This is a genomic window from Bacillus sp. PS237, assembly GCF_037963345.1.
Taxonomy (GTDB): Bacteria; Bacillota; Bacilli; order Bacillales; family Bacillaceae; genus Bacillus; species Bacillus subtilis.
The window spans coordinates 1,220,168-1,331,326 of sequence record NZ_CP150156.1; the positions used below are offsets into that span (position 1 = coordinate 1,220,168).

The 111,159-nt window shown below is 44.1% G+C and carries 135 protein-coding genes, 1 tRNA gene and 2 riboswitches (2 of these 138 only partly in view); of the genes, 97 read left to right on the top strand and 39 right to left on the bottom strand.

All coding sequences use genetic code 11. From position 1 onward, the window contains the following. Positions 1-385, top strand: partial view of an RluA family pseudouridine synthase gene (locus NST22_RS06295; RefSeq protein WP_003244860.1) — the 3' end only. 515 nt of this gene lie to the left of the window's left edge; the window shows 385 of its 900 coding nt (coding positions 516-900); the start codon falls outside the window, past its left edge; it ends in the stop codon at positions 383-385. A 12-nt stretch (positions 386-397) separates the two neighbouring features. Here the strand turns inward: NST22_RS06295 and prpE are convergent, their stop codons facing one another. Then, positions 398-1,132 carry a bis(5'-nucleosyl)-tetraphosphatase PrpE gene (gene prpE, locus NST22_RS06300; protein WP_003244765.1) on the bottom strand — a complete coding sequence of 245 codons (735 nt, stop codon included), beginning with the start codon at positions 1,130-1,132 and terminating at the stop codon, positions 398-400. A 234-nt stretch (positions 1,133-1,366) separates the two neighbouring features. On the opposite strand from prpE, the gene NST22_RS06305 reads away from it, so the two are divergent. The 10 genes from NST22_RS06305 to cotO all read left to right on the top strand — a co-directional run bounded on the left by NST22_RS06305 (position 1,367) and on the right by cotO (position 10,359). Continuing rightward, a complete protein-coding gene (locus NST22_RS06305) occupies positions 1,367-3,211 on the top strand; it encodes a monovalent cation:proton antiporter family protein (RefSeq protein ID WP_003232910.1) in 1,845 nt (614 codons plus the stop codon). A 61-nt stretch (positions 3,212-3,272) separates the two neighbouring features. Next, positions 3,273-3,381, top strand: a riboswitch (TPP riboswitch). A 78-nt stretch (positions 3,382-3,459) separates the two neighbouring features. Continuing rightward, a complete protein-coding gene (gene tenA, locus NST22_RS06310) occupies positions 3,460-4,170 on the top strand; it encodes a thiaminase II (protein ID WP_003232909.1) in 711 nt (236 codons plus the stop codon). Further along, a complete protein-coding gene (gene tenI / locus NST22_RS06315) occupies positions 4,145-4,762 on the top strand; it encodes a thiazole tautomerase TenI (RefSeq protein ID WP_003232908.1) in 618 nt (205 codons plus the stop codon). Before tenA ends, tenI begins: the two co-directional genes overlap by 26 nt. Further along, positions 4,746-5,855, top strand: a complete 1,110-nt coding sequence (gene thiO / locus NST22_RS06320; protein ID WP_003245044.1) for a glycine oxidase ThiO — start codon at positions 4,746-4,748, stop codon at positions 5,853-5,855. Before tenI ends, thiO begins: the two co-directional genes overlap by 17 nt. Continuing rightward, entirely contained in the window at positions 5,855-6,055 is a 201-nt protein-coding gene (thiS, locus tag NST22_RS06325; RefSeq protein ID WP_010886482.1) for a sulfur carrier protein ThiS, read from the top strand. The genes thiO and thiS overlap by 1 nt, the downstream gene beginning before the upstream one ends. After that, positions 6,052-6,822: a thiazole synthase gene (gene thiG, locus NST22_RS06330; RefSeq protein ID WP_010886483.1), complete on the top strand. Its 771-nt coding sequence runs from the start codon at positions 6,052-6,054 to the stop codon at positions 6,820-6,822. The genes thiS and thiG overlap by 4 nt, the downstream gene beginning before the upstream one ends. Further along, on the top strand, positions 6,819-7,829 hold the full coding sequence (gene thiF / locus NST22_RS06335) for a thiazole biosynthesis adenylyltransferase ThiF (protein ID WP_003245868.1): 1,011 nt from the start codon (positions 6,819-6,821) through the stop codon (positions 7,827-7,829). Before thiG ends, thiF begins: the two co-directional genes overlap by 4 nt. Before the next feature lie 18 nt (positions 7,830-7,847). Then, complete coding sequence (gene thiD, locus NST22_RS06340) at positions 7,848-8,663, top strand: bifunctional hydroxymethylpyrimidine kinase/phosphomethylpyrimidine kinase (RefSeq protein WP_003245050.1); 816 nt, start codon at positions 7,848-7,850, stop codon at positions 8,661-8,663. A 135-nt stretch (positions 8,664-8,798) separates the two neighbouring features. Continuing rightward, positions 8,799-9,575 carry an enoyl-ACP reductase FabI gene (gene fabI / locus NST22_RS06345; RefSeq protein ID WP_003232896.1) on the top strand — a complete coding sequence of 259 codons (777 nt, stop codon included), beginning with the start codon at positions 8,799-8,801 and terminating at the stop codon, positions 9,573-9,575. Positions 9,576-9,675: 100 nt separating this feature from the next. Continuing rightward, positions 9,676-10,359 carry a spore coat protein CotO gene (gene cotO / locus NST22_RS06350; protein ID WP_010886484.1) on the top strand — a complete coding sequence of 228 codons (684 nt, stop codon included), beginning with the start codon at positions 9,676-9,678 and terminating at the stop codon, positions 10,357-10,359. A 93-nt stretch (positions 10,360-10,452) separates the two neighbouring features. Here the strand turns inward: cotO and cotZ are convergent, their stop codons facing one another. From cotZ to cotV, 5 genes are all read right to left on the bottom strand, one after another. Then, positions 10,453-10,899, bottom strand: a complete 447-nt coding sequence (gene cotZ / locus NST22_RS06355; RefSeq protein WP_003244982.1) for a spore coat protein CotZ — start codon at positions 10,897-10,899, stop codon at positions 10,453-10,455. A gap of 127 nt (positions 10,900-11,026) precedes the next feature. Beyond that, a complete protein-coding gene (gene cotY / locus NST22_RS06360) occupies positions 11,027-11,515 on the bottom strand; it encodes a spore coat protein CotY (RefSeq protein ID WP_003239243.1) in 489 nt (162 codons plus the stop codon). Between the two features lie 151 nt (positions 11,516-11,666). Beyond that, on the bottom strand, positions 11,667-12,185 hold the full coding sequence (gene cotX / locus NST22_RS06365) for a spore coat protein CotX (protein WP_003244668.1): 519 nt from the start codon (positions 12,183-12,185) through the stop codon (positions 11,667-11,669). Between the two features lie 98 nt (positions 12,186-12,283). Next, complete coding sequence (gene cotW, locus NST22_RS06370; protein WP_003245818.1) at positions 12,284-12,601, bottom strand: spore coat protein CotW; 318 nt, start codon at positions 12,599-12,601, stop codon at positions 12,284-12,286. Between the two features lie 40 nt (positions 12,602-12,641). Continuing rightward, on the bottom strand, positions 12,642-13,028 hold the full coding sequence (gene cotV / locus NST22_RS06375) for a spore coat protein CotV (protein ID WP_003244871.1): 387 nt from the start codon (positions 13,026-13,028) through the stop codon (positions 12,642-12,644). A gap of 159 nt (positions 13,029-13,187) precedes the next feature. On the opposite strand from cotV, the gene yjcA reads away from it, so the two are divergent. The 4 genes from yjcA to spoVIF all read left to right on the top strand — a co-directional run bounded on the left by yjcA (position 13,188) and on the right by spoVIF (position 14,650). Continuing rightward, positions 13,188-13,544, top strand: a complete 357-nt coding sequence (yjcA, locus tag NST22_RS06380; protein ID WP_003244844.1) for a sporulation protein YjcA — start codon at positions 13,188-13,190, stop codon at positions 13,542-13,544. Positions 13,545-13,825: 281 nt separating this feature from the next. Further along, the gene (locus NST22_RS06385) at positions 13,826-14,032 is read left to right on the top strand and encodes a hypothetical protein (protein ID WP_003244769.1); all 207 of its coding nucleotides are present in this window, start codon (positions 13,826-13,828) and stop codon (positions 14,030-14,032) included. A gap of 81 nt (positions 14,033-14,113) precedes the next feature. Next, positions 14,114-14,263, top strand: a complete 150-nt coding sequence (yjcZ, locus tag NST22_RS06390; RefSeq protein WP_003232872.1) for a sporulation protein YjcZ — start codon at positions 14,114-14,116, stop codon at positions 14,261-14,263. Positions 14,264-14,395: 132 nt separating this feature from the next. Next, complete coding sequence (gene spoVIF / locus NST22_RS06395) at positions 14,396-14,650, top strand: sporulation-specific transcription regulator SopVIF (RefSeq protein WP_003232870.1); 255 nt, start codon at positions 14,396-14,398, stop codon at positions 14,648-14,650. 73 nt (positions 14,651-14,723) lie between these two features. Here the strand turns inward: spoVIF and NST22_RS06400 are convergent, their stop codons facing one another. After that, on the bottom strand, positions 14,724-17,003 hold the full coding sequence (locus tag NST22_RS06400) for an ATP-dependent helicase (RefSeq protein WP_003245380.1): 2,280 nt from the start codon (positions 17,001-17,003) through the stop codon (positions 14,724-14,726). 116 nt (positions 17,004-17,119) lie between these two features. On the opposite strand from NST22_RS06400, the gene NST22_RS06405 reads away from it, so the two are divergent. Continuing rightward, positions 17,120-17,374 carry a hypothetical protein gene (locus NST22_RS06405; protein ID WP_003232866.1) on the top strand — a complete coding sequence of 85 codons (255 nt, stop codon included), beginning with the start codon at positions 17,120-17,122 and terminating at the stop codon, positions 17,372-17,374. 72 nt (positions 17,375-17,446) lie between these two features. On the opposite strand, the gene NST22_RS06410 is transcribed toward NST22_RS06405, so the two are convergent. The 3 genes from NST22_RS06410 to NST22_RS06420 are packed head-to-tail and all read right to left on the bottom strand — an operon-like array spanning position 17,447 to position 19,147. Next, positions 17,447-17,869 carry a GNAT family N-acetyltransferase gene (locus NST22_RS06410; protein ID WP_003245407.1) on the bottom strand — a complete coding sequence of 141 codons (423 nt, stop codon included), beginning with the start codon at positions 17,867-17,869 and terminating at the stop codon, positions 17,447-17,449. Between the two features lie 3 nt (positions 17,870-17,872). Next, entirely contained in the window at positions 17,873-18,388 is a 516-nt protein-coding gene (locus NST22_RS06415; RefSeq protein ID WP_003232861.1) for a YjcG family protein, read from the bottom strand. 36 nt (positions 18,389-18,424) lie between these two features. After that, positions 18,425-19,147 (bottom strand): esterase family protein, encoded by a 723-nt coding sequence (locus NST22_RS06420; protein WP_003245358.1) that lies wholly within the window; start codon positions 19,145-19,147, stop codon positions 18,425-18,427. Between the two features lie 167 nt (positions 19,148-19,314). Continuing rightward, positions 19,315-19,435: riboswitch (SAM riboswitch) on the top strand. 67 nt (positions 19,436-19,502) lie between these two features. On the opposite strand from NST22_RS06420, the gene metI reads away from it, so the two are divergent. Together metI and metC are read left to right on the top strand one after the other, a co-directional pair. Then, on the top strand, positions 19,503-20,624 hold the full coding sequence (gene metI / locus NST22_RS06425; protein ID WP_003232857.1) for a cystathionine gamma-synthase/O-acetylhomoserine thiolyase: 1,122 nt from the start codon (positions 19,503-19,505) through the stop codon (positions 20,622-20,624). After that, a complete protein-coding gene (gene metC, locus NST22_RS06430; RefSeq protein WP_003244787.1) occupies positions 20,617-21,789 on the top strand; it encodes a cystathionine beta-lyase in 1,173 nt (390 codons plus the stop codon). The genes metI and metC overlap by 8 nt, the downstream gene beginning before the upstream one ends. 32 nt (positions 21,790-21,821) lie before the next feature. On the opposite strand, the gene NST22_RS06435 is transcribed toward metC, so the two are convergent. Both NST22_RS06435 and NST22_RS06440 read right to left on the bottom strand, forming a co-directional pair. After that, a complete protein-coding gene (locus NST22_RS06435) occupies positions 21,822-22,367 on the bottom strand; it encodes a GNAT family protein (RefSeq protein WP_003245116.1) in 546 nt (181 codons plus the stop codon). A 69-nt stretch (positions 22,368-22,436) separates the two neighbouring features. Further along, positions 22,437-23,627, bottom strand: a complete 1,191-nt coding sequence (locus NST22_RS06440) for a DUF819 domain-containing protein (RefSeq protein ID WP_009967022.1) — start codon at positions 23,625-23,627, stop codon at positions 22,437-22,439. A 172-nt stretch (positions 23,628-23,799) separates the two neighbouring features. Between NST22_RS06440 and NST22_RS06445 the strand changes: the two genes are divergently transcribed. After that, positions 23,800-23,872 (top strand) — tRNA-Val (locus tag NST22_RS06445). Between the two features lie 840 nt (positions 23,873-24,712). On the opposite strand, the gene NST22_RS06450 is transcribed toward NST22_RS06445, so the two are convergent. Beyond that, positions 24,713-25,942: an amidase domain-containing protein gene (locus NST22_RS06450; RefSeq protein ID WP_003245203.1), complete on the bottom strand. Its 1,230-nt coding sequence runs from the start codon at positions 25,940-25,942 to the stop codon at positions 24,713-24,715. Between the two features lie 125 nt (positions 25,943-26,067). Here NST22_RS06450 and NST22_RS06455 point away from each other — a divergent pair, with 125 nt between their 5' ends. The 9 genes from NST22_RS06455 (at position 26,068) to NST22_RS06495 (ending at position 30,595) form a co-directional block, all read left to right on the top strand. Continuing rightward, positions 26,068-26,388: a hypothetical protein gene (locus tag NST22_RS06455; protein ID WP_009967025.1), complete on the top strand. Its 321-nt coding sequence runs from the start codon at positions 26,068-26,070 to the stop codon at positions 26,386-26,388. Between the two features lie 152 nt (positions 26,389-26,540). Beyond that, entirely contained in the window at positions 26,541-26,672 is a 132-nt protein-coding gene (locus NST22_RS06460) for a hypothetical protein (protein WP_009967026.1), read from the top strand. A 15-nt stretch (positions 26,673-26,687) separates the two neighbouring features. After that, positions 26,688-26,861 carry a hypothetical protein gene (locus NST22_RS06465; RefSeq protein ID WP_003245022.1) on the top strand — a complete coding sequence of 58 codons (174 nt, stop codon included), beginning with the start codon at positions 26,688-26,690 and terminating at the stop codon, positions 26,859-26,861. Between the two features lie 36 nt (positions 26,862-26,897). Further along, positions 26,898-27,359 carry a sigma-70 family RNA polymerase sigma factor gene (locus NST22_RS06470; protein ID WP_003245063.1) on the top strand — a complete coding sequence of 154 codons (462 nt, stop codon included), beginning with the start codon at positions 26,898-26,900 and terminating at the stop codon, positions 27,357-27,359. A 265-nt stretch (positions 27,360-27,624) separates the two neighbouring features. Further along, complete coding sequence (locus tag NST22_RS06475) at positions 27,625-28,128, top strand: hypothetical protein (RefSeq protein WP_003245581.1); 504 nt, start codon at positions 27,625-27,627, stop codon at positions 28,126-28,128. Positions 28,129-28,139: 11 nt separating this feature from the next. Then, positions 28,140-28,424, top strand: coding sequence for a YjcQ family protein (locus NST22_RS06480; protein WP_003245536.1), 285 nt, complete (start codon positions 28,140-28,142; stop codon positions 28,422-28,424). Between the two features lie 160 nt (positions 28,425-28,584). Continuing rightward, positions 28,585-29,112 carry a phage terminase small subunit gene (terS, locus tag NST22_RS06485; protein ID WP_003245120.1) on the top strand — a complete coding sequence of 176 codons (528 nt, stop codon included), beginning with the start codon at positions 28,585-28,587 and terminating at the stop codon, positions 29,110-29,112. Positions 29,113-29,285: 173 nt separating this feature from the next. Continuing rightward, on the top strand, positions 29,286-29,603 hold the full coding sequence (locus NST22_RS06490; RefSeq protein WP_010886486.1) for a putative quinol monooxygenase: 318 nt from the start codon (positions 29,286-29,288) through the stop codon (positions 29,601-29,603). A 236-nt stretch (positions 29,604-29,839) separates the two neighbouring features. Continuing rightward, positions 29,840-30,595, top strand: a complete 756-nt coding sequence (locus tag NST22_RS06495) for an SDR family oxidoreductase (RefSeq protein WP_003245148.1) — start codon at positions 29,840-29,842, stop codon at positions 30,593-30,595. 148 nt (positions 30,596-30,743) lie between these two features. On the opposite strand, the gene NST22_RS06500 is transcribed toward NST22_RS06495, so the two are convergent. Then, on the bottom strand, positions 30,744-31,091 hold the full coding sequence (locus NST22_RS06500) for an Ig-like domain-containing protein (RefSeq protein WP_003232839.1): 348 nt from the start codon (positions 31,089-31,091) through the stop codon (positions 30,744-30,746). Positions 31,092-31,641: 550 nt separating this feature from the next. On the opposite strand from NST22_RS06500, the gene manR reads away from it, so the two are divergent. From manR to NST22_RS06520, 4 genes are all read left to right on the top strand, one after another. Then, positions 31,642-33,588: a mannose transport/utilization transcriptional regulator ManR gene (manR, locus tag NST22_RS06505; RefSeq protein WP_003245617.1), complete on the top strand. Its 1,947-nt coding sequence runs from the start codon at positions 31,642-31,644 to the stop codon at positions 33,586-33,588. A 147-nt stretch (positions 33,589-33,735) separates the two neighbouring features. Continuing rightward, positions 33,736-35,688 carry a PTS mannose transporter subunit IIABC gene (gene manP, locus NST22_RS06510; protein WP_003245781.1) on the top strand — a complete coding sequence of 651 codons (1,953 nt, stop codon included), beginning with the start codon at positions 33,736-33,738 and terminating at the stop codon, positions 35,686-35,688. Between the two features lie 14 nt (positions 35,689-35,702). Further along, entirely contained in the window at positions 35,703-36,650 is a 948-nt protein-coding gene (gene manA / locus NST22_RS06515; RefSeq protein ID WP_003232833.1) for a mannose-6-phosphate isomerase, class I, read from the top strand. Between the two features lie 169 nt (positions 36,651-36,819). Then, entirely contained in the window at positions 36,820-37,302 is a 483-nt protein-coding gene (locus NST22_RS06520) for a YjdF family protein (protein ID WP_010886487.1), read from the top strand. Between the two features lie 45 nt (positions 37,303-37,347). Here the strand turns inward: NST22_RS06520 and NST22_RS06525 are convergent, their stop codons facing one another. Next, entirely contained in the window at positions 37,348-37,854 is a 507-nt protein-coding gene (locus NST22_RS06525) for a GNAT family N-acetyltransferase (RefSeq protein WP_003232828.1), read from the bottom strand. 218 nt (positions 37,855-38,072) lie between these two features. Then, complete coding sequence (locus tag NST22_RS06530; RefSeq protein WP_009967031.1) at positions 38,073-38,468, bottom strand: hypothetical protein; 396 nt, start codon at positions 38,466-38,468, stop codon at positions 38,073-38,075. Positions 38,469-38,696: 228 nt separating this feature from the next. Here NST22_RS06530 and ybaK point away from each other — a divergent pair, with 228 nt between their 5' ends. Then, entirely contained in the window at positions 38,697-39,176 is a 480-nt protein-coding gene (ybaK, locus tag NST22_RS06535) for a Cys-tRNA(Pro) deacylase (protein ID WP_003244878.1), read from the top strand. Between the two features lie 39 nt (positions 39,177-39,215). Here ybaK and NST22_RS06540 read toward each other — a convergent pair whose 3' ends face one another. The 4 genes from NST22_RS06540 to cotT form a co-directional block, all read right to left on the bottom strand. Further along, a complete protein-coding gene (locus NST22_RS06540) occupies positions 39,216-39,410 on the bottom strand; it encodes a DUF4177 domain-containing protein (protein ID WP_003232825.1) in 195 nt (64 codons plus the stop codon). A gap of 165 nt (positions 39,411-39,575) precedes the next feature. Then, positions 39,576-39,905 carry a YjdJ family protein gene (locus tag NST22_RS06545; protein ID WP_003232822.1) on the bottom strand — a complete coding sequence of 110 codons (330 nt, stop codon included), beginning with the start codon at positions 39,903-39,905 and terminating at the stop codon, positions 39,576-39,578. A 619-nt stretch (positions 39,906-40,524) separates the two neighbouring features. After that, positions 40,525-41,514: a heme o synthase gene (gene cyoE / locus NST22_RS06550; protein WP_010886488.1), complete on the bottom strand. Its 990-nt coding sequence runs from the start codon at positions 41,512-41,514 to the stop codon at positions 40,525-40,527. A 122-nt stretch (positions 41,515-41,636) separates the two neighbouring features. Beyond that, a complete protein-coding gene (gene cotT / locus NST22_RS06555; protein ID WP_003245601.1) occupies positions 41,637-41,885 on the bottom strand; it encodes a spore coat protein CotT in 249 nt (82 codons plus the stop codon). 253 nt (positions 41,886-42,138) lie between these two features. On the opposite strand from cotT, the gene pdaC reads away from it, so the two are divergent. Then, positions 42,139-43,542, top strand: coding sequence for a peptidoglycan-N-acetylmuramic acid deacetylase PdaC (gene pdaC, locus NST22_RS06560; protein ID WP_003245023.1), 1,404 nt, complete (start codon positions 42,139-42,141; stop codon positions 43,540-43,542). A 39-nt stretch (positions 43,543-43,581) separates the two neighbouring features. Here pdaC and NST22_RS06565 read toward each other — a convergent pair whose 3' ends face one another. Both NST22_RS06565 and NST22_RS06570 read right to left on the bottom strand, forming a co-directional pair. Continuing rightward, positions 43,582-44,055, bottom strand: coding sequence for a YjfA family protein (locus NST22_RS06565; RefSeq protein WP_003244679.1), 474 nt, complete (start codon positions 44,053-44,055; stop codon positions 43,582-43,584). Positions 44,056-44,179: 124 nt separating this feature from the next. After that, the gene (locus NST22_RS06570; RefSeq protein ID WP_003232812.1) at positions 44,180-44,347 is read right to left on the bottom strand and encodes a YjfB family protein; all 168 of its coding nucleotides are present in this window, start codon (positions 44,345-44,347) and stop codon (positions 44,180-44,182) included. Between the two features lie 126 nt (positions 44,348-44,473). Here NST22_RS06570 and NST22_RS06575 point away from each other — a divergent pair, with 126 nt between their 5' ends. Further along, positions 44,474-45,373 carry a DUF2268 domain-containing protein gene (locus tag NST22_RS06575; protein WP_003244687.1) on the top strand — a complete coding sequence of 300 codons (900 nt, stop codon included), beginning with the start codon at positions 44,474-44,476 and terminating at the stop codon, positions 45,371-45,373. Between the two features lie 8 nt (positions 45,374-45,381). Here the strand turns inward: NST22_RS06575 and NST22_RS06580 are convergent, their stop codons facing one another. Next, the gene (locus NST22_RS06580) at positions 45,382-45,780 is read right to left on the bottom strand and encodes a DUF2809 domain-containing protein (RefSeq protein WP_009967034.1); all 399 of its coding nucleotides are present in this window, start codon (positions 45,778-45,780) and stop codon (positions 45,382-45,384) included. 100 nt (positions 45,781-45,880) lie between these two features. Next, a complete protein-coding gene (locus NST22_RS06585) occupies positions 45,881-46,456 on the bottom strand; it encodes a YjgB family protein (protein ID WP_003245827.1) in 576 nt (191 codons plus the stop codon). A 145-nt stretch (positions 46,457-46,601) separates the two neighbouring features. Between NST22_RS06585 and fdhF the strand changes: the two genes are divergently transcribed. The 4 genes from fdhF to NST22_RS06605 all read left to right on the top strand — a co-directional run bounded on the left by fdhF (position 46,602) and on the right by NST22_RS06605 (position 51,655). Next, positions 46,602-49,559, top strand: coding sequence for a formate dehydrogenase subunit alpha (fdhF, locus tag NST22_RS06590; protein WP_003245240.1), 2,958 nt, complete (start codon positions 46,602-46,604; stop codon positions 49,557-49,559). Then, the gene (locus NST22_RS06595) at positions 49,552-50,112 is read left to right on the top strand and encodes a DUF1641 domain-containing protein (RefSeq protein WP_003232799.1); all 561 of its coding nucleotides are present in this window, start codon (positions 49,552-49,554) and stop codon (positions 50,110-50,112) included. The genes fdhF and NST22_RS06595 overlap by 8 nt, the downstream gene beginning before the upstream one ends. A gap of 196 nt (positions 50,113-50,308) precedes the next feature. Beyond that, the gene (locus NST22_RS06600) at positions 50,309-50,950 is read left to right on the top strand and encodes a DUF4352 domain-containing protein (protein ID WP_003244850.1); all 642 of its coding nucleotides are present in this window, start codon (positions 50,309-50,311) and stop codon (positions 50,948-50,950) included. Between the two features lie 78 nt (positions 50,951-51,028). Continuing rightward, a complete protein-coding gene (locus NST22_RS06605) occupies positions 51,029-51,655 on the top strand; it encodes an NUDIX hydrolase (protein ID WP_010886490.1) in 627 nt (208 codons plus the stop codon). A 30-nt stretch (positions 51,656-51,685) separates the two neighbouring features. Here the strand turns inward: NST22_RS06605 and NST22_RS06610 are convergent, their stop codons facing one another. After that, the gene (locus tag NST22_RS06610) at positions 51,686-51,964 is read right to left on the bottom strand and encodes a hypothetical protein (protein WP_003232791.1); all 279 of its coding nucleotides are present in this window, start codon (positions 51,962-51,964) and stop codon (positions 51,686-51,688) included. 390 nt (positions 51,965-52,354) lie between these two features. Here NST22_RS06610 and yjiB point away from each other — a divergent pair, with 390 nt between their 5' ends. Then, positions 52,355-53,545: a monooxygenase YjiB gene (gene yjiB, locus NST22_RS06615; protein WP_003232789.1), complete on the top strand. Its 1,191-nt coding sequence runs from the start codon at positions 52,355-52,357 to the stop codon at positions 53,543-53,545. 22 nt (positions 53,546-53,567) lie between these two features. Beyond that, a complete protein-coding gene (locus NST22_RS06620) occupies positions 53,568-54,746 on the top strand; it encodes a glycosyltransferase (protein ID WP_003232783.1) in 1,179 nt (392 codons plus the stop codon). A gap of 40 nt (positions 54,747-54,786) precedes the next feature. Here NST22_RS06620 and NST22_RS06625 read toward each other — a convergent pair whose 3' ends face one another. After that, the gene (locus NST22_RS06625; protein ID WP_003232781.1) at positions 54,787-54,975 is read right to left on the bottom strand and encodes a hypothetical protein; all 189 of its coding nucleotides are present in this window, start codon (positions 54,973-54,975) and stop codon (positions 54,787-54,789) included. A 173-nt stretch (positions 54,976-55,148) separates the two neighbouring features. Here NST22_RS06625 and NST22_RS06630 point away from each other — a divergent pair, with 173 nt between their 5' ends. Continuing rightward, positions 55,149-55,961 carry a uroporphyrinogen-III synthase gene (locus tag NST22_RS06630; RefSeq protein WP_003245334.1) on the top strand — a complete coding sequence of 271 codons (813 nt, stop codon included), beginning with the start codon at positions 55,149-55,151 and terminating at the stop codon, positions 55,959-55,961. Between the two features lie 45 nt (positions 55,962-56,006). Here NST22_RS06630 and fetB read toward each other — a convergent pair whose 3' ends face one another. From fetB to NST22_RS06645, 3 genes are all read right to left on the bottom strand, one after another. After that, entirely contained in the window at positions 56,007-56,759 is a 753-nt protein-coding gene (gene fetB / locus NST22_RS06635) for an iron export ABC transporter permease subunit FetB (protein WP_003232776.1), read from the bottom strand. Then, positions 56,759-57,511: a phosphate ABC transporter ATP-binding protein gene (locus tag NST22_RS06640; protein WP_003232774.1), complete on the bottom strand. Its 753-nt coding sequence runs from the start codon at positions 57,509-57,511 to the stop codon at positions 56,759-56,761. The genes fetB and NST22_RS06640 overlap by 1 nt, the downstream gene beginning before the upstream one ends. A 119-nt stretch (positions 57,512-57,630) precedes the next feature. Further along, entirely contained in the window at positions 57,631-58,605 is a 975-nt protein-coding gene (locus NST22_RS06645) for a multidrug resistance efflux transporter family protein (protein ID WP_003232772.1), read from the bottom strand. Positions 58,606-58,736: 131 nt separating this feature from the next. Between NST22_RS06645 and NST22_RS06650 the strand changes: the two genes are divergently transcribed. The 13 genes from NST22_RS06650 (at position 58,737) to NST22_RS06710 (ending at position 73,823) form a co-directional block, all read left to right on the top strand. Further along, entirely contained in the window at positions 58,737-59,234 is a 498-nt protein-coding gene (locus tag NST22_RS06650) for a hypothetical protein (RefSeq protein ID WP_003232768.1), read from the top strand. Between the two features lie 388 nt (positions 59,235-59,622). After that, a complete protein-coding gene (locus tag NST22_RS06655; protein ID WP_003220510.1) occupies positions 59,623-60,045 on the top strand; it encodes a DUF1641 domain-containing protein in 423 nt (140 codons plus the stop codon). A 39-nt stretch (positions 60,046-60,084) separates the two neighbouring features. Beyond that, positions 60,085-61,263, top strand: coding sequence for an FAD-dependent oxidoreductase (locus NST22_RS06660; RefSeq protein ID WP_003232765.1), 1,179 nt, complete (start codon positions 60,085-60,087; stop codon positions 61,261-61,263). A gap of 197 nt (positions 61,264-61,460) precedes the next feature. After that, positions 61,461-62,882: a glucuronate isomerase gene (gene uxaC, locus NST22_RS06665; RefSeq protein ID WP_003245001.1), complete on the top strand. Its 1,422-nt coding sequence runs from the start codon at positions 61,461-61,463 to the stop codon at positions 62,880-62,882. 67 nt (positions 62,883-62,949) lie between these two features. After that, a complete protein-coding gene (locus tag NST22_RS06670; protein ID WP_003245721.1) occupies positions 62,950-64,329 on the top strand; it encodes an MFS transporter in 1,380 nt (459 codons plus the stop codon). A 104-nt stretch (positions 64,330-64,433) separates the two neighbouring features. Next, positions 64,434-65,447, top strand: coding sequence for an ureidoglycolate dehydrogenase (gene allD / locus NST22_RS06675; RefSeq protein WP_003244926.1), 1,014 nt, complete (start codon positions 64,434-64,436; stop codon positions 65,445-65,447). A gap of 5 nt (positions 65,448-65,452) precedes the next feature. Beyond that, on the top strand, positions 65,453-66,472 hold the full coding sequence (locus tag NST22_RS06680; RefSeq protein ID WP_003245542.1) for a zinc-binding alcohol dehydrogenase family protein: 1,020 nt from the start codon (positions 65,453-65,455) through the stop codon (positions 66,470-66,472). 24 nt (positions 66,473-66,496) lie between these two features. After that, on the top strand, positions 66,497-67,576 hold the full coding sequence (gene uxuA / locus NST22_RS06685) for a mannonate dehydratase (RefSeq protein ID WP_003244855.1): 1,080 nt from the start codon (positions 66,497-66,499) through the stop codon (positions 67,574-67,576). Then, positions 67,573-68,409, top strand: coding sequence for an SDR family oxidoreductase (locus tag NST22_RS06690; RefSeq protein WP_003245605.1), 837 nt, complete (start codon positions 67,573-67,575; stop codon positions 68,407-68,409). The genes uxuA and NST22_RS06690 overlap by 4 nt, the downstream gene beginning before the upstream one ends. Positions 68,410-68,456: 47 nt before the next feature. Next, a complete protein-coding gene (locus NST22_RS06695; protein WP_003245531.1) occupies positions 68,457-69,725 on the top strand; it encodes an MFS transporter in 1,269 nt (422 codons plus the stop codon). An 87-nt stretch (positions 69,726-69,812) separates the two neighbouring features. Beyond that, positions 69,813-70,814: a LacI family DNA-binding transcriptional regulator gene (locus NST22_RS06700; RefSeq protein ID WP_003244946.1), complete on the top strand. Its 1,002-nt coding sequence runs from the start codon at positions 69,813-69,815 to the stop codon at positions 70,812-70,814. A 76-nt stretch (positions 70,815-70,890) separates the two neighbouring features. Next, complete coding sequence (locus tag NST22_RS06705; RefSeq protein WP_003245710.1) at positions 70,891-72,333, top strand: tagaturonate reductase; 1,443 nt, start codon at positions 70,891-70,893, stop codon at positions 72,331-72,333. Continuing rightward, positions 72,330-73,823, top strand: coding sequence for a UxaA family hydrolase (locus NST22_RS06710; protein ID WP_003245409.1), 1,494 nt, complete (start codon positions 72,330-72,332; stop codon positions 73,821-73,823). Before NST22_RS06705 ends, NST22_RS06710 begins: the two co-directional genes overlap by 4 nt. A 38-nt stretch (positions 73,824-73,861) precedes the next feature. Here NST22_RS06710 and NST22_RS06715 read toward each other — a convergent pair whose 3' ends face one another. After that, positions 73,862-74,626 (bottom strand): sulfite exporter TauE/SafE family protein, encoded by a 765-nt coding sequence (locus NST22_RS06715; RefSeq protein WP_003245643.1) that lies wholly within the window; start codon positions 74,624-74,626, stop codon positions 73,862-73,864. Positions 74,627-74,850: 224 nt separating this feature from the next. Continuing rightward, positions 74,851-75,315: a DinB family protein gene (locus NST22_RS06720; RefSeq protein ID WP_003245144.1), complete on the bottom strand. Its 465-nt coding sequence runs from the start codon at positions 75,313-75,315 to the stop codon at positions 74,851-74,853. Positions 75,316-75,463: 148 nt separating this feature from the next. Between NST22_RS06720 and yjoB the strand changes: the two genes are divergently transcribed. The 3 genes from yjoB to phrA all read left to right on the top strand — a co-directional run bounded on the left by yjoB (position 75,464) and on the right by phrA (position 78,140). Continuing rightward, entirely contained in the window at positions 75,464-76,735 is a 1,272-nt protein-coding gene (gene yjoB, locus NST22_RS06725) for an ATPase YjoB (RefSeq protein ID WP_003245490.1), read from the top strand. 144 nt (positions 76,736-76,879) lie between these two features. Then, positions 76,880-78,016, top strand: coding sequence for a response regulator aspartate phosphatase RapA (gene rapA / locus NST22_RS06730; RefSeq protein ID WP_010886491.1), 1,137 nt, complete (start codon positions 76,880-76,882; stop codon positions 78,014-78,016). Then, on the top strand, positions 78,006-78,140 hold the full coding sequence (phrA, locus tag NST22_RS06735) for a phosphatase RapA inhibitor PhrA (protein WP_003245487.1): 135 nt from the start codon (positions 78,006-78,008) through the stop codon (positions 78,138-78,140). The genes rapA and phrA overlap by 11 nt, the downstream gene beginning before the upstream one ends. Before the next feature lie 30 nt (positions 78,141-78,170). On the opposite strand, the gene NST22_RS06740 is transcribed toward phrA, so the two are convergent. Next, positions 78,171-78,428, bottom strand: coding sequence for a YciI family protein (locus NST22_RS06740; RefSeq protein WP_003232731.1), 258 nt, complete (start codon positions 78,426-78,428; stop codon positions 78,171-78,173). Positions 78,429-78,548: 120 nt separating this feature from the next. On the opposite strand from NST22_RS06740, the gene NST22_RS06745 reads away from it, so the two are divergent. Next, a complete protein-coding gene (locus NST22_RS06745) occupies positions 78,549-79,502 on the top strand; it encodes an N-acetylmuramoyl-L-alanine amidase (RefSeq protein ID WP_003244876.1) in 954 nt (317 codons plus the stop codon). A gap of 39 nt (positions 79,503-79,541) precedes the next feature. On the opposite strand, the gene NST22_RS06750 is transcribed toward NST22_RS06745, so the two are convergent. Further along, a complete protein-coding gene (locus NST22_RS06750) occupies positions 79,542-79,919 on the bottom strand; it encodes a PH domain-containing protein (protein WP_003245254.1) in 378 nt (125 codons plus the stop codon). 105 nt (positions 79,920-80,024) lie between these two features. Here NST22_RS06750 and NST22_RS06755 point away from each other — a divergent pair, with 105 nt between their 5' ends. Both NST22_RS06755 and NST22_RS06760 read left to right on the top strand, forming a co-directional pair. After that, a complete protein-coding gene (locus NST22_RS06755) occupies positions 80,025-80,627 on the top strand; it encodes a poly-gamma-glutamate hydrolase family protein (RefSeq protein ID WP_003244789.1) in 603 nt (200 codons plus the stop codon). A 76-nt stretch (positions 80,628-80,703) separates the two neighbouring features. Continuing rightward, a complete protein-coding gene (locus NST22_RS06760; RefSeq protein WP_003245071.1) occupies positions 80,704-81,540 on the top strand; it encodes a manganese catalase family protein in 837 nt (278 codons plus the stop codon). Positions 81,541-81,583: 43 nt separating this feature from the next. Here the strand turns inward: NST22_RS06760 and NST22_RS06765 are convergent, their stop codons facing one another. Both NST22_RS06765 and xre read right to left on the bottom strand, forming a co-directional pair. Next, positions 81,584-82,180 (bottom strand): ImmA/IrrE family metallo-endopeptidase, encoded by a 597-nt coding sequence (locus tag NST22_RS06765; protein WP_003232721.1) that lies wholly within the window; start codon positions 82,178-82,180, stop codon positions 81,584-81,586. A 162-nt stretch (positions 82,181-82,342) separates the two neighbouring features. Next, positions 82,343-82,684, bottom strand: coding sequence for an HTH-type transcriptional regulator Xre (gene xre, locus NST22_RS06770; RefSeq protein ID WP_003232719.1), 342 nt, complete (start codon positions 82,682-82,684; stop codon positions 82,343-82,345). A 177-nt stretch (positions 82,685-82,861) separates the two neighbouring features. On the opposite strand from xre, the gene NST22_RS06775 reads away from it, so the two are divergent. From NST22_RS06775 to NST22_RS06950, 36 genes are all read left to right on the top strand, one after another. Then, positions 82,862-83,041 carry a hypothetical protein gene (locus tag NST22_RS06775; RefSeq protein WP_003232712.1) on the top strand — a complete coding sequence of 60 codons (180 nt, stop codon included), beginning with the start codon at positions 82,862-82,864 and terminating at the stop codon, positions 83,039-83,041. Continuing rightward, positions 83,028-83,864: a phage-like element PBSX protein XkdB gene (locus tag NST22_RS06780; protein ID WP_003245799.1), complete on the top strand. Its 837-nt coding sequence runs from the start codon at positions 83,028-83,030 to the stop codon at positions 83,862-83,864. Before NST22_RS06775 ends, NST22_RS06780 begins: the two co-directional genes overlap by 14 nt. Further along, positions 83,764-84,564, top strand: a complete 801-nt coding sequence (locus NST22_RS06785; RefSeq protein WP_010886492.1) for an ATP-binding protein — start codon at positions 83,764-83,766, stop codon at positions 84,562-84,564. The genes NST22_RS06780 and NST22_RS06785 overlap by 101 nt, the downstream gene beginning before the upstream one ends. Continuing rightward, entirely contained in the window at positions 84,564-84,731 is a 168-nt protein-coding gene (locus tag NST22_RS06790; protein ID WP_003245588.1) for a hypothetical protein, read from the top strand. Before NST22_RS06785 ends, NST22_RS06790 begins: the two co-directional genes overlap by 1 nt. An 84-nt stretch (positions 84,732-84,815) precedes the next feature. Beyond that, on the top strand, positions 84,816-85,166 hold the full coding sequence (xkdD, locus tag NST22_RS06795; protein ID WP_003245290.1) for a phage-like element PBSX protein XkdD: 351 nt from the start codon (positions 84,816-84,818) through the stop codon (positions 85,164-85,166). After that, the gene (gene xtrA, locus NST22_RS06800) at positions 85,163-85,369 is read left to right on the top strand and encodes a phage-like element PBSX protein XtrA (protein WP_003244900.1); all 207 of its coding nucleotides are present in this window, start codon (positions 85,163-85,165) and stop codon (positions 85,367-85,369) included. The genes xkdD and xtrA overlap by 4 nt, the downstream gene beginning before the upstream one ends. A 115-nt stretch (positions 85,370-85,484) precedes the next feature. Further along, entirely contained in the window at positions 85,485-85,994 is a 510-nt protein-coding gene (locus NST22_RS06805) for a sigma-70 family RNA polymerase sigma factor (RefSeq protein WP_003245797.1), read from the top strand. 115 nt (positions 85,995-86,109) lie between these two features. After that, on the top strand, positions 86,110-86,907 hold the full coding sequence (gene xtmA / locus NST22_RS06810; RefSeq protein WP_003244697.1) for a phage terminase small subunit: 798 nt from the start codon (positions 86,110-86,112) through the stop codon (positions 86,905-86,907). Beyond that, positions 86,904-88,205 carry a PBSX family phage terminase large subunit gene (locus NST22_RS06815; RefSeq protein WP_003245584.1) on the top strand — a complete coding sequence of 434 codons (1,302 nt, stop codon included), beginning with the start codon at positions 86,904-86,906 and terminating at the stop codon, positions 88,203-88,205. Before xtmA ends, NST22_RS06815 begins: the two co-directional genes overlap by 4 nt. A gap of 3 nt (positions 88,206-88,208) precedes the next feature. After that, on the top strand, positions 88,209-89,696 hold the full coding sequence (locus tag NST22_RS06820) for a phage portal protein (protein ID WP_003245427.1): 1,488 nt from the start codon (positions 88,209-88,211) through the stop codon (positions 89,694-89,696). Positions 89,697-89,715: 19 nt separating this feature from the next. Next, positions 89,716-90,543, top strand: a complete 828-nt coding sequence (locus tag NST22_RS06825) for an XkdF-like putative serine protease domain-containing protein (protein ID WP_003245836.1) — start codon at positions 89,716-89,718, stop codon at positions 90,541-90,543. Positions 90,544-90,568: 25 nt separating this feature from the next. Further along, on the top strand, positions 90,569-91,504 hold the full coding sequence (locus NST22_RS06830) for a phage major capsid protein (protein WP_003232690.1): 936 nt from the start codon (positions 90,569-90,571) through the stop codon (positions 91,502-91,504). 21 nt (positions 91,505-91,525) lie between these two features. Continuing rightward, positions 91,526-91,909, top strand: coding sequence for a DUF3199 family protein (locus NST22_RS06835; protein WP_003245011.1), 384 nt, complete (start codon positions 91,526-91,528; stop codon positions 91,907-91,909). Beyond that, positions 91,906-92,262: a YqbH/XkdH family protein gene (locus NST22_RS06840; RefSeq protein WP_009967053.1), complete on the top strand. Its 357-nt coding sequence runs from the start codon at positions 91,906-91,908 to the stop codon at positions 92,260-92,262. The genes NST22_RS06835 and NST22_RS06840 overlap by 4 nt, the downstream gene beginning before the upstream one ends. Continuing rightward, a complete protein-coding gene (locus NST22_RS06845) occupies positions 92,259-92,744 on the top strand; it encodes an HK97 gp10 family phage protein (RefSeq protein WP_003245226.1) in 486 nt (161 codons plus the stop codon). Before NST22_RS06840 ends, NST22_RS06845 begins: the two co-directional genes overlap by 4 nt. A gap of 12 nt (positions 92,745-92,756) precedes the next feature. After that, positions 92,757-93,197 carry a phage-like element PBSX protein XkdJ gene (locus NST22_RS06850; RefSeq protein ID WP_003232680.1) on the top strand — a complete coding sequence of 147 codons (441 nt, stop codon included), beginning with the start codon at positions 92,757-92,759 and terminating at the stop codon, positions 93,195-93,197. Positions 93,198-93,200: 3 nt separating this feature from the next. Beyond that, complete coding sequence (locus tag NST22_RS06855) at positions 93,201-93,419, top strand: hypothetical protein (RefSeq protein ID WP_003232679.1); 219 nt, start codon at positions 93,201-93,203, stop codon at positions 93,417-93,419. Then, complete coding sequence (locus NST22_RS06860) at positions 93,416-94,816, top strand: phage tail sheath family protein (RefSeq protein WP_003245369.1); 1,401 nt, start codon at positions 93,416-93,418, stop codon at positions 94,814-94,816. The genes NST22_RS06855 and NST22_RS06860 overlap by 4 nt, the downstream gene beginning before the upstream one ends. Position 94,817: 1 nt before the next feature. Next, a complete protein-coding gene (locus NST22_RS06865) occupies positions 94,818-95,261 on the top strand; it encodes a phage tail tube protein (RefSeq protein ID WP_003232677.1) in 444 nt (147 codons plus the stop codon). A gap of 91 nt (positions 95,262-95,352) precedes the next feature. Continuing rightward, positions 95,353-95,799 (top strand): phage-like element PBSX protein XkdN, encoded by a 447-nt coding sequence (locus tag NST22_RS06870; protein WP_003232676.1) that lies wholly within the window; start codon positions 95,353-95,355, stop codon positions 95,797-95,799. A 29-nt stretch (positions 95,800-95,828) separates the two neighbouring features. Then, positions 95,829-95,978, top strand: coding sequence for a hypothetical protein (locus NST22_RS06875; protein ID WP_003239113.1), 150 nt, complete (start codon positions 95,829-95,831; stop codon positions 95,976-95,978). A gap of 1 nt (position 95,979) precedes the next feature. Continuing rightward, entirely contained in the window at positions 95,980-99,978 is a 3,999-nt protein-coding gene (locus NST22_RS06880; RefSeq protein ID WP_010886493.1) for a transglycosylase SLT domain-containing protein, read from the top strand. Beyond that, the gene (locus NST22_RS06885; RefSeq protein ID WP_003232674.1) at positions 99,971-100,630 is read left to right on the top strand and encodes a LysM peptidoglycan-binding domain-containing protein; all 660 of its coding nucleotides are present in this window, start codon (positions 99,971-99,973) and stop codon (positions 100,628-100,630) included. The genes NST22_RS06880 and NST22_RS06885 overlap by 8 nt, the downstream gene beginning before the upstream one ends. 15 nt (positions 100,631-100,645) lie before the next feature. Then, positions 100,646-101,623 carry a phage-like element PBSX protein XkdQ gene (locus NST22_RS06890; protein ID WP_003245730.1) on the top strand — a complete coding sequence of 326 codons (978 nt, stop codon included), beginning with the start codon at positions 100,646-100,648 and terminating at the stop codon, positions 101,621-101,623. Then, entirely contained in the window at positions 101,623-101,889 is a 267-nt protein-coding gene (locus NST22_RS06895; RefSeq protein ID WP_003244812.1) for a DUF2577 family protein, read from the top strand. Before NST22_RS06890 ends, NST22_RS06895 begins: the two co-directional genes overlap by 1 nt. Positions 101,890-101,945: 56 nt before the next feature. Beyond that, complete coding sequence (locus NST22_RS06900) at positions 101,946-102,371, top strand: DUF2634 domain-containing protein (RefSeq protein WP_003232671.1); 426 nt, start codon at positions 101,946-101,948, stop codon at positions 102,369-102,371. Beyond that, positions 102,364-103,410 carry a baseplate J/gp47 family protein gene (locus NST22_RS06905; protein WP_003232669.1) on the top strand — a complete coding sequence of 349 codons (1,047 nt, stop codon included), beginning with the start codon at positions 102,364-102,366 and terminating at the stop codon, positions 103,408-103,410. The genes NST22_RS06900 and NST22_RS06905 overlap by 8 nt, the downstream gene beginning before the upstream one ends. After that, positions 103,394-103,972 carry a YmfQ family protein gene (locus NST22_RS06910; protein WP_003244743.1) on the top strand — a complete coding sequence of 193 codons (579 nt, stop codon included), beginning with the start codon at positions 103,394-103,396 and terminating at the stop codon, positions 103,970-103,972. The genes NST22_RS06905 and NST22_RS06910 overlap by 17 nt, the downstream gene beginning before the upstream one ends. Continuing rightward, on the top strand, positions 103,969-104,241 hold the full coding sequence (locus NST22_RS06915; RefSeq protein ID WP_003232665.1) for a hypothetical protein: 273 nt from the start codon (positions 103,969-103,971) through the stop codon (positions 104,239-104,241). Before NST22_RS06910 ends, NST22_RS06915 begins: the two co-directional genes overlap by 4 nt. Positions 104,242-104,243: 2 nt before the next feature. Beyond that, positions 104,244-106,307 carry a phage-like element PBSX protein XkdV gene (locus NST22_RS06920; protein ID WP_003244681.1) on the top strand — a complete coding sequence of 688 codons (2,064 nt, stop codon included), beginning with the start codon at positions 104,244-104,246 and terminating at the stop codon, positions 106,305-106,307. Between the two features lie 11 nt (positions 106,308-106,318). Further along, a complete protein-coding gene (locus NST22_RS06925) occupies positions 106,319-106,648 on the top strand; it encodes an XkdW family protein (protein WP_003232660.1) in 330 nt (109 codons plus the stop codon). Further along, positions 106,645-106,809, top strand: a complete 165-nt coding sequence (locus tag NST22_RS06930) for an XkdX family protein (protein WP_003232658.1) — start codon at positions 106,645-106,647, stop codon at positions 106,807-106,809. Before NST22_RS06925 ends, NST22_RS06930 begins: the two co-directional genes overlap by 4 nt. Before the next feature lie 43 nt (positions 106,810-106,852). Then, a complete protein-coding gene (gene xepA, locus NST22_RS06935; protein WP_003245597.1) occupies positions 106,853-107,692 on the top strand; it encodes a phage-like element PBSX protein XepA in 840 nt (279 codons plus the stop codon). 52 nt (positions 107,693-107,744) lie between these two features. Beyond that, positions 107,745-108,014: a hemolysin XhlA family protein gene (locus NST22_RS06940; protein ID WP_003232655.1), complete on the top strand. Its 270-nt coding sequence runs from the start codon at positions 107,745-107,747 to the stop codon at positions 108,012-108,014. Positions 108,015-108,026: 12 nt separating this feature from the next. Then, positions 108,027-108,290 carry a phage holin gene (locus NST22_RS06945; RefSeq protein WP_003232653.1) on the top strand — a complete coding sequence of 88 codons (264 nt, stop codon included), beginning with the start codon at positions 108,027-108,029 and terminating at the stop codon, positions 108,288-108,290. Positions 108,291-108,302: 12 nt separating this feature from the next. Next, entirely contained in the window at positions 108,303-109,196 is an 894-nt protein-coding gene (locus NST22_RS06950; protein WP_003245230.1) for an N-acetylmuramoyl-L-alanine amidase, read from the top strand. Positions 109,197-109,232: 36 nt separating this feature from the next. Here the strand turns inward: NST22_RS06950 and spoIISC are convergent, their stop codons facing one another. From spoIISC to NST22_RS06970, 4 genes are all read right to left on the bottom strand, one after another. Continuing rightward, the gene (spoIISC, locus tag NST22_RS06955) at positions 109,233-109,370 is read right to left on the bottom strand and encodes a three component toxin-antitoxin-antitoxin system antitoxin SpoIISC (protein WP_003232648.1); all 138 of its coding nucleotides are present in this window, start codon (positions 109,368-109,370) and stop codon (positions 109,233-109,235) included. A gap of 85 nt (positions 109,371-109,455) precedes the next feature. Next, the gene (gene spoIISB, locus NST22_RS06960; RefSeq protein WP_003232646.1) at positions 109,456-109,626 is read right to left on the bottom strand and encodes a three component toxin-antitoxin-antitoxin system antitoxin SpoIISB; all 171 of its coding nucleotides are present in this window, start codon (positions 109,624-109,626) and stop codon (positions 109,456-109,458) included. Beyond that, a complete protein-coding gene (spoIISA, locus tag NST22_RS06965; protein ID WP_003244695.1) occupies positions 109,626-110,372 on the bottom strand; it encodes a toxin-antitoxin-antitoxin system toxin SpoIISA in 747 nt (248 codons plus the stop codon). The genes spoIISB and spoIISA overlap by 1 nt, the downstream gene beginning before the upstream one ends. Positions 110,373-110,481: 109 nt before the next feature. Then, a protein-coding gene (locus NST22_RS06970) for an inorganic phosphate transporter (RefSeq protein ID WP_003232642.1) crosses the window boundary here: on the bottom strand, positions 110,482-111,159 show its 3' portion. 324 nt of this gene lie beyond the right edge of the window; the window shows 678 of its 1,002 coding nt (coding positions 325-1,002); its start codon lies off the right edge, out of view; its stop codon occupies positions 110,482-110,484.

Sequence of the window (111,159 nt, forward strand, 5' to 3'; positions counted from 1 at the left end):
GGTTCACGGGCGGATGGCACAGATGGAGGGAACAGTCGATGCTCCGATTGGCAGACATCCTGACAGTATTATTGAACGGACGGTAACGCCAGACGGCCAGAAGGCTGTTACTCATTTTTACGTCACATGTGCAAATGATGACATGACCTCGGTGGCATTGCAGCTTGAGACTGGACGAACCCATCAAATTCGTGTTCATATGAGCTATCTCGGGCACCCGTTGTGCGGCGATACACTGTACGGCGGAACGAGACAGGAAATTGGCCGGCAGGCTCTGCACAGCGAGCATCTTTCGTTTATCCATCCGCTGACACAGGAGAACATGAGGTTTCATGCTCCACTGCCTCAGGACATGAGCAAACTGATAAAAGGAGAGAATCATTGATTCTCTCCTTTTTTATATGGGGCGAAATCTTGATTCGTCGTAAGGCAGGGAGCTTGGAACAGAGACGGTTTCTATTTCTGGAAAGCGAAAGCCTGTCAGTTGATTTCCGAACACGCAGCCTGTATCAATGTTGATGGTGCGATTGACCTTCCGAGGCTCTTTCACAGGTGTATGACCGTATACCACCCAAGCCTTTCCGTTATAGGCTGCCGCCCAATCACGCCTGATGGGTCTGCCGTCCGGATATGTTTCACCCGTCACGTCACCGTAAAGCACAAAGTCCTTCACTCTGCGGGTATATTTGCCGATATCGTCAGCTCTTATGCCAGCATGGGCGACAACTAATTCTCCATTATGTAAGATGTCGTAAAGCGGCGCTGTTTCGTACAGCTTCATAAACTGTTCGCTGACTGATTTTTTCTCATCTTTGGAAAGTTCCTCAAGCTCTGCCGCTGTTGTTTCGAGACCATGCATCACTTTTACCGGATTTCCTTTTAAGTAACGATATAATTTATTGCAATGGTTTCCCGGGACATAACGCACAGCGCCTTTTTCGTAAGCGCCGGCTACAAATCGGATGACCTCTATCGATTTGGGCCCTCTGTCAGTTAAATCTCCGGCAAAAACAAGCACCCTGCCTTCTTCATGGACAGGTACTCCATTTTTGATTGTATAGCCAAGCTTTTGGATTAATGCAGTCATTTCGTCATAGCAGCCATGAATATCGCTGATGATATCGTAAGCCATGCGGTCTCCTCCTTACCGATTGTTTTATTTATTATGAAGCAAAGTGTTGTGAGTCATCACAAGCTTTTATGTGCAAATTATAGAAGAAGAATCATTTTCTAAACAGGATTAAGACCTTATCACTTTATTTTTCATCATCACCCTTGTTAAAATCGCGTTATGTTTTTTAAAAATGAGGTTTTGTTCTCTGAGTGAGAACTAGCATAACCCTGACTTAAAAAGGAGGTTCTGATTATGGCGCATACATCTGTCGCATCTTTAGTTGTTGTACTTATCGTTGCATTTTTGACACCCATCCTTTTGCATCGGTTTAAACTCAGCATCCCGGTTGTTGTTGCTGAAATCATTATGGGGCTGATAATTGGGAAAAGCGGCCTTAATTTAGTTGTGGAGGGTGACACCTGGCTCCAGACACTCTCTATGCTCGGATTTATCTTTTTAATGTTTTTAAGCGGGCTTGAAATTGATTTTTCGTCGTTTGAGAAAGGAAAGAAAAAGCAGTTCCTGCCGAATGGCAAGGAAGCGCCGAATACGTTTGCTGCGGCATCTGTTATTTTCGTCGGTATTTTTATTTTATCATTGCTCTTGTCCTATGGGTTCGTCTTGGCCGGATTTATCCAAAATGCATTTTTGATGACCCTGATTATTTCAACGATTTCATTAGGCGTTGTCGTTCCAACATTAAAAGAAGAACGGATCATGAATTCGAATATCGGGCAGATTATTTTGCTTGTTGCTGTTATTGCTGATTTGGCCACGATGATTCTTCTTGCTGTTTTTTCTTCTTTATACGGAGAGGACAGCGGAAACATGTGGCTCCTGATGATTCTGTTTGCGGCCGGAGTGGTGCTTTACTTTTTCGGCCGGGTCTTCAAACATCGCTCTTTTGTTCAATCCATGTCAAAAGGGACGATCCAGATCGGGACGCGTGCCATTTTTACGTTAATCATTGTACTCGTTGCCCTGTCTGAATCACTTGGGGCGGAAAATATTCTCGGCGCTTTCTTAGCGGGGGTTCTTGTTTCCCTGCTTTCGCCAAACAAAGAACTTGTTCAGCAGCTGGACTCATTCGGTTATGGGTTCTTAATACCGATTTTCTTCGTGATGGTCGGTGTGAAGCTTGATATTTGGACTCTTTTCCAGGATAAAACAATTTTAATCATGATTCCGCTCCTGCTGCTTGCGCTGTTAGTCAGCAAAATCATTCCTGTCATGTACTTAAAGAAGTGGTATGATAACCGAACCATTTTCGCGTCTGGTTTCCTGCTGACATCAACGCTTTCGCTCGTGATTGCTGCTGCAACAATCGGCCAGCAGCTTCACGTGATCAGTACAAATATGTCAGGAGCGCTAATTTTAGTAGCCGTCATTGCAAGTATTTTTACGCCGATCTGTTTTAAAAAATTATACAAACGGGAAGAGCAGCCGGAGGAGAAAAAGACGATTACGTTCATTGGCGCCAATCAAATGACTTTGCCTGTCACACTCGAATTGCCAGAGGAAGAGTATGACGTGCGTGTTGTACACGTCTACCAAGAGAATGCGGAGGAAAAGCTGTCAGAATCAGTGTTTGCTGTTGAAACAATTTCTGACTATGAACACGAGACGCTTGAATCACTCGGCATTTTTGAAACGGATATCCTCGTTGTGGCGACAGGAAATGAAGATATGAATGCAGACATTGCATTACTTGCAAAAGATAAAGGCACAGAAAGAGTCATTGCAAGCGTAGGATCACCGGAGCATGAAGCAGCTCTGAAGGAGCAGGGAATCAGCATCTTTTCTATTCTGCTGTCGACAAAAACGCTGCTTCGCGCACTGATTGAAGCGCCTGGCGTCATGAAGCTGCTCACGAACCAAGAGTCTTCGCTGTATCAAATTAATATGGAGAACAGTAAATATGATGGTGTCATTTTACGGGAATTCCCTTTAACAGGTGACGTCATCTTTGTCAGGATCTTCAGAGGTGTGGACAGCATCGTTCCTCATGGGGATACGAGGCTGAAACTTGGAGACCGTTTAATTGTCACCGGATCTCGGGGGTACGTAACGGATCTTAAGAAAACATTGGAAGGATAAATCTTGACCAAATAAGGATTCGTGTTAATATAGAGGTGCAGAACAATTCAATATGTATTCGTTTAACCACTAGGGGTGTCCTTCATAAGGGCTGAGATAAAAGTGTGACTTTTAGACCCTCATAACTTGAACAGGTTCAGACCTGCGTAGGGAAGTGGAGCGGTATTTGTGTTATTTTACTATGCCAATTCCAAACCACTTTTCCTTGCGGGAAAGTGGTTTTTTTATTTTCAGAGGGGGAATGATTTGTGAAGTTTTCAGAAGAATGCCGCAGTGCAGCCGCAGAATGGTGGGAGGGGAGCTTTGTCCATCCGTTCGTTCAAGGAATCGGTGACGGAACGCTTCCGATTGACCGTTTTAAATACTACGTACTTCAGGATTCCTATTATTTAACGCATTTTGCAAAGGTGCAGTCATTTGGTGCCGCTTATGCGAAGGATCTTTATACAACGGGGCGGATGGCAAGCCATGCCCAAGGTACATATGAGGCGGAAATGGCGCTTCATCGCGAGTTTGCCGAGCTGTTGGAAATCAGCGAGGAAGAGCGTAAGGCGTTTAAGCCGTCTCCTACGGCGTACTCTTATACATCCCATATGTACCGTTCGGTTTTGAGCGGGAATTTCGCAGAAATCTTAGCGGCCCTGCTGCCATGCTATTGGCTCTATTACGAGGTTGGTGAGAAATTGCTGCATTGTGATCCGGGGCATCCAATTTATCAGAAGTGGATTGGCACATATGGCGGTGATTGGTTTAGACAACAGGTCGAGGAGCAAATCAACCGCTTTGATGAGCTGGCGGAAAACAGCACGGAGGAAGTGCGTGCCAAGATGAAAGAGAATTTTGTCATCTCCAGCTACTATGAATATCAATTTTGGGGAATGGCCTATCGAAAAGAAGGCTGGTCTGACAGCGCCATAAAAGAGGTGGAGGAATGTGGAGCTTCACGCCATAACGGATGACAGCAAGCCGGTAGAAGAGCTAGCGAGAATCATCATTACGATTCAGAATGAAGTTGATTTTATTCACATTCGGGAACGCTCAAAATCGGCGGCGGATATTTTGAAACTGCTCGATCTTATTTTTGAAGGCGGTATAGATAAACGAAAATTGGTGATGAACGGGCGCGTGGATATTGCACTTTTCTCTACTATTCACCGCGTGCAGCTGCCAAGCGGCAGCTTTTCACCGAAGCAGATCAGAGCCAGATTTCCACACCTTCATATCGGGAGGTCGGTGCATTCACTGGAGGAAGCGGTTCAAGCAGAAAAGGAAGACGCGGACTACGTGCTGTTCGGCCATGTGTTTGAAACGGATTGCAAAAAGGGTCTTGAAGGCAGAGGAGTATCTTTGCTGTCAGATATCAAACAGCGGATTTCCATCCCGGTTATAGCCATCGGGGGGATGACGCCGGACAGGTTAAGAGACGTAAAACAAGCAGGGGCAGACGGCATTGCTGTTATGTCAGGAATTTTCTCTTCCGCTGAACCTTTGGAAGCAGCCAGACGATATTCCCGCAAGCTAAAGGAGATGCGCTATGAAAAGGCATTATGAAGCAGTGGTGATTGGAGGCGGAATTATCGGTTCCGCAATTGCTTATTATTTGGCAAAGGAAAACAAAAACACCGCATTGTTTGAAAGCGGAACAATGGGCGGCAGAACGACAAGTGCCGCTGCCGGAATGCTGGGCGCCCATGCCGAATGCGAGGAACGTGACGCGTTTTTTGATTTCGCTATGCACAGTCAGCGTCTGTACAAAGGTCTTGGAGAAGAGCTTTATGCATTATCCGGTGTGGATATCAGGCAGCATAACGGCGGTATGTTTAAGCTTGCATTTTCTGAAGAAGATGTGCTGCAGCTGAGACAGATGGACGATTTGGACTCTGTCAGCTGGTATTCAAAAGAAGAGGTGTTAGAAAAAGAGCCGTATGCGTCTGGTGACATCTTTGGTGCATCTTTTATTCAGGATGATGTGCATGTGGAGCCTTATTTTGTTTGCAAGGCATATGTGAAAGCAGCAAAAATGCTTGGGGCGGAGATTTTTGAGCATACGCCCGTCCTGCATGTCGAACGTGACGGTGAAGCCCTGTTCATCAAGACCCCTAGCGGAGACGTATGGGCTAATCATGTTGTCGTTGCCAGCGGGGTGTGGAGCGGAATGTTTTTTAAACAGCTTGGACTGAACAATGCTTTTCTCCCTGTAAAAGGGGAGTGCCTGTCCGTTTGGAATGATGATATCCCGCTGACAAAAACGCTTTACCATGATCACTGCTATATCGTACCGAGAAAAAGCGGAAGACTGGTTGTCGGCGCGACAATGAAGCCGGGGGACTGGAGTGAAACACCGGATCTTGGCGGATTGGAATCTGTTATGAAAAAAGCAAAAACGATGCTGCCGGCTATACAGAATATGAAGGTGGATCGTTTTTGGGCGGGACTCCGTCCGGGAACAAAGGATGGAAAACCGTACATCGGCAGACATCCTGAGGACAGCCGTATTTTATTTGCGGCTGGCCATTTCAGAAACGGGATCCTGCTTGCTCCCGCAACGGGCGCTTTGATCAGTGATCTCATCATGAATAAAGAGGTCAACCAAGACTGGCTGCACGCATTCCGAATTGATCGCAAGGAGGCGGTTCAGATATGATGCTACAGCTGAACGGTAAAGACGTGAAGTGGAAAAAAGACACAGGTACAATTCAAGACCTGCTGGCGTCGTATCAGCTTGAAAATAAAATCGTTATCGTGGAAAGAAATAAAGAAATAATCGGGAAAGAACGCTATCACGAGGTTGAGCTTTGTGATCGTGATGTCATTGAAATTGTCCATTTTGTAGGAGGCGGATGAGCATGTTAACAATTGGCGGAAAATCATTTCAATCAAGATTGCTGCTGGGCACGGGGAAATACCCATCGTTTGACATTCAAAAGGAAGCAGTAGCTGTTTCTGAGTCTGATATTTTAACATTTGCTGTAAGGAGAATGAACATTTTTGAAGCATCTCAGCCGAATTTTCTGGAACAGCTTGATTTATCCAAATATACGCTTTTGCCGAATACAGCGGGCGCCAGTACTGCTGAAGAAGCGGTTCGGATTGCAAGGCTGGCGAAAGCTTCAGGCCTTTGTGACATGATTAAAGTTGAAGTCATCGGATGCAGCCGTTCCTTGCTGCCTGACCCTGTTGAGACATTAAAAGCGTCTGAACAGCTTCTTGAAGAAGGCTTTATTGTGCTCCCGTACACGTCGGATGACGTTGTGCTGGCGAGAAAGCTGGAAGAGCTCGGCGTTCATGCCATCATGCCGGGTGCATCTCCGATTGGATCAGGACAAGGAATCTTAAATCCTTTGAATCTGTCGTTTATTATTGAACAGGCGAAAGTACCGGTCATCGTGGATGCGGGAATCGGCTCGCCTAAAGATGCGGCATACGCAATGGAGCTTGGAGCGGATGGCGTACTGCTCAATACGGCTGTATCTGGCGCTGACGATCCCGTGAAAATGGCTCGTGCCATGAAGCTCGCAGTGGAAGCAGGGCGCCTTTCTTATGAGGCGGGCCGAATCCCGCTTAAGCAATACGGAACGGCAAGCAGTCCGGGAGAAGGTCTTCCTGTATGACAGGCAGGTATTCAAGGCAGGAGCTGTTTGCTCCGATCGGCCCATCCGGCCAGAAAAAATTGAAAGAAGCGCGCGCCGTGATTATCGGCGCCGGCGCGCTCGGAACAGCCAGTGCAGAAATGCTGGTGAGAGCGGGAGTCGGCTCTGTGAAAATTGCCGACAGAGATTATGTTGAATGGAGCAACCTCCAGCGCCAGCAGCTTTATACAGAAGATGATGTCAAAAAAGAAATGCCGAAAGCAGCCGCTGCGGAGCGCCGTCTCCGTTCGATTAACAGCGATGTTGATGTGACCGGCCTTGTCATGGATGTGACAGCAGAAAATATCTTCGAGCTGATTAGGGATGCATCGATTATTGTGGATGCGGCTGATAATTTTGAAACCCGCCTGATCGTAAATGATGCTGCGGTAAAGGAAGGGATTCCTTTTCTTTACGGTGCCTGTGTAGGGAGCTACGGTCTTACCTTTACCGTGGTGCCGGGTTCTACTCCTTGCCTGCATTGCTTGCTCGATGCACTTCCGATTGGCGGAGCAACATGTGACACAGCTGGCATCATCAGTCCGGCTGTTTTGCAGGTAGCAGTCTTTCAGGTAACAGATGCACTGAAACTGCTGACGGGAGAGGAGTGCGAGCCGGTGCTGCGCTCCTTTGATTTGTGGAAAAACGAGCGGTCAGAAGTGAGAGCGGCCAGTCTCAAACATGACGCATGCCCAAGCTGCGGCACAAAGGATTTTCCGTTTTTGTCTTATGAAAATCAAACAAAAGCGGCTGTATTGTGCGGCAGGAACACGGTGCAGATCAGATCATCTATTACGAAAGAAGCGGATCTTGAAGCGCTTGCCGGTCAGCTGAGGCAGGCCGGGCTTGAAGTAGCTGCGAACCCGTATTTAATTTCCTGCCGCTCGGATGATATGAAAATGGTGCTGTTCCGGGACGGCAGAGCTTTGATCCATGGAACAAATGATATTGCCCGGGCAAAATCCATTTATCATAAATGGATTGGGTAATAAAAGGAGTGTAGTGTAATGAGTATATATAAAGCATTGACAATCGCCGGATCAGATTCAGGCGGCGGCGCAGGGATACAGGCTGATATTAAAACCTTTCAAGAGCTTGATGTATTCGGAATGTCTGCGATTACGGCGGTAACCGCTCAAAATACGCTTGGCGTTCACGGGGTGCATCCGCTGACTGTAGAGACGTTGAGACAGCAAATTGACGCTGTTGCTGAGGATTTGAGACCGGATGCAGTTAAGACGGGAATGCTCTGGAATGCCGACATGATTGAAGAAGTGGCAAGAAAAATTGACGAGTACGGATTCAATCGTGTAATTGTTGATCCGGTTATGATCGCAAAGGGCGGGGCATCCTTGCTGCGTGATGAGTCAGTTGCCACCTTAAAGGAGTTGCTCATTCCAAGAAGCTACGCGATTACGCCGAATGTCCCGGAAGCAGAAACGCTGACAGGAATGACAATCAGCTCGCTGGATGACCGGAAAAAAGCAGCGGAGCAGCTCGTCAAGATGGGTGCGCAGCATGTCATTATCAAAGGCGGGCACCAGCCTGAGGACAATCACATTACTGACCTTCTTTTTGATGGCAGCATGTTTATGCAAATCACCCATCCTTATATCAATACGAAGCATACGCATGGCACAGGCTGCACCTTTGCTGCGGCTTTAACGGCCCAAACGGCTAAAGGAGACAGCATCCATCAGGCATTTGAGGTTGCGGCCAACTTTGTCCGTGAAGCGGTGGAAAATACGCTCGGCATCGGATCGGGACACGGGCCGACAAACCATTTCGCTTTTAAACGAAACAGCTTAAATACAAGCCGATGAGATCACCAGCTGATGGTGATCTCTTTTGCGTTTGCTACGGTATGCGCTTTTCATCTGGACAAGGTTATGATATGATAGGAATTAAGATCAGGTACTAATACTATGTCTTTATTAAATATAGGAGGCTTTATACATATGAATTTTTCACTTGAAGGCCGTAACATTGTTGTGATGGGGGTAGCCAACAAACGCAGCATCGCCTGGGGCATTGCGCGTTCTTTACATGAAGCGGGTGCACGTTTGATTTTCACATACGCTGGTGAACGCCTGGAGAAATCCGTTCACGAGCTTGCCGGAACATTAGACCGCAACGATTCCATCATCCTCCCTTGCGATGTTACAAACGACGCAGAAATCGAAACTTGCTTCGCAAGCATTAAGGAGCAGGTCGGTGTAATCCACGGTATCGCGCATTGTATCGCGTTTGCCAACAAAGAAGAGCTTGTCGGCGAGTACTTAAACACAAATCGTGACGGCTTCCTTTTGGCTCATAACATCAGCTCATATTCTCTGACTGCTGTTGTCAAAGCGGCACGTCCGATGATGACTGAAGGCGGAAGCATTGTCACTTTGACGTACCTTGGCGGAGAGCTTGTGATGCCAAACTACAACGTCATGGGTGTAGCAAAAGCTTCTCTTGATGCAAGTGTGAAATATTTAGCTGCTGACTTAGGAAAAGAAAATATCCGCGTCAACAGCATTTCTGCCGGCCCGATCAGAACATTATCTGCTAAAGGCATCAGCGATTTCAACTCTATCTTAAAAGACATCGAAGAGCGTGCACCGCTTCGCCGCACGACAACACCTGAAGAAGTGGGCGATACAGCTGCGTTCTTGTTCAGCGATATGTCCCGCGGGATTACAGGTGAAAATCTTCACGTTGATTCTGGTTTCCATATCACTGCCCGCTAAGCAGGATCTATATCAAGCAATCCCGAATAGGGATTGCTTTTTTATTTCTTCTGATTTTCAGCTTTCTGTCATATAGATAGAATATGACACAATCGGAGGGATGAAGATGTCTAATAAGAAAAGAAACGCGGATAAAAAACCGCTCATGTATATTGTTCAGCCGGATTATGCAGAAACTACAAGGTCATCCATGCAGGAGATTGTCATCAAAAGAAAGGCCGACAAACCCGCTCCGCCAAAAGCTGAGGAAAAGCCGGCTTACCATGAGAAGCAGCAGGAGGAAGCCGTGGCACAGGATGTCCTGCAAGAAGACCAAAAGCCTGCAGCCGAACCAGTGAGTCAGCAAACACAAGAGGCGAGAGAGCCAGAGAACATAAAAAGCCAAGAGGAACAGAAGGCAGAGCCGCAGGCCGTAGAAGAAACCGTTGAACACGAGCCCCCGAAAGCAGAAAAAAAGGAAGAGCCTGCACTTGAGGCCCGGAAGCCTGAGAAAGAACCGGAAGCTGTCCATAGTGCTGATAAAGCGGAGGAAAAAGCACCGCCGGCACGAAAAGTGAAAAAACCGATGAGCAAGATGACGATCCACGAAAAAATTGATTTTTTAACAAAGCTGCCTCATAACATGCCGAGAGCGCTTTGTTTGATTGAAGCCAATGGAAGAACGTACAGGGGCGTGATTGTCGGAAGAAGAAATGATTCCGTCCTGCTTCGAACAACCGGAAACGGAGCCCCAACCGAACTGGCAATCGATGATATTACCTCTTTGCACCCGCTCGGTTTTTAACGAAAAAGAAAAAAGCTGCCCGGCTGATGTTGCCGGACAGCTTTTTTTACATAGAGAAAAGCCTGCAGGCCTGCAAGCTTTTCCAGCTTATGATTAATGATGATGTGTACGATTGATTAATCGAGGATTTAAGCAGTTGATTGCGCAGAAGCAGTCTAAGTCAACTTCAATACAGTAGTTCGTTTTTTCGAGTCGGAACACTTCACACACCGTATCTTTATCGGTGAAGTCCAAAATGTGTTTGTGTTCGTCAAATGCGATTAATAATGACAGTGTTGCACAGCTTCCATGCACTCTTTCGACCCTGAAAAATACTGTATTAAAGCAAGGGCCGTTATCGAGTTCGCCGACATTTCCGAAGGCGACTAATGGCGTTGATTTTGATGTAAATATTGCAAAAGGCACTGTGTCGCCTAACGAATGGCTTACAGATAAAAGCTTAGAGTGGCAGCCGGTCGGGCAGTCTTCTTCAACAGCGTTTTGCAGATCTTCAATATTTTCTACAGCTTCACGCACGCAGCTTGATGTTTTCTGGCTCATATTATCCCTCCTGCCTTATAAATTTGAGACTGGCGAAATGATGGAGAGTCAGCTGCCTCACGCTGGAAGCAGCTGAATGATTTGCACCTGTAATAGAGTTTGGAAGGGGATTCCTCTTTACAAGTGTTTATCCATTGTGATGATGCTTTTTATCTTTGTGAGGCGATGTTCTGTCAACTAGCTCTGGTGACAGGCACTGAATCGCGCAGAAGCATCCGAGATCCACTTCAATGCAGAAATCTGTTTTTTCTAGCCCGAAGAAATCCGGGTCGCAAGGGTGGCAAACACTTAAGGTATCGCCTTTGACATCGACCGGGCGTAAAATAGACAGTGTTGCACAGCAATCGCATAATTTTTCGACGCGGAAGAAAATGGATTCAAAGCATTGCATATCATCCACAAATCCCCCTACGTTTCCGAATGTGGAGAACAATCCGCCTTTTTTATCAAAAACGAGAAACGGAATTGTGTCTTTTCCAGCAATCGTAGGGTTTAAAAGGTTGGTATAGCAGCCAGTCGGACACTGTTCTTCAACTGCCTCCTGCTCTGCTAAAATCTTTTCCACTGCATCGCATACACAGTTCTCATGCCGGCCATGGGTTTTTCCGCAGCTCATTGATTTCAGCTCCTTCTTTATAGGGTATTTGACTTTAGTCCTTAACAACATATGTACCCGTGCCCCACTTGGTGTGGGTGAACGTCTATATATTCATCATATGCTTGGAAAATAAGAAAAAGCAGAGCGTTTTTAGCTCTGCTTTTAGGTCCTAGAGGACAAGAGTGATAACTAGGATGGCTACGAGTGTATTTGTTGCTGTAGAAATAAGGGTTGCGATATCGGCATCTACTGTTGTGACGTTTACGCCGCGGGAACATTCGATGAGAAGTTTTTGGCGGTTTACTTGTTTGTTAGCTGTAAGCTGTAACAAATCTTGTGCGACTAATTCGGCAATTACGCCGTCTGCAATTGATGTCAGAGTTGCCGTTACGACAGCGGCATTAAGTGCTGTTACAACTGATGTTACGGCTTGAACGTCTGTAGATGTAACATTGATGTCACAAGAATCTCTAATAATAATCGTTTCATCTGAAACTTGTTTGTTGAGATTTGCTTGAGCTAGATCTTGGTCGATGAAGGCGTTGTCGTTGCCAAAAAAACCATTGCCATTACAGCAAACGTCGCAATGACATTTTCTTTCGTGTTTTTCTTTATCTTTCTCTTTGTCATCTAACGGATGGTCACAGTCAGGATCAAGTGCAACCCAAGAATATGGTCTGCTTTCCATATCTATTCCTCCTTTTCTTTTACTGTTATTAAATGAGCGAGCCTCTTATTTTGACTGAGTCATATATCCTGATGAAGAACCCTATTTTTTATGATTGGCTAATTGTTATCGTTTTTCCGTCTTTGTCTGATCTGTTCAATGAGCTGCTCTCTGCGGCTTAACGGTTTTGTGTTCTTTTGCTCTTGTGCGGCTGCTTCTTCTTTTTTCTTCTTTTGGTTTTCTATTAGCGCTTGTGATTTAGCTTGTAAGTCTTTTACAAGATTTAAGAGCATTTCTTTTTCTTCGTCTGATACTTTTTTCATTTTGTCTTTTGTGACCCCATGTTTAGAAAATATATTTTGGACCAGCATTTTCGTCATTGGATCAACTTCTGGAAGCTTTGCAAGCTCTTCTTTGAATTTATCGTTATCTGACATTTGTTTTCACCTCGTCTTTTAAGTTTGTGAAAAGAAAGGGTTAAAGGACGTCAAGTTCACTAAGAATGCTGTTTAACACCTGAAGCAAGATTTGTACAAAGGTTATTATCTCGTCGGCAGACAAAGTAATTTTGATGTTGCGGCTGTTGATAATTTTAATGATGGTTCTTTTTTTGATTTGGGAGCTATCGAGAATAAGAATTTCACTTGCCACTGCGTCAGCCAAATCCTCGTCGGCGATGACGAGCTGAGTCGCCACGATAATCATGGTTGTCACAAAGGCTTGTATAGAAAGGGCAGCTGTTATATGTGACGTGTCAATTGTGATATTTTCGCAATCAATCACTTCGATCTGCTGTTCGAATTCGCTTGATAATTGCTCAAATATTGCAGGGTGCAGGGATTCGACTTTTTCTTCAAATGACATAACCTTCACTCCTTTCTTATCCATACTCTATATAATGCAAATGGGGTGCAGAGCGGAATAATAAAAATAACCAATTTTCTGCCGGACAAGATACAATTCATGAAGAATAGGGTTTTGGCATATATGTGAAGGGATCATGATTGGCAAAGGAGTGAACGAGTGGTTATAAATGGGCTGACAATTGTTCTTCTATCGCTTGCGGTCTTTCGGCTCGCCCGCCTGCTGGTGTTTGACACGATTATGGCGCCGCTTCGCAGTCTGTTTCATGAAGAGAAGGAAGAAAAGGATGCGGACGGGAACATTGAAACCTATATCGTGATTAAGGGAACCGGTGTCAGGGCGTTTATTGGTGAATTGCTGAGCTGCTATTGGTGCACAGGCGTGTGGTGTGCCGGCTTTTTGATTTTATGCCAGGCGGTGATCCCGCAAGCGGCGCAGTGGCTGATTTTACTTTTGGCGATCGCCGGCCTTGCCGGCATTATAGAAACGCTCGTATCAAAATGGCTGCAAGAATAAGGCGTTACCACCAGCAACTTTCTGTCAGAATACGCATAAAGTAGCATATATGACATAAGGAAAGGAAGGGGACAAAAATGAATCAGCATCATAAACCTTCCCAAAAATCTCCATATACAGATTCATCGTATCAATCAAAAAAGATAAAAAAGAAAGGCTGCGGGTGCGGAAATAAAAAGAAAAAGCCTCAATAGCCTGGCAAAGAAACCGGAGAACTCCGGTTTTTTGTTTTTTTAACGAGGCGGTCTCGCTCAGCATATATCATAAGCGGGGGGATAAAAGTGAATGAGTTTGAAAAATGGATAGAAGGAAGATATGAACCACATGAACAAAAGCAAAAAGAGCATGAAGACACGATGGGCAGTATCAGAAAAGACTTGGATGCATTTGATAAAGCCGGTCTGGAATTTGAAGATGAGATTGAAGAGCTGGCTGAAAAAACGGAGGCCTTACTTAAAAAACATCAAGCTCAATATGATCAATCGTAAATCCGCAAACGCCCTATGCGAATATCCAAGCCGATCCCAGCAGCTCACATAGTGTATAGAGAGTAAAGGAGGTGCTTATCTATGGGCTTTGGATACGGATTCGGCGGCGGCTACGGCGGCGGCTGTTATGGCGGTTATGCTGGCGGTTACGGCGGCGGCTATGGTTCAACATTTGTTTTGTTGGTCGTATTATTCATTCTCCTCATCATCGTAGGTGCATCTTTCTTTTAAGATGTATTGAGGAAGTACGGGTTATAACCCGTACTTCCTTGCCTTGTGTTTATTTTTAAAAATGTTGGAAAAGCACATTGTATTATGTGCATTCATACAATACCGTATTACTCCGCCAAAAGGAGGCGCATTATGGATAATCAATTTTTTAAGAACATCGAAAAGAAAACAGGTGTGAAGATGCAGGATGTAATGAATCTTGCCGGATCACTCCAAAACGCTAATTTTAAAGATGAAAATACAGTGCGCAGTGTGATTAACCGCGTAGCGCAGATGGCAAACAGACGCGTGCCAAAAGAATTAGAAGATAAAATTGTGGAATCTATTACAAGCGGAAAAGAAAAGCTTGATTTTGGCACGATTTCTAAAATGATGGATAATAAATAAGTGGATGGCCTGGCTGACTCACTGCAGCGGGCCTTTTTTTACAGTAAAAACCCGGCAGTAATCTGCCGGGCTGTTAATGATGCAAGGGCTGTCTTGCTTTCTGTAGCAGGGGATACAAAAATCTTGAGCGGTTGGCTGTTTTGCCGCGCCTGTTAGCAGGGCAAGACAAATATAAATGCTGTTTCGCCCGGGTCATGGCTACATATAAAAGGCGTCTTTCCTCCTCAAGAGCGGCCTCGTCTCCTTTTCTTGCCGTTTCTAATGAGAAATCGTGCGGAATCGAGCCATCTACAGTGCCTAACACGTAGACTGTTTTGAATTCAAGGCCTTTTGACCGGTGAATGGTCATCAGCTGAACGCCATGTTCATCCGTTCTGTTTTTCTCAGCGGCCCTCATATGGTCTACGTGGGCAAGAAAGTCAGGAATCGTTTTGAACTTCTTGGCGACAACCTTGATGTCGCGCAGGTCATCAGAGCCTTTTTCCAGCTTGTTGCCCTCATTGCCCCGCTTTTTTAAATACTCGGAGAAGCCCATTTTTCCTTCTGCAAAGGTGATGGCTTCTACGGGTTTCATTGTGCGGAGGCTTGCAAAAAACGGTACGATTTTCTTGATTTTGTCCAGCTGGAATGGCTTCAGATCAGGCAATTTGGCCAGCGCTTTGATCATGGTACAGTCCTCTGTAATCGAGAGCGCCTTCAGCGTATTCAAAGCGGACTGTTTTAAAAACAAGGCGGGAAGCAAGTGTTTAATCGCCTCGGTGTCATCCTCATTTTGGCTGGCGTACAAGTAGGCGAGAATCTGGCGGACGATCCGTCTGCTGTAAAACGATTGGACGCCGCGGTCAGCTGTATACGGAATTGACGATTGATGAAGCCTTTCATATATAGCACGGCCTCCGCTGTTTGTGCGGTAAAGAACCGCAAAGTCTTCTGGACTGGCTCCATTTTGAATTTTTTCTTTGATATCGGAAACGACCATTGTGGCTTCTTCCTCTTCATCATAAGGATAAAACAGCACAGGGACCTGAATGTCATCGCGGGCCGCTTCAAGCGTTTTGGCATATCTGTTTTTGTTCTTTTTCACAACGATATCAGCACTAGAGACGATCGGGTGCGTAGACCTGTAGTTCGCAGTTAAATAGATCGTCTTCGCTCCCGGATAATCCTTTTGAAAATCAAGAATGAAAGACGGATTGCTTCCGCGAAACGCGTAGATGGACTGGTCATCGTCTCCGACACAGCACAGGTTTTGCTCCGGGCTGGCGAGCATTTGCATGATTTTGTATTGAACCGGATTAATGTCCTGAAACTCATCAATTAAGATATACGTAAACCGAGATTGATATTGTTCCAGAAGGTCAGGCCGCTCGATAAACAATTCATAGCAGGCTGAAGCCATGTCATCAAAATCAAATTGGCTGTGTTCTTTTTTCTGGCGTTCATAATGTTCATATAAACGATAAACTTGTTTTTCCCACTCATCTTTTAGAGGGATGCGTTCATTTGGGACATAAGTGTTTTTCCAAAAACCGATCTGCTGCAGGGCTTGGTCAACTGGGGATTCTTTCTCATCGATGCCTTCTTCATAGAGTGCTTTTTTGATATATTGTTCCCGCTGCCACTCCATTTTCAGCAGATGCTCACCGTTCCATTTAGCAGAATTAGAGTGATACAAGATCTTATAAAACAGACTGTGGAATGTTCCTGTCACAATTCTTCTGACTTTTGCCGGCTGTAATCCGTACTGGTTCGCCATACGCTCTTTCATTTCAGCGACAGCTTTTGTTGTAAAGGTGACAAGCAGCATATTTTCAGGCGGTATGCCTAAGTGTTCGATCATGTGGGCGGCACGGGCTGTCAGTACCCGTGTTTTTCCGCTCCCCGCACCTGCAAGCACGAGGAGCGGGCCCTCTGTTTCCGTGACAGCTTTCAGCTGATCCGTGTTTAAACCGACAGACGGAAAAAGGCTCGTATCGGGTTCTATTGTTTTTGGCACAAATGGTGTTCCTGGTTTAATGCTTCTAGGACGGTGCCATTCTGTAACAGCTGGGGACGGGTCAGCGGCGATCGCTTTTCCCTTGGGTAAACGAATGACACCAGATTCCTGATCATCTTCTTTTTTCCCCTCTTTAGAGGGCTTCGGTTCGCACGCCTCCTCACATGCCGGAAAATCGCCTGGCTGGCGATGGATAAACTCTGGCGGATCGGCGATGTTAAGCCGTAACAAAACGGGCTTTCCGCAATGAGAACAAAATAAATGTCCTTTTATTCCCTCTTCAAAGAGGAATTGATAATGTTCTCTCGAATATGTATGTAAATGTATGATTCTATCATTCAGTCGGGCGCATTTCAAAAAGGGGTCCTCCCAATCAAAAGGTGTTCATTACAGACAATGACTATCATATCAAAAGAAATGTGTTTCAAAAAGTAAGTTTAAGGGAAAAGAGACAGCAGAGGGGTGGGTATTGTATGATATATGCAGGTCAAATTCAGAACCAGCAATACGCTCAATATGCTAATAGAACGATTGGACATAAGCAGGATTATGCCGGAACCGAAAAAATCAGCTATGTCCCGTTTCAGCGGGTATACAAAGAACTGGAAAAGCAGCAGGAGAATCAAACGGCAGCTGAAAGAAAAGTAAACGAGATGAAACGTAAGCGCTCTCTTTATAAGAGATTGCGAGAAAAAGGAATGGGGACATATATTAATCGATATGTATAAAAAACCGTTCATACCAGAGAACGGTTTTTTTATATGCAGTAAAAATCCGGATCTCAAAAGATCCGGATGCGTTCAGTCCTTCATCATTTGTAAGTGCGGAATGCCGGCATCGAGGAATTCTTTTTCAGAAAGCACGCGATACCCGTGTTTCTTGTAAAACGGCACAGCCTGTGTTTGCGCGTTTAAAATGAAACCGGAAGCGCCTCCGTCTGCCGCGGCTTTTTCGAGCGCTTTCATAATGATGCCGCCGACACCGGCTGAGCGGTGGCTTTTCAGTACGCAAATCCGCTCTAACTTGCCGTAGCCGTCCTTCATGCGCCATCTTCCGGCACCGACAGGCTTTTCACCGTCATACACGACGATATGCTCTGACTCATTTTCAAGTTCGTCAATTTCTTCTTCAGCAGGCACGTTTTGTTCTTTGACAAAGACTTCTTCTCTTACATAGAATGCATCTTTCAGTTGTTCTTCATTTTTTGCGATAACTGCTTTCAAACATTATTCTCCTCTGCCTAGCAAGAAGGTTTCATATACTGTCCACGATCCGTTTTCCAACTGGTAGAGCAAGTGGAAACGGTCAACGATTTCTTCATGCGACACTTCCTGCATTTTTAATTGTCCCAGCACATCTGAATGCTCATCGTCGGAAAGATTTTGGCCGACCGTCACATGCGGAACGAAATTATATTCCTGTTCTCCTGCCAACACACCGGTGTATAGCTTTTCATTGAGTGTTTTTAACTCTTCCGTCGGTTCTGCTTTGATGTAAATGACATTATTGACAGGCGCAAATGAGCTGTATTTTGTCATTTTGAGAACGAGTGGGTGGGACTCTTTTGCGATGTTTCTTAAATGTGATACGAGCTGATCCGCTTTCTCCTCCGCGCATTCAAAGGATGCTCTCAGCGTCAAATGAGGCGGGATTAGAGAGTAGCTTGGGTCATAGCGCTTTCTGTAAGAGTTTGCAAGGTCTTGGAGCTTTTTTGATGGAAATAAAACGATTCCGTATTTCATATTATGTCCCTCCTGGAAATAAAGTATGATAGAGTGTTAAAGCATTTTTTTCAGCGCCGGGGTGATGAGCGGCTGCCAGTATGTCCATTTGTGGTCTCCGTCAAATGGCTCGAAATCATAATCGGAAAGCTTTTTCTCCAGCAGCTGTTTCAGCTCCCGGTTCGGTTCTGTAAAGTCCAGAATGTTCCCGTCTGTCGTGTGGACGTCAGTTTCTTTTGTTCCGATTTGGTGATAAATAGAGAGGTGTTTGATATCGTCTGACTGTTTTACGGCTTCTAGTACGTGTTTGTCAACATAGGGAGACTGCATGATGATGTTGCCAAACATATTCGGATAATCAAGCGCTGTCATAAGTGACACGGTTGCTCCGAGCGAATCACCGATCAGCGTTCGGCCGTAACCGATCTGATAGGTTGGATACTCATCATCTGCAAAAGGAACGAGCTCATGGGCGATGAACCGTTTATAAGCCGAAAATTTTGAACCCTCCGGATGATAAGTGTTTCTGCGCTCTTTTACATCCTTATAGGGAACACCGATAATAATGCTCCGGTCTATTTCGCGTTTCGACAGCAATTCCTCAACCTGTCTGCCGATTCTCCCCAGCCTGAAATAATCGTGGCCGTCCTGCGCGATAATGACATGGTATTTATAAAGCGGGGAGTAGTTGGACGGCAGATAAACAAGCAAGGTCATTTCCTCGTTAAGCTCTTTTGAAAAGAATTTCTTTTCTTGCACTGTGCCGTTTTTCGGTGCCATAAAAACATTCCTCCAGGACATCACTATACTTTCTTGCATTTTCAATTATTGTACCATGAATTATTAGAAATTTCTCTCTTTAAACGGTTCGGCACACGAAGAAAAAAGTGTTGAAATAAACTGTGAATTGCGCTAATATAAAACAATCAGAAAATTGAAATCGATATTTCTTATCGTGAGAGGTGGAGGGACTGGCCCTTAGAAACCTCAGCAACCGGCTTGTTTTGCATTTGCAAAGCGCCAAGGTGCTAAATCCAGCAAGCGTTTTTTATGCTTGGAAGATAAGAAGAAGCGTTAAACCCCTTCTTCTTATGAAGAAGGGGTTTTTATTTTGAAAAGGGAAGGTGTCAGCTATATGTCACAGCACGTTGAAACGAAATTAGCTCAAATTGGGAACCGTAGCGATGAAGTCACGGGAACAGTGAGTGCTCCTATCTATTTATCAACAGCATACCGCCACAGAGGGATCGGAGAATCTACCGGATTTGATTATGTCCGCACAAAAAATCCGACACGCCAGCTTGTTGAGGACGCGATCGCTAACTTAGAAAACGGCGCGAGAGGGCTTGCCTTTAGTTCGGGAATGGCTGCTATCCAAACGATTATGGCGCTGTTTAAAAGCGGAGATGAACTGATCGTTTCATCGGACCTATATGGCGGCACGTACCGTTTATTTGAAAATGAATGGAAAAAATACGGATTGACTTTTCATTATGATGATTTCAGCGATGAGGACTGTTTACGCTCTAAGATTACGCCGAATACAAAAGCGGTGTTTGTGGAAACGCCGACAAACCCCCTCATGCAGGAGGCGGACATTGAACATATTGCCCGGATTACAAAGGAGCACGGTCTTCTGCTGATCGTAGATAATACATTTTATACACCGGTCTTGCAGCGGCCGCTTGAGCTGGGAGCTGACATTGTCATTCACAGCGCAACCAAGTATTTAGGCGGGCATAACGATCTGCTTGCTGGACTTGTCGTGGTGAAGGATGAGCGGCTCGGAGAGGAAATGTTTCAGCATCAAAATGCAATCGGCGCCGTCCTGCCGCCATTTGATTCGTGGCTTCTGATGAGAGGAATGAAGACGCTGAGCCTCAGAATGCGCCAGCATCAGGCAAACGCGCAGGAGCTTGCGGCGTTTTTAGAAGAGCAGGAAGAAATTTCGGATGTGCTGTATCCCGGAAAAGGCGGCATGCTGTCCTTCCGTCTGCAAAAAGAAGAATGGGTCAATCCGTTTTTAAAAGCACTGAAGACCATTTGTTTTGCAGAAAGCCTCGGCGGGGTGGAAAGCTTTATTACATACCCTGCGACCCAGACGCACATGGATATTCCTGAAGAGATCCGCATCGCAAACGGGGTGTGCAATCGGTTGCTGCGCTTTTCTGTCGGTATTGAACATGCGGAAGATTTAAAAGAGGATCTAAAACAGGCATTATGTCAGGTCAAAGAGGGAGCTGTTTCATTTGAGTAAACACAATTGGACGCTGGAAACCCAGCTCGTGCACAATCCATTTAAAACAGACGGCGGAACCGGGGCAGTCAGTGTACCGATTCAGCACGCCTCGACTTTTCACCAATCTTCATTTGAAGAGTTCGGGGCATATGATTACAGCCGCTCTGGCACGCCGACAAGAACAGCTCTCGAAGAAACAATTGCCGCACTGGAAGGCGGAACAAGAGGATTTGCTTTCAGTTCAGGCATGGCTGCCATCTCAACAGCATTTTTACTGCTGTCACAGGGTGATCACGTTCTTGTGACAGAAGATGTATACGGCGGAACCTTCCGTATGGTGACAGAGGTGCTGACCCGGTTTGGCATTGAGCATACGTTTGTCGACATGACGGATCGTAATGAAGTGGCGCGGAGCATCAAGCCGAACACAAAGGTCATTTATATGGAGACGCCATCAAATCCGACACTTGGGATTACGGATATTAAAGCAGTTGTTCAGCTTGCAAAAGAAAACGGCTGCCTGACCTTTCTGGACAATACATTCATGACGCCGGCACTGCAGCGTCCGCTTGATCTCGGCGTGGATATTGTACTTCACAGCGCGACAAAATTCTTAAGCGGACACAGCGATGTGCTCTCAGGTTTGGCTGCTGTCAAAGATGAAGAGCTTGGGAAGCAGCTGTATAAGCTACAAAACGCGTTCGGCGCCGTCCTTGGCGTGCAAGATTGCTGGCTTGTCCTGCGCGGATTAAAAACATTGCAGGTCCGTTTAGAGAAAGCGAGTCAAACAGCTCAGCGGCTTGCGGAATTTTTCCAGAAGCACCCGGCGGTCAAGCGCGTGTATTATCCGGGACTGGCTGATCATCCCGGCGCTGAAACCCATAAAAGCCAGTCAACGGGAGCGGGCGCCGTGCTATCTTTTGAGCTTGAAAGCAAAGAGGCCGTTAAGAAGTTAGTCGAGAATGTGTCACTCCCAGTCTTCGCTGTCAGCCTTGGCGCCGTGGAATCGATTTTGTCCTATCCGGCAACGATGTCTCATGCGGCAATGCCTAAGGAAGAGCGTGAAAAACGCGGTATCACTGATGGCCTGCTCCGTCTGAGTGTCGGCGTCGAACATGCAGACGATTTAGAACACGATTTCGAACAAGCGCTGAAAGAAATTGCTCCAGTTTCGGTTCGTTAAAAAAGAAGCCGGGGATAGTCCGGCTTCTTTTATTATTGTTCGTCATCAGGATTCAGAATCGCGAGGACTTGATGATCCTCCCAAACGCCATTAATTTTTACATTTTTTCGGGCGATGCCTTCTTTATGAAATCCCGCTTTTTCTAAAACACGCATGGACCCGAGATTACGGGGCATCACACCGGCTTCAATCCGATGCAGTTTCAATTCGTGGAACGCATAATCAACAACCAATCTGACTGCCTCTGTCATAATGCCCTTTCCATTATGGGCTTTGTCTAAAAAATACCCGATGAACGCAGTTTGCAGCGCGCCACGGATGATTTGAAAGAGCGAAACCGTCCCGATTAATCTATCGTCTGACGCTGTAAAGATGCCAAAATGATATTCTTCATCTTTCTCAAGTCTTTCCTGATACTCGGTTATTCGTTTTCTTTGCCCCTCAACCGTATAGTAATCGTCTGCGCGTATCATAGAAAACTGTTCGAAAAAATCTCGATTTTCGCTTTGCAGCCCCAGATTTTCTTCGGCATCCGTTACTTCTAAAGGTCTAACATAAATGGTTTTTCCTTTTAACATATAGTGATCTCTCCGTTCTCATGTCAGCATTCCTCTTACATTATTCTCAGGGAAATGCAAATATCCTTTTTATAAGAAGGAAGAAAACCAATTTCCCATAAAAGTGCCAACATAGTTGCCGATTAAGTAGCCGAGCGTACCGACAAGCATGATCGGGGCGACAAGCTCCCGCCATCCCTTGGCAATTGCCATCGCAGCCGCAGTCGTCGGTCCCCCGACAGTAGCGTTGACGGCGAGCAGAATTTCTTCAAGCCGCACACGGAACAATTTTCCGGCAGCTAAGGAAACCGCTAAATTGCTAATCGCAATGATAAACACGAATAATAGAATAAGAGGCGCATTCGTGACGATTAAGCGGAGATCTGCAGGAATGCCGATCACCACAAAAAACAAATAAATCAAAAAGGTTCCAAGCTCCTGAGATCCATTGAGCCTTTCAAAAAAACGCGGGAAAAGAAAAATGATAAGAACAGTTAAAGACGTAAGAACCAGGTACTGATCGCCAAGCGTACCGGTCAGCAGGGGATGAGAAAAAATGCTTTTAAAATAACCGGAAACCTTCATACTAACCGCAACAAGCGCGAAAGCGGCACCGGCATTAAAAGCGATATCCTTTAAGGAAATATCCTTCCGTTTCCAATAGCTTTCAGCACTGTTTCCGCTGTTTCCATCGGCTTTTACCTTCTCTTCAAACGGCATGGCATAATGCCGCTGAAACCATTTGAGTGCAGGAATGCTGATTAAAATAAAAAACAAAAGCGCCATCATAAAATTATCAGCCACAACGGTAGCCGACACATATTCACCAGGCGTCTCAAATTTTGCCGCCATCGCCGCAAAGTTGACCCCGCCGCCGATATAAGAGGCGCTGATCATCCCACCGATTTTATCTAAGTAAGGAATATGCTGTTTGAGTAGAAAAAAAGCCAGGATACTGCCAAGCACTGTTCCAACGGAGCTAATCAGAAAAATAAACAGCAAACGCCTGCTTTCCTTAAAAATTTGCCTAACATTGATCTGAAACAATAAAAGTGGTATCGCCAGCGGTACCACATAAGACCACACAGTGTCATACACGGGCGACTCAACAGGAAGCACTCCTACATTTGTAAACACCATAGCACCTGCAAGGGCGATAATAGCGCCCGACACAGCAGACGCCCACTTAAAGCGCTGCTCCAGCCCGATGCTCACTGCCGCCCACACCGCAATAAACCCCCATAATACCCATACATCATCAGAAGAAATCAAAGAATGCAAAACCCCATCACCTCTATTGTTAGAAAATTAAGACATATTATAATAGCCGGGGAACGGAACAGCAAGTCCAAAAAAAGTTTTTCTAAAAAAGCAGTTGACGAATAGAAGGTAAGGTTATATAATAGAACTTGTCAGAAAGATAACAACATACCCAGCAACACATACATATCATGATTCCGTAGCTCAGCTGGGAGAGCGCTACCTTGACAGGGTAGAGGTCGCTGGTTCGAGCCCAGTCGGAATCATAGCTTAAACCCTTGCGCAGCAAGGGTTTTTTACTTTGCGTTAATAAAGCCGGTTCGTCAAATTCGTGAGTTGTTGGCGAACTGTTGGCGAAATTCATTGACCGCAGTCCAAAAACTACCTCCAAACTTACTTGATTAGTTCAATAGTAACAAACGGAAGATCGGATTTCTGTTAAATCTTCATTGAGAATAGCCAGTCCAAGACCGTCACTTCAGCCATGCATCTTTTAAATGAAATTTTGTACTGAAAACATCAATTGTATTTTTAAATTCTGCTCTAGAATCAGCCCCTTTATAATAATCTTGATAAATTGCTTGGGGTGATACTGATTCGTGATTTGTGCTATGGTTTGCAAGGCTTGTAGCAAAAGCAGGAGCAACAGTAACGAGTAAAGCAAGGGATAATGCAAAACCAGTTAAAGCTTTTTCAATTTCATTTTAAGCACTTCTTTTTTTAAAATACAACTTTATTATTAAATGGAATACAAAAACATCCAAGGTGTTTTTTTGTTAGTAAGTTGAGTTAGGGGGATTGGATGGCACTTAGAATATTGTTTCTGCTGATGGGATGTTGATTCTGGATATATTTCCAACACGATTACAGGCCGGACATGAAAGCGAACCTTGCTTTGATCGGGGCAATCATTTCATTTACGGCTGCGGTTTACTTTAAAGATATTGATGTATTGAGAGAAGAGGGAAAACAAATGAACGGAATTTCTGAGCGTTGGAACACGTTTAAATTACAAAAATCCCCTGAACCACTCTAGATCAGGGGATTGCTTTCCCAACAGCTTATTAAGTAGCGGAAGGCATGATCAACGATTTAGTATCAATTTATTAATTGCGAATACTAGAAACATACCGTTTTCCGCCTTCCTTAGAAGTAACATATTCTCGAGGAACATTAAGTCTATTGGTAGAATGATAACTTACATAAAGTTTCATATTTGCTCGGCTCGTTACGATAGCCGTATGATCCATCCAACCATCAGCATAGCGAAGACCTATTTTATTATGGTAATCATAGTGATATACATCTCCAAGCTTTACATTTGAATATGTATCAGAAACAGTCTTCATTTTTATTCCGCCAGCTTTTAAAATGTATGATCTAAAGGCTCCTGCATTAACCCAAGCATCTGTATAGGGTTTCCATTCTTTAAAGTACGGCATTCTTCCAGCTCTTAATGCTTGGGAAACAAAGTTAGTACAATCTTTGTCTTTATAATATTTATAGTTTTTATTTGGTTTTAAGGCATATTTTTCTGCATATTTCATTGCAGCGTAACCACTATATCCTTTAACAGATGTTGCAGTCACAGTTAGTTGATTAGAGTTAGCAGCATTGAAGTTCATACTTACTGGTTTATCTTCACTTTTCACTTCTTCTTTATCATCATTTTTCACTTCTTGCTTATAATTTTTTAAAAATTCATCTAATTTAACATCCGAAGAATATTCTTCATCATTTTCATATTGTAGAGTTGAAGAAGAATTATTTAATTGTGTTACATTTAGTTGCTTAGAAGAATTACTCAATGGTATTACATTTAGTTGATTAGAAGAATTTTTAACTTGAGAGAAACTTAGATTAGAAGTATTTGTTGATTGAGAACTTTGTTTATTAGAAGTTGTTTTGGGAATTTCAAGTTTAATATTATCGCCCAGAGATGTTGTTACTTTTTCAACACCAAAAACAAAGTTTCGAGTAATATAAGCTTCAACAATTAGCTTATTGTTTTTTTCAGAAGTCTTAACATCGTCTATATCGTATGTAAACTCGTGGAATTTTTGTTTGTCCACTTTACTTAACGCAGAATACAGTAAGACTCCTTCGTCGGAATCAGTCAATTTAGACTCTTTAGGATGCGCTAAAGGAGTGTTGTGTTCAAAATCATATTTTTGTTGTTCTAACATATCCTTAACTTTTTCGTAACCAATCTCGTTGGTAATTGAAACATTTTCTTTAGTCTCTTTATTAGTAGTGGCTGCAAAAACTTCATTTGTTGACACTAATGGTGACAATGATAGACATAAAACTAGTGAAGCAAGTAATTCTTTTTTCATACGAAACCTCCAATAAAATCTAAATATAAGTAATATTTATCATTTACACCAATTGAAATATGGCATAAAATACATGTAATAATATAACATAAAAATAAATACATAAAAAGGTATCGGAGGAAAAAATGAAAAAGAAAACTAAAATTATACTTTCTCTCTTGGCAGCACTTATTGTTATATTGATAGTACTTCCAGTTCTATCTCCTGTTGTCTTTACAGCTTCTTCGGAAAAAGGAGCAATCAGACACGAAATTTATAAAAGAGGATATCCCTACCAAAGCTACTTTGCAGTTCTCCAGAAAAGAGAAGGAGACAATGAATCTGGGAATCTTTATTATGTAAATTGGCTAGATTGGAAAGATGAAACAGGGCAAACTCCTCACTTATGCTATTCGAAAAAATCATCAGATGGTGAATACGAAGTAAGTTGTGGCACAGGGCCGTAAAAATAAATTTTAAAATTGAATAAGTCCAAGACGGAAAGCCTGCGGACACTGATCGTTTTACAGAGAAATTTGTGCTTCGATCGGTGTCCGTTTTTTTTCGCAACTAACCAGATGTCTATCGCGATTACTAGCTATGAAAGGAGTAATTAGACATGAAACAGTCCAAAAAGAAACCATCACAGAAGCAACATGAGCGCTTAGATCGTTTCTGGCAACAAATGATGAACACTAACATGCAAACACTCAGACGTGGCAAAGGCGGCGCTTATAAACGCAGAAAGTAAAAAGGGAGTTTGAGGATGATGAAAAACGGATTCGCTTATAAAAACGGAAAGCTTGTGAATATCTTTTGCGGCAAAGAAGAGCTCTATAACGAGTTGAAAGCCTTCTTGGTCAAAACCTTCAGTATCAACGTGAAAGAGGTATCGAGGCCCTCAATATATCGCAGAACAAAAAGCAAACAACTGGAATGACACTTACTCTATTTAACTATCAGGAGGGAAAGCACTATGACAGATCAAATGATTGCATGGGAGATTGAGGAATGGATTCGTGATTATAAATTCATGCTGCGGGAGATCAAAAGGCTCAACCGTGTATTAAACAAAGTGGATTTTATTAGCACAAAGCTCACTGCAACATACGGGGAGGAAGCGGGCATGCCAAGGGGATCAGCAGGCGTCAGTCAGGCAGAATTGCGGCAGATGGACCGAAGAGAAAGGCGGCTTCACAAATATGAATCTATTGTGCATTACCTGGACAATGCAATGGAACACATTGAAGAAGAAAAGCACCGAATCGTTTACGATTGCATGATGGAAGGCATGAGCTACACTGCTATTGCAAACCACCTTGATTGCTCCCGGGATACCATCAGAAAGATCAAAACAGCCATAATCGGCAACATCGTCAATAAAGTCAAAGAAGCCAACTTTCTGCAATATTTGAATTCGTTTAAATCGGCGGTGTAAAATGGGGGGCAGGATCGGCGCGGCGGATTATTCCTGCGTCACCACCAATTTCATACAATGAGTAAAACCTCCCAGTGGTAAGCGAGGATCAACTCAACTGGGAGGTCTTACATAGTGAATCGGTGATAAAACAGCAGCAGTATTGCGTACATGTTAATATCCCCGACAAAATATGTTTTTTTCAACAGATTCGTTCGACAAATTTTGCAAATTGTTAATCGATAACTTTTCATTCCCGATATTAAAAATGGGAGTGAATTGTAAAATGAAAAAACAGAAAAATAATAAAAAGAAGAATATTGAAAAGCGAAATATTGAAAAGCGAAATATTGAAGAGAAGAATAATGAGGACTTAGAAGAACTGGAAAATGCGATTTATACTTATCACAAAAAGGAGCTACTTGCTTTCTTTCTTGAAAAAACTCGAATTGGTCATGATAAGGAAGAATACAAAAGGTTCCAATCTCTTCTTTATAAGTTGGATATTGAATGTTTAGAATTTGCTATATCGAGATTTTCTCATATAGATATTATCCATGATCATTCAAAATATGTTCCAGCCTTTATCCCTTTATTTGCAGCATATCTCACCATGTTCTTTAATTTTTATGAAAAACATTGGGGAGCTTTATCTTTTGCTGCTGGTACAATTGCTGCTATTGTTTGGATAATTGCAGTAGAAAGAAAACATAGAAATCAAGCAATTTCTATTATGAAAATATTTGAACAAGTCAAAGAGAGAAAAGTGAAAGACAGATCTAAAGACTGAAAGGAGAAAATATGAATAAGGATAAATTAAGGTATGCAATCTTAAAAGAAATTTTTGAAGGTAATACCCCTTTGTCAGAAAACGATATTGGAGTTACTGAAGATCAATTTGATGATGCTGTGAACTTTTTAAAACGCGAAGGGTATATCATTGGGGTCCATTATTCAGATGATAGACCTCATTTATACAAATTAGGACCTGAACTGACAGAGAAAGGTGAAAACTACTTGAAAGAGAATGGAACATGGTCTAAGGCCTATAAGACCATTAAAGAGATTAAAGATTGGATTAAATAATAAGAGCATCCTGCGGGGTGCTTTTTTTGTTCCCTGTAAACTGCTTCCGGTAAGTCTCAGGATAGACAATTGGCGGTTAACGGCTTGAGCACGGTGGTGGTTTAGAGGGAATATCTTTTCCAAAACAACACGAATCAGAAGGGGGCGGCGGTGAATGTAGATGGCCGAAAAGCACATTCAGGCGTATAAGGATTACGTCAAAGGCATGAAATACAAGGACCTTGCCGAGAAATACGGGGTGTCAGTGAACACCATTAAATCGTGGAAGCAGCGGCATGGTTGGGAAAGGAAAAAGGGTGCACCCATTGAAAAAAGTGTGCACACAAAAAAAGGCGGGCAACCGGGCAACAAAAATGCATTAGGGAACAATGGCGGCGCACCACAGAAGAATCAAAATGCTGTGACTCACGGCTTTTTCTCTAAATTCTTGCCAGAAGAGACGCTTGAAATCATGGAAGAGATTCAGGAGCGTTCGCCAGCTGATATGATATGGGATCAGATACAGATTCAATATGCGGCCATTCTTCGGGCGCAAAAGATCATGTTCGTTTCTGATAAGGAAGAAATGATCAAAGAGCTGAAAAAGAAAAGGTCCCTCATATCTGAGGTCAGCGAAATTGAAGATGGGCTTGTCATTAGTTTTAGTACGTGGTTTCGCTACAGACTTTACAGTGAAACAAACACCTAACACATTTCACATTGCTTCAGATTGCCTTCAAACTTGATAATATAACTTCTAAACCTTCCTATAAAATGAAGGTTTTTTATTTGATTTCAATTTTTAAATCCTTTACATACAGCGATTGATTAACTCGAGCAATCAATGTCGCAGTTATATTTATTTTTCAAGAAAATGTTATAATGAAAAGCCATAAAATGATGGGAGGGGGAATTTCGATGCATTACATAACGGCATGTTTAAAAATCATCAGTGATAAAGACCTTAATGAGATAATGAAGGAATTCAAAAAACTTGAGGAAGAAACGAACAAAGAAGAGGGTTGTATTACATTCCATGCTTATCCGCTTGAGCCATCAGAACGTAAAATAATGCTTTGGGAGATTTGGGAAAACGAAGAAGCTGTGAAAATCCATTTCACAAAAAAACACACAATAGACGTTCAAAAACAAGAATTAACGGAAGTAGAATGGTTAATGAAAAGCAATGTGAATGATTGAAAGGCTCTTTAAAAAGAGACATTCAATGACTTAGTATCAGCCACTTGTGACTAAGTAGTAAATTGTTGTCCAACTCTTATTTTTTCTATTTAATATTTTTTGAGACGAAAATGTTTTTTTAAGCTGATTTTAAAATGTATTCAAAGTCAGCTCTGTTTGATTTAATGGATTATATTATTTGGATAGCTTGTTACCATCATAATGGAGATACTCCTTATAAATTGGAGGTTAAAATAATGAGTCATTCTCAAGAAAAAATTGCACTAATTACAGGAGCAAGCAGTCAAGGGGATATTGGTACGGCTATTTGTCGTAAGTTAGCCTCACAGGGTATACATATCTTCTTTACTCACTGGAATTCTGATACGGCCTGGATAGAAGAATTTCAACAAGAAATTTTACGTATGGGTGTCCGCTGTGAGGCAATGAAAATTGATTTATCAGATGCACATGCTGCATTCACAATACATGAAAAAATTTCAGATAAATTAGGATATCCTTCCATCCTTATTAATAATGCAGCTCATTCCGCAAGTGATAATTATGTATCGTTAGATGCTAAATCACTTGATGAGCATTATGCGGTTAATATGAGATCGAATTTTCTTCTTTGTGTTGAATTCGCCCGTCGGTTTAAAAAATCTAATTTAATATCAGGAAGAATCATCAATATGACATCAGGGCAGGATTTAGGTCCTTTGCCTGGGGAGTTAGCGTATGCAGCAACTAAAGGAGCTATTTCTGCATTTACTAGGTCGTTATCACAAGAACTTGCACCATTGGGCATCACTGTTAACGCCGTAAACCCAGGTCCAACAGATTCTACATGGATGACAGATGAAATAAGAAATTTTCTTTCACCTAAATTTCCAATGGGGCGTATTGGCACACCAGATGATGCAGCACGAATGATTGCCTTTCTTGCAAGTGATGAGGCTGAATGGATAACTGGACAAATTATTCATTCAGAAGGTGGATTTATTCGGGGCTAAGCTAATGAAACACGGTATACACCAATGTATGATGTATTCCCAAAACTAAATCTAAACTTGAAGCGAAAATAAGGTCCCTTCTCTTTTTAGAGGGGGACCTTATTTTATTCATGCATGTTTTGCATCCAGAAAATCTGGCGGATAAAGATTAATAAACCGTTACATATACTTTTCCGAATACTGCAGTACCTTTAAACAAAGTAATCGTGGCTTTCCCTTTTGATTTAGCCGTCACTAAACCATTTTGATCGACTTCAGCAACTTTTTGGTTATCAGTCCAATAACGAGTAGCTGAATTATTTTTAACAGAATAGGTTTCTCCAACTTTTAGAGGTAAATTATAGTCTTGAATCTTGATAACATGTGTAGGTGAAATAGAAATGTTCTTTACTTCAGTAGGTGTGGAGTTTATTTCATGAGCTGAAGCTACCCCGCTGACCGACAGAGCTAACGCAGAAATCGATAAAGCAGAAACAACCGTTTTTTTGAAATTCATTTTGAAACACTCCTTTAAAGTTTTTTGTCTTGCACTATAACAATTCAATAAAAGTAATTATTTTCCTTGTAAATAAATGTTAATAATATGTGAACGATCAATTGATTTGAGCTAAGAATATTGTGTGCCCTGCACAGAGTTTGTATTTATGATGGAAAATTGCTGAGAGAGAATGGCCATCCTTAAAATGTTAATAGCACACATTTGATGGGTATTAGTTTGTTGAGCGTGTGGAAATTTTGTTACCTGCACTTTATCCCCGAAGATACCAAATCACTTTTCTTCATCATGTTCTTACTTTCGTACTCATACATTAGAAAATCTTCGTTCTAAATAGGTGAAGAATTGGAGTATTTTTATGAATTTCTGCTGAATATACATTACATAGCAAACTCAAAGAGTATAAAAATCGCTTTTTTCCGGAAGCTTCGGTAAAAAACGAAACTTTTGTCTCTATGATTTTGTTTTATAATGTAAACGGTTTCTTATATAGTATACTTATACTATCAATTTGCTCAAGTAGATACTGACAGGAAGGATAGAAAAACAGATGGAATACATAAATACAAGACAAAAAGAGATTTTGTATCTGTTGTTATCTGAACCTGATGACTATTTAGTTGTGCAAGATTTCGCAGATAGGGTACAGTGTTCTGAAAAAACAATCCGGAATGATTTGAAAGTGATCGAGGATTATCTCAATGAGCATTCTCATGCACAGCTTATTCGAAAACCAGGGTTGGGCGTTTATTTACATATAGAAGAACAGGAAAGGACCTGGCTAAGCCAACAATTACATACTGAACATTTTTCTTCTAGGCAGCGGAGCGATAAGGAAAGAATGCTGCACATTGCTTATGACTTATTAATGAATCCGAAGCCTGTTTCCGCAAAAGACATTGCCGCTCGGCATTTTGTCAATCGATCTTCCATTAAAAAGGATTTATACGCAGTAGAAGAGTGGCTGAAGCGTTTTGATCTCACACTGGTTTCTAGGCAGCGGCTTGGATTAAAGGTTGAAGGGAACGAAAGAAATAAAAGAAAGGCATTGGCAAGAATATCTGATTTGATTCACAATACAGCGTTTACCAGCCAATTTATTAAAAGTAAGTTTTTACATTATGAAGTAGACTTTGTGACGAAAGAAATCAAATCACTACAAAAAAAGCATTCCCTCTATTTCACAGACGAAACGTTTGAAAGTTTGTTGCTGCATACATTGTTAATGGTCCGCCGCATCAAAATGAAGCAGCCGATTTCATTGTCCCCAAAAGAAATGGCGGCAGTAAAAAAGAAGAAAGAATATCAATGGACATTTGCTTGTTTACAGCGGCTTGAACCGGTTTTTGCAATTCGCTTCCCTGAAGAAGAAGCCGTGTACTTAACATTACATATATTGGGCGGTAAGGTTCGTTATCCATTGCAGACAGAAGAGAACCTTGAAAATGCTGTGCTTCCTAAGGTTGTAGGGCATTTAATCAATCGTGTTTCAGAGCTGAAAATGATGGATTTTCACAAGGATCAGGATTTGATCAATGGTTTGAACATTCATCTCAATACTGTGCTACAACGGCTGAGCTACGATCTTTCTGTAGCAAATCCTATGCTCAATGACATCAAAAAGATGTACCCTTATTTGTTCCACCTCATCATTGATGTTTTGGAAGACATCAATCAAACTTTTGATCTTCATATTCCTGAGGAAGAGGCAGCATATTTGACATTGCATTTTCAGGCAGCGATCGAACGGATGCAGGGCAGCAGCGAGACACATAAAAAGGCGGTTATCGTCTGCCACATGGGGATTGGGATGTCACAATTGCTGCGGACAAAAATTGAACGGAAATATCACCAAATCGCTGTAATGGCTTGTATTGCAAAGGCCGATTTAAAGGATTATATCAAAAAGCATGAGGATATTGATCTTGTCATATCCACCATTGCGCTGGAGAATATAACGGTTCCCCATATTGTTGTGTCTCCGCTTTTAGAGCCTGGCGAAGAGAAGAAATTAAGTGCGTTTATACGTCAGCTGGGCGAATCACACCGCCAAAAACAAAAAACGTTTCAGATGCTGAACAATACGACTCCTTTTTTGGTTTTTTTGCAGCAGGAGGCGGAGCATCGCTACAAGTTAATCGAACAGCTGGCGACAGCTTTGTTTGAGAAAGGCTATGTTGATAAGGACTATGCGGTTCATGCGGTGATGAGGGAAAAAATGTCGGCTACAAATATTGGGTCAGGCATTGCCATTCCTCATGCAAACGCTAAATTTATTAAACAATCAGCAATCGCGATTGCCACATTAAAGGAGCCGCTTGAATGGGGAAATGAAAAAGTTTCGCTCGTTTTTATGCTGGCTGTCAAACACGAGGATCAAACTATGACAAAGCAGCTGTTTAGCGAGCTTTCATATCTTAGCGAGCAGCCGGCCTTCGTCCAGAAGCTGACGAAAGAAACCAATGTCATGACATTTTTATCTCATTTGGATTATTAAAAGCAGGGATTATTCCTTGCTTTTTTTGTTATAGGGAAAAATGCCTTTATTACCGGAACCTATGGTAAAAAAAGCGATTTTAATGAGCTGATTTCGGTATACAGTTGAGACAAGATCTTATTATTCACACTTTAAAGGAGGTTTCCTATGAAACTGTTAGCGATTACATCTTGTCCGAATGGAATCGCCCATACGTATATGGCAGCAGAAAATCTGCAAAAAGCTGCTGACAGACTGGGCGTTAGCATCAAAGTTGAGACCCAGGGAGGGATTGGTGTTGAAAATAAGCTAACCGAAGAGGAAATTCGCGAAGCGGACGCAATCATTATTGCTGCAGACCGTTCGGTAAACAAAGACCGGTTTATAGGCAAAAAACTGCTGTCTGTGGGGGTACAGGACGGTATCCGCAAACCGGAAGAATTGATTCAAAAAGCTCTTAACGGGGATATACCGGTCTATCGTTCCGCTACAAAATCGGAATCCGGTAATCATCAGGAGAAGAAACAAAATCCAATTTACCGTCATTTAATGAACGGCGTTTCATTTATGGTTCCTTTCATTGTTGTCGGCGGATTATTGATAGCGGTTGCATTAACGCTTGGAGGGGAGAAAACACCTAAAGGCTTAGTTATTCCGGATGATTCCTTCTGGAAAACGATTGAACAGATCGGCAGTGCTTCATTTTCATTTATGATTCCGATTTTAGCCGGCTATATCGCCTATAGCATCGCTGATAAACCGGGGCTTGTGCCAGGTATGATCGGCGGTTATATTGCGGCGACTGGAAGTTTTTATGACAGCGCAAGCGGCGCCGGATTCCTCGGGGGGATTATTGCCGGGTTTTTGGCCGGATACGCGGCACTTTGGATCAAAAAATTAAAAGTTCCAAAAGCCATCCAGCCGATTATGCCGATTATTATTATTCCGGTGTTTGCATCACTGATTGTAGGTTTAGCGTTTGTGTTTTTGATCGGCGCGCCTGTAGCTCAAATTTTCGCCTCTTTAACAGTTTGGCTGGCGGGGATGAAAGGGTCGAGCTCGATCCTTCTGGCATTGATTTTAGGGGCGATGATCTCATTTGATATGGGCGGTCCCGTAAATAAGGTGGCGTTTCTGTTTGGATCGGCAATGATTGGAGAAGGAAATTATGAAATTATGGGACCAATTGCTGTCGCCATTTGTATCCCCCCGATTGGCCTTGGCATTGCGACGTTTTTAGGAAAAAGAAAATTCGAGGCATCTCAAAGAGAAATGGGGAAAGCGGCATTTACGATGGGGCTCTTCGGCATTACTGAAGGAGCGATTCCATTTGCGGCGCAGGACCCTCTGCGCGTTATTCCAAGTATTATGGCAGGCTCAATGACAGGTTCTGTGATAGCCATGATTGGCAATGTGGGAGACAGAGTGGCGCACGGCGGACCTATCGTTGCAGTGCTTGGCGCAGTTGATCATGTCTTGATGTTTTTTATTGCTGTGATTGCAGGATCTCTTGTCACTGCTCTGTTCGTCAATGTACTAAAAAAGGATATTACGGCGTCTCCTGTGCTCAGTGAAACTGCACCGACCTCCGCGCCAAGTGAAGCTGCGGCAGCAAATGAAATAAAGCAGCCAATTCAAAGCCAAAAAGCTGAGATGTCGGAATTTAAAAAACTGACAGACATTATCAGCCCGGAATTAATTGAACCAAATTTATCGGGGGAAACGAGTGATGACATCATAGATGAATTGATTCAGAAATTGTCACGAAGAGGTGCGCTGCTTTCAGAGAGCGGGTTTAAACAAGCCATTTTGAATCGTGAACAACAGGGAACAACGGCGATTGGCATGAATATCGCGATTCCGCACGGAAAGTCTGAGGCGGTCAGGGAGCCGAGTGTTGCCTTTGGGATCAAACGATCAGGCGTTGATTGGAATAGCCTGGATGGATCAGAAGCTAAATTAATCTTTATGATTGCTGTACCGAAAGAGAGCGGGGGAAACCAGCATCTCAAAATACTGCAGATGCTATCTCGAAAGCTAATGGATGACAATTATAGGGAGCGGCTGCTCTCCGTGCAAACAACAGAAGAAGCATACAAGCTGCTAGAAGAAATCGAATAAAGCGGGGGATTTTCATGACGACTGAACCGTTATTTTTCAAGCCTGTTTTCAAAGAAAGAATTTGGGGCGGGACCGCTTTAGCTGATTTTGGCTATACCATTCCGTCACAACGAACAGGGGAGTGCTGGGCTTTTGCCGCGCATCAAAATGGTCAAAGCGTTGTTCAAAACGGAATGTATAAGGGGTTCACGCTCAGCGAATTATGGGAACATCACAGACATTTATTCGGACAGCTTGAAGGGGACCGTTTCCCTCTGCTTACAAAAATATTAGATGCTGACCAGGACTTATCTGTTCAGGTGCATCCGAATGATGAATATGCCAACATACATGAAAACGGTGAGCTTGGAAAAACAGAATGCTGGTACATTATTGATTGCCAAAAAGATGCCGAGATTATTTATGGCCACAATGCAACAACAAAGGAAGAACTAACTACCATGATAGAGCGTGGAGAATGGGATGAGCTCTTGCGCCGTGTAAAGGTAAAGCCGGGGGATTTTTTCTATGTGCCAAGCGGTACTGTTCATGCGATTGGAAAAGGAATTCTTGCTTTGGAGACGCAGCAGAACTCAGACACAACCTACAGATTATATGATTATGACCGAAAAGATGCAGAAGGCAAGCTGCGCGAGCTTCATCTGAAAAAGAGCATTGAAGTGATAGAGGTCCCGTCTATTCCAGAACGGCATACAGTTCACCATGAACAAATTGAGGATTTGCTTACAACGACATTGATTGAATGCGCTTACTTTTCGGTGGGGAAATGGAACTTATCAGGATCAGCAAGCTTAAAGCAGCAAAAACCATTCCTTCTTATCAGTGTGATTGAAGGGGAGGGCCGTATGATCTCTGGTGAGTATGTCTATCCTTTCAAAAAAGGAGATCATATGTTGCTGCCTTACGGTCTTGGAGAATTTAAACTCGAAGGATATGCAGAATGTATCGTCTCCCATCTGTAACATGGCAGGGCTTGAGAAATAAATTTGCGAGTGAAGACGCCTATTCTCCAGCAATGATCTAAATAAAATAAGAGTTTAATAGTTGGAGAAGAAATGTTACACTCTTTTCTGTATATGGTAAAGAATGAAAAAACACGATTCGGTTGGTAGTCCGGATGCATGATTGAGAATGTCAGTAACCTTCCCCTCCTCGGGATGTCCATCATTCTTTAATATCTTTTATGAGGAGGGAATCGTTATGAAATTAACGATTTACTACGATGGTCAGTTTTGGGTAGGCGTTGTTGAAGTTGTGGACAATGGAAAGCTAAGAGCCTTTCGTCATCTTTTTGGCAAAGAGCCGAGGGATTCTGAAGTATTAGAGTTTGTTCATAACCAACTTTTGAATATGATGGCCCAAGCTGAGCAGGAAGGAGTGCGTTTACAAGGCAGGCGTCAAAAAAAGATCAATCCAAAAAGATTGCAGCGCCAGGTTTCAAAAGAGTTGAAAAACGCCGGAGTAACTTCTAAAGCTCAAGAGGCGATAAAGCTAGAGCTTGAAGCAAGAAAGCAAAAGAAAAAACAAATAATGAAAGAACAACGAGAACATGTAAAAGAGCAAAGGTATATGCTCAAAAAGCAAAAAGCGAAAAAGAAGCACAGAGGTAAATAATCCAAACAAAAGCAGGCGCAGTGCCTGCTTTTGTAATTAAGGACTCTACTTTGTAACATATATCCAATGTTTATACTCCGCTGATTTATGATTCAATATAAACCCTAACTTCTCCAAGGTTTTTTGTGAGCCTAGATTATCATGTTCGCATCTTGCGGTGATCCGGGATACTGTTTCTCGGCTTAATGCCCAGTTTATTAGTTTTTGGGCGGCTTCCACACAATAACCTTTGCGGCGATGACTTTTATTTGTTGCAAAACCGATTTCAATCATGCCATTTTCGTCTGGGTCACCTAAAAATCCAGTTCCCCCAACAATTTCATAATTGTCCTTCTTTACAATAATCCATGAATCAAATCCTTTTGTTCCATTGTTTTTGACTAAAATCTCGCGGAAATAAGGTATCGCTTCAAAAAAATCAGAATTTGGCCATTCACCATTTGTTTCATAGCCTAATTCTTTGATAGCCTGATGATCTTGTTTAGACGCGGCGTCAAGAAGGGGAATATCAATCGTTTGTAATCGTAATCGATTCGTTTCAAGGAGAACCATATATTTAATCCTCTTTTCTTTTTACTGGGAATAATGATAACATATAACAATTTTCTCTGGTACCTTGGCAGTAGAGAAAGATGAAAAAATTGAGGGGGATTGAAAGAGTGACAGGTGAGAGTTTGCCCAGACCAAAAACGGGTAGGAAAATGCTGATGTTAATGTGTCCCTACCCGTTTTTCTGTTCCTGAATGCAGGGTTTCTGATAACATGTTGTGCTACCTTTTCGCAATCAAATAAAGCGATATGGCTCTTTGGGTTTGCACAGGATTATGAATGATAATGACCCATTGGTTTCTTCGTCTTGGAAAGCTTGCTACCGCATACAATGGAGCAGTATCGCGCGGAGTGAACCCACCATTTATCACGTTGATATCTCTTCCTTCAAGATGACAAACTAAGTATTCACCTGGATTGATGACCTGTTGGTTCGTCCATGCGTAAGAATAAAAGCCGTCTCCAAGATCTTCGGTGGAAGATGGGGGGACAAAGCCATCTACAGTCAATGTGATTTCTCTTCTTCGCTGTCTTTCTGAAAAGTCTGGACTTCTTTGAGGGTTATGAGTATGTGAAAAGTAAGGAATTAACGCAGGGCCATAAAAGTAATGATACAAAGCAACCACTCCTTTATTTTCCATTCATACAAATTGTATGTGGGAGTTATTTGTTCATTCCTGTTTTGTTCCATGTAGACTAATAATGGGCTATAGGCGTCCAAGGAAATCAATTTGTCCTTCCGTTGATTCAATGCTAGTAACCTTGAAAATGCAGGTTAGGATGATAGAATTTACATATTACTGCAAGAAGTTAGACATACATCATTTTGATAGTGGGTGAAAACAATGGCGAAAAAAATGGCAAAAACAAATGCGGTTCGTCTGATAGAACAGCAGAACATCTCTTATGAGGTATTAGGGTATAAAACAGACGGCCAGCCGGTAGATGGCATCTCTGTTGCGGAAAAAATCGGTTATTCTTTGAAATATGTATATAAAACGTTGGTTGCAGCAGCAGGAACAAATCATTATTATGTCTTTGTTGTACCCGTTGCAGAAGAGTTAGATGTAAAAAAGGCAGCAAAGGTGACAGGGGAAAAGAAAATAGAAATGATTGCAATGAAGGAGCTGTTAGCGGTAACTGGCTATCTTCGCGGCGGCTGCTCGCCAATTGGCATGAAAAAATTGTTCCCGACCTATATTGATGCATCTGCAGAAACGCTTGATTTTATTATTGTCAGTGCAGGGAAAATCGGTATGCAGCTAAAGTTGGCGCCACAAGATTTAGCCAGATCATGTGATGCCGCATTTGCAGAAATTGTATAGATGCAGATATAGGGGAACGAAAAAGCTTAGTCATATCGATTAAGCTTTTTCCGCATCCCTTTCAAATATGATTTCAAAATAAGCAGCTGCCCCATACCCATCTATACTGGGAGCGAAAATCTGAACGAATCTCCAGCCTCTTTTCGCATAATCATGGATGATTTGCTGGTAGTCTTCTTTAGGCCTTCTTCTCATCGTACTCAGCTCAACTCTTACGAATTCATATTCTTTCATCGTTTGATCCCTCCTATTAAGGTATACGTAAAATGGAGCGAGAAGTTCCGAAAACCTAGGTTAAGGTCGGAAAGTATATTTCACTCACTAAACAAATCCATTTATGCCTGATGCCTGCATGCATCTGGGAAGAGTTAAGGGGCTATAAAAACGAATTTTACCGGGTCAGCAGTCCAAATGAATCTCTTGCTTATTGCATTTGACTGAGTATATAAGTAAAAAAAGAGCGGCCAGAACATATAAGAAGGAGATGATCATTAACGCACTCATAACAGGGTAGTGTTTAGCGGAGTAGATGAAAAAATCAAGCTGTGAAATTTGTTTGGGGCTGCTGACGGCATCAATTCCATTAAGCAGTTTTGAGAGTTTAGCAGTATAGTTCCAATCAAATCGATCTGAAACAAGCTCGCTTCCTTGATACCAATTAACAGCAGCTAAAAACAGAAATACCATAATAGAAAATCCAAGCTGAACAACTAAAAATATTCCCTTCACTTTTGTATGACCTCCAAATCTATGAATATGGGAAAATCAAACAATATATTACCACCGTATGGGTTATTCTTGCAATTTCACTTCCATACAACTCAAACGCAAGTCTATTTTTTTGTTTGTTTTTGGCTTATAATACCTGATGATGGAAAAAGAGTGCGGGTTTATAGATTAGAGAAACAAATGTATTTCTTAGCATTTTTTATTTGTGGAGAGAGTATAGAAGCATTCGATTAGATCTGCTTTTTCACAGAAACGGTTTTCATCTGTTTGCCTGAGCTTTACAATTGGCTGGCAAAAAAACAATGATTTCTTTCAATCAAAACATGCAACGATGCGACACATTTTATATCTTGATGACTTATTTCATTGCCTTTAAGTCATCCTATCGAGAAAGCGATGGTATTTTATGAACAAAGAAACCCTAAAAAACATACTCATGATTTTTTCAATATGCGCAACACTCCGAGAAACCGATGGTATGCGCATAGCTGATAGCTGGATTTTGAGTGAGATTATACGATTTTTGATTTGCATGGTTGTGTTTTTTGCCATGACATTTCTATTAGATGCTGTTTTTCCAAACAAAAAAGAGTCACATTAATGTGTGGCTCTTTTTGCATCATCTGATCAGAAACATCATAAATGAATCGATCATCATGATGAAGAACAGCAAGCAAAAATAAATAAGCGAGTAGACAAACATATCCTTTGCCCACTTCACGTCATCGTCTGTTTTGAATCCTTTGATGCTTTTTTTGATCCATATGCCTCCGAGAACCAAGGCGGCTAAGAAATAAAATGGGCTTATATGGCCGGTGCCGAGAGAGAAAGGAAATAATAGCGTGACCGGCACCAGGACGGCAATATATTGCATCATTTTTATTTTTGTTACATGATTGCCTTTGACTACTGGCAAGAGCGGAACGCCAGCAGCGCGATATTCCTCTTTGCGTCTTATCCCAATCGCCCAAAAATGCGGCGGCTGCCACAGAAACATAATCGTGTACAACAGCACTGCTGTCATACTGAAGTCACCGGTTACGGCACAATACCCCATCAATGGCGGCGCAGCTCCTGGGAAGCTCCCGACAAATGTGCTCCACACAGACGTTCGTTTCACCCATACCGTATAGATGATCGCATAAAAAATAAAGGCGGCCAGTCCGAGAAAGGCCGTTAATGGATTGAGGGAATAAAGCATGGCAAGACCTGCGATTCCTAAAACAGAGCCATATGTTAAGATCATGGCTGGCGGCATTTTCCCTGTGACCGAGGCCCTGCTGCGAGTTCGTGCCATTTTTGCGTCCATATGCCGATCAAAATAGTTGTTATAGACAGTGCCGGAAGCCATCACAAACGCGGTTCCCAACATTGCTGTTACCATTGTCATCAAAAAAGCCAAGCCGGTTAACGTTTTTTCTGCGCTTGCAAACGCGATCCAAAACCCGCCGAAGGCTGCTATCGAGTTTGATATGATAATGCCCGGCTTTGCAAGTTTGATAAAATCGTAAATGGTTACCCGGTTCGAAGCTTTTATGTATTTTGTTTCAGATATGGCTGCAGAATCTCTTGTATTCTCCAAAAATAGACGCCTCCCCCAAAACTGCATGCTTTTGTTATCGTAACAAGAGGGGGACAGAATCACAATTATTTCCCATATTTGTCATGATATTGTCATTTTTAAAACAAAAAAATGGGGAGCTGGACTGCCCCCATTTTGATATGTGGCGACTAGTAACCGTAACCTCCCCCATATCCTCCGCCATAACCTCCGCCGTAACCGTACCAAGGGTAGTAAGGCGGTCGCGGGCGCGGGTAGTAATAAGGCGGGCGCGGATAAAACGGGTAGAACGGATAATACGGTCTTGGATAATAATAAGGCGGATAAAATGGCGGTCTCGGACGCGGATAATAATAAGGCTGTCTTTCATCATAAGGGGTAATTTGTTCAAATGACTGTTCATTCAAAGGGTAATCCAAGAGGAAAACCTCCCTAGCTTTTTTTATTCCTTTTACCATATTCCTGATGCTTAAGTTGGGTGTATGTACATTCATGAAATTCGGTTTTTTTTATGATGAAATTCCTTAAAAAGGATTGACATGAACTTCTAAATCTCATAGTATTACAAATGTGAAATAAATGTTACTACAATGTTACAAAAACATTTCTAAATAGATACAGTTCCAACTGATGAAGAGTAAATCGAAATGGCTACGAAAGAAGGAGTTTTTGTTGTTGGCAAAAAGAATCAAATGGTTTCATGTATTAATAGCAGTTGTATGTGTGGTGGGCCTTATCGGCTTTTTCCATAATCATTCATTGAAAAAAGAAACGGTCATGAATAAAGTAAGAACTGATTCTCAATATGGGAATGTTGAGATCGCAACGCTTGTGAATGACGGGAAAACTTTTAATTACGCGGTAAACTATCCTGTTTTCAAAAATGAAAAAATGGATTCGGCATTAAAAAGATTCGCAGAAAAAGAGGTTCGTCAATTTCAAAAGGAAACAAAGGACGTTGACCAAGAGCATACGACAAAACGCAACGAATTAAATGTTGATTATAAAATTGTCCATTATGCCAAACAGACAGTGGCGATTGTATTTAATGAATATAAATACATCGGCGGGGCACACGGGCAAACCGTGAAAAAAACGTTTAACTATGATTTTAGTAAACAAGCGTTTCTTTCCATTGATGATATTTTCAAAGAGGACGCTGACTACTTACATAAGCTTTCGTTAATCGCTTATCACGAGCTGAAAAAGAATAAGGACATTGCCGCGGACGATGCACTGTTAAAGGAAGGGACGGCTCCGAAAAAAGAAAATTTCAGCCGCTTTGCCATCAAGGAGGATTATATCGAACTTTACTTTGACACATATCAGGTTGCAGCAGGCTATCTTGGAGAGCAATCGATTGCCATTAAGAAAAGTCTTTTGAAAGACATTCTGAAAGAACAATATATTGATAAAGCAAAAAATAAAAATAAAATCAAAGAACAAAAGCCGAAGCATGAAGTGATTTCTTTACCCAAAGAGGAAACAGTTGATCCAAATCAAAAAGTCATTGCGCTTACTTTCGACGACGGCCCGAATCCTGCGACAACAAATCAGATTCTAGACTCCTTGAAGAAATATAAGGGTCATGCCACGTTTTTTGTTTTGGGGAGCAGAGTTCAATATTATCCGGAAACGCTAATAAGAATGCTGAAAGAAGGAAATGAGGTTGGGAACCATTCATGGAGCCATCCGCTTCTCACAAGGCTTTCAGTGAAAGAAGCGTTAAAGCAGATCAATGATACGCAAGACATCATTGAAAAAATAAGCGGATATCGTCCGACGCTTGTAAGACCCCCATACGGCGGCATTAATGATGAACTGCGGAGTCAAATGAAAATGGATGTTGCGTTATGGGATGTTGACCCGGAAGATTGGAAAGACCGTAACAAAAAAACAATTGTTGACCGTGTCATGAATCAGGCGGGAGATGGAAGAACCATTTTGATTCACGATATTTACCGCACCTCTGCTGATGCGGCCGATGAAATTATAAAAAAGCTCACCGATCAAGGCTATCAATTGGTGACAGTTTCTCAGCTTGAAGAGGTTAAAAAACAAAGAGAAGCGAAATAAATTAGAAAAGGCTGTCCGTACGGACAGCCTTTTTTCTATTTAATAAGAGCCTGTGGTGGCCCAAACATTTAAGTTTGGTCCTGAATACTTGCCGAAAGCGTAAGAAGTCCTTGGATCTAAATCATATACCATCGGTGTATAGCAAGACTTTTGGCCGGCCACCGCTTTTCCATTGCCGCCTGCAGAATCACAATTATATCTTTTTCCGTCTGTGTTCCGGGTAATCTCCGCATTTGCTTCATAGCCAGACGTCAATGTATTATTCATCGTGATTTTTGCCCAAGCCGTTTTACATGTACTGCTGAATTTAAGCTCGACTACTCCGATGACTTGATTGCTGGCATTCACTAAGTTTGAGGATTTTTTTGTAGAGCCGCTGGACGCACAATCATTGTAATAAGGGCTTTTTCCATCGTAGGCATGGGTTTCCGCCTTGGCGGGTGCACCTTTGACGGCAAAAACAAATACTACTGCGAATAACACCAATGAAGCCTTCATAAACAGTCTTTTCAATTTATGACCTCCTTAATATGGCAAACAATAAATCATATGGAGGAACAATCAAAACATGCATGCTTTTTTGTGAACAATAAAGGCGGCCGGGAGGATGGAGTTCTTGGCCGCCTCTGGTATGAGGTTATGCTTTTACATCAATGGTTTGTCCGAGAGTTGGATGTTGAATCATCTTTAAGGTTTGATCGGCATTTTGCTGGGCGGTGTCCAGCCTTTTTTTCGTTAAAGCAATATTTACATTCTGGGCAAGGGATGCTTGATGCATCGCAACCGATAAAGCAGGAATATCCATGGTTCCACCTCCTATGCCTTACCTATCGGCGGGTTTGTATGATTTTACAGTGAAAAATGGCTTAATTTCTCTTGTTGACCCTTACGCTGCGGCATATCGTATGTTTTTGACAAGGAGGGAATCAGGATGAATCTAGTAATGGAAAAGACCTTTGAGCAATACGAAAAGCTGTTTTCAATGGAAGAACAGAAAAGAGAAGATGTATTTCGGTATACGATGATGAGGCCGTTTGAAAAGATGTGGACCGCCATCCAAGTTCCGCTGAAAGCGAAGGAGCCAAACGGCTATGATGTGATCATGGCTGCGAAAATGCTGGGCTATTTGGATGTCCGTGATGCTGAAAGCGGCCAGAAAGCACTACAAATACTGAAAGAATCACATGTTTCAGAGACAGCTGAATCTGCACTTCGGCAATGCATATTTTTTGCTGAGCGCGAACAGCTGCGGGTGAATGCAAAGGAGATCAAATTCGGCCTTTATATCGCTGATCCAAATAAGCTTCAGCTGCAAAAAGGCTACTGCGGGTTTGGCGGGATACCGGGCTTTATTCATGTATGGATTAATCCGAACAGTTATAACCTGCCAAGGATTCCTTCCATTATTGCTCATGAGTTTCATCATAATGTGCGGTTTTCGTATATAGATTTTCATCATGGCTCTGTAAGTGTCGGGGATTATCTTGTGATTGAAGGATTGGCGGAATCATTCGCCAGAGAGCTGTTTGGTACGGAACGATTGGGCCCTTGGGTAACTCGTTTTGATCATGAAGACTTGCAATATTCCATTGATGTGATTAATGAGGTGCTGGATGTGAAAGGATTTTCGGAAGTCAGCCGTTATATGTTTGGTGATCCAATTGCTAACGACCAAGGCTTTAAGCCTGCAGGTTTATCGGCTTTTGCGGGTTATGCAGTTGGCTATCATGCCGTTCAGTCATTTATGAATCAACATCATATCACGATAAGCGAGGCCACACGTTTGGATGCGAAGACCATTATTTCTCAATGCGGTCTGTTTTCTACATGAAAAAAGCGTCACATACAGCGGCGCTTTTTGATTCCCAAAACCAGCAGTTCTATGGCGGCACAGGCGGCAATTCCGATTGTATATGCTTCGATATCGCTCCATAAAAAACCGTACCCTAGTACAAGCCCGCCAAGAGAAGTATCTCTAATCTGGTCGATCCATTCGGCATGATAGAGCTGGCTGAATTCAATGACAAAACAGAAAGAAAGACTGATAATGCCCGTTATCATTGTCTTCAGCTTCCGAAATAGAAATCCGCATCCCGTGAAGATCATGGCGGCCCACAACGAGTCTCCCAGATAAGTATTGAGGGTATCAGGAAGAACACTGGAGAATGCTCTGGATCCAAGCCCCAGCCCAATGATCAGTATGGTGAAAACTGCATATATCCAACGATTTCGCTTCATTGCGAATTGATACCCCGTCTCTGCTTCATCTCCCTGTATTGTAAGGAATATAGCTTTTATTTGTCCACTAAAAAAGCGGCTGAATAGCCGCGTAGGGTGTTTATTTTGCTTTTAGGTTTACATGGTCGGCTGTCTGATCCGTGCCTATTACAAAATGGAGTTCATAGCGGCCTGTATCATATACATAATCGATTTCATCGGTAAACGGGACGGTTAACACCCGATTTACTGGTCCTAATTGCTTCTGCAGCACTTCCGGCGTAACTCCGCCTAAATTCAGCTGCCGTTCCACACCGGTTCCAAAGTAGCGGATTTCTGAAATTGTCATGTCTTTATGATAGGAAAATCCGTAGCCCGGCTGTCCCATATTCCAGTGATATAAATCAAATCGATTGTCTCCCCCGACTGGTCTTTCCGGTTCCCCAAACGCAGCGTGGACATCCCCTTTTGTGCTTTTGTTAATGGTAAGGCCTTGCGCCTGCTGAGGCATTTCCCCTTTATAGGCGGTGTTATAGAGGTTTTTGACAAGCTCAGCGGCTGATTGATTCGTGTTTTCTGAGAGTGTGTTTGTTTGAGCTGCGGCCTTTGCCGGTGCTGAAAAGGACGCAGCCCCAAAGCCGGTAAAACAGCTTGTTACTGCTGCTGCCGCGGTTATAGCAGACATTGTCTTTTTCATGTTAATCCCTCCTAATTGATCTACCATTCCGTTTCCCCGTGTTTTTGCAACGAAACATGTGAGTGCGCTTTGTATGTTTTATTGAGTTGTTGTAAGGGAACTGAAATAGGTAATTCGGTATATAAAGCAAGAAAGGGGAATGGAGATGGCTGGCAAGAAAACAATCACAATAAACGGCGTTGAAATGGAAGCGTCCGAGGAACAGACGGTGCTGCAGCTTTTGAATAACAGCTCGATTGAAGTGCCGCAAGTTTGCTATCATCCAAGCTTAGGGCCGATTGAGACATGTGATACGTGCATCGTCAGCATCAATGGTGAGCTGAAGAGGTCGTGCTCCGCTGAATTAAAGGATGGGGATGTCATTGATACGCTCTCACCTGACGTGAAAAAAGCGCAGGTCATCGGGATGGACAAGATTTTATATAATCATGAGCTTTATTGTACAGTTTGCGATTACAACAATGGGGGATGCGAAATACATAATACGGTGAAGGAAATGAAAATCAATCACCAAAGCATTCCGTTTGATCACAAGCCATACCATAAGGATGAATCCCATCCGTTTTATCGGTATGATCCAGATCAATGTATATTGTGCGGACGCTGTGTTGAGGCATGCCAAGACGTTCAGGTAACTGAAACGCTGACCATTGACTGGGAGCGGAAACGCCCGCGCGTCATTTGGGATAACGACGTGCCGATCAATGAGTCGTCATGTGTGTCATGCGGCCATTGTTCAACGGTCTGTCCGTGCAACGCGATGATGGAAAAAGGAATGGAAGGGGAAGCCGGATATTTAACAGGCATCAATAACGAAACGCTGCGACCGATGATCGAGATCACGAAAGGCGTAGAGACAGGCTACGGCTCGATTCTCGCGATTTCTGATATGGAATCGGCCATGCGTGATGAACGAATCAAAAAAACGAAAACCGTCTGCACGTATTGCGGCGTCGGCTGCAGCTTTGATGTCTGGACAAAGGGCAGAGACATTCTGAAAGTAGAGCCGCAGGAGGAAGCGCCTGCCAACGGCATTTCTACTTGTGTGAAAGGCAAGTTCGGCTGGGATTTCGTTAACAGCGAAGAACGCCTGACAAAGCCGCTGATCCGTGAAGGCGATCATTTCCGTGAAGCAGAGTGGGAGGAGGCGTTATTGCTGATCGCCAGCAAGTTCACTGAATTAAAAGAGGCGTTTGGCCCGGATTCTCTCGCTTTTATTACATCTTCTAAATGTACAAATGAAGAATCCTATCTTATGCAAAAGCTGGCCAGAGGGGTCATTGGCACAAATAATGTGGACAACTGCTCTCGCTATTGCCAATCTCCTGCGACTGCCGGCCTGTTCCGGACAGTCGGCTATGGCGGTGATTCAGGATCAATTACAGATATCGCGCAAGCGGACCTTGTTTTGATTATCGGTTCGAACACGTCTGAGTCGCATCCAGTCTTATCCACTCGGATTAAACGGGCTCATAAGCTGAGAGGGCAGAAAGTGATCGTCGCGGATATCAGAAAGCACGAAATGGCAGAGCGCTCAGATTTATTTGTCCAGCCGCGTGCCGGATCGGATATCGTCTGGCTGAATGCGATCGCCAAATATTTAATAGAAAACGGCAAGGCCGATGAACGATTTTTGAGAGAAAGAGTGAACGGACGGGATGAATATGTAAAAAGCCTCGCGCCGTACACACTTGAATATGCTGAGGAGAAAACCGGGATTGATCAAGAAACCCTTATCCAAATGGCAGAGATGATCGGGCAAGCTGACAGTGTGTGCGCATTGTGGGCGATGGGCGTGACACAGCATATTGGAGGAAGCGACACGAGCACGGCGATCTCTAATCTGCTGCTTGTGACAGGAAACTACGGAAAACCGGGAGCAGGTTCTTACCCATTGCGCGGCCATAACAACGTGCAGGGAGCAAGTGACTTTGGGAGTATGCCTGACAGACTACCGGGCTATGAAAAAGTGACGGACGAACAAGTCCGCCAAAAATACGAGCGTGTGTGGGGTGTGCCGCTGCCGAAGGAGCCGGGTATGACCAACCACGAAATGATTGAAAAAATCCATTCCGGACAGTTGAAAGCGATGTATGTAAAAGGTGAAGAAATGGGCCTTGTCGACTCCAATATCAATCATGTACACGCTGCATATGAAAAGCTTGATTTCTTTGTGGTGCAGGACATTTTCCTTTCACGTACAGCGGAGTTTGCTGATGTGGTTCTTCCTGCGAGCCCGAGCCTTGAAAAAGAAGGAACGTTTACAAACACAGAACGCCGGATTCAGCGTTTGTATCAGGTATTTGAACCGCTGGGTGAATCAAAGCCGGATTGGCAGATTATTATGGAGGTTGCCAATAAGCTTGGCGCCGGCTGGCTCTATGAGCATCCTGCAGACATTATGGAGGAAGCAGCCAAGCTGTCGCCGATTTATGCCGGTGTCACCTATGAACGTCTTGAGGGCTATAATTCCCTGCAATGGCCTGTAAACGCTGATGGAAAGGATTCGCCTTTACTCTTTACAGAGCGCTTCCCTTTCCCAGACGGCAAGGCCATTCTCTACCCTGTCCAGTGGACAGAGCCTAAGGAATTCGGTGAGGAATATGATATCCATGTCAACAATGGGCGGCTCTTGGAGCACTTCCACGAAGGGAACCTGACTTACAAATCAAAAGGGATTTCGGAGAAAACACCGGAAGTGTTCTTAGAAATTTCTCCTGAGCTTGCGGCAGAACGAGGGATTCAGGACGGAACCCTCGTCAGACTCACATCGCCTTTCGGAAATGTCAAAGTGAAGTGCCTGATTACTGATCGAGTCAAAGGGAAGGAAGTATATCTGCCAATGAACGATTCAGGGGAAGCGGCGATCAACCTGTTAACAGGCAGCCATGCCGATAAGGATACCGATACGCCTGCTTACAAAGAAACATCGGCCAAGATGGAAATTTTGAAGCACGACGGAATCAGCCCGCTGCCTAAGATCAACCACCGCAACGGCAATCCGCAGCCGCAAATCGGTGTGCAGGTTCATAAGAAATGGGCGCGGAAGGATTATATTTTCCCTGGTGACGCTGTGAAAAGGGGGATGGGCCATAATGGCTAAAGCGATTAAACGAATCCAAAAAATCGAGGTAACAGAAGAGGATCAGCGAAAGCGTGATTTGCGGGAAATTGAAGATGCTCTAATTGACCACAAAGAAGCGATTCTCGAAACATTGCATATGCTGGGCCATATGAACGAGCGCGGGGTCCTGCCGTTGCTCCGCGGCCTTTTTGGTCAAGGGGATAAAGTTCTTGATATCCTGGTGAAAAAGGCAGATACAGAGGAAACAGCCAATACGCTGAAAAATCTGCTTCTTCTGTTTGGAACACTCGGCATGCTGGACGTGAAGCAGCTGGAGCCTCTCATTTTGAAAGTGAATGCGGGTGTGGCAAGCGCTGTAGAGCAGAAAAACAGTGAAGAAAAGACAGGTTATTTTGATATTATCCGCTCGCTAAAAGACCCGGAAATCAACAAATCAATTACACTGCTCTTTTCCTTTTTAAAAGGAATGGGACAAGATACAAAGGAGCTGGAACGCACGACGCAGCCTCCGGAACACCAAAAACATCATCAGGAACCCCGAGAGAAAAGAGGAATGAATAAGCGAGATTGACCTCCCACCCGAGCGGCTTCAGCCAGCTCGGGTTTTTTGATGAAAAGGTCTAATGGACTAGTAAAAAATATTCAAATACTAGGAAGAAGTAAGATTGTGATGAATGAGATAGAAATAATCGTTACTTTCTTACCTGTTAAGAAAAGGGAAAATCTGATTATAATAGAAATCGATTACTTTAGATGGGGGAACAATCATGAAAAAAGTCTTATTACTATTATTTGTCTTGACGATCGGGTTAGCGCTTTCTGCGTGCAGCCAATCGAGCGATGCGTCAGAGAAGGAAAAACCGAAAGAGAAAAAATCGCAAGAAGAGCTTGAAAAGGAACTTGATAAGGAATTGAAAAAAGGCGGTGAGCCGAAGACCAAAAAAGATGATCAAATACATAAAATAGGAGAAACATTTAAAGCAGGACATACGAATTTTACAGTGAATAAAGTTGATAGAGTGCAAAAAGGTGAATATATGAATGTTGGCGGAGCTGTAAATGAGGAGACAAAAACAATAAAAGATGATGAGGAACGGCTTATTATAGAAGTTACGATGGAAAATATAGGGGAAGATTCAATAAGCTACAATTTTATCGGGTTTGATTTAAGAGATAAGAATGATCAATCAGTGCGGCCTGTTTTTTCTATAGAAGAGAAGGGCAGAATCCTTATGGGAGGAACACTAGTATCGGGGAAAAAGGTTACAGGTGTACTCAGTTATGTCATCCCTAAAGGAGAACAGAAACATTACACACTGGTATATAATCCGTTTTTAGCTGATACAAATAGCAGTAATACAGAAGAGAGAGTAAAGGACGATATTGATTACTTGGTGAAGTTAGATTAGATGCTAATTTACAGTTGCACGTTTTTCATCTGTGGAAAACGTGCATTTTTTATAGCGAAACTTGACTTGAAAGGATGAGTGATAAAAGTGCAAACCAAATGGCTGGAACGGGCACAGCGGATTCGGGCGATCGCCCAAGCGGGGCTTGCTTTTTCCAAGGATGTGTACGACAGGGAGAGGTACGAAGAGCTAATGAAGCTTAGCGCGGAAATGATGGCGGATTACTCGGAGAAGGACATTGAAGTTATCACTGATTTATGGCAAGGCGAGAAGGGCTATCCAACACCGAAAGCGGATGTTCGCGGCGCTGTATTCAGAGAGAATCAGATTTTGCTTGTCCGGGAGAAGCATGATGAGCTGTGGTCGCTGCCGGGCGGATTTTGCGAGATTGGTTTATCGCCGGCTGAAAACGTTGTCAAGGAAATCAAAGAAGAGTCGGGGTACGATACAGAGCCGTCTCGATTGCTGGCCGTGCTAGACAGCCATAAACACTCTCATCCCCCTCAGCCTTATCACTATTATAAAATCTTCATCGCATGCAGCATGACGGACGGGCAGGGGGAAACAGGGATCGAGACGAATCATGCCGCTTTTTTTCCGGAAGACAGACTCCCGCCGCTTTCTCCTAAACGAAACACACCCTCACAGCTTAGCATGCTGTTTGACTTTTTGCGCCATCCGGACAAGAAAACGATATTTGACTAAAAAAGAAAGAGCCTGTGGGCTCTTTCTTTTTTATAATGTAATGTGTTTTTCGTTGGCGAGTTTCAGAAGGGTCAAAATAGAATCGGCTTGTTTATGGCCGAGTTTTTGCTTTAATTTGTTTTCTTCAACTAATCGGCTGCCATAAATTTTGACGGAGGCTTTGTCGACGACAGTATGCCAGTTTTCCTGTTTTTTTCCCTCAACAAGCGGTTTTTCATGTCTCTCAGAAAAAGAGAACACAAAGAGTACGAATGCAAGTGAAAGTAGGATTCCGACAACTTGTTTTTTGTAATCAGTCTGTGCTGCCACGTTGTTCTCTCCTTCACCTTTTACCTTCTATTTAATCATAGAACCAAATTATTTTACATAATGGGAAAGTCATTTTTGGAGTTAGTGCATTTGGTTGAAAACAGAGACGTTTTTTGAGCGGAGCGGTGCAATTGAATCCATATTGGATTTGCGTGCTTATGCCTAAGGTCACGTTGTGAGCCAAAACAGCAGTGCAGAATAGAAAAAAATTGAAAGATTATGGTAAGATGAACGAAATTCGAGGGGGAATATATGATGCCTGCATCGAACATCGTGATCGCCTGCCTGCTGTTATCAATTTAATTATTTGTGGTAGTCCCTCTCTTTTTCGAAAGCGGGAGGTGAAGTGGAACATTAATTGCTGAATTCTTTCAAGGGGAGTGACCGTACATGAATGTGTTAAACCGCCGGCAAGCCTTGCAGCGAGCGCTGCTCAATGGGAAAAACAAACAGGATGCGTATCATCCGTTTCCATGGTATGAATCGATGAGAAAGGATGCGCCTGTTTCCTTTGATGAAGAAAACCAAGTGTGGAGCGTTTTTCTTTATGATGATGTCAAAAAAGTTGTTGGGGATAAAGAGTTGTTTTCCAGTTGCATGCCGCAGCAGACAAGCTCTATTGGAAATTCCATCATTAACATGGACCCGCCGAAGCATACAAAAATCCGTTCAGTCGTGAACAAAGCCTTTACTCCGCGCGTGATGAAGCAATGGGAACCGAGAATTCAAGAAATCACAGATGAACTGATTCAAAAATTTCAGGGGCGCAGTGAGTTTGACCTTGTTCACGATTTTTCATACCCGCTTCCGGTTATTGTGATATCTGAGCTGCTGGGAGTGCCTTCAGCGCATATGGAACAGTTTAAAGCATGGTCTGATCTTCTGGTCAGTACACCGAAGGATAAAAGTGAAGAAGCTGAAAAAGCCTTTTTGGAAGAACGAGATAAGTGTGAGGAAGAACTGGCCGCGTTTTTTGCCGGCATCATAGAAGAAAAGCGAAACAAACCGGAACAGGATATTATTTCTATTTTAGTGGAAGCGGAAGAAACAGGCGAGAAGCTGTCCGGTGAAGAGCTGATTCCGTTTTGCACGCTGCTGCTGGTGGCCGGAAATGAAACCACTACAAACCTGATTTCAAATGCGATGTACAGCATATTAGAAACGCCAGGCGTTTACGAGGAACTGCGCAGCCATCCTGAACTGATGCCTCAGGCAGTGGAGGAAGCCTTGCGTTTCAGAGCGCCGGCCCCGGTTTTGAGGCGCATTGCCAAGCGGGATACGGAGATCGGGGGGCACCTGATTAAAGAAGGTGATATGGTTTTGGCGTTTGTGGCATCGGCAAATCGTGATGAAGCAAAGTTTGACAGACCGCACATGTTTGATATCCGCCGCCATCCCAATCCGCATATTGCGTTTGGCCACGGCATCCATTTTTGCCTTGGGGCCCCGCTTGCCCGTCTTGAAGCAAATATCGCGTTAACGTCTTTGATTTCTGCTTTTCCTCATATGGAGTGCGTCAGTATCACTCCGATTGAAAACAGTGTGATATACGGATTAAAGAGCTTCCGTGTGAAAATGTAATAGATAAGGAGACTGGAGATTCATGAAAAAGTACCATATTTCGATGATCAATATCCCGGCGTACGGACATGTCAATCCTACGCTTGCTTTAGTAGAGAAGCTTTGTGAGAAAGGGCACCGTGTCACGTACGCGACGACTGAGGAGTTTGCGCCCGCTGTTCAGCAAGCCGGTGGAGAAGCATTGATCTATCATACATCCTTGAATATTGATCCTAAGCAAATCAGGGAGATGATGGAAAAGAATGACGCGCCCCTCAGCCTTTTGAAAGAATCACTCAGCATTCTGCCGCAGCTTGAGGAGTTATATAAGGATGATCAGCCTGATCTGATCATCTATGACTTTGTTGCGCTGGCTGGTAAATTGTTTGCTGAAAAGCTTAATGTTCCGGTCATTAAGCTCTGTTCGTCATATGCCCAAAATGAATCCTTTCAGTTAGGAAATGAAGACATGCTGAAAAAAATAAGAGAAGCAGAGGCTGAATTTAAAGCCTACTTGGAGCAAGAGAAGTTGCCGGCTGTTTCATTTGAACAGTTAGCTGTGCCGGAAGCATTAAATATTGTCTTTATGCCGAAGTCTTTTCAGATTCAGCATGAGACGTTCGATGACCGTTTCTGTTTTGTCGGCCCCTCTCTCGGAGAACGGAAGGAAAAAGAAAGCCTGTTGATTGACAAGGATGATCGCCCGCTTATGCTGATTTCTTTGGGTACGGCGTTTAACGCATGGCCGGAATTTTACAAGATGTGCATCAAGGCATTTCGGGATTCTTCATGGCAAGTGATCATGTCGGTTGGGAAAACGATTGATCCAGAAAGCTTGGAGGATATTCCTGCTAACTTTACCATTCGCCAAAGTGTGCCGCAGCTTGAGGTGTTAGAGAAAGCTGATTTGTTCATCTCTCATGGCGGGATGAACAGTACGATGGAAGCGATGAACGCAGGTGTGCCGCTTGTCGTCATTCCGCAAATGTATGAGCAGGAGCTCACTGCAAATCGGGTTGATGAATTAGGCCTTGGCGTTTATTTGCCGAAAGAGGAAGTGACTGTTTCCAGCCTGCAGGAAGCGGTTCAGGCTGTATCCAGTGATCAAGAGCTGCTCAGCCGCGTCAAGAATATGCAAAAGGATGTAAAAGAAGCTGGCGGAGCGGAGCGTGCGGCAGCTGAGATTGAAGCGTTTATGAAAAAATCCGCTGTCCCGCAGTAAAAACATAAAAACCGAAATCAATTTGATTTCGGTTTTCTGTTTAAATATTTTTTTTCATCCCGCATCTCCGGCATTCTCTAAGAAATTTTCCGCCTTTTACAGAGCTTTTGAACAGTGTGTAATCACAGTTGTCGCAGCGCCCGCTGCGGGCATCCGGATATTCATTGAATTCGTAAACAATCGATGTATCGTAGCCTTTTGTTTCATATTCTTCTTTTTTGGTTTCCATGTCGATCCTCCGTTACAAGACGTGTCTGCTGTTTATCTTACAGCAAGCTTCCGGCGTATTCAATGGATTTTAGGAGGTTGGGTTTATCTTGATTTCTCCCTTGGTTTGCGCCAAAATAGCTTTATTAAGCTTATATACATAAAAAGCCTATGCAAAGAGGAGAGGAAACGGGTATGGGAAAAGGGTTACTTGGAAAACGCGTGGCAATCGGTGGCTCACGAAAAACGGAAGAAATTAGTACAATCATTGAAAAACAGGGCGGAATACCTGTCATCCGGCCTCTCCAAGGTACAGTTTACTTAGCAGAGAAGCAGGTGGAGCCGGATTTGCGGACGTTTGCGGAAGAAAAAGCTGACTGGGTCATTTTCACGACAGGCATCGGGTTGGAGACTCTTGTCGATATGGCAGAGAAAATTGGACTGAAAGATGAGTTTCTGCAGGCCATTCGCCAAGCGAAAGCGGCATGCCGGGGATACAAAACGCTGTCTGCGCTGAAAAAGCTTGGAATCACACCGGAAGCTTCGGATGAAGACGGGACAACAAGAGGCTTAATCCGTTCCTTGGAGCCTCACGACTTTTCAGGAAAAACAGTCATGGTGCAGCTTCATGGCGAAAAAGCGCCGGCTCTCATGGCATTTCTTGAAGAAAAAGGCGCGTCTGTCCTGCCGATTCTGCCTTATCAGCACATCCCGCCGGAGGAGGAAACGGTGGAGCGGTTATGCCGAGAGCTGATGAACGATGAGGTCGATGCCGTTTGTTTTACAACGGCCATTCAGGTTCGTTCCCTGTTTGATTTTGCCAAGGGGCGAGGTTATATCAATGAAGTGAAGAAGGTATTCGAAGAACGCGCCATCGCAGCTGCTGTCGGAAAAGTGACTGCTGAAGCACTGCGGGAAGAGGGCATTACGAGACTGCTTGCGCCAGAGATTGAGCGGATGGGTGCGATGATTGTTGAGCTGGCCAAGTATTATGAAGAAAAGGAATAACAAGTACAAAAAGCCGCTTTTCCCTCGGAAAGCGGCTTTTGTCTGTCATTCATTTTGCTTCAGCTGCTGATGAACGGTGAATAATGATGGGTATGTCAGCACGCTTAAGATTACACAAGTCAGCGCGGCTGAGGCCATCGTTGTAAACACGATTAAGAGTTGAAAGCGTACTGCCTGAATCGGGTCCGCGCCGGCTAGAATCTGGCCAGTCATCATGCCGGGAAGCTGGACAAGACCCAGTGTTTTCTGGCTTTCGAGCGTCGGGATCATACTCATTTTCATCGCTGAGGTAAGAATGCGCTGTATGGATTGCTTCGGTGTGCCGCCAAGTGACAATATTAATTGAATTTCTTCTTTGCGAACGCCGACTTCTGAGTTAAGCCGGTTTAGAAACAAACTTGAGAGCACCATCGAATTTCCGATGACCATCCCGCTGATCGGAATGACATATCGTGCCGTAAGCGGAATGATATGAAGAGACAGCAGAATTCCCTGCGTCACAATTTCTACGATTGCTAACGCGGCAAACACCCTCCAAAACGAACCGATAGTATTTTTCTTTCGCTTGATGACATTTTGCGCCGCCACCGCGAGCATTAACAGCACCATCAGCAGGATAAAAACAGGGTGGTCTCCGCGAAAAATCAGCGACAAAACATAACCGATGATAAGCAGCTGCACCGCGGCCCGGATGGTGGCGATGATCATGTCTTTTTCTACACCGGCTTTAAAGGATTTTGATAAAAACAAGGCGATCAAAACAAAGATCATCGTTAAAGAGAGAGAAAGGTAATCCATTACCGAGTGCCTCCCTTCAAAAATTCTTTCGCTGCTTCATGCTGCGGAGCGGAGAAAAATGTGTCGGTTTCAGCGATTTCAAGCAGCCGGCCATCTGCCATAAACCAAATGGTATCGGCTATTCGTTTTGCCTGCTCCATATTATGAGTGACCCACATGACTGTCCATTTTTTCTCTTGATGCTGACGTTTGATCAGTTCTTCAATCTCAAGAGCAGAGACCGGGTCCAAGGCCGATGTGATTTCGTCCAACAATAGAATGGAGGAAGGATTTGAGAGCGTTCTGGCCAGTGACAGTCTTTGCCGCTGCCCGCCCGATAAGTCTCTGGCGCTTCTGTCTAACAACTCTGGCGGCAGCCCTGCAAGCGAAGCCAGCTTTTCAGGAGAGTACAGCTGGGATTGATGCAGCCTTTGTACAAGACTTAAATTGTCACGCACTGTCCCGTCGAGCACGGGAGCCGATTGAAACGCGAGGGCTGCCGTTCGCCTCAGCTCATTGACATTCCATTCTCTGACTTCCTTTCCGTATATGTTGACTTCGCCGCTGTCAGGCGTTCTCATTAAATTACACATAGAAAGGAGGGTGCTTTTGCCTGAGCCGGAAGGGCCTAAAACGGCTACGATTGCACCCTGTTGAATGTCTCCGGTGACATCCTGCAGCACATCATAGGTTTGTCCATCTTGTTTATAGCTTTTTCTGACTGATCTGAAGGAGATGGCTGGTATGTTTTGTGTTTGATCGTTTGCTTCCATTACAATAATCACCTTTCAATATAAGTAGGCTGACATTATATTTAACTATAACGTGAAACAGATTCCTTTTGGTAGCACAAATAAAGGAGAACAGGCTTTCACCCATTCTCCTGCAGATGCTACGCAGTCAGATTTGACTGTGCTTTCTTTTTCGGTTTTCTCGGCTGTGAAGCGAAGGTATGTAACATCATCCCCGCTATTATAATGAACAAACCGGCAAATGATAATAGAGATGGGAAAACGCCTGACAGCAGAACAATTTCACCAAGCAGCGCGAAAATCACTTCACCGGATTGAGTGGCTTCAACAGCTGCGAGTTTTTGCGGATTGTCTCTTACCATATCAGTGGCCCAGAAAAATAAAACCGTCGCAATGATGCCTGAGCTGACGGCAACGATAAAGGATTGAACGGTTTGACTTGCTGTTGGAAGGCCATCTGACCACCAGCCGTAAGCTGCTAATATAAGCCAGAATGGAAGGCTTGCCAATGTCATTCCAAGCACGCGCTGAAATGTATCAAGCCGGCCTCCGTATTCTTCGAGCATTCTTCGGTTTCCTAACGGATAGGCAAAAGCCGCAATGACAACCGGCAGCACACTGAAAAGCAGCATCCTCCCAGAAAGCGATTCTGCATGCTGAAGCTGAATCAGAGCCGCTCCAATCAGGATGATCACAGAAGTGCCAAGTGAAACCAGGGGAATCTTTTGGCGAATGAGCTGCGGACCGCCCGGCATATCTTGTTTGACATAAAACAAAGGAGATAAGAGCACCCCGGCTACAATTGTAATTTGCCAGGTTCCAGCTATGAGCCACCCCGGACCGTATGCAGCCGCAAATGTAATCGGTGCGTAAAAAAGCACGAAACCGACGAAGCTCCATTTGATCCAATAAAACGGCTTTTTCCTCATTTCTAGTAAGAGAGGCGTGAATGTCCCTCTCATGATGACAATCAAACATAAAAATGGCACCATAAAAATAAAGCGCAGCGAAGAGCTCCAAAGCCAGCTGCCTCCTGATAACTCCATCGCTCTGTTTAATATAAAGGTAACGGCGAAAAAGAGTGAAGCCAATATTCCGATAACGATAGCTTTCATGATATCCCTCATTCTGGCATTATTTTTTTATACTATACTATTCGGTATCATGCAGATCAATGGAATCATGAGAAAAACATCATGTTTGGCGAACCGCTATATGTGGAAGACAAAAAAGGGAGGTGAAATTGATGGAAAGAGAGACACAGACATACTTCTTTCCGGATGACGGCAGGATTCCGAATCACCCTGATTTTCCGCTCGTGGTGTATCAAAACGCGCTTAAGGACACCGGACTGGCAGAGCGGATCGTCACCCGGCATGGCTGGTCAAACAGCTGGTCAGGGAGTGTTTTTCCATACCATCATTATCACAGCAATACGCATGAAGTCCTGATTGCCCTTAGGAGAGAGGCTGTGATTCAGTTTGGGGGAGAAAAAGGGGCTGCCATCCCTTTCAAATCAGGCGACGCAGTCGTGATTCCAGCCGGAGTCGGACATAAAAAGCTCAGCTCAAGCCCCGATTTTACTGTCCTTGGCGCCTATCCCGGTGGCGTTCAGTACGATATGAAGACGGGGAAGCCGAATGAGCGGGAGGAAGCGGTCAAACAGATTAAGCAGGCGGCGTTGCCGGCGAATGATCCGATCACAGGAAAAAGAGAGCCTCTATTGGAAATATGGGTAAAGTGAAGGGGAGAAATTGCTGGATTGTCAATAACTAGTGCCGCAGAAACGATATGACATGAGCTCCATATAAATTAATTTCATAATCGAAGCAATTCACGTTCAAATTTTGTTCAAAAAGTGTTATCATATAGAAGGTAATCGAATTGGAGTTTTTTGTGTTTGCTATTTTCAGAGAGAGTAAAGGATTTTGACTTATTCAATTGTTTATTTTTAGATAAAAATAATACTGAATATGGCAAGATGAAAAACTGGGTAGTAAACATTTATTTTTGTAAATGATTGTGCATGAATTCACAATCCTTATTCTTATGCCTTAAAAGCGTGAGACAGGGAGAGGCACTACCCTTTCCAAAAAAATCAGCAAACTGCTTATAGTAAAGGAGAATTGGATATGCCAGAAACAATCGATCAAACAAATGCGTCTGTCAGCCAAAGCCAGCAAGATCTTATTGATCAGCTATTAAAGCCAGAAGTTCAAGAATCATTGACTGTTTTAGTTGACCAGCTTCCGAAGCTGACTGAGTTAGTGAATATTTTAACGAAGTCTTATGATTTCGCTCAGTCTGTAGCGACTGACGAAGTGTTAAAGAGCGACACAGTCGGTGCGATCACTGAAATTCTCGAGCCTGTAAAAGAAACAGCGAAAGAAGTAGCTGCGACTGCGATCGAAGCAAAAGACCGCGCGGAAGCAAGCAACGAAACAATTGGACTTTTCGGCCTTCTTCGCATGCTGAAAGATCCTCAAGCTCAAAAGCTGTTCCGTTTTGCTAACAGCTACCTTGAAGTCATGAACGAACGCGAAAACCAAAAATAATCTCAGATTCAAATTGATATAAAGGACGGAGGATATACGATGTCAAAACATATTGTCATTCTAGGCGCTGGTTATGGCGGAGTTCTTTCTGCTCTAACAGTTCGCAAACATTACACAAAAGAACAAGCACGCGTGACAGTGGTAAACAAATACCCAACTCACCAAATCATTACGGAATTACACCGCCTTGCTGCAGGCAACGTGTCTGAAAAAGCGGTTGCAATGCCATTAGAAAAACTTTTCAAAGGCAAAGACATTGATCTTAAAATTGCGGAAGTAAGCTCTTTCTCTGTTGATAAAAAAGAAGTTGCGCTTGCTGACGGTTCTACATTAACTTACGATGCGCTTGTTGTAGGTCTTGGTTCTGTAACGGCTTACTTCGGCATCCCAGGTCTTGAAGAAAACAGCATGGTATTGAAATCTGCTGCCGATGCGAACAAAGTCTTCCAACATGTTGAAGATCGTGTGCGCGAGTACTCTAAAACGAAAAACGAAGCAGATGCAACAATCCTTATCGGCGGAGGCGGCTTAACAGGTGTTGAGCTTGTTGGTGAGCTTGCTGACATCATGCCGAACCTTGCGAAAAAATACGGCGTAGACCATAAAGAAATCAAATTGAAACTTGTTGAAGCAGGTCCGAAGATCCTTCCTGTTCTTCCGGATGATCTTATCGAGCGTGCGACTGCAAGCCTTGAAAAACGCGGCGTTGAGTTCTTAACAGGTCTTCCTGTTACAAATGTAGAAGGAAACGTAATCGATCTGAAAGACGGATCTAAAGTTGTTGCCAACACATTTGTTTGGACTGGCGGCGTACAAGGTAACCCATTAGTCGGTGAATCAGGCCTAGAAGTGAACCGCGGACGCGCGACTGTAAATGACTTCCTGCAATCTACATCTCATGAAGATGTATTCGTTGCTGGAGACAGCGCAGTTTACTTCGGTCCAGACGGCCGTCCATACCCGCCAACTGCACAAATCGCATGGCAAATGGGTGAGCTGATCGGTTACAACCTATTCGCTTACCTAGAAGGCAAAACGCTTGAAACATTCAAGCCAGTAAACTCTGGTACACTTGCAAGCCTTGGACGCAAAGACGCGGTTGCCATCATTGGTGCTAATTCTACACCGCTTAAAGGTCTTCCTGCTTCCTTGATGAAAGAAGCAAGTAATGTACGATATTTGACACATATTAAAGGACTTTTCAGCCTGGCTTACTAATCCTTTTAATGAATCTGGCATTGCCAAAAGCATTCCTTTCCGAGTGCTTTCTGGCAATGTCTTTTTTTATGTTTATGACAGCGTTAACATTTCATTTTCAAAAAAGAGATTGATCCCAAAGGAATATAAAGGTAAAATAAAAACAAATCAAAATGTTAACGTTAACATTTTGAAATAGAATGAAAGACGGTGAGGACATGGAACCCTTCATGGGCAAAAACTTTTTATTGAAAAATGAAACCGCTGTCAGCCTCTATCACAATTATGCGAAAGACATGCCAATTATTGATTACCACTGCCACTTAAGTCCGAAAGAAATCTATGAAAATAAGACATTTCAAAACATCACGGAAGCCTGGCTGTATGGTGACCATTATAAATGGCGCATCATGAGAGCCAATGGAATTGAGGAGACATACATTACCGGAGATGCGCCTGATGAGGAGAAATTTATGGCTTGGGCGAAAACCGTGCCGATGGCGATTGGCAACCCGCTCTACAACTGGACTCACTTAGAATTGCAGCGTTTTTTTGGCATTTACGAGATTTTAAACGAGAAGTCCGGGTCGGCTATATGGAAACAGACAAATAAACTGCTCAAAGGGGAAGGCTTCGGGGCAAGGGATTTAATCGTGAAATCAAATGTAAAGGTCGTGTGCACCACAGATGACCCTGTTGATTCTCTTGAATACCATTTATTGTTAAAAGAAGACAAAGACTTTCCTGTCAGTGTGCTGCCTGGATTTCGGCCGGATAAAGGACTTGAGATCAATCGTGAAGGCTTTCCTGAGTGGGTGCAGGCGCTTGAAGATGCCGCTGCCATATCGATTACAACCTATGATGAGTTTTTAAAGGCGTTGGAAAAACGAGTGCGATTCTTCCACTCAGCCGGCGGCAGAGTTTCTGATCACGCGATAGATACAATGGTATTTGCCGAAACAACAAAAGAAGAAGCTGGACGGATTTTTTCTGACAGATTACAAGGAACAGAGGTTTCTTGTGAAGATGAGAAGAAATTTAAGACATATACGCTTCAGTTTCTTTGCGGTTTGTATGCGGAGCTCGATTGGGCGATGCAGTTTCATATCAACGCTTTAAGAAACACGAATACAAAAATGATGAAAAGGCTCGGACCTGATACAGGGTATGATTCAATGAACGATGAAGAAATTGCTAAGCCTTTATACAAGCTGCTGAACTCAGTTGAGATGAAGAACCAGCTGCCGAAAACGATTTTATATTCACTGAATCCAAATGATAACTATGTCATCGCCAGCATGATCAACAGTTTTCAGGACGGTATTACCCCGGGAAAAATACAATTCGGCACAGCCTGGTGGTTTAACGATACTAAAGACGGAATGCTCGACCAAATGAAAGCGTTATCAAATGTTGGCCTTTTCAGCCGTTTTATCGGCATGCTCACCGATTCCAGAAGCTTTCTTTCGTATACGCGCCACGAATATTTCAGGCGGATCGTCTGCAATTTGATTGGAGAATGGGTGGAAAACGGCGAAGTGCCGCGCGATATGGAGCTTCTGGGAAGCATCGTTCAGGGGATTTGCTATGACAATGCGAAACACTACTTTCAATTTCAAGAAGAGAAAGCAAACGTGTAACAAAGTGTCCGCTCAGTATCGCTGAGCGGATCACTATCCGAAAATTCTTAAGACACAGAGGTGGAACATGCGAACTGAACTGGCAAATAAGGTTGTGTCGGTCGAAACGGAAAAAAGGCTTTCATTGAAAGAGAAAATGTCCTATGGCTTTGGTGATTTTGGCAACGGTTTTATGTTTGATCTCGGCCAGATTTATTTATTGAAGTATTTCACTGATGTAGCGGGAATCCCCGCTGCGATGGCCGGCGGCATTTTTTTAGTCAGTAAGCTGTTTGCAGCGATAACAGATCCAATTGTCGGCTCATCAATCGATTATCGCAAAAACATCGGCAAACGGGGGAAATTCAGGCCTTATCTATTAATCGGCAGCATCGTGCTTGCGGTGCTTACTGTTCTTATTTTTCTGTCTCCCAATGTATCAACGACCGGAAAACTGATATATGCATATGCATCCTATATGATTTGGGGCATCGGCTATTCGTTTGTGAATATTCCGTACGGCTCATTAGGGGCAGCGATGACTCAAAATTCTGAGGACCGGACCTCCATTTCGACGTTCCGCCAAATCGGATCACTTGGCGCCTTGTTTATCACAAGTGTGGCCGTGATGCCGCTGCTCGTCAAGTTTGATAATCCGAAGGTCGGCTACCCGGTGGTCATGGGCTTGTTCGCCGCGCTCGGTGTGTTTTGGTTTTATATTTGCTACCGCAACTGCAAAGAGCGCATTATCATATCGGAAGCACCCAAAGAAAAATTAACACTCTCATCTGTCGTCAAAACATTTATTACAAATAAACCGCTGTTAACCCTTGTCCTGATGACGATTTTTTCAATTTCCGCATACAACATTAAATCCGCCATGCTCGTCTATTTCGCACAATATAACTTGGGCAATGTTGAATTAATGGCTTATATGAACTTCATCATTATTGGTTCTTCCTTTTTGGGCGTCGTATTCCTTCCAAAGCTCGTCAAGATGTTTGGAAAGAAACGAACGGCAATGATCGGCTTTGGCATCAGTGTGGCCGCGGATCTGATCAACTTTATGCTTCCATCTAACGTTTATGTGTTTACAATTCTCGCCAGTATCGCCTTTATCGGAATCAGTATCCCAAATGGCATCACGTGGGCTCTTGTCTCCGATATTATCGACTATGGCGAATGGAAATCCGGTGAACGGAAGGAAGCAACGACATATTCACTTTTCAATTTCTCAAGAAAGCTTGCTCAATCTTTGTCTGGCTTTCTCTCGGGGATCGGTTTGGGGATTATCGGCTATGTGCCGAATGCAGTCCAGACAGCACAGGCGCTGATTGGCATCAAAGCGCTGCTTCTTCTGTATCCGGCCATTGCTTTGGCATTAGCGATGTTCATTATCGGCTTTCTTTATAAACTCACAGACCAGCAGCATGCTCAGATCGTTCAGGATCTTCATCAAAAGAGCTGACAATATAATATAAAGAATATTTAAAATAATTTGTAAATAAAATGTGTTTGTAGGGGTTTCGCTTGGAGAGTGCCCAAAAAACTGAAAAGGAAGGAGGCACTTGCTTGAAAACGATAACAATTGCAGCTGAAGAAGCAAAGGAACTCGTTTGGCAAAAGCTGGACGGTGCCGGTTTGAATGAACGAGATGCTGAAAAAGTGGCAGATGTTCTCGTGCACGCTGATTTGCGCAATGTACATTCGCATGGCGTGCTGCACACAGAACACTATGTGAACAGGCTTTTAGCGGGAGGGATCAATCCTGGGGCACAGCCTGTTTTTAAAGAGACGGGGCCTGTGACCGGGGTGCTTGACGGAGACGATGGTTTCGGTCATGTGAATTGCGACATGGCGATGGACCATGCAATTGACATGGCGAAGAAAAAAGGAGTCGGCATGGTCACGGCCGTAAACAGCAGCCATTGCGGAGCGCTAAGCTATTTTGTGCAAAAAGCGGCTGACGAAAAGCTGATCGGAATGGCAATGACGCATACAGACAGTATCGTTGTCCCATTTGGGGGGAGGACTCCTATTTTAGGGACAAATCCGATTGCTTACGGAGTTCCGGCTAAGCATAAAAAACCGTTTATCCTAGATATGGCGACATCCAAAGTGGCTTTTGGGAAGATTCTGCAGGCCCGTGAAGAGGGCAAAGAAATTCCTGAAGGATGGGGAGTCGATGAAAACGGAGAAGCAGTAACTGATCCTGACAAGGTCGTCTCACTTTCAACATTCGGGGGCCCGAAAGGCTATGGACTATCGATTGTAGTGGATGTGTTTTCCGGATTGCTGGCGGGCGCGGCTTTTGGCCCTCATATTGCCAAAATGTACAACGGCCTTGATCAAAAAAGAAAGCTGGGGCATTACGTTTGCGCGATCAATCCATCCTTTTTTACTGACTGGGATACGTTTTTAGAGCAGATGGATGCCATGATTGATGAACTGCAGCAATCACCGCCGGCTGTTGGATTCGAAAGAGTGTATGTGCCCGGCGAGATCGAGCAGCTGCATGAAGAAAGAAATAAGAAAAACGGAATTTCTATCGCCCGGAGCGTGTATGAATTCTTAAAAAGCAGGTGAGTAAAATGAAAGCGGTTCAAGTGCGAAAAGCGTATGATCTGGTGACAGCGGAGGTGAAGAAGCCAGTTCTTTCAAAGGATGATGAAGTGCTCGTGAAAGTCAAGCGAGTCGGCATTTGCGGTTCAGACATGCACATTTATCATGGAACGAATCCGCTCGCTACCCTCCCGAGAGTCATCGGACACGAGGTAACGGGACAAGTGGAGGCAGTTGGTGCGAATGTACAGAGCCTAAAACCCGGTGATCATGTGGTGATTGAGCCGATTTCTTATTGCGGATCGTGCTATGCCTGCCGCAAAGGGCGGCCGAATGTTTGCGCCAAGCTTTCTGTATTTGGCGTACATGAGGACGGAGGCATGCGGGAATATATTGTGCTTCCGGAAAGACAGCTTCACGCGGTCTCAAAGGACTTGCCTTGGGAGGAAGCAGTCATGGCCGAGCCTTATACGATAGGCGCCCAGGCAGTGTGGAGAGGCCAGGTGGAAAAAGGTGATACCGTCCTGATCCAGGGAGCGGGGCCCATCGGGATCTGTGTGTTAAAAATGGCAAAACTGGCGGGCGCTGCTGTCATGATGACTGACTTGAACAACGAGCGGCTGGCATTTGCGAAAGAAAACGGCGCCGATGCTGTTGTAAATGTCCAAGCAGAACATGTTGCCGAGCGGGTCCTTGAATGGACTGGGAATGAAGGAGCAAACGTGGTCATTGATGCTGTTTGCCTGCCGGAGACTTTTGCACTTTCAATTGAGGCTGTGTCACCGGCGGGACATGTGGTTGTGCTTGGATTTGATGAAAGAGCGGCTCAGATTTCTCAGCTGCCAATTACAAAAAAAGAAGTCACGATAACCGGATCCCGATTGCAGACCAATCAGTTTCCAAAAGTGGTAGAGCTTTTGAATGGAGGCCGGTTAATGCATAACGGGCTGGTGACCCATACATTTTCAGTTGATGACGTTCATCATGCATTTCAGTTTATTAAGGAGCATCCAGATCAGGTGCGGAAAGCCGTCATCACGTTTGATTAAATGACTGAATCCGGAGGTGCGAGCATGAATATGACATTCCGATGGTATGGACGAGGCAACGATACAGTCACACTTGAATACGTGAAGCAAATTCCCGGTGTCAAAGGCATCGTTTGGGCTCTCCATCAAAAGCCCGTCGGCGACGTGTGGGAAAAAGAAGAAATCAGAGCCGAAACTGAATATATTCAATCCTATGGTTTTCATGCTGAAGTTGTAGAAAGCGTGAATGTTCACGAAGCGATTAAACTTGGGAACGAAGAACGCGGCCGGTATATTGAAAACTACAAGCAAACGATCCGCAACCTTGCCGGATTTGGCGTGAAAGTGATCTGCTATAATTTTATGCCGGTTTTTGATTGGACACGCACGGACATGTTCCGGCCGCTAGAAGATGGATCGACCGCTCTGTTTTTTGAAAAGGCCAAGGTGGAAAGCCTTGATCCTCAAGAGCTGATTCGGACGGTGGAGGAAGCATCCGACATGACACTGCCGGGGTGGGAGCCCGAAAAATTGGCTCGGATCAAAGAGCTTTTTGCTGCCTACAGAACGGTCGATGAAGAAAAGCTATGGGACAATTTATCATTCTTTTTGCAGGAAATTCTTCCTGTTGCTGAGGCCTATGGTGTTCAAATGGCCATTCATCCGGATGACCCGCCGTGGCCGATTTTCGGACTGCCGCGCATTATCACAGGAGAGGCAAGCTATAAGAAACTGCGGGCGATATCAGATTCACCGTCTAATTGTATCACCCTTTGTACAGGTTCAATGGGAGCCAATCCCGCTAACGACATGGTGGAGATCGCTAAAACGTATGCCGGCATCGCTCCATTTTCACATATTCGCAATGTGAAAATTTATGAGAATGGCGATTTTATTGAAACATCTCATTTAACAAAGGATGGTTCGATCAACATTCAAGGCGTGATGGAAGAACTGCATAAGCAGGATTACGAAGGATATGTCAGACCGGATCATGGGCGCCATCTTTGGGGCGAGCAATGCCGCCCGGGATATGGCTTATACGATCGGGCACTTGGCATCATGTATTTGAACGGGCTGTGGGACGCTTATGAAGCAATGGCAAAAAAAGAGGTGGGCATATGATCCCGCTGCATGAGAACCTGGCTGGTAAAACGGCTGTCATCACTGGCGGCAGCGGCGTGCTTTGCTCTGCGATGGCCCGGGAGCTAGCCCGTCATGGCATGAAGGTGGCGATTTTGAATCGGACGGCTGAAAAAGGCCAAGCGGTCGTGAAGGAGATAACGGCGGCTGGCGGCACAGCGTGCGCTGTTGCTGCGGATGTGCTGGACAGGATGTCACTGGAGCGGGCAAAGGAAGACATCCTTGGCCAATTTGGCGCTGTTGATCTGTTAATTAACGGGGCTGGCGGCAATCATCCTGACGCGATAACCGATGTGGAGACATATGAAGAAGCGGGAGAAGGCCAATCCTTTTTTGATATGGATGAGAGGGGCTTTCTAACTGTATTCTCCACCAACTTCACCGGTGCGTTTCTGGCCTCGCAAGTGTTTGGTAAAGAACTGCTGAAGGCGGATTCACCCGCGATCATCAACCTTTCTTCCATGAGTGCTTATTCACCTATGACGAAGGTTCCGGCATACAGTGCTGCGAAAGCATCCATCAATAATTTTACGATGTGGATGGCTGTTCATTTTGCCGAAACCGGGCTGCGGGTCAATGCGATTGCCCCAGGCTTCTTTCTGACAAAACAAAATCATGATCTGCTGATCAACCAAGACGGAACGTTCACCAGCCGATCTCACAAAATTATTGCGGGAACACCGATGAAGCGCTTCGGAAAACCGGAGGATTTGCTCGGTACGCTCCTTTGGCTGGCGGATGAATCCTATTCCGGTTTTGTCACTGGGATCACCGTTCCTGTCGATGGAGGATTTATGGCTTATTCAGGTGTGTAACGAAAGCGGTGCAACAGAAACTGAACCAACATAGGGGTGAGGTTGAGATGTTTTCAAAAGATAAGCTTCCCGTTATCCTTTTTTTGTTCCTGGCAGGGGTGATTAATTACCTGGATCGCTCGGCGCTTTCCATTGCAGCTCCTTTTATTCAGGATGATCTCACATTGTCTGCCACACAAATGGGCTTGATTTTCAGCAGTTTTTCGATAGGTTATGCCATTTTTAATTTTCTTGGGGGCGTGGCATCCGACCGCTATGGGGCAAAGCTGACCTTGTTTGTCGCGATGGTTGTTTGGTCGCTGTTTAGCGGAGCAGTCGCCCTCGCTTTTGGCTTTGTCAGCCTGCTGATTATACGCATTCTCTTCGGAATGGGAGAAGGCCCGCTTTCGGCGACCATCAACAAGATGGTGAACAACTGGTTCCCGCCGACCCAGCGGGCGTCCGTTATCGGTGTAACCAACAGCGGCACGCCCCTCGGGGGAGCCATTTCCGGCCCGATAGTCGGCATGATCGCAGTGGCGTTCAGCTGGAAGGTATCCTTCGTTCTCATTATGATTATTGGATTGATATGGGCAGTGCTCTGGTTCAAGTTTGTCAAAGAAAAGCCGCAAGAGACGATCAAGGAAGCACCGGCAATAAAAGCAGAAACGTCTCCCGGAGAAAAAATTCCGCTCACCTTTTACCTGAAGCAAAAAACAGTCCTGTTCACGGCGTTCGCTTTTTTCGCTTACAACTACATCCTCTTCTTCTTTTTGACATGGTTTCCGAGCTATCTTGTCGACGAGCGGGGATTAAGTGTTGAATCGATGAGTGTCATCACGGTCATACCGTGGATTTTAGGATTTATCGGGCTGGCTGCGGGGGGATTTGTTTCTGACTATGTGTACAAAAAAACGGCCCGAAAAGGTGTGCTGTTCTCGCGCAAGGTTGTGCTTGTCACGTGTTTGTTTTCATCAGCTGTCCTGATTGGTTTTGCCGGGCTTGTGGCAACGACTGCGGGGGCTGTCACTCTTGTCGCTCTGTCAGTGTTCTTTCTTTATTTGACCGGTGCTATCTATTGGGCTGTCATTCAAGATGTGGTTGATCAAAACAATGTCGGTTCTGTTGGCGGCTTCATGCATTTCCTCGCCAACACGGCAGGAATTATCGGCCCGGCTTTAACCGGATTTATTGTTGACCAAACAGGCACGTTTTCTGGAGCATTTTTGCTTGCCGGTGGGCTGGCTGTCTTCGCTTCACTTGCTGTGATTCGTTTTGTCCGTCCAATCATTGGTAAGCCAGCGGGAACAGAAGCTGAGAATCCTGTGTCTTATTAATCTGGAAATATAGTGGGAGAGGCGGTATGTTTGATGATACAATATACAGTAAATAATCGCAGCCGGTATGATAAGGAAGGGAATTAGATGGTAACCATAAAAGATATCGCAAAACTCGCAAACGTATCCCACACTACTGTTTCCAGAGCACTCAACAACAGCCCTTACATCAAAGAACATACGAAGAAAAAAATATTAGAGCTAGCAGAGCAGCTCAACTATACACCAAATGTAAATGCGAAAAGTCTGGCGATGCAAAAGTCGCATACGATCGGGCTATTCTTTACAAGCATTACAAACGGAACCTCACACAGCTTCTTTGCAGACACTATCAAAGGCGTCAATCAAGCCATAAGTGAGGATTACAATCTGTATGTGCGCGGCATTGATGATCTGAAAAACTATGACTCCGTTACACCGATGAGATATGACGGCATCATTTTAATGAGCCAAAGTGACATTGATAATTCTTTTATTTACCATATTCGCGAAAAAAACATTCCGCTTGTCGTGCTGAATCGTGATATTGATGATCGTACCATCACGAATATTTTGTCCAATGACAAGGAAGGCTCTCAAGAAGCTGTAGAATACTTCATTCAGTCCGGACATCAAGACATCGCCATCATCGAGGGGATCGAAGGCTTTAAATCCTCCCAGCAGCGAAAGGAAGGGTACTTATCCGCACTGATTCAACATCATATTCCGATCAAGCATGAATACAGTGTCAAAGGACAGTACGATATGGAAAGCGGCTTTCAAGCGATGGAGCGGCTGCTGGCACTGCCGAATCCTCCAACCGCTGTTTTTTGTTCGAATGATGACATGGCAATCGGAGCGATGAATGCGATATTCGCAAAGGGCCTGCGCGTTCCTGATGATATTTCGGTGATCGGGTTTGATGATATTGGGTTTTCACAGTACATCACGCCAAGGCTTTCAACAGTAAAGCGCCCAGTGGAGAAAATAAGCGTGCTCGGTGCGCAAAAACTCTTGTCGCTGATCAGCGAGCCCGAAACAAAAGCAGAAAAAATCTTGGAAAACACAGAATTTATGGTGCGTGATTCAGTCAGACGATTGACGACGTGATGTCCCGTTTTTCAGCGGGCATTCTTTATACAGAAAAATGTTAACGTGTGCATAAAGTGAGAGGGAGGCAATAAGGGTGCAGAAGCTGAATAAAAATGTGTACGATCACTATACTCAGTATCCAGAAAAAATTCTCCAATTCGGAGAAGGAAACTTTCTTCGGGGATTTATCGATTGGCAGATTGATCAATTGAATCAACACACTGATTTTAATGGGAGCGTGGCAGTTGTCCAGCCAAGAGGCTCAGAAAAAATCAAACGATTAAATGAGCAAGATGGATTATATACACTTTTTTTACAAGGAATGAAAGACGGAGAAGCGGTAAACGAGCATATGATTATCAACTCAATCAGCCGGGGAATTGACCTGTTTTCTGATTATGAAGCATACAAAGAATTGGCATCAAGCGAAAGGCTTCGGTTTATTATCTCCAACACCACTGAGGCTGGGATTGTATGTGATGAAAAAGATCGTTTAGAGGATAGGCCGCAAAAAACATTCCCTGGGAAATTAACTGCATTTCTTTACTTTCGCTATCAGGCTTTTAAAGGAGATCAGACAAAAGGGTGTGTCCTGATCCCATGTGAACTGATCGAGAATAACGGTGAAAAGCTGAGGGAAACGGTTCTTCATTATGCACATCTGTGGAAGCTGGAGGAAGGATTTACACAGTGGATTCATGAGGCCAATACATTTTGTAATAGTTTAGTAGACCGGATTGTTCCGGGTTTTCCCGTCGACAGCATTGATGAGATCACGGCAGATCTTGGCTATCAGGATGATTTGATAGTTGTGGGAGAGCAATATTATTTGTGGGTTATCGAGGGGCCTGATTGGATTGGAAAAGAACTTCCCTTTGCGGCTGCAGGGCTGCATACAAAGATCGTCAGCGACCTCACCCCATACCGGACTAAAAAAGTAAGAATTTTAAATGGCGCTCATACAGCAATGACGCCAGTGGCTTTATTATACGGCTTGAAGACTGTTAGGGATGCAGTCGAGCATCCGGAAGTGGGGCGATTTATAAGAGAGCTGATTGATGACGAAATTCTTCCTGTTTTAAAAATGGAAGGTCTTTCTCAGTATGCTGACGATGTGCTGAACCGTTTTAAAAACCCGTATATTAAGCATTACCTGGAAAGCATTGCATTGAACGCCATTTCCAAATTCAAAACGAGAAACCTGCCGACTCTTAAGGAATATGCTGAACAAAAGGGACAGCTTCCTGAACGCTTGGTGTTTTCTTTCAGCGCTCTTCTGTATTTTTATCATGATAACGAGACATTGCAGGATGATCCGGCAGTTCTTCAATTTTTCAAAGAGGTTTGGTGTCAGGAGGATGGCGACATGCTTCGGATTGCATCAAGAGTGTTAGGCGAACAGCGGCTGTGGGGGGCAGATCTCAATGAGATACCGAAGCTGACTGATAGAGTCGCTGTTTACTTGAATCATATTCATGAGCTGGGCATGCAGAGGGCTCTTGAACAATACTGCATACAAGGGGGAGAGGTACGTTGAAGTCGTTTATAAAGATTCATAAGCAAGATAATGTCCTTCTTGCTCTGCGGGATATTCAAAAGGGAGAGAGGCTGCATGCTTACGGCGTGTCGATTGAAGTAAAGGATGATATAAAAAGAGGCCATAAGATTGCATTGCAGTCTATCAAAGAAAACGACAGCATCGTCAAGTACGGGTTTCCAATCGGTCATGCATCACAAGATATCTCGATCGGAGAGCATATTCATGTCCATAATACGAAAACAAACCTGTCTGATATCCAATTATACAGCTATACACCGAGATTTGATGAAAATCCGTATTCTAATGAGAACCGGACGTTTAAAGGTTTTAGAAGAGAAAACGGAGATGCGGGTGTACGGAATGAATTGTGGATTGTCCCAACTGTCGGCTGTGTCAATGGAATAGCAGAAAAAATGCTGCAGCGTTTTGTCAGAGAAACAGGGGATATCGCTCCATTTGATAACGTACTGGTGTTAAAGCATCAATACGGATGCTCGCAGCTTGGCGACGATCATGAAAATACGAAGCAGATCCTGCTGAATGCCATTCGCCATCCAAATGCCGGCGGCGTCTTGGTGTTAGGGCTTGGCTGTGAAAACAATGAGCTGGCAAGAATGAAGGAAGCACTGCAAGATGTGAACTTGAAGCGGGTGAAGTTTCTGGAATCCCAGTCGGTGACCGACGAAATGGAGGCAGGCGTTGCTTTGCTGAAGGAAATTCATGAAGCGGCCAAAGGAGATAAGAGAGAAGACATTCCGCTGTCTGAACTGAAGATCGGGCTGAAATGCGGAGGTTCGGACGGTTTTTCCGGCATAACCGCAAACCCGCTGCTTGGACGTTTTTCAGATTATCTCATTGCACAGGGAGGGAGTACTGTGCTGACGGAAGTACCGGAAATGTTCGGCGCAGAAACCATCCTGATGCAGCGGGCTGCCAATGAAGAAGTGTTTCATAAGATAGTCGATTTAATCAATGATTTCAAACAATACTTTATTAAACATGATCAGCCGGTGTACGAAAATCCTTCACCGGGCAACAAAGCGGGCGGCATTTCTACACTTGAGGATAAATCGCTGGGCTGTACGCAAAAAGCGGGGATTTCTCCTGTCACGGATGTCTTGAAATACGGTGAAGTACTCAAGACAAAAGGGCTGACTCTTTTGAGCGCACCGGGCAATGATTTGATCGCCTCCTCCGCATTGGCGGCTGCCGGCTGCCAAATTGTCCTCTTTACAACGGGAAGAGGCACGCCGTTTGGCACCTTTGTCCCGACGGTGAAAGTAGCGACAAACACCGAGCTGTATGAGGCGAAGCCGCATTGGATTGATTTTAACGCAGGCCTTTTAGCAGAGGATGATGTTCATGAGGAATATGTGCTGCGTGAGTTTATCCACTATATGATTGAGGTGGCAAGCGGCCAGCTTGTGAACCATGAAAAAAATGATTTCAAAGAACTCGCCATTTTTAAATCGGGTGTGACGTTATAATAAGAAAAGGCTATCCTTCAAGCGGATAGCCTTCTTCATTAAATCAATTTTAAACCGCTGACTAAAATAATGGAAGCCATAATAAATTGCAGTGGACGCGGGGAGAATCGAGGCGAAAGATGGCTCCCGATCAGTACGCCGGGAATTGAACCGAGGAGCAGATTAGCTGCCAGCATGTAATCCACGCTTCCGAAGCTTGCGTTCAAAATGCCTGCTGCCGTAACAAGAAGAAAAGCATGCGCGATATCGGTTCCGACAATCTGTGACGCTTTCATGTTAAATAAGTAAATCATGGCGATTGCAAATAATGAGCCGGACCCGATTGATGTTAATCCGACGATAAACCCAAACACAACACCAATAAGAATTGTCAGCGCCCTCTTATTTTCAAGCGGCATCAGCTGCCAGCGGTTGGGGCGAAGTTTTCTATCCAAAAACAAACGAACGATGATTGAAATGGCAACCAGCGTTAACACATATCCTAGAGCGTGCTTAATAATTTCTTCCTGATGCTGGTGAAAGGCGGGGAACAAATGCAATATGCCAATGGCTAGCGAAGCACTCGGAATACTGCCGATGGCTAAGTATTTTACCAATTTAAAGTTAATCGTTTTCTGCCGCCAATGGGAGGCAACGCCAAACAGCTTTGTGATCGAGTTATATACAAGATCCGTACCGACCGCGATGGAAGGATTAATTCCAAGCACAATTAAAAGGGGAGTTAATAAGGCCGCTCCACCCACTCCCGTCAATCCGACTAAGGCTCCGACAAACAAACCCATCAATATGATGCTTACACTCATGATAAAGGCCTCCTGAAAACCCGACTATTTTTATCAGATTATATATGATTAGGACGCGTTAATCAATTAAATTTTTTGAATTTTTGCACGTTAGTTGCTTGAAATTTTGGTATGCTCAATATCTCTATTCATTTGCCCTATAATGAGTGTCTGGACGAAATCGAGAAGTACTAAAGGCGCAAAAAAAAGATACCTCTTAACAGGTATCTTTTTTCTTGTTTACGCTACATGCGCTGCTGATAGAAAGGAAGCTCAGTGTGGCCCATTTCCCGCACATACACGAACAGGTTGCCTTTATGGTGAATTTCATGCTCCATTGCAAGCTGAAGCAGCGCGCGGCCTGTGACTTTTCTGCCGAAAGCGGATGTCAGATCAATTTCTCTGTCCAGCTGCTCTTCAGTCAGCTGTTCAAGGATAGCGACCGTTTTTTCTGTATATGTTTTTGCCAGAACATTGAGATCTGTTTCTGTTTCTTCCTGCTTGTTTTGAAATGGTGAGGCATTGCCTTCCTTAATGACATTTGCGAACAAGTGGAAAGACGTAAGAATGTGTTTGACCAGCTCTTCTGCTGACATTGATGTTTCTGCCGGTTTGTAGCTGTAATGGTCTTTGCTGATTTTTTCGGCAAGCTCATTGGTCACGTTTCGATGGGATAAAAAATGGCTGACAATTTGATTGGATTGGCACATTATGATCTCCTCCATATGTAAAAATAAATGGTGCAATGAAATCCTATATCAACGGTTATGAATTCACAAGTAATATGCTGTGGGATGAAACAAAATGCTATGTCAATCGTATATATAACGTTCACAAAACATGAAATGGAGTATAAACATGACTAACATACCTTTCATTTATCAGTACGAAGAAAAAGAGAATGAAAGAGCTGCGGCGGGCTACGGCACTTTCGGTTACCTTATCACACGGATTGAAGAAACGCTTTATGATCAATACGGTGTATTCTATGAGCTCTATGCCAGTGATGATCCAAATACGGAATACTGGGAGCTTCTTGTAGAAGATGTCCGCAGCGGTTCATTGGAGCCTGAGCATGTGGCATATATATTTGAAAAGCTTGAAAAGAAAACCTTTGCTTACGATGAAGATGAGAAAGAACCGGATTATACCGTCCATAAGTCTATAAGAAACAGTGTATACGCGTATCCTGAAAAGGGAGTTGCTTTTGCCAGAATTCCATATTTTCAAGATGGGAGCATTATGAGTTTTGATTGTCTGTTTGCGGTTAACGATGAAAAGATGCGTGCATTTCTGGAGGGAGTCAGACCGCGTCTTTGGGAAAAAAGCAAGCGGAAAGTGACCGTGTTTACGGATGGAGATGGAGGGACTTCAAGAGAGCAGGAAGCCATTGTCAGAGAGGTTCAGCGGAGTCAAGTCATCATGAATCCGCTATTGAAAAAAGAGATATACAGATCAATTGATCAGTTTTTTCATAGTGATAAATCGTTTTATCAAACATATGACATCCCTTACAAGCGCGGCATTCTGTTATATGGACCTCCTGGAAACGGAAAGACGACGTTAGTGAAGTCGATCGCAGGCAGTATCGATGCACCTGTTGCTTATTGGCAAATTACTGAATTTACGTCGAGCGAGACAATAGAAGAAGTCTTTCAGGCAGCGAGACGCCTCGCTCCTGCAGTTCTGGTCATCGAGGATATAGATTCGATGCCGGAAGATGTGCGGTCCTTTTTTCTCAATACGCTGGACGGCGCGACATCAAAAGAGGGGCTATTTCTCATCGGTACGACAAACTATCCCGAAGAGATCGATCCAGGTTTGATGAATCGTGCAGGACGATTTGACCGTGCCTATGAAATCGGGCTTCCGGATGAAGAGCTGCGGCTGGAATATATGAAAATGAGAGGCTTTGGCATCTTTTTGAGTGAAGGAGAAATAAAAAACGCCGCAAAACTTACAGAAGGCTTTTCCTTTGCACAGCTGGGAGAATTATATGTATCTTCAGCCCTTCAATGGCACCAAGAAGGGAATCACCATATTGAAACCATGGTGAAAGACATGACAGGAGAGCAAAGAAAAAGCCAGCGGGGAAGCTGGATGGAAAGAAACAAAGTCGGTTTTCACTAAAAGAAAGCACGGGTGTTTGAAAAACCCGTGCTTTTTTGTTGCGGTTAGCCGAAATTCGACAATTGCGGTTATTTTGCGTTCTTCTTTTTCTTGTAAATATGATAAAATATGACATATCTCGGGTAATTCAAAAGGGGGGATTAATTGAGGATGAAGCAGACGATTCCGTCCTCTTATGTCGGGCTTAAAATTAATGAATGGTATACTCATATCCGGCAGTTCCACGTCGCTGAAGCCGAACGGGTCAAGCTCGAAGTAGAAAGAGAAATTGAGGATATGGAAGAAGACCAAGATTTGCTGCTGTATTATTCTTTAATGGAGTTCAGGCACCGTGTCATGCTGGATTACATTAAGCCTTTTGGAGAGGACACGTCGCAGCTAGAGTTTTCAGAATTGTTAGAAGACATCGAAGGGAATCAGTACAAGCTGACAGGGCTTCTCGAATATTACTTTAATTTTTTTCGAGGAATGTATGAATTTAAGCAGAAGATGTTTGTCAGTGCCATGATGTATTATAAACGGGCAGAAAAGAATCTTGCCCTCGTCTCGGATGATATTGAGAAAGCAGAGTTTGCTTTTAAAATGGCTGAGATTTTTTACAATTTAAAACAAACCTATGTTTCGATGAGCTACGCCGTTCAGGCATTAGAAACATACCAAATGTATGAAACGTACACCGTCCGCAGAATCCAATGTGAATTCGTTATTGCAGGTAATTATGATGATATGCAGTATCCAGAAAGAGCATTGCCCCACTTAGAACTGGCTTTAGATCTTGCAAAGAAAGAAGGCAATCCCCGCCTGATCAGTTCTGCCCTATATAATCTCGGAAACTGCTATGAGAAAATGGGTGAACTGCAAAAGGCAGCCGAATACTTTGGGAAATCTGTTTCTATTTGCAAGTCGGAAAAGTTCGATAATCTTCCGCATTCTATCTACTCTTTAACACAAGTTCTGTATAAACAAAAAAATGACGCCGAAGCGCAAAAAAAGTATCGTGAAGGATTGGAAATCGCCCGTCAATACAGTGATGAATTATTTGTGGAGCTTTTTCAATTTTTACATGCGTTATACGGAAAAAACATTGACACAGAATCAGTCTCACACACCTTTCAATTTCTTGAAGAACATATGCTGTATCCTTATATTGAAGAGCTGGCGCATGATGCTGCCCAATTCTATATAGAAAACGGACAGCCCGAAAAAGCACTTTCATTTTATGAGAAAATGGTGCACGCACAAAAACAAATCCAGAGAGGAGATTGTTTATATGAAATCTAAATGGATGTCAGGTTTGTTGCTCGTTGCGGTCGGGTTCAGCTTTACTCAGGTGATGGTTCATGCAGGTGAAACAGCAAACACAGAAGGGAAAACATTTCATATTGCGGCACGCAATCAAACATGATGCATAAAAAAAGACCCTTAGGGGTCTTTTTTATTTCTTCAGCTTCCATTCTTTTATCGTCAGCTCAGAAGATCCACTTGCCACCAGCGGATCCGCATGGCCGATTTCCGCTGCCTCTTCCAGTGAATCTGCTTCGATGACATACGCTCCGCCTGTGGCGTCGCTGAATGGCCCAAACATTTTTAAACGTTTTTCTGCCTGTAAACGATCCAGAAATTCATAGTGCCCAGCCACATGCTCCTGATTAAATTTCTCCGTTCTCATTGTCAGCATTAAATATGTATACATATTCAGACCCTCCGTGAACTTCAGTTTAACACATTTATCCATATTACGGTGATAGATGATATGAGCTTTTCGTCCTACGAATGCCACCTATTTATGAAAAAAGAAAAGGAGAGATGATAGGTGAGCATTCCAGTAAAGAAAAATTTGGTTTCTGAGGCGAAATACGCGTTGAAGTGTCCTAATGCAATGTCCGCTGAATACATTACCATTCACAACACGGCAAACGATGCATCAGCGGCCAATGAAATCAGCTATATGATCGGGAACACAAGCTCGACAAGCTTTCATTTTGCGGTCGATGATCAAGAGGTGATTCAAGGTCTGCCGCTTAACCGAAACGCTTGGCACACTGGTGACGGCACAAACGGTCCGGGAAACCGCAAATCAATCGGTGTTGAGATTTGCTACAGCAAATCGGGAGGCCCGAAGTATGAGGCAGCTGAAGCCTTGGCGATTTCATTTGTTGCACAGCTGTTGAAGGAGCGCGGCTGGGGCATCGATCGGGTGAGAAAGCATCAGGACTGGAGCGGAAAGTATTGCCCGCACCGCATTTTATCAGAGGGGCGCTGGGATCAAGTGAAGGCGGCGATTGAAAAGGAATTAAACGGGGGCGTATCAGCGAAAAAAGCTGCAGTCTCTTCTTCGGCGTCTGAATATCATGTAAAAAAAGGTGACACACTGTCAGGGATTGCCGCATCACACGGGGCCAGTGTGAAAACGCTGCAAAGCATAAATCATATCACTGACCCGAACCACATCAAAATCGGACAGGTGATCAAACTGCCTCAGACGGCATCTGCTTCTAAAAGCCATGCCGCATCCTCATATCCGCTCCCATCCGGCGTGATCAAAGTGACAAGCCCGCTGACGCAAGGGACAAAAGTAAAGCAGGTGCAGACTGCTTTAGCCGCTCTTTATTTTTATCCTGATAAAGGAGCGAAAAATCACGGCGTTGACGGCGTTTATGGCCCGAAAACAGCTAATGCAGTGAAACGTTTTCAGTCTGTCAGCGGTTTAACGGCTGATGGGATTTACGGTCCGAAAACGAAAGCGAAGATGGAGGAAAAGCTGTAAATGAAAAGACGGAAGCTGTGAAGCTTCCGTCTTTTCGCCTTACATACAAACTGCGGCAAGCACCTTTTGAATATCATAAATGCTTTCATCTTTTTTAAACTGCTTTGAGACAGCGGGAAGTTCCGCGCCGGAGATCCAAATTTTCAGCTCTGAATCAAGGTCAAAGCGGCCGGCAGTTTCCACGCTGAATCTGGAAATGCTTTTGTACGGAATCGATTGAAATTCCGTTTTCTTGCCTGTAATTCCCTGTTTATCTACAAGGATAAGCCGCTTGTCAGTAAAGACAATCAAATCGCGAACCAGCTTAAACGCGGCTTCAACCTTCTCACCCTCAAGTAAAATATGGGCAAGCTCTTCTTGCACAGCTGCCGTTGACAGTGTTGATGCATTGCCGAGTAATCCATCAATAAACCCCATCATATACCTCCTCTGCGTATTCTATCAAATCATACTATAAAAAAGGTTTTCATTCATAGATGAGTAGAGTAAACTGGTGCTGACTGGTAAAGGGGGGCGTTCAAGATGGAAGATATGTATGACAGCTTTGCGGCCCTTTCTGCTTCTGAGTCGGAGTACCGGATTATTTATGAGGAGAAAAACGGAAGTGAGCTTATCGTCCTCGGTCCTCACGGCGGCAGAATTGAGCCTGGCGTCAGTGAACTGGTGCGGGCATTTTCGGATCGATGTTCCATCTATTTGTTTGAGGGTCTAAAGCAGCGAAACAACCGTTCCTTGCATCTCACTAGCATTCGTTTTGATGAGCCGCTGGCTTTAGAAAAAGTGAATGACCACCATTACGCATTAGCGTTTCACGGGTATTATGATCCGAAAATCCCGCATACATTGGTCGGCGGGGCGGATCGTAAAAAAGCCAAGCTCATTTGTGAGCGTCTGAATGAAGCGGGTTTTAGCGCCGAGCTCACTAATGAGAAAGACCGCCTGGCAGGTGTACACCCAAACAATATTGTCAATCGGACGAAAAGAGAAATGGGACTGCAATTGGAGGTAAGCACGGCACAGCGAAATGCGCTATTCCGCAATTTTGGGTGCCGTGATAAAAGCTACATACAAAACGATTTGTTTGATCGATATGTGGAAGCCGTCAAGCTTGGCTTTTATACATAAAACTAGACGGGACCTGCACGGTTGGCCTATTCCTTCATACGCTGGGGTTGTGCGAAAGTGTGGGGAGGAATGATTCATGTTTTATCATATAAAAGAGCTTCAATATCAAGCAAAGCCAGCTCATCCCGATCCGGTTTATGCGAAAAAACTTCAAGAGGTGCTCGGCGGCCAATTCGGTGAAATTAGCGTCATGATGCAGTATTTGTTTCAAGGGTTTAACTGCAGGGCGGATGCTAAGTATAAAGATTTGTTATATGATGTGGGGACCGAAGAGATTGGGCACGTAGAAATGCTGGCAACGATGATTTCCAGGCTTCTGGACAATGCACCCGCGGATGTACAGGAGGATGCTTATAAAAGCAATCCCGCTATTGCAGCAGTCATGTCAGGGATGAACCCTCAGCACGCGATTGTGTCCGGATTGGGGGCGATGGCATCAGATAGTGAGGGCTATCCGTGGAATGCAAAATACATTATCTCAAGCGGAAACCTGCTGGCCGATTTTCGCGCTAACTTAAATGCGGAGGCCCAAGGACGCCTTCAGGTGACACGGCTTTATGCCATGACCGATGATCCAGGGGTAAGAGATATGCTGTCATTTTTGATTGCAAGGGATACCTATCATCAAAATATGTGGTACGCGGCCATTAAAGAGCTGGAGGAAAGAGAACGGGATATTGTCGTCCCGACGACGTTTCCGCGTGAGCTCGAAAAGCAGGAAGTCTCCTATGACCTGTTTAACTTTTCCAGGGGAGATGAAAGCTCACAAGGAAGATGGGCACATGGGGAAGCCTTTGACGGCCGGGGTGAATTCAGGTATATCCCGGCTCCGATTGCGTTCGCATCTGCGCCTCATCTTAAACCGGCGCCCATGTGGCTGCATAATACAGTTCCCCCAATGTCGAAATGTTAGGTTCTCTTCTGGGCTGAGGAATATATCCTCAGCCCGTATTTGATCAGATGTTTTTACCAATATGATATAACGCTTTTTCCTCAGCGACCTGCAAGTGCTGCTGATCGCCTTCCTCGTACGCATTTGGCCGCTTGTGAGATAATAAATAAGCGAGCCGCTTCTGAAATTGAATACCTGCTTTACGCCGTTCAAACATGTCAAGCCTTTTATCAGCAAATTCCTTTGTTACCCGGAATACCGCCGCAATTGTGGCGAGTGCCTGGCTTCTCCATTGCGGCAGTTCCATCTGCAACAGCATAAAGGTTGGCACACAGAAGTGGTACATAAATTGATTTGCCTGGAATTCCTGAAGCTCTCTGAAGAGCTTGTTCATCTGAAAATGATTGCCTGCATGCTTTAACACGTGGCACAGCTCATGGCCAAAATCCTCCCATTGCTCTTCCCGTGACTTTTTTTGGTTCAATACGATACTGTACATGCCGTCGTATTTCACCATCATGCTCCCCATATCCTCAAAATGCACCCAAATATCCAGATCCTTTGCGATTTTCAGCATGTCAATGTGATGAGGGGATGTGATGCCCAGCCGGCCGTATAAATTTTTAACGTATTCCTCCAGATGTGATAAGTAATCGCCCAATTGAATACTCCCTTTCGAACGTTTGTTCTGTTTTTAGCGAGAAAGAAAAGCCCGTATAGGACTGGAAGGTAGTGTAGAAATCTTTCCCTTTTCTTTAAAAAATAAACACTTTTTTCTTTATATCGGTCTACTTTTTATATGTTTTAGAGAACAGAGAACGATTTATTTATTTTTCGGTTTGCGGTTTTTCTCTTTTTCTTTTAAATAGTTGATAAATTCGATGGCCTGCTGTTTGCTTTCTGGGGAAAAATCCTGCATATCGCGGTATGCAAGCTGCAGGTCCGGATCTGAGAACATATCGTCATCGGATTTTTTGTCTTTCCCCGTTAATAAGTAATCAGTCGTTACTTGAAAGTAATCAGCCAGCTTTTGGAGTGTGTCGTAATCGGGTTCGCTTCGCCCGTTTTCATAGTGGGAATATCGTGCCCGTGACACACCGATGTGTGATGCGATTTCTTCCTGTGTCCTTTTCCCTCTGAGACTCTTCAATCTGCCGCCTATCATACTATGACCTCTCTTTTTTAAACTCCCTACGTTACTTATGATTATAGATACAAAATGTATCAAAATAAAGTTATGATAAAAAAAGTATCAAAAATAACTTGATGATACAGAATGTATCGTTTATACTTGGTAACATCCGATACAAAATGTATCAAAAAAGATCAGGAGAGTGATCACATGTATCCGATCCAAATCGTTTTTAGTGAAAATCCCATAGATCAGCGCCATCTCGGACAATCCGGCGGCACCATTTCGTTTACCGCATGCGGCCTTCCGGTGTTTCACTTTGAAACGCAGGAACAGTTTCAAGCATACATGATGTTAAAAGGAGAAGCGGCGTACAATGAAAAACGATAAAAGCTATCCTTTTCCGACGTATTCAGGGTTGTTGAATTCAGAACATTATGACAAAATTGGCCCGGCGTTATGGCTGTTTCTCTGGTTTATCAGCTCAACAACAAAAGAAATCGAAAAAGACGGCGTAAGCTGGGGCATCGTACTCGGCCATAAGCCGTTAAAAGCGAGAGAAATGGCGGCAGTCTTCGGCGTAAGTGAAAAAACCGTCAGAAGATGGCTGGAGCTTCTCGAAAACCATGATTACATAAAGGCCGTCCGTGCGCCATACGGACTGATGATTTCGGTCAAGCATTCAAAAAAATTCAGCTTCAGATCGGACAATACTGTACACGGGAGTCTAAAAGAACGGCCATTTTCGCCGCAGACACCGGACACAAACGACCGTACAGATATAGATAAAACAAACAAATATACTGCTGCTGATGATGCAGTGGATCACATTGCGAAGCGGTTTACACAATTACGGTCGGCTCAAGAAGGACGCACCGTGTATCCTTCCTCAAGAGATTATCAAGCCATCGCCCGCATTGTTGCCATCGGCGTTCCTGTCACGCAAACAATCAAATGGCTTGAAGAATGCTTTCAGGCTTTTGAAAACCGGCGGACCGCCGCTTCTGAAACAATCAAGGCTTTTCGCTACTGCTCGAAATTCATTGAAGATCGATTTTTCGCGCAGCAAGCCAAAAAGAATGCCGCAATTCAGCATGAGAGGATGAAAAAACATGACAAAACGAACAATCGAACAGATTTTGGACGAGCTGAGAAGAGGGAGACGTCCATTACTGGCGGACAAACCGGCCGAATCAGACGCAAGCAGGTATGATTGCCTGCGCTGCAAGGATCAGGGAGGTTATCTCGTCAGGCAGAATGGCCTGGAAGTCTGGACGATGTGCAGCTGCATGGCAGAACGAAAAGTGAAGCGGCTGCTGGGTGCAAGTGAGATTACCCACGCTTTCAGACAGCTCGGCTTCAAGGAATTCCGCACGGAGGGAAAGCCGCAGGCCATAAAAGACGCATTTGAGTGTACAAAAGAGTATGTTGCCGATTATGAACAAATCAAGGATTGCCGAAAAAACAGCATTGCCCTTTTAGGACAGCCCGGATCAGGGAAAACACACCTTTTGACCGCCGCAGCCAACGAATTAATGAGAACATGCTATGTGCCTGTCATTTATTTTCCGTTCGTGGAAGGCTTTACTGATCTGAAAAATGATTTTGCCCTATTAGAAGCGAAGCTGAACCGGATGAAGCAGGCGGATGTGCTGTTCATTGATGATCTGTTTAAACCGGTTAACGGCAAACCCCGCGCTACAGATTGGCAATTAGAGCAAATGTATTCGGTACTCAACTATCGCTACTTAAATCATAAACCGATTTTGCTTTCGAGCGAGCTGACAATTGAAGGACTTGTACGGGTCGATGAAGCGCTCGGCACGAGAATCTATGAGATGTGCAGTGACTATTTAGTGATTATCAAAGGAGCAGCCTACGAGCTTAACCATAGATTGGAGGGCGTCAGATAATGTGTAAGCTTTGTCAAACAAAGAAAGTCATTGTGGAACATACCGGTATTGGAGTTGTTTTTCATCCATGTCCGAACTGCCGGTCCGGCACTGACTTAACGCCTGTCATTCAAAAGCTGGAGCAAATGCTGACAGCGGGAAAAGCGAGGCTGAATATCTATGATTAAACAGCTGACTGCTCTAATCGCTTTGCTGTTTCGGGCAAAGCGAACAGAAAAAAACATTGAACAATGGTATAAGGACGACGGGAAGTGAAAGTGTTGGCAAAGACAAAACAGGCAGAGAAAAGCCCTGCGCCGTGGCGTGCTGTCCCGTGCGGGGATACGAAACCGATCTATATTTATTCAGCTTACAGTGAAGAAGAAAAAGAAAGATTTCCGTACTCAAACGGGCGGCTGATTGCAGCTGTATTTGACCTCAGCTCTTATTCGCAAAAAAGCAATGCCTCTTTGATGGCCGCTGCGCCTGAATTGCTGGAAGCGTCTAAAGCAGCACTTGATTTTCTGAAAGGGAATTCTATTCATTCAAAGGAGCGTATCATTCAGCTATTAGAAAAAGCTGAAGCAAGCGCTGCACCGAAAAGGGGAGGAAATAAAACATGATTCATCCGAAAAAACTGCTGCATATCGATTCCGTCACGCTTAAGAGCCAGCTGGAGGACGGGAAAATCCGTGTCATTATTGTGGACGGCATCAAGCAAGAAGCATGGATCACAGAAGCGCCAGAGCATGGAAAAACGCTCGTCGAAACAAGAAAGGGCGATCTTGCTCGTGTGGAATTTGAAATCGGCTACAAATTAAATTAAAGCGAAAACAGAATACGTCCAAGACGGAAAGCCTGCGGACACTGATCAACTGCACAGCATTTGTGCGTTGATTGGTGTCCGTTTTTTATTTGCCAAAAATGAGGAGGATCATAGAATGCAAGACTTACTATTTGAATATAAACGCACGCTCAAACAAACAAGAATACAATATAAACCGCTCGCTGAGGCAGATGAATCCGTGCTCTCAGCTGAAGAGCTGAAGGATAAAAAAATCATCAGAAATATGATTACTGATCTTGAATATGTAACAGAATGGCTTGAAAAAGGAAGGCAGCCCGGCATCAGACGGGCGATTGACCGGCGTGATGTTTACCAGCGGCTGATGATCAAGGACCCGAGAATCATCGAATCATTTTCCAGCGCTATGATGTTTGAGCCGGACGGACAGGTATCAGAAGAAGACAGAGATAGAATTCGAGAAGCATTAGCCCTGTTAACGGACAGAGAAAAGGAAATGTTTTTGCTGCATAAGGTAGAATGTTTTTCTTATGAACGGATCGCCGATCTTCTCGGCGTAAAAAAATCGACAGTGCAAACGACGATTAAACGGGCGAGTTTAAAGATGCAAAGACAGCAGGAAGAAATGAATCGATCACTTGCCTGAAAGCTTGTCATACGTTTGCCACCTATAAGTGAATAGAGCATGACACTAAGCGGCTGGCTGATCAGCCGCTTTTATGAATAAACAACCATGCTGGAGGTGGCGGTGATGCAGTAGCATGAAAACACAACAGCGCGAACAAGCATTAGCAATCTATCAACAACATCAAGGAAAGATCACAAATCGGGCGATTGCGGACACAATCGGTGTTTCCGCGAAAACAATCGGCATCTGGAAAAAACAAGACAAATGGAAAGAGGCGCTGTTTTCTGCGTCCAAAAACGAACAAAAACAGCGCCCTATAAACAACGATGAATTAAATGAACGCCAGCGGCTGTTTTGCCTGTATTACGTCAAAAGCTTCAATGCCACACAGTCAGCAATCAAAGCGGGCTATTCTCCGGACAGCGCTCATGTGACGGGCAGCCGACTCTTAAAAAACGAAAAGGTCGCTGCTGAAATTAGACGCATTAAAAAAGAAATGGTCAATGAAATGTTTATTGAAGCGATGGATGTGCTGCAGGTTTATATCAAGATCGCGTTTGCGGATATTACGGACTATGTGACCTTTGGAAAAAAAGAGGTCCAGGCTGTCGGGAAATCGGGTCCGCTGTTTGATGAAGATGATAATCCGATTATGAAGGAAATCAGCTTTGTCGATGTCAAAGACTCCGGGCTCGTTGATGGCACCATTGTAACGGAAGCAAAGCTTGGGAAAGAAGGCATTGCCATCAAGCTTGCAGATAAAATGAAGGCGCTTGAGAAGCTATCCTTATATTTTGATTTGTTTCCAGATCAATTTAAACAAAAAATTGAAAATGAGAAATTGAAGCTTGCCAAACAAAAAGCGGAGAAAACAGATGACAGCCAGGAGCCGATTGAAATTATGATCAAACGAAAAGAGCGCAAGTCATGATTGTAAAAGAAATCAACCCTCATTTCGAAGATTACGTGTTCAATTGGGAGCAGACGTACCAGTTTCTTGTCGGCGGCTACGGCTCATCCAAAAGCTATCATACCGCATTGAAAATCGTGCTAAAGCTGCTGAAGGAAAAACGGACGGCCCTTGTGATCCGGGAGGTGTTCGATACCCATCGGGATTCGACCTTCGCCTTGTTTCAAGAGGTGATCGAAGAGCTCGGTCTCACAAAGGCCGTGGCATCTCTTTCTTCCCCGCTGCAGCTGCGATTTCACAATGGCAGCCGGATCATGTTCAAAGGAATGGACAATCCGGCAAAATTAAAATCGGTTCATAACATTTCATTAATATGGATTGAAGAGTGCTCAGAGGTGAAGTATGAGGGGTTCAAGGAGTTAATCGGACGTCTTCGCCATCCTGAGCTAAAGCTTCATATGATCTGTACCACCAATCCCGTCGGCACCTCCAATTGGACGTATAGGCATTTTTTTCGGGATGAACGCAAGAAACGGTTTGTGCTGGATGACAGCGAACTTTACGAAAAGCGGACGATTGTAAAGGGAGATACGTATTACCATCATTCCACCGCTAACGACAATCTTTTTCTCCCGGAAAGCTATGTGAAACAGCTTGACGGACTCAAAGAGTATGATCCCGACCTGTACCGGATTGCCCGAAAAGGACGATTCGGCGTCAACGGGATCAGGGTGCTGCCGCAGTTCGAGGTACTCCCGCATGATCAAGTGAAAAAATGTATCGCAGCCATCAGCAAACCAATCTTTCGTACAGGTATGGATTTTGGATTCGAGGAATCCTATAATGCCGTCGTCCGGCTTGCTGTAGATCCTGAAAAAAAATACCTCTACATTTATTGGGAGTATTATCAAAATAAAATGACAGATGATAGGACGGCTGAGGAGCTGCGTGAGTTTATTGAGACACAGGAATTGATCAAAGCCGACTCGGCTGAGCCGAAAAGCATTCAATATTTCCGCCAGCAGGGCTTTCGGATGGTTGGAGCCAGAAAGTTTCCCGGCTCCAGGCTTCAATATACCAAAAAGGTAAAACGGTTCAAAAAAATCTTCTGTTCGGACCGCTGTGAAAATGTCATCTATGAGCTCGAGACACTTACGTATGCCAAAGATAAAAACGGAGCTCTGATTGAGGATGAATTCACGATTGACCCGCATACGCTTTCTGCCATTTGGTATGCGCTTGATGATTATGAGGTTGCTGATATGAAAGAGACAGCACACAAACGAATGCGGCCGAACCGAGAAAGGAGGAGGTCATAAATCATGCACAACCAAACAGTCAGAGCAACTGTATTTAAAGCCAATGCCGCGGCTCCTCAGACAAAGCAAATCTATGAAGATGACTTTTCTGAGCTGTACGGAGAGGACATTATTGCTCCGCCCTATAATATCATCGAGCTCAAAACCATTGCCGAATACTCGACCATTCTTCAGCAATGCATTGATGCGTACAGAGTGAATATTACAGGCTTTGGATTCGATGTTGAGTACACATTTGATGTCAACGCAAGTGATGTCGATCAGGCAAAAAAGAAAAGAGCGGAAAAAGACTGGGCCAGACTCGAAGCCTTTTATAAATGTCTTCACTTTGATGAATCAGCTGAAATGATTTTAGGCTATGCCATCGAAGACAGAGAAAAAACAGGCAACGGATTTATGGAAGTGCTTCGCGACGGGGCGGGAAAACCTGCCGGCATCGAATATTTAGATGTGAAATATATGCGTGTATGCGGAGCAGGCGAGCCTGTAGAGGTTTCATTTGTATATGAAGAAAACGGGAAAATGAAAAGGATCAAAAGGCAAAAACGCTTCCGAAAATATGTGCAGATGATCAATGGAAAGAAAGTATTTTTTAAAGAATACGGCGATCCGCGAAAAATGGATATTCGCACAGGTGAATATGTAAACACATTGGCAGAGAAGTATCAAGCAAATGAAGCCATTCACCTCAAAATCGGAAGCGGCGTATACGGTGTACCCCGCTGGATCGGCAATATTGTCAATTTATACGGGGCCCGAAAAGCAGAAGAGCTCAATTTTATGTATTTTAAGCAGGGGCGTCACGTCCCCGCTGCGATTACAGTGGAAAACGGGATGCTGTCTGAAGCTTCTTACCGGGAGCTGCAGGAATACATGAATGATCTTGAAGGCGTGGAGAACGCCCATAAATTTCTCCTGATCGAAGCGGAAGGAATCGCAAAAGAAAAGGATCTCCACGGAGGCGAGGATATTACGCCGGTTTCCGTGGAAATCAAATCTTTGGCTGAAATTCTCCAAAACGACGCCTTGTTTCTTGAATACGATGAAAAAAGCAGAAATAAGCTGCGTTCCGCGTTCCGTCTCCCCCCGCTGTATACAGGCGAGGCCCAGGAATACAACCGGGCGACAGCGGATACTGCTAGAAAAATTACGGAGGAGCAGGTTTTTCAGCCGGAGCGAAAAACTCTCGTGAATAAACTGAACACGCTGCTTTTGCCGGAGCTGAATATCCATGACGTCAGGCTGACATTAAAAGGACCGGACTTTCGTGATCCGCTTGAGATTGCGAAGGTGCTCGGTCCTTTTATTACAGCCGGAGCAGTCTCGCCGAATGATTTACGCGACCTTGCCGGACGGGTGCTTGGCAAAACACTTGAGGAGTGGCCGGAGGACATTTATAAACGGCCTGCAGGACAGGATGCGGAAAAGACAAACCTGGCTGCGCTCATGCAGGAGCTGAAAGAAAGCATCGAAGATATCAAAACGTCCTGAAGGGAGGTGAATCAAGCAGGTGGCGCGAGAATTAAGAAATGCCAAAATCAGCTTTGTCAGTTATGTGGACAAGGCGGCTAACCAGACAGAATTTTTCTTTACGAAGTCAGCCGAACCTCCGTCATTTGAAAAAAAGGTTCGGCTGTTTACAAAAAGTGAGCAGGATGAACAAAAGCTCGTGTACGGAATCGTGTATGAGCCTGATGTTCCTGATGCCCACGGCGATTTTATGACCGCCGAGGAAATTGAAAAAGCGGCGCACGGTTTTCTCGCGGAGGCACGGGAGATTGATATCAATCACAGCTTTGAGGGCGGAACCGGCGTCGTGGTCGAGTCCTATGTGGCGCCCGATGATTTTATGATCGGATCAAAGCGGATTACAAAGGGCTCATGGGTACTCGTGACAAGAGCGTCTGACGAGGTGTGGGAACAGATTAAGGCTGGAATTATCACCGGCTACAGCATGGCTGGCACTGCAGATGTGTATGAAGAAGAACCGGTCGAAAAAGCAGGGTTCTTTAGTGTATTCAAGCAAATGCTTGCTGACAAAACAGGGAAGGAGACTGAAGAAATGAGAAAAGAAGACATGAAAGAATCATTCGAGCATGCGCTTTACCCTCTGCTCAAACGGCTTGAGCGGATTGAAAAAAACACAGACACGGAGGAAAAGCCGGAGCAGACGGGTGATGACGAGCGTCTGAAAAAGCTCGTTGAAGACATGCTTGCCCCGCTGATCGAACGCATCGAGGCTTTGGAAAAAGCGCGAGGCGCGTCTAAGCAGACAGCGGACGATACGGGCGGCAATACAGAGCAAGTCAAAAAATCAATCTGGAGCGGACTGCTGTAAAACCAGTCAAGGAGGAGGAAATCAATTGAGAAATCAAGAGATCATTCGGAAAGCGGAAATGTCGCTTTCTGCTTTAAAAAGCGGCGGGCTTATGAACCCTGCGCAAGCATCGGCTTTTATCCGCATGGTGCAAAACACGCCGACCATTTTCAGTGAATCCCGCGTGATTCAAATGGAAAACGATTCGCAAAAATTTGAAAAAATCGGCTTCGGCCAGCGTATTCTGCGGGCTGCGCAAGAAGGAAAAGCACTGTCAAACGACGAGCTGACAGTTCCAACGACAAGCACTGTCCAGCTGAACACGAAGGAAGTCATTGCGGAAATCAACATTACGTATGACACACTTGAAAACAATATTGAAAAAGACGGCCTGCAGCAGACAATCATGCAAATTTTAGCAGAGCGCGCAGCAGTTGATATTGAAGAGCTGATCGTTAACGGCGATACAGCATCAGCTGATCCGTATCTGGCACAGCTGGACGGCATCCGTAAACAGGCGGTTTCCCATATCGTTGACATGAACGGTGAAGAACTGTCCAGAGCGACATTCAAGAAGGGCTTAAAGGCAGTTCCGCCGAAATATTTGCGCATCCCTCAGGAATTCAGATTCTATACGTCTCACGGCTTAGAAGTTGAATGGAAGGACCGCGTGGCAGACCGCCAGACAAACCTTGGGGACCAAGCTGTTCAGGGCGGCTTGTCAACAGCATTCGGCGTACCGGTCAAAGGGGTATCCAATATTCAGCCGTACACAGTCGGTGAGGGAGACGCGCAATATGACGCTTCTGATATCATTCTCACACATCCGAAAAATATCATTCTCGGCTTCTCCCGCAATATCCGAATTGAAGTCGACAAAGACATCCGCTCCCGTAAATTCATTATTGTCTTAACGGCCAAGCTGGACAGCAAGTTCGAGGAAGAGGATGCCTGCGCGAAATTAATTAACGTAAAAGAATAATAGAAACGAGGTGGTCAGCTCATGCTCATTGAACCGACTGACGTAGCTTCCTATTCGGTCTATGATCGGGTGAAAAACAGGCCGGAAGAGCTGCTGGCGCAGGATATCATCGAGGCGGAAGCAGAAGCGGCTCTCATCACGGGCCACCGCTTTGAAGACAGCTTGTATGATCCGCTGCCCGGCAAGGTGAAGTTGGCTTTAGTAAAGCTTGCCCAGTATTTTGCGCTTGTCAACAGCGATGAATCTGCCTCATCAAGCTATCAGTATGAGAAAATGGGGGATTATTCCTACACGGTTTCCGGAGAAGGCAGGATTCAGCGGCCTGAGGTGTATCATTTGCTCGAAGAGTTTATTAAGCCGGGCTACGTCCCTGAATCCTCCAGACTGAAGGTGAGATCTTTATGAGCTACAGGCAGATGCTCATTCACCGCTGCGATATTTATCATGAAGCAGCGCAAGCGCCGTCTGCAGGCCGATTTGGGATTCCGGCAGACAGGCTGCAGCCGGTGATTTCATATCCGGATACACCCGATGAACAAGATGTCCCTTGTTATTTTACCGAAAAAACACAGCAGCTGATTCAGGAGGAGCCGGATCAAACTGTATATCATAGCTTTCTCGTCCATTTTCCGTTGTCAGCGGACATCCGCGTGAACGATAAAATCATTTGGGAGAATCATAAATATATACTAAAGCTGCCGAAAAGGATCAGACATCATCATTGGGAGGTCGTCGCAGTCAGGGATGAAAGCCTATGAAAATAGCGGGATTGAAACAGCTGAACACGGCATTAAAAGAAGCGGCTTCAGGCGGTTTTTCCAGACAGGCGTCCCGGTGGCTTGAGGAGTGCGGGCAAGATTTTCTAGAGATCGTCCAATCTGAACTCATCAGCACACAAACGATTGATACAGAAAAACTGCTCAGTTCCTTTGAGAAAGGCGCAGAGGACAATCTCTGGATTGTGCAAAGCGGCGGGCTTTCGCTTGAGGTGGGGACACAGCTTGATTACGCCTCATTTCTTAATGACGGCCATTGGACGTCAAAACAAGATGTGAGATGGGTGCCGGGGCGTTTTCAAGGCTCACGGTTTATTTATGATCCAGCGGCTTCAACGGGAATGGCGCTCAAGAGAAAATGGATACCGGGCACGGGCTACTGGGATCATGCACTGCTTTTATATGAACAGCTGTTTGAAAAATCGCTGGAAAGCAAACTGCGCCAGTGGCTGAAGAAGCTGTAAAGGAGGAGCAGGATGAACAGTGAAACAGGATCGATCATGGCGTTTTTGTACAGCCGGTGGTCTGTTCCCATTTATGAACGCGAGCTTCCTGATCACTTTCAGGTGCCGTCGTTATATGTCCCGCCACCATCTGTTTTCGAGGAAACAGATACGGTCTCCACATTTAAAAAAACCTACAGTCTCAATGTGAAACTGTTTCATCTGGACTCCGTTCAGGCGCTGGATGAAGCGGACAGGCTCGCGGATGCCATCAGAGAAGCGAGAAATATGATTCCGCTGCTGAGTGAATCCGGCGAGAAGACGGGGGATATGGTTCGCATCTCCCAAATCGAGACAAGGGTAGGGGACAGGGGCGAGGCGGCCATGGTGATCAGGTGGAGCAGCAGATATTATTATCACAAAACAGAACAGCCTGTCTTACAGGATATCGACATGAACAGCGGGGTGAAATAAACGGTGTCAAAGGACAAACAACAGAAGAAGGCTGTACATACAAAGAGCCGGGAAGCTCTATTTGATACAGCGGATTTGATTAAGCACGCGAAGGAACTGTTCGGCGTTAAGCCGGATATTCTTCAGGGGGCTTTATTTGGCGTGGATCAACCACGTATGACGAAATCAGAAGCCAACCAATTGATTCAAACATTTCTAACCAAGGAGGTCATGTCATCATGAATGGCGGAACATTTACAACAGGCAAAGAAAAAGAACGTGCAGGCATTTATTTTAACTTTAAAACGACGGCACAGGAGCGGGTATCACTCAGTGAACGGGGAACAGTCGCACTTCCGGTCGCCTCAAGCTGGGGCGAAGCGAAAACGTTCGTCTCCATTTCCAGCGTTGAAGACCTAAACAAAAAAGTGGGCCTCAGCATTGATGACCCGTCTTTATTGCTGCTGCGTGAAGCGAAGAAAAATGCGAAAACGGTATTGATGTACCGTCTAACCGAAGGTGTCCGAGCGTCTGCTGATATTGCTGAAGGCGTCAAAGCAACTGCAGTATATGGCGGAACAAAAGGAAATGACATTATCATCCGCATCAATCAAAATGTGCTGGATGCTAATTCTTTCGATGTGACAACATATATGGACGAATCAGAGGTTGATAAACAGACTGTCAAAAAGGCTGAAGAATTAACAGCTAACGGCTATGTCACTTTTACCGGAACAGGCGATCTTTCTTCAACGATTCCTCTCACTGGATCAGAAGGAGACACTGCAGCTGAGACGCTGAATGCATCCGCGGGCATCCGTTTATCCGGCGGTACGGATAAAGCCCCTGTCAACTCCGACTATACAGATTTCTTAGCCGCGGCTGAAACGGAGAGCTTTGATGTGATTGCGCTGCCTGTTGCAGAAGGTGACCAGTTGAAAGCGACGTTTGCTGCTTTCATTAAACGCCTGCGCGACGGCCAAGGACAAAAAGTGCAAGGCGTCACAGCCAATTATGCCGGTGATTATGAAGGCATCATCAACGTAACCGAGGGTGTGCTGCTTGAAGATGGCACGGAAGTTACACCGGACAAAGCAACAGCTTGGGTAGCTGGAGCGAGTGCAGGAGCAACCTTTAACCAATCACTTACATTTGTAGAGTACGAAGGCGCAGTTGATGTGTTACACCGCCTTGACCACGATACGATTGTTGAACGTCTGGGTAAAGGTGAATTTTTATTCACATTCGACGCCCGTGATAAATCCGTCAGCGTAGAAAAGGATATTAACTCACTCGTGACGTTCACAGCTGAGAAAAACAAGAAATTTGCGAAGAACAAAATCGTTCGTGTCCTGGATGCTGTGAATAATGATTTAACACGCGAGCTGAAAGCCTTAATTAAATCAAGAAAAGGCAGCGGAAGCGATATCCCGGCATCTGAAGACGGACTGCAGTATGTAAAAACGATGATCACACAATACATGACAACGCTTCAGGACGCAGGCGGCATCACTGGCTTTGATTCCGATGAAGATATCACAATTTCAATGAATGAAGATCGTGACGGCTTCTTGATTGACCTGGCTGTACAGCCTGTCGACGCAGCAGAAAAATTCTACTTTAATGTGGAGGTAAACTAATATGGCATTAAAAGCACAAAACACAATCTCAGGAAAAGAAGGCCGTTTATTCCTCGATGGTGAGGAAATGGCACACATCAAAACTTTTGAAGCAAACGTCGAGAAAAACAAGTCTGAAGTCAACATTATGGGCCGCCGCATGACAGGCCATAAAACAACAGGGGCAAATGGAACAGGGACCGCGACGTTCTACAAAGTCACATCAAAATTCGTGCTATTGATGATGGACTATGTCAAAAAAGGCAGCGACCCTTATTTCACGCTCCAAGCTGTGCTGGATGATCAATCCTCCGGCCGGGGCACAGAGCGAGTCACGCTGTACGACGTCAACTTTGACTCTGCCAAAATCGCAAGCCTTGATGTCGATTCAGAAGCGTTAGAGGAAGAAGTTCCATTTACATTCGAAGACTTCGACGTCCCTGAAAAGCTATCTGACACGTTTTAATCAAAGCTGAATCAGCCCATACGCAGACCTTTCTCAGAAAGGTCTGTTTTTTAAAGATGAAACCAAACAATAGACAAGGGAGTTTTTTTACATGAGCGAGAAGAACGAAAACGTATATGATCTTTCCTTTTTTATGCCGGGAAAAACAATTGAAGCTGAGGAAATCAAAGTGCCGATCTCAAAGCGTTTTGTTGATAAAAAAGGGAATGTCATTCCGTTTATTTTAAAACCAATTACTACTGAACGGATTGATGAATTAGAGAAAGAAAACACCACATTTAAAAATGTGAAAGGCCGCGGCCGTGTCAAAGATTTAGACTCCCAGCGCTTTTATGCGAGAATTGCCATCGAATCTACTATTTATCCTGATTTTCGTTCAAAAGATTTAAGGGAAGCATACAAAACTGCGGATCCGGTAGAAGTTGCCAAACGTGTATTATCTGTTGGGGGAGAGTATGCGAACTGGCTGAATAAAGCAATTGAAATCAATGGTTTTGAAGATGATCTTGAAGATCTAGAAGAAGAAGCAAAAAACTAGTAAAGGATGGCGATAAGGAAGCTGTGTATTTGTACTATGCAATGCATGAGCTTCATTACTCGCCATCCCAACTTCTTGAATTATATGAAGCACCAAAACATTTTAAAGCTCTTTTATTTGGGTTGATAGGTTATAAGCTAGATCTATTAGAAAAAGAATCAAGGAGAGGAGGGAACTAATATCGCAAAATTAACAGCCCGTTTTGATCTCGAAGACAAGGTATCTAAAAAACTAAAACGGATACATAAAGGATTCCAAGAGGTCGAAAAAAAAGTCAAAACCATTAATCGGCAAATCAAAATCAGTATCAGAGCGGAAGATCAGGCATTTTACCGGCTGAGAAAAATAAACGACTATATCATTTTGAAATTCGCGAAATCGCTTGAAATTAAAGTTGTACTTGATGACCAAGTCACTTCAAAGCTTGATGCAATTGAAAGAAAACTTAAACGGCTGCCGAAAGAAACGAAGCTGACTGTCTCTTTGGTAGATCGGACAGCAGCTGCGTATAAAAAAATAAAGAAGATGCTTTCTAATCAAAAGCTATCATTCCTTTTGATTCCAGATGACAAGGTTACTTCTACAGTTAAAAGGATTATCGGTTATATTAAGAAAAATTTGAAAAACGGATACACAGTAAAACTAAAGGTCATCGATGAAATCACCAAAACAGTTAATCGATTAACAGCCCTTCTAAGGAAATTTGAAAAAACCTATTATGTAAAAGTGGTTGTTAAGACAAAAATATCAGACAAAATCAATAAAAAAGAAAGCCTGATTAACAAAGAAACTTCTAAGAAAGAATCAGACAAATCCTCAGATAAAGGCTCTGATAAAAACTCAGATCAAAAACCTGGATGGGTCGGAAAAATAAAAGGCTGGCTGAAGGATTGGTGGACAAAATCAGCTTGGCCTTGGATCAAAGATACGCTCAATGAAATAGGCAAAGCTTTTTTGGATCGTTTCAAAGAGAGATTGATAGAAAAGCTGAAAAATGATGTGTTTGATAAGATCATTGATAAAATTCTAGGACCACAAAAAAAGGACGATTCTGGTGAAAATTCTGACACAGATAAAAAAGTCCTTAACCGTAATACAGGAGGAAATTGTTGCTGTGACTGCTGTGAAGGCGGTATCAGCCCGGGCACTAAAAATAAAAAAACCTATAGAAAAAAGAAAAGTCCCACAAAGGCTCCAAACAGAACACTCAAGGTTCCTGGAGAGGTGATAAGAAGACGCCAGAGCGGCACACCTGCTGAAAGTGCACCTAGGACCTCGGGTTCCAAGTTAAAGAACTGGCTTGGAGGCTTAAAATCGCTAGGGAAGGATTCATCTAAACTAGGTAAAGCGTTCAGAGGAATGGGAAAGGCTGTTCCATACGTAGGATCTGCTTTAGCAGTGTTTGATTTAGCTGGAATCAATAAAGATAATGCTGGCGAAAAGGTTGGTTCAATTGGAGGACGTATTGCCGGAGCGGAAGCTGGTGCAACAGCCGGAGCGGAAGCTGGTGCAACGATTGGATCTTTCGTTGGTCCGGAAGGTACAGCAATCGGCGGCGCAATCGGCGGAATTGGCGGCGGGTTAGTAGGCGGAATCGGCGGCGAAGAAGCAGGTAAGAACATTGGTAAGATGTTTGATACTTCTAAGTTAAAGGAGAGCATAAGCAATTCACTATTTAACAAAGAGTGGTGGAGTGGAAAATGGAACTCCATTTCTGATACTGCCAATGGGGCTATTACTTGGATTGAAGATACATGGAGTAAAGTTTCAACTTGGTTTGACCAGTATGTGTTTACACCTATATATAATGTTGCTGTACCTGTAATTAATTTTATAGTAGGATTGTTTGCCTATGCCTGGGATGGCATATTGGCAGTATGGAACATTGTCTACCCGTGGTTTAAGGATAACGTGTGGGATCCAATAAGCGGAGCAGTTACTAATGTTGCTACAACGATATGGACTGGATTGTGCAACGCCTGGACGGTTATTTCAGGCATATGGTCTACTGTTTCAACATGGTTTATGGACAATGTGTGGAATCCTGTAAGTGAAGCCGTAACCACTGCGGCAACATGGATTTGGAGTAAGATCAATGATGCATGGACAATAATTTCCAATATTTGGACAGGAGTATCGAATTGGTTTTATGATAATGTATGGAACCCGATCGTCAAAAAAGTAGAAGATATTAAAACTTCAATAAAAGAAAAATTCGATGATGCAAGGAAATTTTTTGAGGATGCATGGGATGGAATTGAAACTTGGTTTAATGAACATGTGAAAGATCCATTGGTTAAAGTATCAGAGAAAATTGCTGAGAAATTTCAATGGCTATTCGATTTAAAAGATTCAGTTGGTGGTTTCGTTGCAAAAGTAATACACAGGGGGGAAGAAGTTACTCACCTCAAGAAAAAACCAATCAAAAAGGATTCGAAAGAGAAAAAAACTAGTTCCAAACCAACTACTAATAACATTTTTGCTCAATCTCCATCAAATAATAATATGACTGTTTTTCAACAAGCACTAGATCAGAACGCCACAGGCGGCTACATCACCAAACCAACCATCTCGTGGATCGGTGAAGCCGGCAAGGAATTCGTTATCCCGGTTGATAACAACCGAGGCCGGGGGAAGATGCTTCTTTCACAAGCGGCGTCTAAGCTGGGTATGCAAGTTGTAGACGACATGGGCGCAGCTTCGTCTTCTGGCGGAAGTCCAGCATCTGTTTCAGGAGGAGCAGCTGTCAGTCCTCTATCAGGCACAGCCTCCCCAGTAATGAACACTGCAAATCTTACAGGCCAAGCGTCCACACTCGGACAGCAATTTTCAGAAGGCTTTGGTAAAGGCATCAGCGATCAGCCGGTCAAAATGGAAGACTGGAAAAAGAAAAACATCAATACACCATTTACACAAATGATTTCTGCTTCACCAAATTACGGTAAACAAATGGTAAGTGGGTATGCCAAGGGCCAAAGCGGCACTGCAACCGGAACAGACGGCTTTTTGCAATCAAAAGTTAAAACGCCGTTCCAAGCCACTGTGAGCAAATCGTCTTCATGGGGCACAGGAACGGTCAAAGGCTTTGCGCAAGGACAAAATTCAACCCAAACAGGGACTGCACAGTATGTGAGTACACATGTTGACAAACCGTTCCTGCGTTCAAAAGACACATCGAACAGCTGGGGCTCCGGTTTGATTGGAAACTTTGTGACAGGCATGAATTCTAAATCCAGTGAAGTAAAACAAGCAGCAAAGGATATGGCCAAGAGAGTGGAGCAGGCTTTCCGTGAAGAATTAGATATCCATTCACCTTCTCGAGTCATGATGAGCTTGGGGCGTTTTGCCTCTGTCGGTGTTGTAAAAGGACTGGATTCTGTCGATGTGAAAAAATACGCAGAAAAACAAGCCGGTTCATTGGCAGCTGCTTATTCCGGAATGGGTGCAGTAGGGGGAAATGTGAAACAGTGGCTTATGGCAGCAATAATGGCCACAAAGACACCATTGAGCTGGCTCTCGGGATTAATGACGATTGCACAGTATGAATCAGGGGGCAACCCGAACTCTATTAACCTGTGGGATAGCAACGCGAAGGCGGGAAATCCATCACAAGGACTCATGCAGACAGTTCCAACCACATTTAATGCTCATAAAGCACCGGGCATGGGTAACATTAGAAATCCGATTCACAACGCTGCTGCCGCGATCGGCTATATCAAAAGCAGATACGGCTCAATTGATAATGTACCTGGCATTAAAAGCCTGAAACGTGGCGGTCCTTATGTCGGTTATGCAAACGGCGGGCTGATCACGAAAGAACAAATTGCCCGTGTCGGTGAAGGAAACAAGCGGGAATGGATCATCCCAGAGGAACGGGGCATCCGCGGTCGCTACCTTCTTCAGAGAGCGGCACAGGCTCTTGGTATGGAAGTGACAGATCCGTCTCAATCCCAGCAGTCTGAGCTTTCTTCAGGACAAGTTTCAGCTGTTACCTCGGCTAGCCGGCCGACTGCAGCGGTTTCTGGATCAAAAGAGATTTATATTCAATTTAACGGTGACCAGCACTTCCATAATGGACAAGACGCCGAAAGCCTAGCGGCGAAGATCAAGCAGGCGCTTATAGATGAACTGCAAAAGGATATCAATATTGGAACGAAGGGAGTCGTTGCATTTGACTAAATCCGTATATGAATTTTGGATTTCACAAGGGAAGGACAAGCTGCGGCTCCCCGTTCTTCCCGACCAGCTGAGTATTTCAAATACAGTTCAGAATGAGACGGTTAAAGTAGCCAAGTTCGGTGACCTTACATTTATTGACGAGCAGGGAGCGAAAGAAATTTCGTTCTCTTCTTTTTTTCCGAAGAAATACAGTCCGATAGCAGAATATCAAAACTTCCCGTCGCCGGAAAATGCGATAACAAAAATTGAAAAATGGATGAAGGCCAAAAAACCGGTTCAGTTTTTGATTACGGGAACTAAAGTGAATTTAACATGCAGTATTGAAGGTTTTTCCTATAGCGAAGGCCAGCAGGATATAGGTGATCGTTCCTTTGATATTCAATTAAAAGAATACAAAACCGCTTCCCCGCGGAAAATCAAGCAGAAGAAAAAAACAAAGGCAAAACGTCCGTCGAAGGCTGCGCCGAAGACGTACACAGTGAAAAAGGGAGACACGCTATGGGACATTGCAGGCAGATTTTACGGGAACAGCACCCAATGGCGCAAAATTTGGAATGCCAATAAAACAGCAATGATCAAACGAAGCAAACGGAACATCAGGCAGCCGGGCCACTGGATTTTTCCCGGCCAAAAATTAAAGATACCGCAATGAAACAGGTGATGTATGATGATAGAACTGTTCGTCATTAAAGACACAGAGTGGCTTGAGCTGGTTGCAGAAAGCGTATCGCTTGAAGGCCATCGTTATCAGGCGCCGCGTTCCATTGAAGCAACCATCGTCACCAAGCAGGGCGACCAGACGTATTACAGTGTCTCAGAAGGAGATACGGTCTTGTTTAAATGGAAGGGAAAAGAGCTGTTTCGGGGCATTGTTTTTGCAAGAACCCCGGACGAGCATACGCTTGCCTTCAGCGCTTATGACATGCTGCAGTACCTGGTCAAAAACCAGGATATGTACGTGTTTTCCAATCAGCGGGCCGACCAGATCATCAGAAGGATTGCGAGTGACTTCCAGATACCGACAACCTCGATCGCAAACACAGGCCATACGATCAAAAGTCTTGTCATTAAAAATGATACGACATTGTATGACATCATATTAAAAGCGCTGAAACAGACGAAAAGCCAGACAGGACGACATTACCAGCTGTATTCGGAAAAAGGAAAGCTCGGCCTGCGCGCTTGGCCAGATCCGTCAGAGGTATGGGTGCTTGAAACGGGCGTCAATATCACGGGCTACCAATACAGCACTTCTATAAACGACACTGCTACTCGGGTGGTGCTTCGCCGGCAGAAGGACAATAAGACATATAAAGCCTCTGCCAAGGACAGTTCAGGCTTAAATAAATACGGTGTGCTTCAATATACGGAAACGGTCACAGATGACATCAACCAGGCACAGCTTCAGCAGCGGGCAGATGTACGCCTTGCTGAAAAAAAGGGCGTGAAAAAAGAACTGAAAAATATTCAGGCAGTGGGCATCCCAGAAGTGCAGAGCGGCTTGCCTGTCTATATTTCGATTCCGGAGGCCGGCATCAAGAAAACCTATTGGGTAGATACGGACCGGCATGAATTTAAAGGAACGAAACATACGATGACGATCGATGTTGTCGAAAAGAATACGATGCCGGAAGGAGTTTCCTGATGAGATTAAGTGAGGCTATAAAACATTTGGCAGTCGGCGCAGTTGACGCTGAGTCTCCGGTAGAACTGCTCCCGGCTGAAGTCGTTTCGGTTTCTCCTGTGGAAATCAAATTAAAAGAAAACAGCAAACTGATCATACCGGAAGACGCCATCATTATCCCAAAACGAATGCAGTCCGGAGGAGACGATGCACTCGAGCCGGGGGATCGCCTCATGACCGCGGCTCTGACTGGCGGGCAATCGTTTTTTATTTTAGATAAGGTATAGACAAACCGCTTCAGTACGAAGGGGTTTTTATTTAGCATGTAAAAGGAGTGGGCAACATGGCCCTGACACCAGAAGTGGAGTTTGAAGATATTGAAGTTGAGAGCGAAGTCATTGAAACCTCGCAAACGTACAAAATAGATTTTGAAAACGGAAGAATTACGAATGAGCTGATTACCGGGCTTGAAGCGATCAGGCAGTTCGTGTATATCGCCTTACAGACAGAACGCTATGCATATTCCATATACAGCCATAATGTCGGAAACGAGCTTCAGGACGTGCTGACAGATCATGAGACGACTGATGCGTATAAAAAGATGGAGATTCCGAGACTGATAGAAGAGGCGCTGGTTTATGATGACCGGATATCTGCTGTAACAGATTTTGAGATTGAAAAACAAGGCGACGCGTTTCATGTGTCCTTCGTGGTGGAGACGGATGAAGGAACGCTTGAGATTGAGGAGGTGATTGGCGAAGATGTTTGAAGATCAGACTTTTGAAGCGATTATGGAGCGTATGCTGAACAGCATTTCCGCAGATATTGACACAAGAGAAGGCAGCGTCATTTATAATGCGTTAGCCCCGGCGGCGGCCGAGCTTGCGAAGTCTTATATATGGCTGGATACTGTGCTTGAGCTAGTTTTTTCTGATACCGCACAAGGCGAATTTTTAGACAGGCGTGCAGCGGAAGCGGGAATTGAACGGACAGCCGCGACAAAGGCGGTCAGAGCGGGAGAGTTTACATCTGGAGTTACTATTCCTGTCGGCTCCCGCTTTTACGTGGATAATCTTTATTTTCAATATACGGCAGACGGGACGCTCATCTGTGAAACACCTGGTGAAGCGGGAAACGCCAATCTGACCGGACGCAATTTACTGTCATTGGATACCATTCCCGGTTTAGAAACGGCCATTGTCAAAGAAATCCTGATTCCGGGGCGCGAGGAAGAGGGAGATGACAGCTTGCGAGAACGGTATTTTACAAGGGTTCGGCGTGAGGCCGTCAGTGCCAATAAAATGCATTATAAAGAGTGGGCTGAGGAAGTGGACGGTGTGGGAAAGGCAAAGATCTTCCCGCTTTGGAACGGTGAAGGCACGGTCAAAATTGTCGTCACCAATGCGAATCTTGAGCCCGCTTCTCCTATTTTAATTCAAAAAGTGAAAGATTATATCGACCCTGAACCAGGACAGGGAGAGGGACAGGCGCCAATCGGAGCCGTTGTCACGGTGGAAAGCGCGGTCTGGAAGGAAGTTGAGATTTCTGCCGAAGTGCTGCCTGAGATCAATCACTCAATTGATGAAGTGAAGTCGGAAATTGAGGAAGGCGTTTTAAACCTCTTTAAAAAAATGGCGTTTGAAGACAACGTTATCCGCCTTTCTCAAATTAACAATATCGTCTATAATTCACCATCAGTCAGTGACTACTCCAATATTCAAATCAACGGCACGTCTGAAAATCTGGTGCTGAGCGACGTGGAAATTCCTAAGCTTGGGCAGGTGAAGATCATTGAGCAAACAAGATGACATGCGAGCTTATCTGCCGCCGTTTCTCACCAGCCTTAAAGAAATGGCCGAGCTGCTGAAAGCGGAAGCGCCTGAGTTTGATAAACAAAATGACAGCATATTTGATCTGACGGATCAGTTATTCGTACCGACGGCGACTTGGGGGCTCAGCCGCTGGGAAAAAATTTTAAACGTCCCGCGGGAATCAGGCGACACTGATGAGATCAGACGATTGCGGCTCATTTCCAAAATGTCGAACATCCCGCCAATCACATACAGGGCCATTGAGCAGGCGGTAAACCGTTTCTTGAAAAACCCGTCTGCACAGGTCCGCCTGCTTCCCGGCGAATACCGATTTAACGTCGATATCAATGTTGATGACCTCCAGCACATGAATGAGCTGATCGAAGCGATAGAAAACATGAAACCCGCTCATTTGGCGTATACGCTCAGAGGCGGATTGAATGAGACGCTGCGAATCAAAGATACAGTCATCCTGAATCACCGCAGATACCGAACAGCCAGTGAGCTCAAGGTCGGTTATTCTGTCACTCTTAACAACAATGAGGTGGTTTTAACTTGATTTCAACCATATACAGAGAACGCACAGCGGCTGATCTAAAAAGCAGAATCGATCACGTGCTGCTCAACGGCCAAAAAACAGAAATAGTAGAGCTCGCCATTGACGGTGCGACAGTCACCGTTCTGACAAAACGTGAGGAAGACATCAAGCATATTGAAACGGTACAAATTTTTGACGAGCTGGGCAATGTGATCACAGAGAGAAAGACTGACCTGGACGTCAGCGAAAACAGAACACTCGATTTCAGATTTACTTTTGAGGTGGTGTAAACATGGCATACGAAGAAAAAACAGACTGGCTTCCGGACGACCCAATCAACGAAGATGACGTCAACCGCTGGGAAAAAGGAATAAAAGACGCCCACACCGACCTGGCTGCCCACAAAAACGACATGAACAACCCCCACAACACAACAAAGGCGCAAATCGGGCTGGGGAATGTGGATAATGTGCAGCAGGCTTCAAAGACGGAATTTAATGAACATAATCATGATTCAACCCGGCATATTACATCAGTAGAACGTGATGAATGGAATGCGAAGGAAACACCTGCCGGAGCCCAGTATAAGGCAGATCAAGCTGAAGCAAACGCCAAAGCATATACAGACAATTTTGCTGCACGAAGAGATAATCCTAACCAAGTAACAAAAGCACAGGTTGGACTTGGGAATGTCGAAAATGTGAAACAAGCCTCACTAGCAGATTTTGATGCTCATTTAAGCAATTCTAAAGTTCATGTATCTGAAGGGGAAAGAAACAAATGGAATGCTGCCCAACTAATTAAACTTACTGGAGACGACGGTAAAAGAATACAACTCCAAGACGGTACAGATATTCTTACATTATCTTCTGGATTTTATTGTGCAGTTGGTCAGTCAGTTGTAAACAACCCGGTGGAAGGCGATGCAGCTTGGTATAACTACGATATTGTAGAAGGCGGTTCAGGAAGGAAAACAATAGTAGCTTACCAAAGTTGGGGAAGTATGATGTGGATTGGAATGGTTCACACTGATGGAGAATTTAGAGGATGGAAACAAATTGCAACAACAGATTTTATAGATAGAGTTCAAACAGAATTAGATCTTCATGAAAATGATAAAACTAATCCTCATTCAGTTACTAAACAACAAGTGGGTCTCGGAAATGTTGAGAATGTTAAGCAGGAGACACCTGATGGTGCGCAAAAAAAAGCTGATACTGCTTTAAACCAATCAAAAGATTATACTAACAGCACGGCCTTTATTACTAGACCATTAAATTCAATAACCGATGCAAATGATTTAAATCTTCCGCCTGGCACTTATCGTTTAGACACTAATTACATGAATGCAAATCCAGTTTTGCAAAATCAATTTCCATTAAATGATAACAGAACAGGTTTATTAATTATCTACCCCTCTGCAAATAAATGGGCTACACGTCAAGATTGGTTTAGCATCTCTACGAAAACACTTTATACAAGGGTAGCAGTTAATGGTACTGATTATTCAGGGTGGTATATATTAGAGAATTCGGAAGGTTCACAAAATAAAGCGGATAAAGCTTTAGCTGATGCTAAAAACTATGTTGAAACAAATTATACAAATCAAAAGTTAACTGTTCTAACAGGATCAAATGCAATCCAAGATGCGAGAATAAGCGGAAATGATTACAAATACGGAATCACTTTTATGGACATAGGGGCCAATAACACTACAGGATACCCGCTCACTTATGGATTTGTAAAAAATGAAAAGCATAGTAATTATCGCTTTACTCAGTATTTCTATGGAAATGCAGACACAACTAGTGGAAGTTATGATCATGTAGGGACTTGGATCCGCCATTGGTGGGCAGATTCAGGCTGGACTGCGTGGCAAAAGATATCAGGGTTTGCTCACGCTAATATTGGGACTACTGGGCGTCAAGCCCTTATTAAAGGAGAAAATAACAAAATTAAATATAACCGTATTATAAAAGATAGCCATAAATTGTTTGATACAAAAAACAATAGGTTTGTAGCCAGTCATGCAGGAATGCATTTAGTCAGTGCTAGTTTATATATAGAAAATACTGAGCGATACTCCAATTTTGAATTATATGTTTATGTAAACGGCACAAAGTATAAATTAATGAATCAATTTAGAATGCCTACCCCTTCCAATAACAGTGATAATGAGTTTAATGCAACTGTTACTGGATCTGTTACAGTTCCGCTTGATGCAGGAGATTATGTTGAAATTTATGTTTATGTTGGTTATTCCGGGGATGTAACACGATATGTTACAGATTCGAATGGAGCTCTCAATTATTTTGATGTTCTGGAGCTTGGCGGAAGAAATTACCCGAGAGTTTAGGAGGTACCTTTATGATCTTATATGATGCCATTATGTACAAGTATCCAAACGCAGTATCGAGAAAGGATTTTGAATTGCGTAATGACGGGAACGGTTCATACATTGAGAAATGGAATCTCCGGGCGCCGTTGCCGACTCAGGCAGAACTCGAAACCTGGTGGGAAGAGCTGCAAAAAAATCCGCCGTACGAGCCGCCTGATCAGGTGGAGCTTCTCGCTCAAGAATTGTCACAGGAAAAGCTGGCACGCAAGCAGCTTGAAGAGCTGAACAAAACATTAGGGAACGAGTTGTCAGATATAAAGCTATCATTACTTTCCTTGAAAGGAGATTATGCTGAATGAATTATTGGGTGCTTGCCCTCTATTATGAGTGGGCGACAACGGATATGGTGAAACAGGCTTTAGCATATGAAGACTGTTCAATTCAGGATCTGGCAGAGGGTGTGAACAAAAAGCTGATCACAGCTGACCAGTATAAAGAAATTACCGGTAAAGCCATGTAAGGCTTTTTTATTTTGCCTGTTTTTAGATCAAAGGAGGATGAAGATGGTGAAGTATCAATATGAATTTCCTCTCGATAAGGCTGGAAAAGCCGGCGCTGTAAAGCCCTATCGAGGAGGAAAAAATGATTTTGTGACACCTGTTTCGAATTTGTCAGGCGTAGCGGAGATTTTAACAAATGCTGCTTTAAAGGCGACTGAGGCATACAGTCAGCTCGGGCAGGACAGGCTTGGCGCAGTTCTGATTTCGAAAGTGAAGGGCTGGGCGTATGCAGATCGTGAAGGTACGCTCTTTATAGAAGAAAGCGACAACAACAATGTTTGGACAACGACAGCAGCAGTTAATGTCGCAGCAGGCGTCCTGACAGCGACGGACTGGGTATATCTTTCTAAACGCTATTACCGTTTCCGCTATGTGAACGGGAATCTTCAGCAATCTGAGTTTGTATTATACCAATCAGTCGGTGCGGGTGAGATGGATGTGCGTGTCAATGAAAAAACGCCTTTACAGATTGACTTTGCGGAGAATCAAACACACGATGGACGGCTGAAAGTCGAGGCTCGCAAAACATTTGACTTTGTCTTTCATGAAAATGCAGAGTCCGCCAGCGAGGGGGCTGCTTTACCTGTTGACGGTGCCGCGCATTTACTCGTTGAAGTCTACGGCACAGCAGAAATGAGCGAAGTCAAATTTTGGGGCAAATCGGTGTCAGGACAGAAACTGCCGATCAGAGGCGTGAAAACTGATGATGCTACCACTGCCTCCAGTACATTAGGAAAAGCTGAGGCATGGGCCTTTGATATTAAAGGGTTTAAGGAGATCATCATGGAGATTATCAGTATCACCGGCGGTACTCTTTCGGTAAAAGGGACCGCGGTTTCATAATAGTCTCGGCCCTCGGAAGGGAGGTGATCTGCATGTGAAGGAGGAGTGAGAGATGCAGCAAGAGGCAGACGTGAATGTGTTTCAGCAGGATTTAGCAGACATGAAAGGCGAGCACAAAGCACTTGAGCAGAGGGTTTCCGCATTAGAACGCGTGTCTGACCGGCAAGACCAGCAAATCATGACGCTGAACGAAAAATTAAACAAAATTGAAGAAAACACCACGTGGATTAAACGCACCATCACAGGTGCCATCATTACAGCAGTGTCTACAGGCATCATTGGCGGAGCCATCGCCATTATGTACAGCCTGCTGCAGCATTAAAGGGGGATTTTTATGAACACGTTTGACAAGGGCACGGTCATCAGGACGGTGCTTCTTTTAATTGCTTTAATCAACCAGACCATGCTGATGCTCGGCAAATCACCATTGGACATTCAGGAGGAGCAGGTCAATCAGCTCGCTGACGCTCTTTATTCAGCCGGTTCCATCGCATTTACAATTGGAACGACACTTGCCGCTTGGTTTAAAAACAACTATGTAACAGAAAAAGGGAAAAAACAGCGCGACTTGTTAAGGGACAATAATCTGACGAAATAAGGAGAGATGAAAATGGTTAACATTATTCAAGACTTTATTCCGGTTGGCGCAAATAACCGTCCAGGCTACGCAATGACGCCGCTTTACATTACGGTGCACAACACAGCGAATACCGCAGTAGGAGCAGATGCTGCAGCGCATGCCCGCTATTTGAAAAATCCTGATACGACGACAAGCTGGCATTTTACAGTTGATGATACAGAAATTTATCAGCATCTGCCTTTAAATGAAAACGGCTGGCATGCGGGAGACGGAAATGGCAGCGGCAACCGGGCTTCTATTGGAATTGAAATTTGCGAAAATGCCGATGGCGATTTTGCAAAAGCAACAGCAAATGCCCAGTGGCTCATCAAAACATTAATGGCTGAACATAATATCAGTCTCGCCAATGTCGTCCCTCATAAGTATTGGTCAGGGAAGGAATGTCCGCGAAAATTGTTAGATACGTGGGATTCGTTCAAAGCAGGAATTGGGGGAGGCGGCAGCCAAACTTACGTCGTGAAACAGGGCGACACACTTACATCTATAGCGAGAGCATTTGGTGTTACGGTTGCTCAGCTGCAAGAGTGGAACAATATCGAAGACCCGAATCTTATTCGCGTTGGTCAAGTATTAATTGTAAGTGCTCCATCGGCTGCTGAAAAACCCGAGCTCTATCCGCTCCCTGATGGTATCATTCAATTGACAACACCTTATACATCAGGAGAACACGTCTTTCAGGTGCAACGAGCACTTGCGGCTCTGTATTTTTACCCTGATAAAGGCGCTGTTAACAACGGAATTGACGGCGTTTACGGACCGAAAACAGCTGACGCAGTTGCCCGTTTTCAGTCTGTTAACGGTCTAACTGCTGACGGTATCTACGGGCCTGCGACGAAAGAGAAGATCGCAGCGCAATTAAGCTGATCAAAGACCATAAAAATCCCGGAGCCGCTCCGGGATTTATTTTTTCTTCTTCAACTTTTTTATAATTCCAGCACTGCGCTCCCTCACCCGAAGCGAGTACCCGGAAAGCCCAAACCTTCCGTAATCAACAAACTTCACACGCCTCACCAATTTTTTCACTGTATCACCTGACATTATCCTCTGTTTGTATTTATTATATGTCACCCTTTAAGAAAAGGAATAAGGACAAGAGCTGTTTTCCCTTGTCCTTTTAGTGTGATCATGCTTTTTTTCGTTTATACTCGTCAATCAGCCGTTCGTTTTCTTTGAAGATTCTTGCTGTATGCGGACTGACTTGATAGCTTGCGACACTGGTGGTTGAACGTTTTTTCAGGATTTTAAACGGCTTCGCCGCTCTGGGCTCGCATCTGTTTTGAAACGCACGTTCCATTATCCTTCACCTTCCTCCTCAATTGGCAGCACCAAATCATATATGCTCGTTAATGACGTAAATAGCAAATAATCAAATTCCGTGACAATGCTGTCAGACGTCAGCTTGATGACATAGTTCTGTGTCTCGATGGTAAAAGGGATGAGAACCACTTTTCCGTATTGGTCGTAATAAACATCCTTTCGATCGAGCCGTGTTTGTACATCTGCCGGATCATCCATATGCTCGGTTAACCGGTCTTTATCAGCCTGTGTCGAATAGTGGCAAAGAGAAGCCGTTAAGTTCATTTTATCAGCATAGGTTTTCAGCAGCTTATCAATACCTTCAGCATAAGCATCTATACTTCCATAATAAACATGGATCGGTTCGTTTTTCAATAGGTATTGGTATGTTTTCAGCCGATTGAGATACATGTGGAGCATTTCGTTGTTTTCTTCAAGAATTTCTCTTGTGTCTGTTTCAAGCTCGCTGCCGGCCAGTTTTTTGACATATGCACTTAAGAAGATAAAAGCATCAATCAAAGCAAAACTGACTGCGACAATGAGATACCGTTCCCAGTGGGTAAATAGGGAAGTGGGCTCATATGTCCAGTATACCATAGCGCCCAGAACAAACAGCAAATACCAAGTTTTCCGAATGGCGGACATTTTTTCTTTGACCTTCGCTTCGAAACGCCACGTGGCATACACGTATAACCCCAGTCCGGCCACGATGCACCAGACCATGATCTGAAAGAATAAAACCATATTCGAATCCCTCACATCTGAAATAGGTTCTGCTTATTGTATTCGAGAGATCCGGATGGTTTTCCTGTTCCATCAAAAAAACCGCTCCTTTGACAGAAGCGGTGTGACATTAAAATATCATATTTAAAATAAAGTAGGCGATGGCACCAAGTGTCGCTGAAATCGGAAGCGTGATGACCCATGTAATGAGCATTCGCTTGGCCGTACCCCAGTTTACGCCTTTTACGCGGTGGGACGCACCGACGCCAAGAATTGATGAAGAAATGACGTGGGTTGTACTGACCGGCAAATGAATAAACGTGGCGCCGAAAATAATGGCTGCTCCGGTTAAGTCAGCGGAAACACCGTTTACCGGACGGATTTTCATGATCTTTCCGCCAACGGTTTTGATGATTTTCCAGCCGCCGATTGATGTTCCGAGACCCATGGCTGTCGCGCAGGCGAATTGCACCCAGGTAGGAATATCATTAGCAGAAGTATGTAAATTCGCTGTGATGAGAGCCATTGTGATAATTCCCATTGCTTTTTGCGCATCGTTTGTTCCGTGTGTATACGATTGCAGGGCAGCTGTTACAATCTGCACTCTGCGGAATTGCTTATTCGTTTTCGCCAAGTTGCTGTCTTTGAAAATCAGCTTAACGATGCTATAAAGAATAAAACCAAGGACAAAGGCAATAATTGGTGATAGAATCAGTGCTTCAATGATTTTAATGAAGCCCTTATAGTTTAACGCTGCAAATCCGGCTGCCGCAATGGCTGCACCGGCAATAGCGCCGATGATGGCATG

What these genes read in the sequence shown, in the direction of transcription:
- prpE (WP_003244765.1), bottom strand. Translation starts at nt 1,132, where the DNA reads ATGGCTTACGATATCATCAGCGATATTCATGGCTGCTATGACGAAATG.
- NST22_RS06305 (WP_003232910.1), top strand. Translation starts at nt 1,367, where the DNA reads ATGGCGCATACATCTGTCGCATCTTTAGTTGTTGTACTTATCGTTGCA.
- thiO (WP_003245044.1), top strand. Translation starts at nt 4,746, where the DNA reads ATGAAAAGGCATTATGAAGCAGTGGTGATTGGAGGCGGAATTATCGGT.
- thiS (WP_010886482.1), top strand. Translation starts at nt 5,855, where the DNA reads ATGCTACAGCTGAACGGTAAAGACGTGAAGTGGAAAAAAGACACAGGT.
- thiG (WP_010886483.1), top strand. Translation starts at nt 6,052, where the DNA reads ATGAGCATGTTAACAATTGGCGGAAAATCATTTCAATCAAGATTGCTG.
- thiF (WP_003245868.1), top strand. Translation starts at nt 6,819, where the DNA reads ATGACAGGCAGGTATTCAAGGCAGGAGCTGTTTGCTCCGATCGGCCCA.
- thiD (WP_003245050.1), top strand. Translation starts at nt 7,848, where the DNA reads ATGAGTATATATAAAGCATTGACAATCGCCGGATCAGATTCAGGCGGC.
- fabI (WP_003232896.1), top strand. Translation starts at nt 8,799, where the DNA reads ATGAATTTTTCACTTGAAGGCCGTAACATTGTTGTGATGGGGGTAGCC.
- cotO (WP_010886484.1), top strand. Translation starts at nt 9,676, where the DNA reads ATGAAGATGTCTAATAAGAAAAGAAACGCGGATAAAAAACCGCTCATG.
- cotZ (WP_003244982.1), bottom strand. Translation starts at nt 10,899, where the DNA reads ATGAGCCAGAAAACATCAAGCTGCGTGCGTGAAGCTGTAGAAAATATT.
- cotY (WP_003239243.1), bottom strand. Translation starts at nt 11,515, where the DNA reads ATGAGCTGCGGAAAAACCCATGGCCGGCATGAGAACTGTGTATGCGAT.
- cotX (WP_003244668.1), bottom strand. Translation starts at nt 12,185, where the DNA reads ATGGAAAGCAGACCATATTCTTGGGTTGCACTTGATCCTGACTGTGAC.
- cotW (WP_003245818.1), bottom strand. Translation starts at nt 12,601, where the DNA reads ATGTCAGATAACGATAAATTCAAAGAAGAGCTTGCAAAGCTTCCAGAA.
- cotV (WP_003244871.1), bottom strand. Translation starts at nt 13,028, where the DNA reads ATGTCATTTGAAGAAAAAGTCGAATCCCTGCACCCTGCAATATTTGAG.
- yjcZ (WP_003232872.1), top strand. Translation starts at nt 14,114, where the DNA reads ATGGGCTTTGGATACGGATTCGGCGGCGGCTACGGCGGCGGCTGTTAT.
- spoVIF (WP_003232870.1), top strand. Translation starts at nt 14,396, where the DNA reads ATGGATAATCAATTTTTTAAGAACATCGAAAAGAAAACAGGTGTGAAG.
- NST22_RS06405 (WP_003232866.1), top strand. Translation starts at nt 17,120, where the DNA reads ATGATATATGCAGGTCAAATTCAGAACCAGCAATACGCTCAATATGCT.
- NST22_RS06415 (WP_003232861.1), bottom strand. Translation starts at nt 18,388, where the DNA reads ATGAAATACGGAATCGTTTTATTTCCATCAAAAAAGCTCCAAGACCTT.
- NST22_RS06420 (WP_003245358.1), bottom strand. Translation starts at nt 19,147, where the DNA reads ATGGCACCGAAAAACGGCACAGTGCAAGAAAAGAAATTCTTTTCAAAA.
- metI (WP_003232857.1), top strand. Translation starts at nt 19,503, where the DNA reads ATGTCACAGCACGTTGAAACGAAATTAGCTCAAATTGGGAACCGTAGC.
- NST22_RS06435 (WP_003245116.1), bottom strand. Translation starts at nt 22,367, where the DNA reads ATGTTAAAAGGAAAAACCATTTATGTTAGACCTTTAGAAGTAACGGAT.
- NST22_RS06450 (WP_003245203.1), bottom strand. Translation starts at nt 25,942, where the DNA reads ATGAAAAAAGAATTACTTGCTTCACTAGTTTTATGTCTATCATTGTCA.
- NST22_RS06455 (WP_009967025.1), top strand. Translation starts at nt 26,068, where the DNA reads ATGAAAAAGAAAACTAAAATTATACTTTCTCTCTTGGCAGCACTTATT.
- NST22_RS06460 (WP_009967026.1), top strand. Translation starts at nt 26,541, where the DNA reads ATGAAACAGTCCAAAAAGAAACCATCACAGAAGCAACATGAGCGCTTA.
- NST22_RS06465 (WP_003245022.1), top strand. Translation starts at nt 26,688, where the DNA reads ATGATGAAAAACGGATTCGCTTATAAAAACGGAAAGCTTGTGAATATC.
- NST22_RS06470 (WP_003245063.1), top strand. Translation starts at nt 26,898, where the DNA reads ATGACAGATCAAATGATTGCATGGGAGATTGAGGAATGGATTCGTGAT.
- NST22_RS06475 (WP_003245581.1), top strand. Translation starts at nt 27,625, where the DNA reads ATGAAAAAACAGAAAAATAATAAAAAGAAGAATATTGAAAAGCGAAAT.
- NST22_RS06480 (WP_003245536.1), top strand. Translation starts at nt 28,140, where the DNA reads ATGAATAAGGATAAATTAAGGTATGCAATCTTAAAAGAAATTTTTGAA.
- terS (WP_003245120.1), top strand. Translation starts at nt 28,585, where the DNA reads ATGGCCGAAAAGCACATTCAGGCGTATAAGGATTACGTCAAAGGCATG.
- NST22_RS06490 (WP_010886486.1), top strand. Translation starts at nt 29,286, where the DNA reads ATGAAAAGCCATAAAATGATGGGAGGGGGAATTTCGATGCATTACATA.
- NST22_RS06495 (WP_003245148.1), top strand. Translation starts at nt 29,840, where the DNA reads ATGAGTCATTCTCAAGAAAAAATTGCACTAATTACAGGAGCAAGCAGT.
- NST22_RS06500 (WP_003232839.1), bottom strand. Translation starts at nt 31,091, where the DNA reads ATGAATTTCAAAAAAACGGTTGTTTCTGCTTTATCGATTTCTGCGTTA.
- manR (WP_003245617.1), top strand. Translation starts at nt 31,642, where the DNA reads ATGGAATACATAAATACAAGACAAAAAGAGATTTTGTATCTGTTGTTA.
- manP (WP_003245781.1), top strand. Translation starts at nt 33,736, where the DNA reads ATGAAACTGTTAGCGATTACATCTTGTCCGAATGGAATCGCCCATACG.
- manA (WP_003232833.1), top strand. Translation starts at nt 35,703, where the DNA reads ATGACGACTGAACCGTTATTTTTCAAGCCTGTTTTCAAAGAAAGAATT.
- NST22_RS06520 (WP_010886487.1), top strand. Translation starts at nt 36,820, where the DNA reads ATGTCAGTAACCTTCCCCTCCTCGGGATGTCCATCATTCTTTAATATC.
- NST22_RS06525 (WP_003232828.1), bottom strand. Translation starts at nt 37,854, where the DNA reads ATGGTTCTCCTTGAAACGAATCGATTACGATTACAAACGATTGATATT.
- ybaK (WP_003244878.1), top strand. Translation starts at nt 38,697, where the DNA reads ATGGCGAAAAAAATGGCAAAAACAAATGCGGTTCGTCTGATAGAACAG.
- NST22_RS06540 (WP_003232825.1), bottom strand. Translation starts at nt 39,410, where the DNA reads ATGAAAGAATATGAATTCGTAAGAGTTGAGCTGAGTACGATGAGAAGA.
- cyoE (WP_010886488.1), bottom strand. Translation starts at nt 41,514, where the DNA reads ATGCAGTTTTGGGGGAGGCGTCTATTTTTGGAGAATACAAGAGATTCT.
- NST22_RS06570 (WP_003232812.1), bottom strand. Translation starts at nt 44,347, where the DNA reads ATGGATATTCCTGCTTTATCGGTTGCGATGCATCAAGCATCCCTTGCC.
- NST22_RS06575 (WP_003244687.1), top strand. Translation starts at nt 44,474, where the DNA reads ATGAATCTAGTAATGGAAAAGACCTTTGAGCAATACGAAAAGCTGTTT.
- NST22_RS06580 (WP_009967034.1), bottom strand. Translation starts at nt 45,780, where the DNA reads ATGAAGCGAAATCGTTGGATATATGCAGTTTTCACCATACTGATCATT.
- NST22_RS06585 (WP_003245827.1), bottom strand. Translation starts at nt 46,456, where the DNA reads ATGAAAAAGACAATGTCTGCTATAACCGCGGCAGCAGCAGTAACAAGC.
- fdhF (WP_003245240.1), top strand. Translation starts at nt 46,602, where the DNA reads ATGGCTGGCAAGAAAACAATCACAATAAACGGCGTTGAAATGGAAGCG.
- NST22_RS06595 (WP_003232799.1), top strand. Translation starts at nt 49,552, where the DNA reads ATGGCTAAAGCGATTAAACGAATCCAAAAAATCGAGGTAACAGAAGAG.
- NST22_RS06600 (WP_003244850.1), top strand. Translation starts at nt 50,309, where the DNA reads ATGAAAAAAGTCTTATTACTATTATTTGTCTTGACGATCGGGTTAGCG.
- yjiB (WP_003232789.1), top strand. Translation starts at nt 52,355, where the DNA reads ATGAATGTGTTAAACCGCCGGCAAGCCTTGCAGCGAGCGCTGCTCAAT.
- NST22_RS06620 (WP_003232783.1), top strand. Translation starts at nt 53,568, where the DNA reads ATGAAAAAGTACCATATTTCGATGATCAATATCCCGGCGTACGGACAT.
- NST22_RS06625 (WP_003232781.1), bottom strand. Translation starts at nt 54,975, where the DNA reads ATGGAAACCAAAAAAGAAGAATATGAAACAAAAGGCTACGATACATCG.
- NST22_RS06630 (WP_003245334.1), top strand. Translation starts at nt 55,149, where the DNA reads ATGGGAAAAGGGTTACTTGGAAAACGCGTGGCAATCGGTGGCTCACGA.
- fetB (WP_003232776.1), bottom strand. Translation starts at nt 56,759, where the DNA reads ATGGATTACCTTTCTCTCTCTTTAACGATGATCTTTGTTTTGATCGCC.
- NST22_RS06640 (WP_003232774.1), bottom strand. Translation starts at nt 57,511, where the DNA reads ATGGAAGCAAACGATCAAACACAAAACATACCAGCCATCTCCTTCAGA.
- NST22_RS06645 (WP_003232772.1), bottom strand. Translation starts at nt 58,605, where the DNA reads ATGAAAGCTATCGTTATCGGAATATTGGCTTCACTCTTTTTCGCCGTT.
- NST22_RS06650 (WP_003232768.1), top strand. Translation starts at nt 58,737, where the DNA reads ATGGAAAGAGAGACACAGACATACTTCTTTCCGGATGACGGCAGGATT.
- NST22_RS06655 (WP_003220510.1), top strand. Translation starts at nt 59,623, where the DNA reads ATGCCAGAAACAATCGATCAAACAAATGCGTCTGTCAGCCAAAGCCAG.
- NST22_RS06660 (WP_003232765.1), top strand. Translation starts at nt 60,085, where the DNA reads ATGTCAAAACATATTGTCATTCTAGGCGCTGGTTATGGCGGAGTTCTT.
- uxaC (WP_003245001.1), top strand. Translation starts at nt 61,461, where the DNA reads ATGGAACCCTTCATGGGCAAAAACTTTTTATTGAAAAATGAAACCGCT.
- NST22_RS06670 (WP_003245721.1), top strand. Translation starts at nt 62,950, where the DNA reads ATGCGAACTGAACTGGCAAATAAGGTTGTGTCGGTCGAAACGGAAAAA.
- NST22_RS06680 (WP_003245542.1), top strand. Translation starts at nt 65,453, where the DNA reads ATGAAAGCGGTTCAAGTGCGAAAAGCGTATGATCTGGTGACAGCGGAG.
- uxuA (WP_003244855.1), top strand. Translation starts at nt 66,497, where the DNA reads ATGAATATGACATTCCGATGGTATGGACGAGGCAACGATACAGTCACA.
- NST22_RS06690 (WP_003245605.1), top strand. Translation starts at nt 67,573, where the DNA reads ATGATCCCGCTGCATGAGAACCTGGCTGGTAAAACGGCTGTCATCACT.
- NST22_RS06695 (WP_003245531.1), top strand. Translation starts at nt 68,457, where the DNA reads ATGTTTTCAAAAGATAAGCTTCCCGTTATCCTTTTTTTGTTCCTGGCA.
- NST22_RS06700 (WP_003244946.1), top strand. Translation starts at nt 69,813, where the DNA reads ATGGTAACCATAAAAGATATCGCAAAACTCGCAAACGTATCCCACACT.
- NST22_RS06715 (WP_003245643.1), bottom strand. Translation starts at nt 74,626, where the DNA reads ATGAGTGTAAGCATCATATTGATGGGTTTGTTTGTCGGAGCCTTAGTC.
- NST22_RS06720 (WP_003245144.1), bottom strand. Translation starts at nt 75,315, where the DNA reads ATGTGCCAATCCAATCAAATTGTCAGCCATTTTTTATCCCATCGAAAC.
- yjoB (WP_003245490.1), top strand. Translation starts at nt 75,464, where the DNA reads ATGACTAACATACCTTTCATTTATCAGTACGAAGAAAAAGAGAATGAA.
- phrA (WP_003245487.1), top strand. Translation starts at nt 78,006, where the DNA reads ATGAAATCTAAATGGATGTCAGGTTTGTTGCTCGTTGCGGTCGGGTTC.
- NST22_RS06740 (WP_003232731.1), bottom strand. Translation starts at nt 78,428, where the DNA reads ATGTATACATATTTAATGCTGACAATGAGAACGGAGAAATTTAATCAG.
- NST22_RS06750 (WP_003245254.1), bottom strand. Translation starts at nt 79,919, where the DNA reads ATGGGGTTTATTGATGGATTACTCGGCAATGCATCAACACTGTCAACG.
- NST22_RS06755 (WP_003244789.1), top strand. Translation starts at nt 80,025, where the DNA reads ATGGAAGATATGTATGACAGCTTTGCGGCCCTTTCTGCTTCTGAGTCG.
- NST22_RS06760 (WP_003245071.1), top strand. Translation starts at nt 80,704, where the DNA reads ATGTTTTATCATATAAAAGAGCTTCAATATCAAGCAAAGCCAGCTCAT.
- xre (WP_003232719.1), bottom strand. Translation starts at nt 82,684, where the DNA reads ATGATAGGCGGCAGATTGAAGAGTCTCAGAGGGAAAAGGACACAGGAA.
- NST22_RS06775 (WP_003232712.1), top strand. Translation starts at nt 82,862, where the DNA reads ATGTATCCGATCCAAATCGTTTTTAGTGAAAATCCCATAGATCAGCGC.
- NST22_RS06780 (WP_003245799.1), top strand. Translation starts at nt 83,028, where the DNA reads ATGAAAAACGATAAAAGCTATCCTTTTCCGACGTATTCAGGGTTGTTG.
- NST22_RS06785 (WP_010886492.1), top strand. Translation starts at nt 83,764, where the DNA reads ATGACAAAACGAACAATCGAACAGATTTTGGACGAGCTGAGAAGAGGG.
- NST22_RS06790 (WP_003245588.1), top strand. Translation starts at nt 84,564, where the DNA reads ATGTGTAAGCTTTGTCAAACAAAGAAAGTCATTGTGGAACATACCGGT.
- xtrA (WP_003244900.1), top strand. Translation starts at nt 85,163, where the DNA reads ATGATTCATCCGAAAAAACTGCTGCATATCGATTCCGTCACGCTTAAG.
- NST22_RS06805 (WP_003245797.1), top strand. Translation starts at nt 85,485, where the DNA reads ATGCAAGACTTACTATTTGAATATAAACGCACGCTCAAACAAACAAGA.
- xtmA (WP_003244697.1), top strand. Translation starts at nt 86,110, where the DNA reads ATGAAAACACAACAGCGCGAACAAGCATTAGCAATCTATCAACAACAT.
- NST22_RS06815 (WP_003245584.1), top strand. Translation starts at nt 86,904, where the DNA reads ATGATTGTAAAAGAAATCAACCCTCATTTCGAAGATTACGTGTTCAAT.
- NST22_RS06820 (WP_003245427.1), top strand. Translation starts at nt 88,209, where the DNA reads ATGCACAACCAAACAGTCAGAGCAACTGTATTTAAAGCCAATGCCGCG.
- NST22_RS06835 (WP_003245011.1), top strand. Translation starts at nt 91,526, where the DNA reads ATGCTCATTGAACCGACTGACGTAGCTTCCTATTCGGTCTATGATCGG.
- NST22_RS06840 (WP_009967053.1), top strand. Translation starts at nt 91,906, where the DNA reads ATGAGCTACAGGCAGATGCTCATTCACCGCTGCGATATTTATCATGAA.
- NST22_RS06845 (WP_003245226.1), top strand. Translation starts at nt 92,259, where the DNA reads ATGAAAATAGCGGGATTGAAACAGCTGAACACGGCATTAAAAGAAGCG.
- NST22_RS06850 (WP_003232680.1), top strand. Translation starts at nt 92,757, where the DNA reads ATGAACAGTGAAACAGGATCGATCATGGCGTTTTTGTACAGCCGGTGG.
- NST22_RS06860 (WP_003245369.1), top strand. Translation starts at nt 93,416, where the DNA reads ATGAATGGCGGAACATTTACAACAGGCAAAGAAAAAGAACGTGCAGGC.
- NST22_RS06865 (WP_003232677.1), top strand. Translation starts at nt 94,818, where the DNA reads ATGGCATTAAAAGCACAAAACACAATCTCAGGAAAAGAAGGCCGTTTA.
- NST22_RS06870 (WP_003232676.1), top strand. Translation starts at nt 95,353, where the DNA reads ATGAGCGAGAAGAACGAAAACGTATATGATCTTTCCTTTTTTATGCCG.
- NST22_RS06890 (WP_003245730.1), top strand. Translation starts at nt 100,646, where the DNA reads ATGATAGAACTGTTCGTCATTAAAGACACAGAGTGGCTTGAGCTGGTT.
- NST22_RS06895 (WP_003244812.1), top strand. Translation starts at nt 101,623, where the DNA reads ATGAGATTAAGTGAGGCTATAAAACATTTGGCAGTCGGCGCAGTTGAC.
- NST22_RS06900 (WP_003232671.1), top strand. Translation starts at nt 101,946, where the DNA reads ATGGCCCTGACACCAGAAGTGGAGTTTGAAGATATTGAAGTTGAGAGC.
- NST22_RS06905 (WP_003232669.1), top strand. Translation starts at nt 102,364, where the DNA reads ATGTTTGAAGATCAGACTTTTGAAGCGATTATGGAGCGTATGCTGAAC.
- NST22_RS06920 (WP_003244681.1), top strand. Translation starts at nt 104,244, where the DNA reads ATGGCATACGAAGAAAAAACAGACTGGCTTCCGGACGACCCAATCAAC.
- NST22_RS06925 (WP_003232660.1), top strand. Translation starts at nt 106,319, where the DNA reads ATGATCTTATATGATGCCATTATGTACAAGTATCCAAACGCAGTATCG.
- NST22_RS06930 (WP_003232658.1), top strand. Translation starts at nt 106,645, where the DNA reads ATGAATTATTGGGTGCTTGCCCTCTATTATGAGTGGGCGACAACGGAT.
- xepA (WP_003245597.1), top strand. Translation starts at nt 106,853, where the DNA reads ATGGTGAAGTATCAATATGAATTTCCTCTCGATAAGGCTGGAAAAGCC.
- NST22_RS06940 (WP_003232655.1), top strand. Translation starts at nt 107,745, where the DNA reads ATGCAGCAAGAGGCAGACGTGAATGTGTTTCAGCAGGATTTAGCAGAC.
- NST22_RS06945 (WP_003232653.1), top strand. Translation starts at nt 108,027, where the DNA reads ATGAACACGTTTGACAAGGGCACGGTCATCAGGACGGTGCTTCTTTTA.
- NST22_RS06950 (WP_003245230.1), top strand. Translation starts at nt 108,303, where the DNA reads ATGGTTAACATTATTCAAGACTTTATTCCGGTTGGCGCAAATAACCGT.
- spoIISC (WP_003232648.1), bottom strand. Translation starts at nt 109,370, where the DNA reads ATGTCAGGTGATACAGTGAAAAAATTGGTGAGGCGTGTGAAGTTTGTT.
- spoIISB (WP_003232646.1), bottom strand. Translation starts at nt 109,626, where the DNA reads ATGGAACGTGCGTTTCAAAACAGATGCGAGCCCAGAGCGGCGAAGCCG.
- spoIISA (WP_003244695.1), bottom strand. Translation starts at nt 110,372, where the DNA reads ATGGTTTTATTCTTTCAGATCATGGTCTGGTGCATCGTGGCCGGACTG.